The sequence below is a fragment of the Bacillus sp. NPDC060175 genome, assembly GCF_042728695.1.
Classification (GTDB): Bacteria; Bacillota; Bacilli; order Bacillales; family Bacillaceae_G; genus Bacillus_A.
In genome coordinates this window covers 1-113,675 of record NZ_JBHWYR010000005.1, presented here as the reverse complement: position 1 = coordinate 113,675, position 113,675 = coordinate 1, and the positions used below count along the sequence as shown (strand labels likewise).

At 35.9% G+C, this 113,675-nt stretch carries 130 protein-coding genes, 2 pseudogenes, 4 riboswitches and 1 other annotated feature; of the genes and pseudogenes, 89 read left to right on the top strand and 43 right to left on the bottom strand.

From position 1 onward, the window contains the following. Positions 1-113 precede the first annotated feature (113 nt). The 7 genes from ACFWDE_RS04630 (at position 114) to ACFWDE_RS04600 (ending at position 4,918) form a co-directional block, all read left to right on the top strand. Positions 114-527 (top strand): BrxA/BrxB family bacilliredoxin, encoded by a 414-nt coding sequence (locus ACFWDE_RS04630; RefSeq protein WP_219921080.1) that lies wholly within the window; start codon positions 114-116, stop codon positions 525-527. Positions 528-777: 250 nt separating this feature from the next. Beyond that, complete coding sequence (locus ACFWDE_RS04625) at positions 778-1,557, top strand: transporter substrate-binding domain-containing protein (RefSeq protein ID WP_377890401.1); 780 nt, start codon at positions 778-780, stop codon at positions 1,555-1,557. 36 nt (positions 1,558-1,593) lie between these two features. Then, a complete protein-coding gene (locus ACFWDE_RS04620; protein WP_105584570.1) occupies positions 1,594-2,253 on the top strand; it encodes an amino acid ABC transporter permease in 660 nt (219 codons plus the stop codon). Beyond that, positions 2,246-2,968, top strand: coding sequence for an amino acid ABC transporter ATP-binding protein (locus ACFWDE_RS04615; protein ID WP_002160561.1), 723 nt, complete (start codon positions 2,246-2,248; stop codon positions 2,966-2,968). Before ACFWDE_RS04620 ends, ACFWDE_RS04615 begins: the two co-directional genes overlap by 8 nt. Positions 2,969-3,068: 100 nt before the next feature. Next, positions 3,069-4,037, top strand: coding sequence for an aromatic acid exporter family protein (locus tag ACFWDE_RS04610; protein WP_377890398.1), 969 nt, complete (start codon positions 3,069-3,071; stop codon positions 4,035-4,037). Positions 4,038-4,053: 16 nt separating this feature from the next. Further along, positions 4,054-4,614: a L,D-transpeptidase gene (locus ACFWDE_RS04605; RefSeq protein ID WP_219920071.1), complete on the top strand. Its 561-nt coding sequence runs from the start codon at positions 4,054-4,056 to the stop codon at positions 4,612-4,614. A 64-nt stretch (positions 4,615-4,678) separates the two neighbouring features. Continuing rightward, positions 4,679-4,918, top strand: a complete 240-nt coding sequence (locus ACFWDE_RS04600; RefSeq protein WP_002088543.1) for a DUF3894 domain-containing protein — start codon at positions 4,679-4,681, stop codon at positions 4,916-4,918. 90 nt (positions 4,919-5,008) lie between these two features. Here ACFWDE_RS04600 and prli42 read toward each other — a convergent pair whose 3' ends face one another. Then, a complete protein-coding gene (gene prli42 / locus ACFWDE_RS04595; RefSeq protein WP_000549036.1) occupies positions 5,009-5,101 on the bottom strand; it encodes a stressosome-associated protein Prli42 in 93 nt (30 codons plus the stop codon). 188 nt (positions 5,102-5,289) lie between these two features. On the opposite strand from prli42, the gene ACFWDE_RS04590 reads away from it, so the two are divergent. Both ACFWDE_RS04590 and ACFWDE_RS04585 read left to right on the top strand, forming a co-directional pair. Next, on the top strand, positions 5,290-5,835 hold the full coding sequence (locus ACFWDE_RS04590) for a GNAT family N-acetyltransferase (protein WP_377890395.1): 546 nt from the start codon (positions 5,290-5,292) through the stop codon (positions 5,833-5,835). A gap of 127 nt (positions 5,836-5,962) precedes the next feature. Next, on the top strand, positions 5,963-7,081 hold the full coding sequence (locus tag ACFWDE_RS04585) for a tripeptidase T (protein WP_377890393.1): 1,119 nt from the start codon (positions 5,963-5,965) through the stop codon (positions 7,079-7,081). Positions 7,082-7,132: 51 nt separating this feature from the next. On the opposite strand, the gene ACFWDE_RS04580 is transcribed toward ACFWDE_RS04585, so the two are convergent. Continuing rightward, positions 7,133-7,339 carry a hypothetical protein gene (locus tag ACFWDE_RS04580; protein WP_000809197.1) on the bottom strand — a complete coding sequence of 69 codons (207 nt, stop codon included), beginning with the start codon at positions 7,337-7,339 and terminating at the stop codon, positions 7,133-7,135. 142 nt (positions 7,340-7,481) lie between these two features. Here ACFWDE_RS04580 and ACFWDE_RS04575 point away from each other — a divergent pair, with 142 nt between their 5' ends. Next, positions 7,482-8,720: a DNA polymerase IV gene (locus ACFWDE_RS04575; RefSeq protein WP_377890391.1), complete on the top strand. Its 1,239-nt coding sequence runs from the start codon at positions 7,482-7,484 to the stop codon at positions 8,718-8,720. Between the two features lie 290 nt (positions 8,721-9,010). Here the strand turns inward: ACFWDE_RS04575 and ACFWDE_RS04570 are convergent, their stop codons facing one another. The 3 genes from ACFWDE_RS04570 to ACFWDE_RS04560 all read right to left on the bottom strand — a co-directional run bounded on the left by ACFWDE_RS04570 (position 9,011) and on the right by ACFWDE_RS04560 (position 13,426). Further along, positions 9,011-9,712 carry an MgtC/SapB family protein gene (locus ACFWDE_RS04570; protein ID WP_033717706.1) on the bottom strand — a complete coding sequence of 234 codons (702 nt, stop codon included), beginning with the start codon at positions 9,710-9,712 and terminating at the stop codon, positions 9,011-9,013. Positions 9,713-9,794: 82 nt separating this feature from the next. Further along, positions 9,795-12,500, bottom strand: coding sequence for a magnesium-translocating P-type ATPase (gene mgtA, locus ACFWDE_RS04565; RefSeq protein ID WP_377890389.1), 2,706 nt, complete (start codon positions 12,498-12,500; stop codon positions 9,795-9,797). A gap of 331 nt (positions 12,501-12,831) precedes the next feature. Continuing rightward, positions 12,832-12,999, bottom strand: a riboswitch (M-box (ykoK) riboswitch). A gap of 175 nt (positions 13,000-13,174) precedes the next feature. Continuing rightward, on the bottom strand, positions 13,175-13,426 hold the full coding sequence (locus ACFWDE_RS04560) for a DUF3932 family protein (protein WP_088292629.1): 252 nt from the start codon (positions 13,424-13,426) through the stop codon (positions 13,175-13,177). 189 nt (positions 13,427-13,615) lie between these two features. On the opposite strand from ACFWDE_RS04560, the gene rnz reads away from it, so the two are divergent. The 5 genes from rnz (at position 13,616) to sdaAA (ending at position 16,897) form a co-directional block, all read left to right on the top strand. Then, positions 13,616-14,539: a ribonuclease Z gene (gene rnz / locus ACFWDE_RS04555; RefSeq protein ID WP_016106118.1), complete on the top strand. Its 924-nt coding sequence runs from the start codon at positions 13,616-13,618 to the stop codon at positions 14,537-14,539. Between the two features lie 376 nt (positions 14,540-14,915). Next, on the top strand, positions 14,916-15,152 hold the full coding sequence (locus ACFWDE_RS04550) for a PTS sugar transporter subunit IIC (RefSeq protein WP_377890460.1): 237 nt from the start codon (positions 14,916-14,918) through the stop codon (positions 15,150-15,152). Continuing rightward, on the top strand, positions 15,149-15,295 hold the full coding sequence (locus tag ACFWDE_RS04545) for a hypothetical protein (protein WP_377890386.1): 147 nt from the start codon (positions 15,149-15,151) through the stop codon (positions 15,293-15,295). Before ACFWDE_RS04550 ends, ACFWDE_RS04545 begins: the two co-directional genes overlap by 4 nt. A gap of 45 nt (positions 15,296-15,340) precedes the next feature. Then, entirely contained in the window at positions 15,341-16,000 is a 660-nt protein-coding gene (gene sdaAB / locus ACFWDE_RS04540; RefSeq protein ID WP_002145855.1) for an L-serine ammonia-lyase, iron-sulfur-dependent subunit beta, read from the top strand. Positions 16,001-16,018: 18 nt separating this feature from the next. Next, entirely contained in the window at positions 16,019-16,897 is an 879-nt protein-coding gene (gene sdaAA / locus ACFWDE_RS04535; protein ID WP_002145856.1) for an L-serine ammonia-lyase, iron-sulfur-dependent, subunit alpha, read from the top strand. 56 nt (positions 16,898-16,953) lie between these two features. Here the strand turns inward: sdaAA and proI are convergent, their stop codons facing one another. Then, complete coding sequence (gene proI, locus ACFWDE_RS04530; protein WP_070144788.1) at positions 16,954-17,793, bottom strand: pyrroline-5-carboxylate reductase ProI; 840 nt, start codon at positions 17,791-17,793, stop codon at positions 16,954-16,956. Between the two features lie 166 nt (positions 17,794-17,959). Between proI and ACFWDE_RS04525 the strand changes: the two genes are divergently transcribed. Both ACFWDE_RS04525 and ACFWDE_RS04520 read left to right on the top strand, forming a co-directional pair. After that, positions 17,960-18,913, top strand: coding sequence for an MBL fold metallo-hydrolase (locus tag ACFWDE_RS04525; RefSeq protein ID WP_377890383.1), 954 nt, complete (start codon positions 17,960-17,962; stop codon positions 18,911-18,913). Positions 18,914-18,922: 9 nt separating this feature from the next. Further along, on the top strand, positions 18,923-19,717 hold the full coding sequence (locus tag ACFWDE_RS04520; protein ID WP_377890381.1) for an SDR family oxidoreductase: 795 nt from the start codon (positions 18,923-18,925) through the stop codon (positions 19,715-19,717). 30 nt (positions 19,718-19,747) lie between these two features. Here ACFWDE_RS04520 and ACFWDE_RS04515 read toward each other — a convergent pair whose 3' ends face one another. Continuing rightward, a complete protein-coding gene (locus ACFWDE_RS04515) occupies positions 19,748-19,933 on the bottom strand; it encodes a YqzH family protein (protein ID WP_002145860.1) in 186 nt (61 codons plus the stop codon). A gap of 223 nt (positions 19,934-20,156) precedes the next feature. Here ACFWDE_RS04515 and argC point away from each other — a divergent pair, with 223 nt between their 5' ends. The 7 genes from argC to ACFWDE_RS04480 all read left to right on the top strand — a co-directional run bounded on the left by argC (position 20,157) and on the right by ACFWDE_RS04480 (position 26,289). Then, entirely contained in the window at positions 20,157-21,194 is a 1,038-nt protein-coding gene (gene argC, locus ACFWDE_RS04510) for an N-acetyl-gamma-glutamyl-phosphate reductase (RefSeq protein WP_377890378.1), read from the top strand. A gap of 10 nt (positions 21,195-21,204) precedes the next feature. Further along, positions 21,205-22,428, top strand: a complete 1,224-nt coding sequence (gene argJ, locus ACFWDE_RS04505; RefSeq protein ID WP_377890376.1) for a bifunctional glutamate N-acetyltransferase/amino-acid acetyltransferase ArgJ — start codon at positions 21,205-21,207, stop codon at positions 22,426-22,428. 11 nt (positions 22,429-22,439) lie between these two features. Then, complete coding sequence (gene argB / locus ACFWDE_RS04500) at positions 22,440-23,207, top strand: acetylglutamate kinase (RefSeq protein ID WP_377890374.1); 768 nt, start codon at positions 22,440-22,442, stop codon at positions 23,205-23,207. After that, a complete protein-coding gene (locus ACFWDE_RS04495) occupies positions 23,204-24,364 on the top strand; it encodes an acetylornithine transaminase (protein WP_377890372.1) in 1,161 nt (386 codons plus the stop codon). The genes argB and ACFWDE_RS04495 overlap by 4 nt, the downstream gene beginning before the upstream one ends. 12 nt (positions 24,365-24,376) lie before the next feature. Further along, a complete protein-coding gene (argF, locus tag ACFWDE_RS04490) occupies positions 24,377-25,327 on the top strand; it encodes an ornithine carbamoyltransferase (RefSeq protein WP_002111686.1) in 951 nt (316 codons plus the stop codon). 148 nt (positions 25,328-25,475) lie between these two features. Further along, the gene (locus tag ACFWDE_RS04485) at positions 25,476-26,027 is read left to right on the top strand and encodes a DUF2062 domain-containing protein (protein WP_002088510.1); all 552 of its coding nucleotides are present in this window, start codon (positions 25,476-25,478) and stop codon (positions 26,025-26,027) included. A 58-nt stretch (positions 26,028-26,085) separates the two neighbouring features. Further along, positions 26,086-26,289, top strand: coding sequence for a hypothetical protein (locus tag ACFWDE_RS04480; RefSeq protein WP_002111683.1), 204 nt, complete (start codon positions 26,086-26,088; stop codon positions 26,287-26,289). A 24-nt stretch (positions 26,290-26,313) separates the two neighbouring features. On the opposite strand, the gene ACFWDE_RS04475 is transcribed toward ACFWDE_RS04480, so the two are convergent. Both ACFWDE_RS04475 and ACFWDE_RS04470 read right to left on the bottom strand, forming a co-directional pair. Next, on the bottom strand, positions 26,314-26,760 hold the full coding sequence (locus tag ACFWDE_RS04475; RefSeq protein WP_002111682.1) for a MarR family winged helix-turn-helix transcriptional regulator: 447 nt from the start codon (positions 26,758-26,760) through the stop codon (positions 26,314-26,316). Between the two features lie 72 nt (positions 26,761-26,832). Then, entirely contained in the window at positions 26,833-27,612 is a 780-nt protein-coding gene (locus ACFWDE_RS04470; protein WP_377890368.1) for a GDSL-type esterase/lipase family protein, read from the bottom strand. Between the two features lie 365 nt (positions 27,613-27,977). Here ACFWDE_RS04470 and cpdB point away from each other — a divergent pair, with 365 nt between their 5' ends. Next, positions 27,978-30,329 (top strand): bifunctional 2',3'-cyclic-nucleotide 2'-phosphodiesterase/3'-nucleotidase, encoded by a 2,352-nt coding sequence (gene cpdB, locus ACFWDE_RS04465; protein ID WP_377890366.1) that lies wholly within the window; start codon positions 27,978-27,980, stop codon positions 30,327-30,329. A 56-nt stretch (positions 30,330-30,385) separates the two neighbouring features. Here the strand turns inward: cpdB and nhaC are convergent, their stop codons facing one another. Beyond that, positions 30,386-31,759: a Na+/H+ antiporter NhaC gene (gene nhaC, locus ACFWDE_RS04460; protein ID WP_377890364.1), complete on the bottom strand. Its 1,374-nt coding sequence runs from the start codon at positions 31,757-31,759 to the stop codon at positions 30,386-30,388. Between the two features lie 277 nt (positions 31,760-32,036). After that, positions 32,037-32,256, bottom strand: a binding site (T-box leader). 142 nt (positions 32,257-32,398) lie between these two features. Here nhaC and ACFWDE_RS04455 point away from each other — a divergent pair. From ACFWDE_RS04455 to tet, 10 genes are all read left to right on the top strand, one after another. Next, entirely contained in the window at positions 32,399-32,755 is a 357-nt protein-coding gene (locus ACFWDE_RS04455) for a hypothetical protein (RefSeq protein WP_377890361.1), read from the top strand. A 77-nt stretch (positions 32,756-32,832) separates the two neighbouring features. Then, positions 32,833-34,266, top strand: a complete 1,434-nt coding sequence (bioA, locus tag ACFWDE_RS04450) for an adenosylmethionine--8-amino-7-oxononanoate transaminase (protein WP_377890359.1) — start codon at positions 32,833-32,835, stop codon at positions 34,264-34,266. Next, positions 34,266-34,994: a dethiobiotin synthase gene (gene bioD, locus ACFWDE_RS04445; RefSeq protein ID WP_377890357.1), complete on the top strand. Its 729-nt coding sequence runs from the start codon at positions 34,266-34,268 to the stop codon at positions 34,992-34,994. The genes bioA and bioD overlap by 1 nt, the downstream gene beginning before the upstream one ends. Beyond that, the gene (bioF, locus tag ACFWDE_RS04440; protein WP_377890355.1) at positions 34,960-36,147 is read left to right on the top strand and encodes an 8-amino-7-oxononanoate synthase; all 1,188 of its coding nucleotides are present in this window, start codon (positions 34,960-34,962) and stop codon (positions 36,145-36,147) included. The genes bioD and bioF overlap by 35 nt, the downstream gene beginning before the upstream one ends. Beyond that, positions 36,144-36,884 (top strand): alpha/beta fold hydrolase, encoded by a 741-nt coding sequence (locus ACFWDE_RS04435; protein WP_377890353.1) that lies wholly within the window; start codon positions 36,144-36,146, stop codon positions 36,882-36,884. Before bioF ends, ACFWDE_RS04435 begins: the two co-directional genes overlap by 4 nt. Continuing rightward, positions 36,850-37,659 carry a malonyl-ACP O-methyltransferase BioC gene (gene bioC, locus ACFWDE_RS04430; protein ID WP_002145879.1) on the top strand — a complete coding sequence of 270 codons (810 nt, stop codon included), beginning with the start codon at positions 36,850-36,852 and terminating at the stop codon, positions 37,657-37,659. Before ACFWDE_RS04435 ends, bioC begins: the two co-directional genes overlap by 35 nt. Position 37,660: 1 nt before the next feature. Next, the gene (gene bioB, locus ACFWDE_RS04425) at positions 37,661-38,659 is read left to right on the top strand and encodes a biotin synthase (protein ID WP_377890350.1); all 999 of its coding nucleotides are present in this window, start codon (positions 37,661-37,663) and stop codon (positions 38,657-38,659) included. A 181-nt stretch (positions 38,660-38,840) separates the two neighbouring features. Then, positions 38,841-39,161 carry a hypothetical protein gene (locus ACFWDE_RS04420; RefSeq protein WP_377890348.1) on the top strand — a complete coding sequence of 107 codons (321 nt, stop codon included), beginning with the start codon at positions 38,841-38,843 and terminating at the stop codon, positions 39,159-39,161. A 281-nt stretch (positions 39,162-39,442) separates the two neighbouring features. Further along, positions 39,443-39,505 (top strand): tetracycline resistance efflux system leader peptide, encoded by a 63-nt coding sequence (locus tag ACFWDE_RS04415; RefSeq protein WP_106081929.1) that lies wholly within the window; start codon positions 39,443-39,445, stop codon positions 39,503-39,505. A gap of 37 nt (positions 39,506-39,542) precedes the next feature. Next, a complete protein-coding gene (gene tet, locus ACFWDE_RS04410) occupies positions 39,543-40,919 on the top strand; it encodes a Tet(L)/Tet(K)/Tet(45) family tetracycline efflux MFS transporter (protein WP_377890346.1) in 1,377 nt (458 codons plus the stop codon). 312 nt (positions 40,920-41,231) lie between these two features. On the opposite strand, the gene ribH is transcribed toward tet, so the two are convergent. The 5 genes from ribH to ACFWDE_RS04385 form a co-directional block, all read right to left on the bottom strand. Next, positions 41,232-41,693 carry a 6,7-dimethyl-8-ribityllumazine synthase gene (gene ribH / locus ACFWDE_RS04405; protein ID WP_327902052.1) on the bottom strand — a complete coding sequence of 154 codons (462 nt, stop codon included), beginning with the start codon at positions 41,691-41,693 and terminating at the stop codon, positions 41,232-41,234. Between the two features lie 18 nt (positions 41,694-41,711). Then, entirely contained in the window at positions 41,712-42,905 is a 1,194-nt protein-coding gene (gene ribBA / locus ACFWDE_RS04400) for a bifunctional 3,4-dihydroxy-2-butanone 4-phosphate synthase/GTP cyclohydrolase II (protein WP_377890343.1), read from the bottom strand. Positions 42,906-42,917: 12 nt separating this feature from the next. Then, positions 42,918-43,562 (bottom strand): riboflavin synthase, encoded by a 645-nt coding sequence (gene ribE / locus ACFWDE_RS04395; RefSeq protein ID WP_377890341.1) that lies wholly within the window; start codon positions 43,560-43,562, stop codon positions 42,918-42,920. Continuing rightward, positions 43,544-44,656: a bifunctional diaminohydroxyphosphoribosylaminopyrimidine deaminase/5-amino-6-(5-phosphoribosylamino)uracil reductase RibD gene (gene ribD / locus ACFWDE_RS04390; RefSeq protein WP_377890339.1), complete on the bottom strand. Its 1,113-nt coding sequence runs from the start codon at positions 44,654-44,656 to the stop codon at positions 43,544-43,546. The genes ribE and ribD overlap by 19 nt, the downstream gene beginning before the upstream one ends. A gap of 309 nt (positions 44,657-44,965) precedes the next feature. After that, positions 44,966-45,109, bottom strand: a riboswitch (FMN riboswitch). A 177-nt stretch (positions 45,110-45,286) separates the two neighbouring features. Next, positions 45,287-45,493, bottom strand: a complete 207-nt coding sequence (locus ACFWDE_RS04385; RefSeq protein WP_001151582.1) for a CDGSH iron-sulfur domain-containing protein — start codon at positions 45,491-45,493, stop codon at positions 45,287-45,289. A gap of 139 nt (positions 45,494-45,632) precedes the next feature. Between ACFWDE_RS04385 and ACFWDE_RS04380 the strand changes: the two genes are divergently transcribed. Further along, positions 45,633-45,878 carry a DUF2552 family protein gene (locus tag ACFWDE_RS04380; protein ID WP_002111659.1) on the top strand — a complete coding sequence of 82 codons (246 nt, stop codon included), beginning with the start codon at positions 45,633-45,635 and terminating at the stop codon, positions 45,876-45,878. 11 nt (positions 45,879-45,889) lie between these two features. Here ACFWDE_RS04380 and ACFWDE_RS04375 read toward each other — a convergent pair whose 3' ends face one another. Continuing rightward, the gene (locus tag ACFWDE_RS04375) at positions 45,890-46,813 is read right to left on the bottom strand and encodes an alpha/beta hydrolase (RefSeq protein ID WP_377890336.1); all 924 of its coding nucleotides are present in this window, start codon (positions 46,811-46,813) and stop codon (positions 45,890-45,892) included. Positions 46,814-46,895: 82 nt separating this feature from the next. On the opposite strand from ACFWDE_RS04375, the gene ACFWDE_RS04370 reads away from it, so the two are divergent. Together ACFWDE_RS04370 and ACFWDE_RS04365 are read left to right on the top strand one after the other, a co-directional pair. Beyond that, positions 46,896-47,372 (top strand): GNAT family N-acetyltransferase, encoded by a 477-nt coding sequence (locus ACFWDE_RS04370; RefSeq protein ID WP_377890334.1) that lies wholly within the window; start codon positions 46,896-46,898, stop codon positions 47,370-47,372. A 114-nt stretch (positions 47,373-47,486) separates the two neighbouring features. Then, positions 47,487-48,413, top strand: coding sequence for a LacI family DNA-binding transcriptional regulator (locus tag ACFWDE_RS04365; protein ID WP_377890332.1), 927 nt, complete (start codon positions 47,487-47,489; stop codon positions 48,411-48,413). Positions 48,414-48,438: 25 nt separating this feature from the next. Here the strand turns inward: ACFWDE_RS04365 and ACFWDE_RS04360 are convergent, their stop codons facing one another. Beyond that, a complete protein-coding gene (locus ACFWDE_RS04360) occupies positions 48,439-49,758 on the bottom strand; it encodes a Na+/H+ antiporter family protein (RefSeq protein ID WP_377890330.1) in 1,320 nt (439 codons plus the stop codon). A 119-nt stretch (positions 49,759-49,877) separates the two neighbouring features. Continuing rightward, positions 49,878-50,876: an alpha/beta fold hydrolase gene (locus ACFWDE_RS04355; protein WP_377890328.1), complete on the bottom strand. Its 999-nt coding sequence runs from the start codon at positions 50,874-50,876 to the stop codon at positions 49,878-49,880. A gap of 131 nt (positions 50,877-51,007) precedes the next feature. On the opposite strand from ACFWDE_RS04355, the gene ACFWDE_RS04350 reads away from it, so the two are divergent. Further along, a complete protein-coding gene (locus ACFWDE_RS04350; RefSeq protein ID WP_377890326.1) occupies positions 51,008-51,484 on the top strand; it encodes a ribbon-helix-helix domain-containing protein in 477 nt (158 codons plus the stop codon). Between the two features lie 49 nt (positions 51,485-51,533). On the opposite strand, the pseudogene ACFWDE_RS04345 reads toward ACFWDE_RS04350, so the two are convergent. Together ACFWDE_RS04345 and ACFWDE_RS04340 are read right to left on the bottom strand one after the other, a co-directional pair. Next, positions 51,534-51,822, bottom strand: a pseudogene (locus tag ACFWDE_RS04345) (ferritin family protein). 164 nt (positions 51,823-51,986) lie between these two features. Then, a complete protein-coding gene (locus ACFWDE_RS04340) occupies positions 51,987-53,576 on the bottom strand; it encodes a bifunctional metallophosphatase/5'-nucleotidase (RefSeq protein WP_033707173.1) in 1,590 nt (529 codons plus the stop codon). A gap of 201 nt (positions 53,577-53,777) precedes the next feature. Between ACFWDE_RS04340 and ACFWDE_RS04335 the strand changes: the two genes are divergently transcribed. From ACFWDE_RS04335 to ACFWDE_RS04325, 3 genes are all read left to right on the top strand, one after another. Beyond that, positions 53,778-54,041 carry a YqkE family protein gene (locus ACFWDE_RS04335; protein WP_002014945.1) on the top strand — a complete coding sequence of 88 codons (264 nt, stop codon included), beginning with the start codon at positions 53,778-53,780 and terminating at the stop codon, positions 54,039-54,041. 68 nt (positions 54,042-54,109) lie between these two features. Beyond that, positions 54,110-54,634 (top strand): GrpB family protein, encoded by a 525-nt coding sequence (locus ACFWDE_RS04330; protein ID WP_377890323.1) that lies wholly within the window; start codon positions 54,110-54,112, stop codon positions 54,632-54,634. Positions 54,635-54,765: 131 nt separating this feature from the next. Next, positions 54,766-55,593: an aldo/keto reductase gene (locus ACFWDE_RS04325; protein ID WP_002145891.1), complete on the top strand. Its 828-nt coding sequence runs from the start codon at positions 54,766-54,768 to the stop codon at positions 55,591-55,593. 29 nt (positions 55,594-55,622) lie between these two features. On the opposite strand, the gene ACFWDE_RS04320 is transcribed toward ACFWDE_RS04325, so the two are convergent. Then, entirely contained in the window at positions 55,623-56,537 is a 915-nt protein-coding gene (locus tag ACFWDE_RS04320; protein WP_377890321.1) for an aldo/keto reductase, read from the bottom strand. A 53-nt stretch (positions 56,538-56,590) separates the two neighbouring features. After that, positions 56,591-56,719 carry a Z-ring formation inhibitor MciZ gene (mciZ, locus tag ACFWDE_RS04315; protein WP_377890319.1) on the bottom strand — a complete coding sequence of 43 codons (129 nt, stop codon included), beginning with the start codon at positions 56,717-56,719 and terminating at the stop codon, positions 56,591-56,593. A gap of 74 nt (positions 56,720-56,793) precedes the next feature. Here mciZ and ACFWDE_RS04310 point away from each other — a divergent pair, with 74 nt between their 5' ends. Continuing rightward, positions 56,794-57,333 carry an NUDIX domain-containing protein gene (locus tag ACFWDE_RS04310; protein ID WP_377890317.1) on the top strand — a complete coding sequence of 180 codons (540 nt, stop codon included), beginning with the start codon at positions 56,794-56,796 and terminating at the stop codon, positions 57,331-57,333. Positions 57,334-57,356: 23 nt separating this feature from the next. Here ACFWDE_RS04310 and ACFWDE_RS04305 read toward each other — a convergent pair whose 3' ends face one another. Further along, entirely contained in the window at positions 57,357-57,908 is a 552-nt protein-coding gene (locus ACFWDE_RS04305) for a GNAT family N-acetyltransferase (protein ID WP_377890315.1), read from the bottom strand. A gap of 126 nt (positions 57,909-58,034) precedes the next feature. Between ACFWDE_RS04305 and spoIIM the strand changes: the two genes are divergently transcribed. From spoIIM to corA, 9 genes are all read left to right on the top strand, one after another. Further along, the gene (gene spoIIM / locus ACFWDE_RS04300) at positions 58,035-58,682 is read left to right on the top strand and encodes a stage II sporulation protein M (protein WP_002111637.1); all 648 of its coding nucleotides are present in this window, start codon (positions 58,035-58,037) and stop codon (positions 58,680-58,682) included. 106 nt (positions 58,683-58,788) lie between these two features. Next, positions 58,789-59,244: a ferric iron uptake transcriptional regulator gene (gene fur, locus ACFWDE_RS04295; RefSeq protein ID WP_000392654.1), complete on the top strand. Its 456-nt coding sequence runs from the start codon at positions 58,789-58,791 to the stop codon at positions 59,242-59,244. 103 nt (positions 59,245-59,347) lie between these two features. Beyond that, on the top strand, positions 59,348-59,578 hold the full coding sequence (locus ACFWDE_RS04290) for a YqzK family protein (protein ID WP_002088473.1): 231 nt from the start codon (positions 59,348-59,350) through the stop codon (positions 59,576-59,578). 6 nt (positions 59,579-59,584) lie between these two features. Further along, complete coding sequence (gene xerD, locus ACFWDE_RS04285; protein ID WP_215554085.1) at positions 59,585-60,475, top strand: site-specific tyrosine recombinase XerD; 891 nt, start codon at positions 59,585-59,587, stop codon at positions 60,473-60,475. 146 nt (positions 60,476-60,621) lie between these two features. Continuing rightward, a complete protein-coding gene (locus ACFWDE_RS04280; RefSeq protein ID WP_377890312.1) occupies positions 60,622-61,362 on the top strand; it encodes a FixH family protein in 741 nt (246 codons plus the stop codon). 364 nt (positions 61,363-61,726) lie between these two features. Then, a complete protein-coding gene (gene deoB / locus ACFWDE_RS04275; RefSeq protein WP_377890310.1) occupies positions 61,727-62,911 on the top strand; it encodes a phosphopentomutase in 1,185 nt (394 codons plus the stop codon). 12 nt (positions 62,912-62,923) lie between these two features. Continuing rightward, positions 62,924-63,745 carry a purine-nucleoside phosphorylase gene (locus ACFWDE_RS04270; RefSeq protein ID WP_002145898.1) on the top strand — a complete coding sequence of 274 codons (822 nt, stop codon included), beginning with the start codon at positions 62,924-62,926 and terminating at the stop codon, positions 63,743-63,745. A 7-nt stretch (positions 63,746-63,752) separates the two neighbouring features. After that, on the top strand, positions 63,753-65,057 hold the full coding sequence (locus tag ACFWDE_RS04265) for a pyrimidine-nucleoside phosphorylase (RefSeq protein WP_002145899.1): 1,305 nt from the start codon (positions 63,753-63,755) through the stop codon (positions 65,055-65,057). 210 nt (positions 65,058-65,267) lie between these two features. Then, entirely contained in the window at positions 65,268-66,230 is a 963-nt protein-coding gene (corA, locus tag ACFWDE_RS04260; protein WP_377890307.1) for a magnesium/cobalt transporter CorA, read from the top strand. Positions 66,231-66,264: 34 nt separating this feature from the next. On the opposite strand, the gene ACFWDE_RS04255 is transcribed toward corA, so the two are convergent. Next, complete coding sequence (locus tag ACFWDE_RS04255) at positions 66,265-67,554, bottom strand: NCS2 family permease (RefSeq protein WP_377890305.1); 1,290 nt, start codon at positions 67,552-67,554, stop codon at positions 66,265-66,267. A gap of 134 nt (positions 67,555-67,688) precedes the next feature. Further along, positions 67,689-68,360 carry an SIMPL domain-containing protein gene (locus ACFWDE_RS04250; RefSeq protein ID WP_002111627.1) on the bottom strand — a complete coding sequence of 224 codons (672 nt, stop codon included), beginning with the start codon at positions 68,358-68,360 and terminating at the stop codon, positions 67,689-67,691. Between the two features lie 160 nt (positions 68,361-68,520). Here ACFWDE_RS04250 and ACFWDE_RS04245 point away from each other — a divergent pair, with 160 nt between their 5' ends. After that, on the top strand, positions 68,521-68,940 hold the full coding sequence (locus ACFWDE_RS04245; protein ID WP_002088468.1) for a MarR family winged helix-turn-helix transcriptional regulator: 420 nt from the start codon (positions 68,521-68,523) through the stop codon (positions 68,938-68,940). Positions 68,941-69,040: 100 nt separating this feature from the next. Further along, the gene (locus tag ACFWDE_RS04240; protein WP_193662394.1) at positions 69,041-69,586 is read left to right on the top strand and encodes a hypothetical protein; all 546 of its coding nucleotides are present in this window, start codon (positions 69,041-69,043) and stop codon (positions 69,584-69,586) included. Between the two features lie 19 nt (positions 69,587-69,605). On the opposite strand, the gene ACFWDE_RS04235 is transcribed toward ACFWDE_RS04240, so the two are convergent. The 4 genes from ACFWDE_RS04235 to ACFWDE_RS04220 are packed head-to-tail and all read right to left on the bottom strand — an operon-like array spanning position 69,606 to position 73,027. Continuing rightward, on the bottom strand, positions 69,606-70,691 hold the full coding sequence (locus ACFWDE_RS04235) for an ABC transporter permease (RefSeq protein WP_377890302.1): 1,086 nt from the start codon (positions 70,689-70,691) through the stop codon (positions 69,606-69,608). 12 nt (positions 70,692-70,703) lie between these two features. Next, complete coding sequence (locus ACFWDE_RS04230; protein ID WP_377890300.1) at positions 70,704-71,771, bottom strand: ABC transporter permease; 1,068 nt, start codon at positions 71,769-71,771, stop codon at positions 70,704-70,706. Then, on the bottom strand, positions 71,761-72,642 hold the full coding sequence (locus ACFWDE_RS04225) for an ABC transporter ATP-binding protein (protein ID WP_377890298.1): 882 nt from the start codon (positions 72,640-72,642) through the stop codon (positions 71,761-71,763). Before ACFWDE_RS04225 ends, ACFWDE_RS04230 begins: the two co-directional genes overlap by 11 nt. After that, positions 72,608-73,027 carry a GntR family transcriptional regulator gene (locus ACFWDE_RS04220; protein ID WP_377890296.1) on the bottom strand — a complete coding sequence of 140 codons (420 nt, stop codon included), beginning with the start codon at positions 73,025-73,027 and terminating at the stop codon, positions 72,608-72,610. The genes ACFWDE_RS04225 and ACFWDE_RS04220 overlap by 35 nt, the downstream gene beginning before the upstream one ends. Positions 73,028-73,193: 166 nt before the next feature. Between ACFWDE_RS04220 and dacF the strand changes: the two genes are divergently transcribed. The 13 genes from dacF to ACFWDE_RS04155 all read left to right on the top strand — a co-directional run bounded on the left by dacF (position 73,194) and on the right by ACFWDE_RS04155 (position 82,302). Then, a complete protein-coding gene (gene dacF / locus ACFWDE_RS04215) occupies positions 73,194-74,384 on the top strand; it encodes a serine-type D-Ala-D-Ala carboxypeptidase DacF (protein WP_078172866.1) in 1,191 nt (396 codons plus the stop codon). 165 nt (positions 74,385-74,549) lie between these two features. Further along, positions 74,550-74,900, top strand: a complete 351-nt coding sequence (gene spoIIAA / locus ACFWDE_RS04210; RefSeq protein WP_002088460.1) for an anti-sigma F factor antagonist — start codon at positions 74,550-74,552, stop codon at positions 74,898-74,900. Continuing rightward, positions 74,901-75,341, top strand: coding sequence for an anti-sigma F factor (gene spoIIAB, locus ACFWDE_RS04205; protein ID WP_001243400.1), 441 nt, complete (start codon positions 74,901-74,903; stop codon positions 75,339-75,341). It abuts the gene before it with no gap. A 12-nt stretch (positions 75,342-75,353) separates the two neighbouring features. Then, the gene (sigF, locus tag ACFWDE_RS04200) at positions 75,354-76,112 is read left to right on the top strand and encodes an RNA polymerase sporulation sigma factor SigF (RefSeq protein WP_002122210.1); all 759 of its coding nucleotides are present in this window, start codon (positions 75,354-75,356) and stop codon (positions 76,110-76,112) included. A 158-nt stretch (positions 76,113-76,270) separates the two neighbouring features. Then, positions 76,271-76,369 (top strand): methionine/alanine import family NSS transporter small subunit, encoded by a 99-nt coding sequence (locus tag ACFWDE_RS04195; protein ID WP_000016829.1) that lies wholly within the window; start codon positions 76,271-76,273, stop codon positions 76,367-76,369. Between the two features lie 116 nt (positions 76,370-76,485). Next, complete coding sequence (locus tag ACFWDE_RS04190; RefSeq protein WP_377890293.1) at positions 76,486-77,106, top strand: stage V sporulation protein AA; 621 nt, start codon at positions 76,486-76,488, stop codon at positions 77,104-77,106. Next, positions 77,099-77,515: a stage V sporulation protein SpoVAB gene (gene spoVAB, locus ACFWDE_RS04185; protein WP_377890291.1), complete on the top strand. Its 417-nt coding sequence runs from the start codon at positions 77,099-77,101 to the stop codon at positions 77,513-77,515. Before ACFWDE_RS04190 ends, spoVAB begins: the two co-directional genes overlap by 8 nt. Before the next feature lie 12 nt (positions 77,516-77,527). Continuing rightward, the gene (gene spoVAC, locus ACFWDE_RS04180; protein WP_377890289.1) at positions 77,528-77,986 is read left to right on the top strand and encodes a stage V sporulation protein AC; all 459 of its coding nucleotides are present in this window, start codon (positions 77,528-77,530) and stop codon (positions 77,984-77,986) included. 13 nt (positions 77,987-77,999) lie between these two features. Continuing rightward, positions 78,000-79,016, top strand: coding sequence for a stage V sporulation protein AD (gene spoVAD, locus ACFWDE_RS04175; RefSeq protein WP_377890287.1), 1,017 nt, complete (start codon positions 78,000-78,002; stop codon positions 79,014-79,016). Between the two features lie 3 nt (positions 79,017-79,019). Beyond that, a complete protein-coding gene (gene spoVAE, locus ACFWDE_RS04170; protein WP_002014916.1) occupies positions 79,020-79,370 on the top strand; it encodes a stage V sporulation protein AE in 351 nt (116 codons plus the stop codon). A gap of 5 nt (positions 79,371-79,375) precedes the next feature. Further along, the gene (spoVAEA, locus tag ACFWDE_RS04165; RefSeq protein ID WP_367960894.1) at positions 79,376-79,945 is read left to right on the top strand and encodes a stage V sporulation protein SpoVABEA; all 570 of its coding nucleotides are present in this window, start codon (positions 79,376-79,378) and stop codon (positions 79,943-79,945) included. After that, entirely contained in the window at positions 79,932-81,404 is a 1,473-nt protein-coding gene (gene spoVAF, locus ACFWDE_RS04160; RefSeq protein ID WP_264539105.1) for a spore germination protein SpoVAF, read from the top strand. Before spoVAEA ends, spoVAF begins: the two co-directional genes overlap by 14 nt. A gap of 94 nt (positions 81,405-81,498) precedes the next feature. Beyond that, positions 81,499-82,302 (top strand): Cof-type HAD-IIB family hydrolase, encoded by an 804-nt coding sequence (locus ACFWDE_RS04155; protein ID WP_377890283.1) that lies wholly within the window; start codon positions 81,499-81,501, stop codon positions 82,300-82,302. Positions 82,303-82,333: 31 nt separating this feature from the next. Here the strand turns inward: ACFWDE_RS04155 and ACFWDE_RS04150 are convergent, their stop codons facing one another. Next, on the bottom strand, positions 82,334-83,200 hold the full coding sequence (locus ACFWDE_RS04150) for a DUF1002 domain-containing protein (RefSeq protein ID WP_078172871.1): 867 nt from the start codon (positions 83,198-83,200) through the stop codon (positions 82,334-82,336). Between the two features lie 187 nt (positions 83,201-83,387). On the opposite strand from ACFWDE_RS04150, the gene ACFWDE_RS04145 reads away from it, so the two are divergent. Further along, a complete protein-coding gene (locus ACFWDE_RS04145; RefSeq protein ID WP_002160618.1) occupies positions 83,388-83,825 on the top strand; it encodes a peptidylprolyl isomerase in 438 nt (145 codons plus the stop codon). Positions 83,826-84,310: 485 nt separating this feature from the next. Then, positions 84,311-84,679 (top strand): GNAT family N-acetyltransferase RibT, encoded by a 369-nt coding sequence (ribT, locus tag ACFWDE_RS04140; protein WP_000908403.1) that lies wholly within the window; start codon positions 84,311-84,313, stop codon positions 84,677-84,679. 20 nt (positions 84,680-84,699) lie between these two features. Here ribT and ACFWDE_RS04135 read toward each other — a convergent pair whose 3' ends face one another. After that, positions 84,700-85,218: a DUF309 domain-containing protein gene (locus tag ACFWDE_RS04135; protein WP_377890280.1), complete on the bottom strand. Its 519-nt coding sequence runs from the start codon at positions 85,216-85,218 to the stop codon at positions 84,700-84,702. Between the two features lie 99 nt (positions 85,219-85,317). After that, positions 85,318-85,413: a YjcZ family sporulation protein gene (locus tag ACFWDE_RS04130; protein ID WP_000510194.1), complete on the bottom strand. Its 96-nt coding sequence runs from the start codon at positions 85,411-85,413 to the stop codon at positions 85,318-85,320. A gap of 169 nt (positions 85,414-85,582) precedes the next feature. Here ACFWDE_RS04130 and scpA point away from each other — a divergent pair, with 169 nt between their 5' ends. The 6 genes from scpA to ACFWDE_RS04100 all read left to right on the top strand — a co-directional run bounded on the left by scpA (position 85,583) and on the right by ACFWDE_RS04100 (position 90,841). Next, the gene (scpA, locus tag ACFWDE_RS04125; protein ID WP_377890278.1) at positions 85,583-86,326 is read left to right on the top strand and encodes a segregation/condensation protein A; all 744 of its coding nucleotides are present in this window, start codon (positions 85,583-85,585) and stop codon (positions 86,324-86,326) included. Positions 86,327-86,484: 158 nt separating this feature from the next. Continuing rightward, positions 86,485-87,057 carry an SMC-Scp complex subunit ScpB gene (scpB, locus tag ACFWDE_RS04120; protein WP_002145924.1) on the top strand — a complete coding sequence of 191 codons (573 nt, stop codon included), beginning with the start codon at positions 86,485-86,487 and terminating at the stop codon, positions 87,055-87,057. Positions 87,058-87,135: 78 nt separating this feature from the next. Beyond that, positions 87,136-88,038: a ComEC/Rec2 family competence protein gene (locus tag ACFWDE_RS04115; protein ID WP_377890275.1), complete on the top strand. Its 903-nt coding sequence runs from the start codon at positions 87,136-87,138 to the stop codon at positions 88,036-88,038. 206 nt (positions 88,039-88,244) lie between these two features. Beyond that, positions 88,245-89,387: an N-acetylglucosamine-6-phosphate deacetylase gene (gene nagA / locus ACFWDE_RS04110; RefSeq protein WP_002145926.1), complete on the top strand. Its 1,143-nt coding sequence runs from the start codon at positions 88,245-88,247 to the stop codon at positions 89,385-89,387. A 4-nt stretch (positions 89,388-89,391) separates the two neighbouring features. After that, complete coding sequence (gene nagB, locus ACFWDE_RS04105; protein ID WP_002033913.1) at positions 89,392-90,180, top strand: glucosamine-6-phosphate deaminase; 789 nt, start codon at positions 89,392-89,394, stop codon at positions 90,178-90,180. Further along, positions 90,110-90,841 (top strand): GntR family transcriptional regulator, encoded by a 732-nt coding sequence (locus ACFWDE_RS04100; RefSeq protein WP_080019115.1) that lies wholly within the window; start codon positions 90,110-90,112, stop codon positions 90,839-90,841. Before nagB ends, ACFWDE_RS04100 begins: the two co-directional genes overlap by 71 nt. A gap of 73 nt (positions 90,842-90,914) precedes the next feature. On the opposite strand, the gene ACFWDE_RS04095 is transcribed toward ACFWDE_RS04100, so the two are convergent. Then, entirely contained in the window at positions 90,915-91,733 is an 819-nt protein-coding gene (locus tag ACFWDE_RS04095) for a Cof-type HAD-IIB family hydrolase (protein ID WP_002145928.1), read from the bottom strand. A gap of 165 nt (positions 91,734-91,898) precedes the next feature. Here ACFWDE_RS04095 and glcT point away from each other — a divergent pair, with 165 nt between their 5' ends. The 4 genes from glcT to ptsP all read left to right on the top strand — a co-directional run bounded on the left by glcT (position 91,899) and on the right by ptsP (position 97,262). Then, positions 91,899-92,747, top strand: coding sequence for a glucose PTS transporter transcription antiterminator GlcT (gene glcT, locus ACFWDE_RS04090; RefSeq protein WP_002145929.1), 849 nt, complete (start codon positions 91,899-91,901; stop codon positions 92,745-92,747). 340 nt (positions 92,748-93,087) lie between these two features. Next, a complete protein-coding gene (ptsG, locus tag ACFWDE_RS04085) occupies positions 93,088-95,151 on the top strand; it encodes a PTS glucose transporter subunit IIABC (protein WP_377890271.1) in 2,064 nt (687 codons plus the stop codon). Positions 95,152-95,286: 135 nt separating this feature from the next. Beyond that, positions 95,287-95,550 (top strand): phosphocarrier protein HPr, encoded by a 264-nt coding sequence (gene ptsH / locus ACFWDE_RS04080; RefSeq protein ID WP_002033915.1) that lies wholly within the window; start codon positions 95,287-95,289, stop codon positions 95,548-95,550. Continuing rightward, entirely contained in the window at positions 95,550-97,262 is a 1,713-nt protein-coding gene (gene ptsP / locus ACFWDE_RS04075; RefSeq protein WP_377890268.1) for a phosphoenolpyruvate--protein phosphotransferase, read from the top strand. The genes ptsH and ptsP overlap by 1 nt, the downstream gene beginning before the upstream one ends. Positions 97,263-97,358: 96 nt before the next feature. On the opposite strand, the pseudogene ACFWDE_RS04070 reads toward ptsP, so the two are convergent. The 3 genes and pseudogenes from ACFWDE_RS04070 to ACFWDE_RS04060 all read right to left on the bottom strand — a co-directional run bounded on the left by ACFWDE_RS04070 (position 97,359) and on the right by ACFWDE_RS04060 (position 98,989). After that, positions 97,359-97,719, bottom strand: a pseudogene (locus ACFWDE_RS04070) (DUF3915 family protein). A 196-nt stretch (positions 97,720-97,915) separates the two neighbouring features. Further along, a complete protein-coding gene (locus tag ACFWDE_RS04065; protein ID WP_002088422.1) occupies positions 97,916-98,134 on the bottom strand; it encodes a hypothetical protein in 219 nt (72 codons plus the stop codon). 237 nt (positions 98,135-98,371) lie between these two features. Continuing rightward, positions 98,372-98,989: a nitroreductase family protein gene (locus ACFWDE_RS04060; protein ID WP_002145933.1), complete on the bottom strand. Its 618-nt coding sequence runs from the start codon at positions 98,987-98,989 to the stop codon at positions 98,372-98,374. A gap of 330 nt (positions 98,990-99,319) precedes the next feature. On the opposite strand from ACFWDE_RS04060, the gene ACFWDE_RS04055 reads away from it, so the two are divergent. From ACFWDE_RS04055 to ACFWDE_RS04040, 4 genes are all read left to right on the top strand, one after another. Beyond that, positions 99,320-100,612, top strand: coding sequence for a GGDEF domain-containing protein (locus ACFWDE_RS04055; protein WP_377890265.1), 1,293 nt, complete (start codon positions 99,320-99,322; stop codon positions 100,610-100,612). A gap of 91 nt (positions 100,613-100,703) precedes the next feature. Then, positions 100,704-101,834 (top strand): serine hydrolase domain-containing protein, encoded by a 1,131-nt coding sequence (locus ACFWDE_RS04050; protein ID WP_377890263.1) that lies wholly within the window; start codon positions 100,704-100,706, stop codon positions 101,832-101,834. A gap of 4 nt (positions 101,835-101,838) precedes the next feature. Further along, the gene (locus ACFWDE_RS04045) at positions 101,839-102,717 is read left to right on the top strand and encodes an NAD(P)-dependent oxidoreductase (RefSeq protein ID WP_002033921.1); all 879 of its coding nucleotides are present in this window, start codon (positions 101,839-101,841) and stop codon (positions 102,715-102,717) included. Positions 102,718-102,722: 5 nt separating this feature from the next. Next, the gene (locus ACFWDE_RS04040; protein ID WP_002122159.1) at positions 102,723-103,055 is read left to right on the top strand and encodes a DUF3909 family protein; all 333 of its coding nucleotides are present in this window, start codon (positions 102,723-102,725) and stop codon (positions 103,053-103,055) included. 61 nt (positions 103,056-103,116) lie between these two features. On the opposite strand, the gene ACFWDE_RS04035 is transcribed toward ACFWDE_RS04040, so the two are convergent. The 6 genes from ACFWDE_RS04035 to ACFWDE_RS04010 form a co-directional block, all read right to left on the bottom strand. Beyond that, the gene (locus ACFWDE_RS04035) at positions 103,117-103,392 is read right to left on the bottom strand and encodes a hypothetical protein (protein ID WP_002111585.1); all 276 of its coding nucleotides are present in this window, start codon (positions 103,390-103,392) and stop codon (positions 103,117-103,119) included. Positions 103,393-103,710: 318 nt separating this feature from the next. After that, positions 103,711-104,223: a 1,2-dihydroxy-3-keto-5-methylthiopentene dioxygenase gene (locus tag ACFWDE_RS04030; protein WP_377890260.1), complete on the bottom strand. Its 513-nt coding sequence runs from the start codon at positions 104,221-104,223 to the stop codon at positions 103,711-103,713. After that, positions 104,201-104,839, bottom strand: a complete 639-nt coding sequence (locus tag ACFWDE_RS04025; protein ID WP_002145939.1) for a methylthioribulose 1-phosphate dehydratase — start codon at positions 104,837-104,839, stop codon at positions 104,201-104,203. Before ACFWDE_RS04025 ends, ACFWDE_RS04030 begins: the two co-directional genes overlap by 23 nt. Beyond that, a complete protein-coding gene (locus ACFWDE_RS04020; protein ID WP_002145940.1) occupies positions 104,836-105,495 on the bottom strand; it encodes a 2-hydroxy-3-keto-5-methylthiopentenyl-1-phosphate phosphatase in 660 nt (219 codons plus the stop codon). The genes ACFWDE_RS04025 and ACFWDE_RS04020 overlap by 4 nt, the downstream gene beginning before the upstream one ends. Continuing rightward, positions 105,492-106,736, bottom strand: coding sequence for a 2,3-diketo-5-methylthiopentyl-1-phosphate enolase (mtnW, locus tag ACFWDE_RS04015; protein ID WP_377890257.1), 1,245 nt, complete (start codon positions 106,734-106,736; stop codon positions 105,492-105,494). Before mtnW ends, ACFWDE_RS04020 begins: the two co-directional genes overlap by 4 nt. A 64-nt stretch (positions 106,737-106,800) precedes the next feature. Further along, a riboswitch (SAM riboswitch) is annotated at positions 106,801-106,906 on the bottom strand. Between the two features lie 64 nt (positions 106,907-106,970). Beyond that, on the bottom strand, positions 106,971-108,149 hold the full coding sequence (locus ACFWDE_RS04010; RefSeq protein WP_377890255.1) for a pyridoxal phosphate-dependent aminotransferase: 1,179 nt from the start codon (positions 108,147-108,149) through the stop codon (positions 106,971-106,973). A 14-nt stretch (positions 108,150-108,163) separates the two neighbouring features. On the opposite strand from ACFWDE_RS04010, the gene ACFWDE_RS04005 reads away from it, so the two are divergent. The 4 genes from ACFWDE_RS04005 (at position 108,164) to ACFWDE_RS03990 (ending at position 111,798) form a co-directional block, all read left to right on the top strand. Next, entirely contained in the window at positions 108,164-109,027 is an 864-nt protein-coding gene (locus ACFWDE_RS04005) for a carbon-nitrogen family hydrolase (protein ID WP_377890457.1), read from the top strand. A 71-nt stretch (positions 109,028-109,098) separates the two neighbouring features. Then, a riboswitch (SAM riboswitch) is annotated at positions 109,099-109,239 on the top strand. An 88-nt stretch (positions 109,240-109,327) separates the two neighbouring features. Next, complete coding sequence (gene mtnK / locus ACFWDE_RS04000; protein ID WP_377890253.1) at positions 109,328-110,509, top strand: S-methyl-5-thioribose kinase; 1,182 nt, start codon at positions 109,328-109,330, stop codon at positions 110,507-110,509. Continuing rightward, positions 110,506-111,561 (top strand): S-methyl-5-thioribose-1-phosphate isomerase, encoded by a 1,056-nt coding sequence (gene mtnA, locus ACFWDE_RS03995; RefSeq protein ID WP_377890251.1) that lies wholly within the window; start codon positions 110,506-110,508, stop codon positions 111,559-111,561. Before mtnK ends, mtnA begins: the two co-directional genes overlap by 4 nt. Positions 111,562-111,636: 75 nt before the next feature. Then, entirely contained in the window at positions 111,637-111,798 is a 162-nt protein-coding gene (locus ACFWDE_RS03990; RefSeq protein WP_377890249.1) for a YvrJ family protein, read from the top strand. Positions 111,799-111,829: 31 nt separating this feature from the next. Here the strand turns inward: ACFWDE_RS03990 and ACFWDE_RS03985 are convergent, their stop codons facing one another. Then, a complete protein-coding gene (locus tag ACFWDE_RS03985) occupies positions 111,830-112,606 on the bottom strand; it encodes a 3-hydroxybutyrate dehydrogenase (protein ID WP_088292589.1) in 777 nt (258 codons plus the stop codon). A gap of 196 nt (positions 112,607-112,802) precedes the next feature. Here ACFWDE_RS03985 and ACFWDE_RS03980 point away from each other — a divergent pair, with 196 nt between their 5' ends. Together ACFWDE_RS03980 and ACFWDE_RS03975 are read left to right on the top strand one after the other, a co-directional pair. Then, complete coding sequence (locus tag ACFWDE_RS03980) at positions 112,803-113,135, top strand: PadR family transcriptional regulator (RefSeq protein WP_000107974.1); 333 nt, start codon at positions 112,803-112,805, stop codon at positions 113,133-113,135. Beyond that, a partial coding sequence (locus ACFWDE_RS03975) for a DUF1129 domain-containing protein (RefSeq protein WP_377890246.1) occupies positions 113,135-113,675 on the top strand: 541 nt, incomplete at its 3' end. The genes ACFWDE_RS03980 and ACFWDE_RS03975, both read left to right, overlap by 1 nt.

Genomic DNA, 113,675 nt, shown 5'->3' with positions numbered 1-113,675 from the left:
CTTTTCTATGCCCAAATACAAGTAAGTTTACTTGTATTTCATAAACATTAACTGGTAAGATACAAATAGGTAATTTTAGAGGAGGGAAAAGATTGATTAACTTTAACTTTTTTATGAATGATGTTGTCCGTCAAGCGCGTGAAGAGATTGTCTCTGCTGGATATACAGAATTGACGACGCCGGAAGCAGTAGAAGAAGCATTTAAAAGAAATGGTACAACACTTGTAATGGTAAACTCTGTATGTGGTTGTGCAGGTGGCATTGCTCGCCCTGCTGCTGCGCATTCCGTACATTATGATAAACGTCCTAACCATCTTGTAACGGTGTTTGCAGGTCAAGATAAAGAAGCAACAGCAAGAGCACGTGAATATTTCGAAGGATATCCACCTTCTTCTCCATCATTTGCTTTGTTGAAAGATGGAAAAATTGTAACGATGGTAGAACGTCATGAAATTGAAGGTCATGAACCAATGCAAGTCATTGCGAAATTACAATCTTATTTCGAAAATAATTGCGAAGAACTATAAATAAGCGAAAAGGCGGTACGTCCACGATCAAGTGGATGTACCGCCTTTTTTTATTTAGAATTCAAAATGCTGAAACATGCATAGGTTTTTCTTTTTATGCATGTTTTTATACATGAGAAACGTTATTATTAATGCCATTTTATTTATTTTTATTTTATATATTGCATAAAAATAAAACTACTGATACAATACAAACATCGAATAAATATTCTATTAAACTTTTAAATATACATTATTAGGGGGAAGAAAGATGAAGAAGTTAGTATCAATATCATTTGCACTTATTTTAATTGTAAGTATGTTCAGTGCTTGTAGTAATGGGGAAGAAAAGGCGAATGGCAAAAATAAAAAAGTACTAGTTATGGGGACTTCAGCAGACTATAAACCGTATGAATACGTGGAAGCTTCAAAAAGTGATGAAATTATCGGCTTTGATGTTGATATTGCAAAATATATCGGAAAAGAACTTGGGTATGAAGTAAAAGTGAAAGATATGGATTTTGGAGGATTATTAGCATCTCTTAGCTCAGGGAAAGTTGATTTCGTTATGGCAGGTATGACGCCAACTGCAGAGCGTAAAAATAATGCTGATTTCACAGATATTTATTTTGTTGCTAAAAATATGATTGTTTCAAAAAAAGGCTCTAATATTAAATCATTAGAAGATTTGAAAGGAAAAAAAGTAGGGGTACAAACAGGATCAATCCAAGAAGAAAAAGCAGAAGAATTTAAAAAACAAGTCGATTTCAAAGCTGAGGGACGTGACCGTATACCAGAAATCGTACAAGAAATTAAAGCTGGTCGTTTTGACGCTGCAATTATAGAAGACACAGTTGCAAAAAATTATTTAGAAAAAATGAAAGAACTACAAGGAATTGAAATTCAAGAAGCACCAGAAGAAGTAGGTGCAGCAATTGCTCTTGCGAAAAACAGTGATAAAACAGAAGAATTTAATAAAGTAATTAAGAAAATGCAAGAAAATGGAGAAATGGATAAATTAGTGAAGAAATGGTTTGGCAGCGGAAAATAAGCTGCCTTTCACTTTTCTGTGAGGGGAATGAAAAGGATGAATCTAGATTTTTCGGCAATTACGCCTTCAATACCATATATATTAAAGGGCTTAGAAGTTACATTGAAAATTGTAGCTGCATCAGCTGTGGTAGGATTTATTTTAGGTACGTTATTAGCACTGTGTAAAATTGCTAGAATACGAGTACTAAACATTGCAGCAGATATTTATACATCAATATTTCGTGGCACACCACTTGTATTGCAATTAATGATTATTTATTTCGGTGTTCCGCAAATGATGGATTATGAGATACCAGCCTTTTTAGCAGCTGTACTAGCATTTAGCTTAAATTCAGGTGCATATATGTCAGAAGTCATCCGTGCCGGCATCCAAGCGGTCGATAAAGGGCAAACAGAAGCAGCAATGGCTTTAGGTATTCCGTACAGTAAAATGATGAGAAATATTATTTTTCCTCAAGCTTTAAAAAATATATTACCAGCGCTTGTGAATGAGTTTGCGACACTTACGAAAGAGTCGGCTGTAGTAACTGTAATAGGAGCGACTGATTTAATGCGCCGCGCTTATATTGTAGGCGGTGAAACATTTAAATATCTTGAGCCATTACTGTTTGTTGGACTTATTTATTATATATTAGTAATTATTCTTACATTAGTCGGGAAGGCAATTGAAGGGAGAATGAAGAAAAGTGATTAAAATTGACAACCTTCATAAATCATTTGGAAAAAATGAAGTATTAAAAGGAATTACAACAACGATTGAAAAAGGAGAAGTTGTTGCAATTATCGGACCGTCTGGATCTGGAAAGTCAACGTTTTTACGCTGTATGAATGTACTAGAAGCACCGACAGCTGGTCACATTTGGATTGGAACGGAAGAAGTAACGAATCCGAAAACAAATATTATGCACGTTCGTGAAAATGTCGGAATGGTATTTCAACATTTTCACTTATTCCCTCATATGACTGTATTAGAAAATATTACGTATGCTCCTATCAATGTAAAAGGAGTGACGAAGCAAGAGGCTGAAAAAAAAGCTGAGAAACTTTTAGAAAAAGTAGGGTTATTAGATAAGAAAGATGCATATCCCAATCGTCTTTCAGGAGGACAAAAGCAACGTGTAGCAATTGCGAGGGCACTAGCGATGGAACCGGAAGTTATGTTATTTGATGAACCGACCTCTGCGCTAGATCCAGAAATGGTGAAAGAAGTGTTAGAAGTTATGAAATCATTAGTTACGACAGGAATGACAATGGCAATCGTTACACATGAAATGGGATTTGCAAAAGAAGTGGCAGATCGCGTTCTCTTTTTAGATGGTGGAAAGCTCGTAGAAGATAGTAATCCAGAAGAGTTTTTTACAGCACCAAAAAGTGACCGTGCAAAAGAATTTTTGCAAAAGATATTGTAATATGTGAAGGGTACGTGAATAATAGGTAGAAAAGGATGACATTGCGTCATCCTTTTTTTATACTATTTTTAAATACATTTATACATATAGGAGTAATGATATGTTTAAAATTGGATATAGAACAGTGAAAACAGCGCTTGGAACGGGTGCGGCAGTTTTTATTGCTCAGCTATTAGGATTAGAATTTTATAGTTCAGCTGGTATTTTAGTCATTTTATGCGTGCAAAATACGAAACGAAAATCCGTTCAAGTATCGTTGCACCGTTTTTTAGCTTGTGTACTATCGATGGTGTTTGCGTTTTGTATTTTTGAAACGATTGGTTATACACCACTTGCGATTAGCGTATTGCTGCTTACCTTTATTCCGACTGCAGTTATGTGCAAAATTCAAGAAGGGATTGTCACGAGTTCGGTTATCGTTATGCATCTGTATTCATTAAAGCAAATTACATGGTCTATAGTTGGTAATGAAATTGCTATATTAACGATTGGAATTAGTGTCGCTTTATTAGTAAACATGTACATGCCAAGCAGTGAGAATAAACTGAAAGAGTATCAAGGGAAAATAGAAGACCATTTCAGAACGATTTTGTTTGAAATGGTCGTTTATTTACGAAATCGAGATAGTAATTGGAGTGGGGCCGAATTAATTGAAACAGAAATGATGCTGAAAGAAGCAAAAGATTTATCATTTAAAAAACTTGAGAATGCATTTATGCGAGAAGATGACTATTACTATCGTTATTTTAATATGCGTATGCAACAATTTGAAATTTTGGAGCGAATGATACCATTAGCTGCATCACTATCTTGGACATATGAACAAGCTGATATGATTGCAGACGTAATTGAAAATATAGGGAATTCTATTCGTCCTGAAAGTACAGGGGTCATTTCGTTAAGACAACTTCAAGAAATGCGAGAAGTATTCAGAGAAATGCCTTTACCAGTCTCGCGAGAAGAATTTGAAATACGTGCAAAACTCGTTCAACTTGTTTATGAAATGGAGCAATATTTACTCATTAAAAGTCGTTTTAAGGGAAAGGATAATATAAAAGAACTTATTTAGAAGGTAGGAATTATGTATGCCGTATCTTCTTTCTTTATTATTATGTCTTTCGTTATCACCAATCTGGCCTCTTGGTGATAACCCACGTGCTGGAGATCCTTATATAATTGTAAATAAAGCAACGAATAAACTAGCTTACATTGATGATGGGAAGATCCAAAAGGTTTTTCCAGTAGCGACAGGGAAAACAAATGAATTAACCCCAGAAGGAACCTTTGACATTGTATTGAAGGCGAAGGATCCATATTATATTGCGAAGGATATTCCTGGGGGCTCTCCAAAAAATCCACTTGGATCGAGGTGGATGGGATTTAATGCAAGAGGAACGGATGGAAGTAAGTATGGGATACACGGGACAAACCAGCCTAGTTCAATTGGAAAATATATTTCGCAAGGATGCATAAGAATGAAGAAACACGATGTGGAATATTTGTTTGATCGTATTCCACTTGGAACGAAAGTATCGATTGTGAAATCGAAAAAAACATTTCAGCAATTGGCGAAGGAAAAAGGGGCCATAGTATTTGGAAAAGTCAACGAAACGGTTGGCTTTTTTCTTTTCTATAAGTTGTCTTGACATGTGTACATAACCATGCGTTAATGAGAATATATAAAGATAATTGAGTAAAGGGGTTGCTCATATGTATTTAAATCCAAAAATTTCTTACATGCAGTTTTGTGTTGGTTTTCTATTTGTTATTACATTCATATTGGCAACTTTTAACATATGCTCTTACGTTGTAGCGATTGTATTTATGGCATTACTCAATCTTACTTTTGTTATTGGGGCATTTCAGCAGAAACAATATACAAGTTTTGTAATAGCACTTGTAATGGCCTTTTCCTTTAGCATTGTAGCAATTGTAATATATATAAAATAAAATGTTCAATACAAGATAGACTATCTCGATTTCGAGATGGTCTATTTTGTATATGTAAGCAGTAAAAAAAGGACGAGTGAATCGTCCTTTTTACCAAAACATACTTGCGCCAGTAAGTAATGTTGTTACAAGCATAGAAATTAGCATTATATAAACCATAATTTTTTGAGCTTTTTTATGCATAGTTAAACCTCCTTGCAAATCAGTACAATTTCATTGTAACGAGAAATGAAATTATGGACAAGGGGAGAGAAAGGACAAAATTCGGGAAGGGGGTGCAAAATATTACAGGAAATTTGAGCATACGTAGAGAATATGTTAAAAGATAGATTATTAATTTTTTGTTATGCAAGCTGAAGAATGGAGATACAATGATGAAAATATACGAAACAAATCGTTTACATTTAAGGGAAATTGATGAGTCGTATACTGAAAAAGTTCTTCAATATTACGACAGAAATCGTGAATTTTTAAAAGCTTGGGAAGAGTATAGACCGGAGGATTTTTTCACATTAGATTATCAAAAGAAAAAGTTGCAAAAGGATAGAAAAGAGTTTGCAGAAGGTAAAATCATCAGGCTATGGATTTTTAAAAAGGGTGATGATACGAAAATAATTGGTTGTATATCATTTAATTTAATTGTTCGCGGAATTTATCAATCTTGTGTACTCGGTTATAAATTAGATAAGGAAGAATTGAATAAAGGTTACACAACAGAAGCGCTTAGAAAAGCAATTCAAGTTACATTTGAAGAATTTCATTTACATCGTATAGAAGCACCAGTTATGCCACGAAATTTAGCATCTATACAAGTAGTGACGAAGATAGGATTTCAATATGAAGGTGTATCTCGAAAAATGCTAATGGTAAATGGCATCTGGGAAGATCATATGCGCTGGGTATTGTTAAACGAGTAATAGAAGGCAGATGGGTATCTAGATGTGTTAACCATCTGTTTTTTGTCTTGTATTTCGAAACTTTTGCGAAATTCTGTTATAATTAATGTTGTTACATACATAATGGTAGTGCAGGAGGCGCAGTCTTATGATTAATCAAGAACGTTTAGTAAATGAATTTATGGAGTTAGTACAAGTAGATTCTGAAACAAAATTTGAAGCAGAAATTTGCAAAGTGTTAACAGAAAAATTTACTGCTTTAGGTGTAGAAGTATTTGAGGATGACACGATGGGTGTGACTGGTCATGGTGCAGGTAACTTAATTTGTACTTTACCAGCAACAAAAGACGGTGTTGATACAATTTATTTCACTTCTCATATGGATACAGTAGTTCCTGGTAATGGAATTAAGCCTTCTATTAAAGATGGATATATCGTATCAGATGGTACTACAATTTTAGGAGCCGATGACAAAGCAGGATTAGCATCTATGTTTGAAGCGATTCGTGTCTTAAAAGAGAAAAACATTCCTCATGGTAAAATTGAATTTATAATTACAGTTGGAGAAGAATCTGGTCTTATTGGTGCAAAAGCGTTAGACCGTGAGCGTATTACAGCAAAATATGGTTATGCATTAGATAGTGATGGAAAAGTTGGTGAAATTGTAGTTGCAGCGCCAACACAAGCGAAAGTGAATGCGATTATTCGCGGGAAAACAGCTCATGCTGGCGTAGCACCAGAAAAAGGTGTATCTGCAATTACTATCGCAGCAAAAGCAATCGCAAAGATGCCACTTGGTCGTATCGATTCTGAAACAACTGCAAATATTGGACGTTTTGAAGGTGGTACACAAACAAATATCGTTTGCGACCATGTTCAAATCTTTGCAGAAGCTCGTTCTTTAATAAATGAGAAAATGGAAGCACAAGTTGCAAAAATGAAAGAAGCATTTGAAACAACTGCAAAAGAACTGGGTGGTCATGCAGACGTTGAAGTAAACGTTATGTATCCAGGATTTAAGTTTGCTGCTGGCGATCACGTTGTAGAAGTTGCGAAACGTGCAGCTGAAAACATCGGTCGCACGCCTTCTCTTCACCAAAGTGGTGGCGGAAGTGATGCGAACGTAATCGCAGGACACGGTATCCCAACAGTTAATTTAGCAGTTGGTTATGAAGAAATTCATACAACAAATGAAAAAATTCCTGTTGAAGAATTAGCGAAAACAGCAGAATTAGTAGTAGCTATTATCGAAGAAGTAGCGAAGTAAGTAATAAAGTCAAAAAGACGTGTGAACCAATTATGGTTTACACGTCTTTTTTTATTTTGATTCAATTGCTTTCACAAGGCGGATAAGCCAATATAAGAAGACCCATGGAAGTACATAAGTTGTTGTAAAACGTATGAAATGAGAGAAGATTCCTAAAGCGTAAATGTTAATGTTAAAAAGGGGAAGTAACAAATAATTAATCGCAAGGATTACTATAATAATAATAAATACATAATTGAGTTTATTATGTTGTTTCATAACGATTCATCTCCTTTACAATAATATCCATTTGTTACGTACAGTATAGCAAAAAATAGATAGAGAAAAGCCAATAATTATTATAACTTGTAAATAAATTTGATATAATGAAGGAACAAATGTTCTTTAAGGGGTGAGTATTATGCGAGAAATGTATCCGAAAAATGGTCGTGTTATTTTACATGTAGATATGAATTGTTTTTTCGCATCTGTTGAAATTGCTCATGACCCATCATTACAAGGAAAGCCATTAGCGATTGCGGGGAATGAAAAAGAGAGAAAAGGAATTATCATAACATGTAGTTATGAGGCGAGAGAATATGGAATACGTACGACGATGCCTCTATGGGAAGCGAAGCGATTATGTCCGCAATTAGTTGTGAGGCACCCTAATTTTACATTATATCGAGAAGCTTCATTTCAAATGTTTCAAATTCTTTCCCGTTTTACAGAGAAAATACAACCGTTTTCTATAGATGAAGGGTATTTAGATATTACAGATTGCTATGCGCTCGGTTCGCCTCTTGAAATAGCGAAGATGATTCAACAAGCGTTAGTAACAGAGTTACAGCTTCCATGTAGCATTGGGATTGCCCCAAACCTTTTCCTAGCAAAGACTGCTTCAGATATGAAAAAACCTCTTGGTATTACAGTACTCCGAAAACGTGATATCCCAGAAATTATTTGGCCACGATCAGTTGCAGAGATGCATGGAATCGGAGAAAAAACAGCTGAAAAACTAAAAGACATTCATATACATACAATTGAACAGTTAGCAAAAGGAGACGAGCATATCATTCGCGCTAAAATTGGAAAGCATGGTGTTGATTTACAAAAACGTGCAAAAGGTATGGATGACAGGGAAGTTGACCCGAATCAAATGGGACAACATAAAAGCGTTGGAAATTCTATGACTTTCTCAAAGGATATGGACGAAGAAAAAGAATTACTTGATATGTTAGAAAGATTATCGAAATCAGTAAGCAAAAGGCTACAAAAACGAACTCTCGTTAGTTATAACATTCAAATTATGATTAAATACCATGATCGTCGCACAGTAACACGGAGTAAACAATTGAAAAATGCAATATGGGAAGAACGGGTTATTTTCCAAGCAGCATCACGTTTATGGAAGCAACACTGGGATGGTGATTCTGTTCGTTTGTTAGGTGTTACAGCTACTGAATTAGAGTGGAAGACAGAATCAGTGAAACAGTTAGATTTATTTTCATTTGAAGAAGATGCGAAAGAAGAGCCGTTACTCGCTGTTATTGATCAAATTAATGATAAGTACGGAACACCTCTTTTACAGCGAGGTAGTCAATTATTGCGTAAGCAAGAGAAGTCGTTTCAGCAAAAATTAGAAAATAAGTTTATGTAGAAGGTGTCATGAATGTAAAACCTTCTTTTTTTAGATGGAAGAGGGAATCCGGCCATGCGTAGAAGCGGTCAGATCCTTTTTCGGCCCCATGCCAAATTAAAACAAAAAAATCAAACGGGTATGGGTTGTTTTTGATTATCCATTTTGTGTATAAATTGAAGACAAAAAATGGATGTATGTAAAAGGTGTCATGAATATACCCCCTTTCTTTTTAGATAGAAAAGAGTATCCAGCCGTTGCTTAAAAGATGGAAACCAAAAAATGGATTTATATCATGACACTTTTTGTATTTAACCTGCCTCTAAATCTAATGAAGTTTTCCAGCCTGCAGCAGTAACACCAGATTCCAAAAGCATTCTACTTACTATTTTTTCAATTAAGACAGCCGCATTTGTCTTGCAATGTAATGTGGCTTGTATACATACTTTTTGATTAGAATCAACATCTTCACTATACAATTCTTTTAAACCGAGACCTTCAGAACTTACCATGTGCATGAGTAAAAAACGAATATGTGCTTCATTTTCTTCTGAACAAGTAAGAGAAAGGAAGTAATTTGTTTGTTCAGGTGATTCTTCTTTTGATTTATTGTTCATAAATAGAGCGATTGGGCGAAGGAGTATATTTGCTAGTAACACGCCGGTTGCGCCTAATATAGCTGCAACGAGGAAACCCGCACCTGTAAGAGTACCAACAGCAGCTGCACACCATAAAGTAGCCGCAGTATTTAGGCCTCTAATACTAAAACCATCGCGGATAATAACGCCGCCCCCTAAGAAGCCAATACCACTAACAACTTGAGCAGCGATGCGTGACGGACTAGCATCATGATCAAGCATGACGGATAATAAAACAAATATACAGGCACCAAGTGATACGAGAGCATTTGTCCGTAGACCAGCCATTCGGTGTCTCCATTGTCTTTCCATTCCGATACAAGCTCCTACAATAATTGCTATAAATAATCTTAATACAATGTCATACCATACCATCATAGTCACCTCCATACATTTAAGTAATGATTATGTTATGTTTTTAAAATAATGAGTGGAGAATACCCACTCATTATTATTTTTACAACCAGCTATGAAATTTTTTAATATAAAGTTTTTTCAGGAATTGTGTTAAGAAAGCATAACCTAATAATATTCCTATGAGCCACGGGAAGTAGCTTAGTGGTAATGCTTGTAAACCAATTGCTGCACCAAGTGGTGAGAATGGAATATAAATTCCGATTGCCATAATACAAGCGGTTAATAAAAGAACTGGTATTGATGCTGTACTTTGAATGAACGGAATCTTCTGTGTTCTGATCATATGAACAATTAATGTTTGAGTTAGTAGCCCAACGACAAACCAACCTGATTGGAATAGTGATTGTTCTCCAGGTGTATTTGCACCGAATACATTCCACATGACAACGAATGTGATAATATCGAATATAGAGCTAATTGGACCGATGCAAATAATGAAGTTACGCAAGTTTGCAGTATCCCATTTTCTAGGCTTCTCTAAAAATTCCTTATCCATTTTATCCCATGGAATTGAAAGCTGTGAAATATCATAAAGTAAGTTTTGAATTAACAGATGAATTGCAAGCATCGGTAAGAATGGAATGAAAGCACTTGCCACTAATACACTAAATACATTTCCGAAGTTAGAGCTAGCTGTCATTTTTATATATTTTAAAATATTGCCGAAAGTAGTGCGTCCTTCTAAAATACCTGCTTCTAATATAGTTAAACTTTTTTCAAGTAGAATAATATCGGAAGATTCTTTTGCAATGTCAGTAGCAGTATCAACAGATATTCCAACATCAGCATCACGTAGTGCAACGGCATCGTTAATACCATCCCCCATATAACCTACAGTATGACCATTACCTTGCAATACACGAATGATGCGGGACTTTTGCATTGGATTTAGTTTTGCGAACACTGTTGTTTCTTCTGCTAGTTTCGCTAATGCTTTATCTGGTAAAGAATCAATTTCGTAACCAAGGACAGGCTCACCTATATTTAATCCCACTTCTTTACAAACTTTTCTTGTAACAATTTCGTTATCGCCCGTTAAGATTTTCACTTGTACGCCGTGTTTATGCAATGCTTGAATTGCAGAAGCAGCAGATGGTTTAGGCGGATCTAAAAAGCCGATATATCCAGTAAGGATCATAGCGGATTCATCTTGTACTGCATAAGCTTTATGATAAGGTTTGTTATCTTTCTTGTATGCTACAGCAATGACACGCATTCCTTCACTGTTTAAAGTTTCGCTAAGATGTTTTACATTTGCTCTCATTTCTTCAGTAAGAGGGACAATTTGCCCATCCACTTCAGTGTAATTACAAATTGATAAAATTTCTTCTACGGCACCTTTACAAACCATTGTCTGTTCACCTGAAATATCTTTCACGATAACAGACATGCGACGACGAGCGAAATCGAATGGAATTTCATCTAGCTTTTGAAAAGTTGATGGATCAAACTTATGGTTTTCCTCTGTATGTTCAATGACAGCTTTATCTATTAAATTTTTCAATCCAGTTTGATAGAAGCTATTTAAATATGCAAATTGTAAGACGCGATTGCATTCATTTCCATTAGGATCTAAATGACGAACAAGGACGACTTTATCTTCTGTTAAAGTTCCAGTTTTATCCGTGCAAAGGATGTTCATAGCACCTAAGTTTTGAATTGAGTTTAGCTGTTTTACAATTACTTTTTCTTTAGACATGTTCACGGCACCTTTAGCTAAATTAGCAGTTACAATCATTGGTAACATTTCAGGTGTAAGACCAACTGCAACGGCAATAGCAAAGAAGAAAGCTTCTTGCCAATCTCCTTTTGTGAATCCATTAATGAGAAGGACAATGGGTGCCATAATAAGCATGAATGTGATTAAGAGCCAACTTACTTTGTTTACGCCTTTATCAAAGCTTGTTTCTGCACGTTTTCCGATAACCTTTTTTGCTAAAGAGCCGAAATACGTATCCGTACTAGTTGAAACAACAACAGCTTTTGCGCTACCGCTAACAATATTTGTACCCATAAAGCAAAGGTTTTCCATATCGAGCGGATTGTAATTTCTTTTCATGTTTTTCGGTAATATATGTTTATTTTCCGTATGGTAGCAGTTCTCGTATTTTTCTACAGGAAGTGCTTCCCCTGTTAAAGAAGATTGATTAACAAATAAATCTTTAGCGGATAAAATACGCACATCAGCTGGAACGATATCACCAGCTGAAAGTGAAATAATATCGCCAGGTACAAGTTCTTCAATTGGAATTTCCATTGTATGATTACGGTTTAAATTGGTTACGTTTTTTGTTTCGTGTACAAATCCATCTATTCTAAAGACACTCGCAGTTGTTCGAACCATAGCCTTTAACTTATCCGCCGCTTTCTGAGAGCGGAATTCTTGTAGAAAGCGAATCGTTGCACTTAGCAGTACCATTACAGATACGACAATTGTTCCTTGTATGTCATCTGTGAAAAAAGAGAGTGCTCCAAGAGCCAATAAAACAAAAATAAATGGATTTTTAAATGCCATCAGAAATTGAATATACCATGGCAATGTTTTATTATGAGCAATTTCGTTCGGACCATATAAAGAAAGTCTACGAGACGCTTCTTGTTTAGAGAGTCCATCTTGTGTTGTTTCTAAGAGTTTTAATGCAGAGTTTACATCCTGTGTTGCAACTTCCACTAATAATTCGTTATTTGCTTTCATGCTATCTTGATCGTAAGCATGCTTTGTTTCTTGTCTTTGTAAATTTAACATTGGTAGTTCCTCCTCTTTCATGAAGGAGGAAACAATCTGTTACTCGACTATTTAAAGTTGGGAGGAACAGCTTCTTTCCTACCTACATGGTGAAATATTAACGTAAAACATATGGGTATCTGGGCCGAATCATCACTTGCCACTGTTCCTCACCTCCGTACAATTAGTAGTTTCTGAATATGCTATGTTTGTTTCATAGTAAGGTGCATAAAGATATAAAAAAGACCTTTACTCAAAACGAGTAAAGGTCTGAATTCGTAGTCAAAAAGAGTCAACAACAAAGACTGTTATTAAACATAGATAAAAACAGTTTTTGTGTATGACAAAACATACGCACCTCTCCCTCGTTGAGTTTTAGCACTGTATAGCATAGGTACTGAAACCAGCTACGTTAAGAAAGGCCTTCATTCCGACCTTTCCTGTTGACCCATTGGCGTCTCTCGACATTTTTGGGCAGCAGCGTTTCTCTATACAGGAGCCTCACCTAACAGAGACCATATTCAATTACATGTTGAATGTTAGCACTGTAAAATCATAGTGTCAATATCTTTTTAATCTGTTTTTTTGAAAAATTAAATAGATTTATGATTGGTATATAGTATGAAATAAGATGTGAAAATTAAAAATTAATGAACATAAAAAAAAGCACTGATCACAGTGCTTTTTTTTATAGATTATGAGATTGTAGGGTTTTCAAAAATAACAATCTCTGAATTACTTGCTGTTGAAACGCGTTGTGCGTAATATGTTAAAGCCGAAGAAATATATGTTGGTAACGTCTCATTTGTATGCGATGTTGTATATTCATGAATTAATTCTTTTAAAGTCGTCCACTCTAGTTGTGCTGGGTGATCAGAAACGAAAGAACTTACCCAGCGATCAAATGAAGATGAAAAATCAGTTTGTAAACGAAATACTTCTTTCATAATAAAACGCTCCCTTTATATGTGATATAGTTATATTACTACAAAACACGAATGATTGTTAAGTTTTTTATTTTGAATGTTCGTGTTATATAGTTGTCTAGATGATTGGTTATGTAAATTCAATTTGCCATTTGAAATAACATTCCGTAAGATGAAAGATAGATTATATAAAGAGCTGGAGGAAAGAAAGTGGAATTTGTATTTTTAGGAACTGGTGCAGGTGTTCCTTCAAAAGGAAGGAACGTTTCAGCAATCGCCTTACAATTGCTAGAAGAACGAGGGCAAACATGGCTATTTGACTGTGGTGAAGCGACTCAGCATCAAATTTTACATACATCTGTACGCCCAAGACGCATTGAAAAAATATTTATTACCCATTTACATGGAGATCATATTTTTGGTCTGCCTGGTTTATTAGGGAGCCGTTCTTTTCAAGGAGGAACGACGCCGTTAACAGTGTACGGCCCAAAAGGAATTAAACAATTTATTGAAGTAGCATTATTAGTAAGTACGACACATGTTAAATATCCACTTGAAATCGTTGAGATTACGGAAGAAGGTATTGTGTTTGAGGATAATGAATTCTGTGTAGAAACAAAAAGGTTATCACACGGAATCGAATGTTTCGGATATCGGATTGTAGAGAAAGATATACAGGGAGCTCTTTTAGTGGATAAATTACTGGGAATGGGTGTGAAACCTGGTCCAGTTTTTAAACGCTTAAAAGATGGTGAAGTAGTTGAATTAGAGAATGGCACAGTGTTAAATGGAAAAGATTTTATCGGCCCGCCTCAAAAAGGCAGAGTTATTACAATTTTAGGCGATACACGATATTGCGAAGCGAGTAGAGAGCTTGCGCAAGATGCTGATGTACTTGTTCATGAAGCGACTTTTGCGGCAGAAGATGAACAGCAAGCACATGACTATTTCCATTCAACAACAGAACAAGCTGCGCGTATTGCATTAAATGCAAATGTAAAGCGATTAATATTGACACATATTAGTTCTCGTTATCAAGGAGATACATATAAGGAATTGCTGAAAGAAGCAAGAGAGTTATTTTCTAATACAGAAATCGCGATGGATTTGAAATCATTTCCAGTAGAAAAGTAATGTTCAAAAAAATGGTGACATATGTTTGCCATTTTTTTTATTTATAATAAAATTTTTTTTTACTAAAACTGTTATCATTTTATATTTATATTGGATAACACAGAAAGTTGTAATGGTTTAGAGATATAGGATAAAAATATATAATATCGATTATTTAGAAAAACTGTTATATAAGTAGGACGACATACAAGTGATACAAATAGGAAAAACGGATTTTTATTCAGAAATTTTAAAATTCAATAAAAGTAAGCGTTTCATAAAAAACAAGCTATAATGAGGGCACATTATAATTTATAGTAAGTTACAGCGTGCGTTTTAGCCATTTTTCGTAACAAACGAAATTGACTAAAAAGGGAGAGGGCATCATGGAGATTTAATTGGTATACCATTTTTAAAAGAGGTTGGACAATCAGCAGGTAGTCTAGGCGGGGTAGCCGGTGCAACTTTAGTTGCATTAGCAATGGGTGTATCACCTGTTTATGCTATGCTTGTAGGGGCTTCTGTGTTAAACTTTGGATTGCTACCAGGCTTTATTACTGGTTATCTTATATCATTTTTAGTAAAACAAATTGAAAAATGTGTACCAGAAGGATTAGATTTAATGATCCAATGAAAGTAACGTTATGTTTCTTATGTATTATGGTATCTGGTATTATTTCAGGATATATTGGTTCACTGCTATTCAAAAACTATCCAATTCGTACAGCGGAGCAAATTCGTGGTACGGCTGAAAAAGCAACAGATGTGGCAGCTTAATAGAATAGTAGAAAAAATTTTCATAGAGGTTTAGGGGGAGTTATGATGAAGTACCGCTCAGTGTTTGATATTATTGGTCCAGTTATGATTGGTCCATCAAGTTCACATACAGCAGGCGCGGCAAGAATGGGGCAAGTTGCTCGTCAGCTGTTTCGTCATGAGCCAGAGAGAGTTAGCATTTCATTATATGGTTCATTTGCAAAAACATACCGTGGTCACGGTACCGATGTAGCGCTAATCGGTGGAATACTAGGATTTGAAACAGATGATTTACGTATTCCAAGTGCGTTAGATATTGCAAAAGAACGCGGGATTGAAGTGGAATTTATTGAAGAAGATGCAAATGCTCCGCATCCAAATACAGCGAAAATTCGTCTGTATAAAGGTGAAGAGGAAATTGAAGTTGTTGCTTGCTCAATTGGTGGCGGTAAAATTGAAGTTGTAGAATTAAACGGATTCGATCTTCAATTAACAGGCACGAGTCCAGCACTACTTATTGTAAATAACGATCGCTTTGGTGCTATCGCAGCTGTAGCTTCAATCCTTGCTAAGCATGAGATTAACATTAGTACAATGAGTGTTTCTCGTAAAGAAAAAGGAAGAAGAGCGCTTATGGTCATTGAAACAGATGAATTATTAGCAGATGAAGTGATTGAAGAAATAAATGGACAACAAAATATTTGCCAAGTAACTATTATGGATTAATTGCAGGGGGGAAACACCATGTTTCGGAACGCAGCGGAACTAGTGGCGCAAGCTAAAGAGCAAAATGTAAAAATCGCAGAAATTATGATTCAATGTGAAATGGATACAAGACGTATTTCACGTGAAGAAGTAATTGCTGGTATGGAAAAGAACTTAGTCGTGATGGAACAAGCAGTAGAACGTGGTATTCGTGGTGTAAAATCACCGACGGGTTTAACTGGCGGAGATGCTGTGAAAGTTCGAGAGTATATGAAGAGCGGAAAAGGCTTATCTGGGGATACAATTTTGGACGCAGTGAGTAAAGCGGTTGCGACAAATGAAGTAAACGCAGCGATGGGAATCATTTGTGCAACACCAACAGCAGGTTCTGCTGGAACAGTGCCAGGTGTACTGTTTGCACTTAAAGAAAAATTACAGCCTACACGTGAAGAAATGATTGAATTTTTATTTACAGCAGGAGCTTTCGGTATGGTTGTTGCGAATAATGCTTGTATTTCCGGCGCTGCAGGAGGTTGCCAAGCTGAAGTAGGTTCAGCAAGTGGAATGGCAGCGGCAGCAGCAGTTGAGATGGCTGGTGGAACACAAGATCAAGCAGCTACAGCGATGGCGATTTCATTAAAGAATATGCTTGGTTTAGTATGTGATCCTGTTGCAGGGCTTGTAGAAGTACCTTGTGTAAAACGTAATGCAGCAGGAGCTGCGAATGCCATGATTTCAGCTGATTTATCATTAGCTGGTGTAACTAGTACAATTCCATGTGATGAAGTCATTGAGGCGATGTTTAGAATTGGACAAACGATGCCAGTAGCACTTCGTGAAACAGCAGAAGGTGGACTTGCGGCAACACCAACAGGTCGTCGTCTGCAAGAAGAGATTTTTGGTAAGAGTAATAACTAAAAGCATATCATATGATTAAAGTAAAAACGGAGCTCAAATAAAGTTGAGCTCCGTTTTTATTTTTCTTTTGCTATTTTTTCTAATGTTTTTCCAAGATCGTGTGATCGTTTCGTTGCTTGTGTAATACATGAGATTAATGCTTGTTGAAAATTATGCTCCTGTAATACTTCAATACCTGCTTCAGTTGTTCCACCAGGAGAAGTAATTTCTTTTCGCAAAATAGAAGGGTGTTTTTCGCTTGCTTTTAGCATTTCAGCAGCACCAATCATCGTCTGAAGAATAAGAGATTTTGCAACATCTTCTTTTAAACCAATTTTTTTTGCTGCCTCTTCCATTGCCTCTACCAGGTAATAAATATAAGCTGGTCCACTTCCGGATAATGCAGTTACAGCATGCATATCTTCTTCTTCTACAACAGAGACGAGACCAATCGTTTCGAATAACGATGTTGCAATGCGAATATGTTCCTCCGTTGTGTGTTCTGAAGGTGAGATAGCGGTGGCGGATTTTAAAATGGCTGCAGATGTATTTGGCATTGCACGAATAATCGGAACGTCTTTTTGAAGTAGGTTTCTAATTGAATGAGTAGAAACACCTGCTAATAACGAAATAATAAGCAAGTCATTATTTATGTATTCTTTAAGAGGAATAATCGCTTCTGCGACATCTTTTGGCTTCATAGCTAGAAAAAGAATATTTGCATCAGCAAGTAATTCCTTTTTATTATGTGTACCTTTGACACCGTATTTTTTATGTAACTCCTGTAATCTTGTCTCGTTAGAACGATTACTTACAGTGACATGTTCTCCCTTAACAACATTTGCGTTTAATAAACCACCAATAATCGCTTCGGCAATAGAGCCTGCACCGAGAAAGGAAATGTTTTGCATAGACATGATGTGCCTCCTTTAAATTTGGTTAGAAATACTTATAAATGTACATACATTCGTTTTTTAATGGAAAACACCTCTTTTTATCTGAAAATAATGACAAATTTATAGGGAAGTTGTAAACTGAAGAGGTATTCATTTTTGAACCGGAAAAAGACAGGGGGGGCTAAGCATGACGGCGATTCATCGAATGGAGATTCCTGTTCCATTTGCAGTTGAGACAGTGAATGTGTTTTTAGTTGAGGGAGAAACATTAACGTTAATTGATACAGGGACAAATACAGAAGAAGCAAAGAAGGCATTAGAAAGTCAATTAGGTGCATTAGGGTATAAGATAGAAGATATTGAAACGGTAGTGATTACGCATCACCATGCGGATCATTGCGGACTTTTAAATACATTTTCTGAAAAAGTAAAGATTATCGGACATCCTTGGAATGAACCGTGGATTACACAGAATGCTGAATTTTTAAAGAGGTATCATGAATTTTTTAAAGAGACAGCCTTGCAGTTCGGCGTTCCAGCAGTATTTCTGAATGATGAGGCGTTATTGACGACGAAGACACTTAAATATTCTTGTAATAGATCGTTAACACATACCGTGAGAGAGGGAGATCGTATAGATTCGTTACCTGGATTTACAGTGATTGAAACCCCGGGTCATGCTTCCACTCATATTTCATTATATAGAGAATCTGATGGAATATTAATTGGTGGGGATGCTCTCATTAGTCATATTTCTTCAAATCCAATATTAGAACCACCATATGAAGGGCAAACAGAAAGAGCGCGTCCTTTATTGCAGTACAATCAAACGTTAAAACGTTTAAGTGAAATGAATATTTCACGTATTTTATCAGGGCATGGGGAAGATGTTCTGAATGTGAAACAACTTATTGAAACAAGGTTACAAAAGCAAGAGATACGTGCTTTTAAAGTACTTGAACTATTAAAGGAAAAGCCAATGACAGCATTTGAAGTATGTGTAAAACTATTTCCGGTCTTATATAAAGAGCAATTGCCACTTACTATCTCAGAAACTGTTGGACAATTAGATTTTTTAGCATATAATCAACAAGTGATGATTGATGAATCCTCACAACAATTGATTTATTATGCAAAGTAGGTGACAGCAATGACGGGACGTTTACGAGAAAAAGTAATCGTCATTACAGGTGCTTCTAGTGGAATTGGAGAGCAAGTTGCAATGCAGGTTGCAGAGCAAGGGGCGACGCCCGTATTAATGGCTCGAACGGAAGAGAAGCTACAAGCATTAGCAGACAAAATTAAAGTAACTTATAATACGCCTTGCTATTACTATGTATTAGATGTAAGTGAAGAAACGAAAGTACAATCTGTTTTTTCAAAGGTATTACAAGAAGTAGGACGTATTGATATATTGGTAAATAATGCTGGGTTTGGTATTTTTAAAACGTTTGAAGATGCTTCAATGGATGAAGTAAAGGATATGTTTCAAGTAAATGTATTTGGATTAGTAGCTTGTACGAAAGCTGTATTACCTTATATGGTAAAAAGGAACGAAGGACAAATTATTAATATTGCTTCATTGGCTGGAAAAATTGCAACTCCGAAGTCGAGTGCTTATGCAGCAACAAAACACGCTGTATTAGGATTTACGAATAGCTTGCGTATGGAGTTATCTAACAAAAATGTGTATGTAACAGCAATTAACCCAGGACCGATAGATACGAACTTTTTTGAAATAGCCGATCAATCAGGTACATATGTGAAAAATATGGGACGTTACATGTTAAAACCAACATATGTAGCAGAACAAATCGTAAAGGCGATGCAAACGAAAAAACGTGAAGTAAACTTGCCAAAGTGGATGGGAATGGGGCCAAAGCTCTACGCATTATTCCCAGGTTTATTTGAACGTGTTGCAGGCAAATCATTAAGTAAAAAATAGGAGATTTCCATATGGAAATCTCCTATTTTTTTATTTTCCAGTCACATAATCGTAAACGATATCCTCAACTGCCTCGTATACATCAATTTCAGTATTTGAATGAATTATCGTTTGAATATGTTTAATTAGCATTTCCTGATCCTCTTTTGAAACAGGATTACATTGATATTGCCGAAAACTTTTTGTAATCATTTTCTCAATTAATTTTTCATTCATGTTTTTCCCCGCCTGTATGTATACATGTATTGTTTTATTGTACTTGAAGTGAAATGAAAATACTATTATACATTGTTTTTGTATAAAAATTAGATCGTATATATTGTTTTCTTAGTAAAATTAAGTTTTTTAAGTTTTAAAAATTTATAAATATTTAATTGACTCTATAAATATACAATATTATAATCATACTTAATTTAAAGAATCGATAGAGGAGGAGCATATGAAAGTCGCGATTATTGGAGCAACTGGGTATGGAGGTATTGAGTTAATTCGGTTATTAGAGCAACATCCATATTTTTCGATAGCATCTCTCCATTCTTTTTCGCAAGTTGGCGAGTGTATAACAAATGTATATCCGCATTTTCAAAATGTTCTTGTCCATACGTTACAAGAAATTGATGCAGAGGAAATAGAGAAGAAAGCAGAAATTGTATTTTTAGCAACCCCAGCAGGAGTGTCGGCAGAGTTAACTCCAAAATTATTAGCAGTAGGTTTAAAAGTAATTGATTTATCTGGAGACTTTCGCATGAAAGATCCTTCGACATATGAACAGTGGTATAAAAGGGCAGCTGCAAAAGAAGAAGTTCTTAGGAAAGCGGTATATGGATTAAGTGAATGGAAAAGGTCCGAGATTCAAAATGCAAATTTAATTGCAAACCCAGGATGTTTTGCTACAGCTGCATTATTAGCGATATTGCCGTTAGTACGTAGCGGCATGATTGAAGAAGATTCAATTATTATTGATGCCAAATCAGGAGTATCTGGAGCGGGCAAAACGCCAACAACAATGACTCATTTTCCTGAGCTATACGATAACTTGCACATTTATAAAGTAAATGAGCATCAACACGTTCCTGAGATTGAGCAAATGCTTGCAGAGGGGAATAGGGAAACGAATCCAATCACGTTTAGTACACATTTAATACCGATATCACGGGGGATTATGGTTACACTTTATGCGAAAGTGAAACGAGAAATGAAGATAGCACAACTTCAAAAATTATATGAAGAAACGTATGAGCAATCGGCTTTTATTCGAATTCGCACGCAAGGAGAGTTTCCAAGTCCAAAAGAAGTGAGGGGCTCAAATTATTGTGATATTGGGATGGCTTACGATGAAAGAACAGAAAGAATTACAGTAGTTTCTGTGATAGACAATATGATGAAAGGCGCAGCAGGGCAAGCAGTTCAAAATGCAAATTTATTAGCGGGACTAGAAGAGACAACGGGTTTACAGCATATGCCGCTTTATCCATAAGGGGGAAATTATGATTAAAACATCGTCTATTACAAAATTAGCAAATGGTTCAATTGTTACGCCGAAAGGCTTTTCGGCAATCGGTACTGCAAATGGTCTGAAAAAGGTGAAAAAGGATGTGGGTGCAATCGTTTGTGAGGTGCCAGCATCATGTGCCGCTGTGTATACAACAAATCAAATACAAGCAGCGCCGTTGCAAGTAACGAAGGATAGCATAGCAGCAGAAGGGAAATTACAAGCAATTGTTGTAAATAGCGGAAATGCAAATGCTTGTACGGGCATGAAAGGATTGCAAGATGCTTATGAGATGCGAACATTAGGAGCGGAACACTTTGGAGTAAAAGAAAAGTACGTCGCAGTCGCTTCAACAGGTGTAATTGGAGTACCTTTACCGATGGATATCATTCGAAAGGGAATAGAATCTCTTGTGCCAACAAAGGAAGTAAGTGAAGCTCATTCTTTTTGTGAAGCAATTTTAACGACAGACCTTATAACGAAAGAAACTTGCTATGAGATGATAATTGATGGGGAAGCAGTGAGCATTGCTGGGGTCGCAAAAGGTTCAGGGATGATCCACCCGAATATGGCAACGATGCTTAGTTTTATTACAACAGACGCAAATATAGAGCATGAAGTATTGCAAACAGTATTATCACAAATTACGAATCATACGTTTAATCAAATTACGGTGGACGGAGATACTTCTACAAATGATATGGTCATCGTTATGGCAAGTGGATTATCAGAAACGAAAACGATGAATATGGAACATAAGGACTGGGAAACTTTCGTATTTTCTTTACAAAAGGTATGTGAAGATTTAGCGAAAAAAATTGCACAAGATGGTGAAGGTGCTACGAAGTTAATAGAAGTAAATGTGCAAGGCGCTAAAACAAATGAAGAAGCAAAGAAAATTGCAAAACAAATAGTTGGTTCAAGTCTTGTGAAAACAGCGATATATGGTGAGGATCCAAATTGGGGACGGATTATTAGTAGTATTGGACAGAGTGAAGTAACTATTAACCCAAATACAATTGATATAACTCTTCAATCTATCGCCGTATTAAAAAATAGTGAGCCTCAAATGTTTTCTGAAGAGGAAATGACAAAGAAATTACAAGAACATGAAATAAAAATTGATGTGTGTTTACATTTAGGAGATGAAACGGGATCAGCTTGGGGCTGCGACTTAAGTTATGAATATGTGAAAATAAATGCTTGTTATCGTACATAAGGAGAGAGAAGATGAGTGATTATATTGTAGTTAAATGTGGCGGTAGCATGTTGAATCGATTAAATAGTGTGTTTTTTGATTGCATAAAGAAATTGCAAAATAAGTATAAGGTTGTTATTGTCCATGGCGGTGGCCCAGAAATTGATGCCAAGTTAGAAGACGCTAATATCAAGATAGAAAAGAAAGATGGATTACGAGTAACGCCGAAAGAGGTTATGGATGTTGTTCAAATGGTGCTATGCGGAAGTACGAATAAAAAAATCGTAATGAATTTACAAAAACATAATTTACTTGCGGTGGGGCTTTCAGGATGTGACGGTAATTTACTTCAAGTTCAACCTGTTGGTGAAGAGATAGGATATGTAGGAGAAGTAAGTTATGTAGAAACAGCCTTATTAAAAGGATTGATAGATATGAATTATATTCCTGTGATTGCTCCAATCGGGATAAATGGTAATGAAGTTTATAACATTAATGCTGATACCGCAGCAGCTGGGATTGCGGCCGCACTATCCGCAAAAGAGCTCATTTTTATTACGGATGTAGATGGGATATTACATGAAGGAAAATTGGTTAAGAAAACGGATGAATCTGAAATTGTTACTTTTATAGAAAAAGGAGTTATTACAGGTGGGATGATTCCGAAAGTACAGGCGGCACTGACATCATTAAAAATGGGAGTGCAAAAGGTAAGTGTCGTGAATGGTGCAAAAGACTTTGCTGAAGTTACCGGAGAGTGTATTGGAACGACGGTAACGAAAGGAGTGAGTATCGTATGACAAGTCATCTTTTTCAAACATATGGGAGAAGAACTATTGAGTTTGTAAAGGGCAATGGGGCGAAAGTTATTGATAAAAATGGTGAGCAATATTTAGATTTCACTTCTGGTATTGGAGTATGTAACTTAGGACATTGTCATCCTACGGTTGTAAAGGCAGTAGAAAAGCAACTTGGAAACATATGGCATATATCTAACTTGTTTACGAACTCCTTACAAGAAGAGGTCGCATCGTTATTAACAGAAAATACAGCATTAGATTATGTGTTTTTTTGTAATAGCGGGGCGGAGGCAAATGAAGCGGCTTTAAAGTTAGCACGTAAGCATACTGGGAAATCTCTCGTAGTAACATGTGAGCAATCTTTCCACGGCAGAACATTTGGAACGATGAGCGCAACGGGGCAAGGTAAAGTGAAAGAAGGATTTGGTCCATTACTTCCGTCTTTTTTACATACACCATTTAACGATATACAAGCATTAGAGGAAGTAATGAATGAAGAAGTTGCGGCGGTAATGGTAGAAGTTGTTCAAGGAGAAGGAGGAGTAATATTAGCTGATCCATCCTTTTTGAAGGAAATTGAAAAACTATGTAATGAGTACAATGCTCTTTTTATTATAGATGAAGTACAAACTGGAATAGGCAGGGCAGGAACACTATTCGCTTATGAGCAAATGGGAATAGGTCCTGATATCGTTACCATCGCAAAGGCGCTTGGGAATGGTATTCCAGTTGGAGCGATGATTGGCCGGAAAGAACTAGGTTCTTCTTTTACTACAGGGTCACACGGTTCAACTTTCGGCGGGAATTATATTGCCATGACTGCAGCGAAAGAAGTATTGCAGTTCATTAAGGAACCAGCGTTTTTTGAAGAGGTACAGGAAAAGGGCGAGTATGCATTAAAGAAATTGCAAGAAGAACTGCTTCATGTCGAATGTATTCAAGACATTCGTGGTAAGGGACTTATGATAGGAATCGAATGTAAGCATGAGGTTGCAAATTTCATAGAACAACTAGAAAAAGCAGGACTTCTCGTATTACAAGCAGGGCCTAATGTTATAAGACTATTACCACCACTTATTGTAACGAATGAAGAGCTAGAACAGGCAGTATATATGATAAAAGAAGTGGTTTGTACAAAAAATGTATCAATAATATAAGGGGGAAATTTCATGTCAACTGTACAAGTACCGAAATTAAATACGAAAGATCTTTTAACGTTAGAAGAATTGACGCAAGAAGAAATCATTTCTTTAATTGAGTTCGCTATATATTTAAAAAAGAACAAGCAGGAGCCTTTATTACAAGGGAAAATATTAGGTCTCATTTTTGATAAACATTCAACTCGTACTCGCGTTTCTTTTGAAGCAGGGATGGTACAGCTCGGAGGACATGGAATGTTTTTAAGTGGAAAAGAGATGCAAATTGGCAGAGGAGAAACGGTTTCAGATACTGCGAAAGTACTATCTCATTATATTGATGGAATTATGATACGTACATTCTCGCATGCAGATGTAGAAGAGCTTGCAAAAGAGTCCAGTATCCCAGTTATTAACGGTTTAACTGATGATCATCACCCTTGCCAAGCATTGGCAGATTTAATGACGATATATGAAGAAGTTCATACGTTTAAAGGAATTAAATTAGCTTACGTAGGTGATGGAAATAATGTATGTCATTCACTATTGCTAGCAAGTGCAAAAGTCGGAATGAATATGACTGTTGCGACTCCCATAGGGTATGAACCGAATGAAGAAATTGTTAAAAAAGCGTTAGCGATTGCAGATGAAACAGGGGCTGAAATTGAGATTTTGCATAATCCTGAATTAGCGGTAAGTGGAGCGGATTTTATTTATACTGACGTTTGGATGAGTATGGGCCAAGAAGGAGAAGCAGAGAAATATACTTTATTCCAGCCTTTCCAAGTAAATAAAGAGCTTGTTATACATGCAAAGCAAACATATCGTTTCCTGCACTGTTTGCCTGCTCATCGTGAAGAAGAAGTAACTGGAGAGATTATAGATGGGCCACAGTCTATCGTTTTTGAGCAAGCTGGTAATCGACTGCACGCGCAAAAAGCGTTATTGGTGAGTTTGTTTAAAAATATAGAGGAGCCTTCCTAAAAGGGAGGTTTTTTTATGTTGAAATGTCTGATGTATATTTAGTTAATTATCTCTATATCATTTATAATAAAAAGAGAAAACTAATTTTATTTTTCATATCATGTAAGGACATACTAGATAAAAAAATATAGTTAAAGAGATGATGAATTTGAAAACAACTAAGAAAACATATTCGTTTTTTCAGCGAATGTGGAGAATATTAAAGTTTCAATATTTTAAGTTGCTTCGATCGCCAGAAGGAGCAAAGAAAGTGTCGTTAGGTTTTGCTATTGGATTTGGTTTAGAAATGTTGGTGATTTATACGGCATCGCTCGTATATTTAATATTTTATCCAATTGTCAGGTTAGCAAAGGGATCTTTTCCAGCCGCAGTCATTGGTAATATTATTGGGAAAATATCGTTTCTCCCAGTATTTTTATTTCCGTTTGCTTATGCATTAGGGAAAATGATTTATCCATTTCATGTACAGAAAATACATCATGAACCATTTACGATATCAGATTTGTTTTCGAGCCATATTTTTACGATGTTAAAGAGCTTATTACAGAGTGAAGTATATGTATTAATTGGTATGACGATAATAGGAATTGTGTTTGGGGTAATTTCATATTTCGTAGTGCATTATTTATATGAAAAGAATCGTAAGTTACGTTTGAAGAAAAGAAAGAAACAAGTGAGAGAACCACTTGTACAAATATAAAGAATGTCACATTCATTTTCTCCTTTGAATATGTTTAAGAAAAAGGGGGAGAGAATGAATGTATTATTATTACGTACCTCAAGTATATCCGTATACAAATTATTATGCTGTAAATGATATGAGGCAGCAATTCGGAGTGTATCCACAGCAACAAATACAGCAAATACAACAGCCTCAGCAGCAACCTGTTCAAGAACAAAAGCCGTATTTAATGACATGGCCATATTCAAATGTATACTATGGTAATTATTACGAATCATAAAGCTGCTTCTATTTAGAAGCAGCTTTATGCGTTTGTTTTCAAAATTAAATTTTGAATGGTTTTAAGAGAATGAATGAGCTTTTCACGCTCTTCCTCAGATAATGTTTGAAAATTTTCTTTTAGTTTGTCTAAAATGAATTGCTGATACTGATTTACTAGCAATTTCCCTTCAGTTGTTAGGGAAATTAAAATGACCCGTCGATCTTTTTCGCTATAATGACGCTCTATTAGTTCTTCTTGAATAAGTTTGTTTAATAGAGGGGTCATGTTAGGCCGTGAAATCGCTAGCCGCTTGCCAATTTCTGAAACTGCTAATGTACCATTTTCATGCAAAAGCAGTAACACTTGCGTATGTGATGGCGGCATATGTCTTTGAGAAGAAAACTCTCCAGGAAGCATAAATTTGCGATAAAAAAGAGGCACTAGCGAAAGAAGATGATCAACAATACGTTCCCACTCGCGTGATTCCATATAACGGCCCCCTTCCACTATCATTGTAACAAAAAAGACAAGGTATAAAAATAGAATTGTTTCATGGAAGCCTTAATATTTGTAGGATAACACTTGCTTTGTAAATGTATTGGCAATAATCGCATAACCGTTATCATTTGGGTGTACTTGGTCAAATAGTAACTCTTTTTTATCATTCGATATTAATTTGCGAATTGGTAAAACGATCGACGGTTGATGTGCTTTTGAAATAGAATAAATAGAATCATTCCAACCGTCTAAAAACATATCTGCATAACTTGCGATGGAGTCCTCTAGTTGTAAAGGGTTATAGAGTTCAGAGAGAATGAGTAAAGCATTCGGATTTTGATCTCGAACGGTCTTTACAATATTTTTTACATCCGTTTCAAAACGGGCTTTTTCTTTATTTAACATTTTAATACCATCTATAACACCTACATCACGATTTAAGCGGAATAAATTATTTCCTCCAATACTAATAGTAATGATATTTGCTGCCCTAATTTTTTGTTGAACATCTTCTGATTGAACTTTTTTTGCGAGACGATCTGTAGTAAGACCGTTTATCCCAAGGTTTTCTACTGTAATTGGTTTATGAATTTGTGTTTCTATTTGTCTAGAAGCTAATTCGGCAAATCCCCCTTGTGTAGATCCATATCCTTTTGCAAGTGAATCACCTAATACGAGGTGATAAAAAGAGTCATTCGTTTGCTTATAAATCCAACTCGGAGCAGATGTTTTTTCTGCTTTTCCTTCAGTTTCTTTTTGTTCTATCTCATCGTTCTTTTCAAAATTAGAACAAGAAATGATTAGAAGGAGGAGACAAACAATTGTTAAGATGACTTTTTTCATAAATTCATCCTCCTTGTAATTGGTAATTGTATCATATTCAGCAGTATTAGCAATGTAAGGGCATATTATATGTTTATGAAAAGTTTATAATAACTTTACAGAAAATTTGTTGAAGTTTGTCAAAAAATATTGACGATATGAAAGAACTTTATATATGATAATGTCAGATAAGGTGAAATTCTGCTTAGTGGGAGCTTTATTTCCCGTTAATTGTTAGTTTTCATCAATCGGGCGTTTAAGGGGACTACTCGTTAGCGCAGGATGAAATGAAAATCGTGTCTCTAATAGAAGAAAAAAGGTATGTGGTTAGAGGCAGATAGGGATTCATTTCATTATTTCTGGTAATTGTATAAGGGGGATTTTTTGTGAAAAAGTCAAAAAAAATGCTAGCTGGAGCAACTCTTGCTATAGGTGTAATAGCGCCGCAAGTATTGCCAACAACAGCTCATGCGGATGAGAATACTGGGGAGAGTACAGTTAACTTACGAATTCTAGAAACATCAGATATTCACGTTAACTTAATGAATTACGATTATTATCAAACGAAAACAGATAATAAAGTAGGTCTCGTGCAAACTGCAACACTTGTTAATAAAGCACGTGAAGAAGCGAAGAACTCTGTCCTATTTGATGATGGAGATGCATTACAAGGGACACCGCTTGGGGATTATGTAGCGAATAAAATAAATGATCCGAAGAAGCCTGTGGATCCTAGTTATACCCATCCATTATATCGTGTAATGAACTTAATGAAGTATGACGTCATCTCTCTTGGGAATCATGAATTTAATTACGGTTTAGATTATTTAAACAAAGTAATTAGTAAAACAGAATTCCCGGTTATTAACTCGAATGTCTATAAAGATGATCATGATGGTATGGAAGAGAATGACAAGCATTACTTTGAACCATATCATATTTTTGAAAAAGAAGTAGAGGATGAATCTGGCCAAAAACAAAAAGTGAAAATTGGTGTAATGGGATTTGTTCCACCGCAAGTTATGAACTGGGATAAAGCAAATTTAGAAGGTAAAGTAAAAGCGAAAGATATTGTGCAAACAGCGAAAAAATTAGTTCCAGAAATGAAGGAGAAAGGTGCGGATGTTATCGTTGCATTAGCTCATTCAGGTGTTGATAAGAGTGGATACAACGTTGGCATGGAAAACGCATCGTTTTATTTAACAGAAGTTTCTGGTGTAGATGCAGTATTAATGGGACATTCACATACTGAAGTGAAAGATGTATTTAATGGTGTTCCAGTTGTAATGCCTGGTGTCTTTGGAAGTAACTTAGGTATTATTGATATGCAATTGAAAAAGGTAAACGGAAAATGGGAAGTGCAAAAAGAGCAATCGAAGCCGCAACTTCGTCCGATTGCTGATAGTAAAGGGAACCCATTCGTACAATCTGATCAAAAATTGGTTGATGAAATTAAAGACGATCATCAAGCGACAATTGATTATGTGAATACAGCTGTAGGAAAAACGACAGCGCCAATTAATAGTTATTTCTCATTAGTACAAGATGATCCTTCTGTGCAACTTGTGACAAATGCCCAAAAATGGTATGTCGAAAAGTTGTTTGCTGAAAATGGACAATATAGTAAATATAAAGGAATTCCAGTTTTATCTGCAGGGGCACCATTTAAAGCAGGTGGCCGAAACGGTGCTACATATTATACGGATATTCCAGCTGGAACGTTAGCAATTAAAAACGTTGCAGATTTATATGTATATCCAAATACGTTATATGCTGTAAAAGTAAATGGGGCACAAGTGAAAGAATGGCTTGAAATGTCTGCAGGTCAGTTTAATCAAATTGATCCAAAGGAAACGAAGGAACAGCCATTAGTAAATATAGGCTATCCTACATATAACTTTGATATTTTAGATGGTTTAAAATACGAAATAGATGTGACACAACCAGCGAAATACGATAAAGATGGAAAAGTTGTAAATGCAAATACGAATCGTATTATAAATATGACCTATGAAGGTAAGCCAGTAGCTGACAATCAAGAGTTCATCGTCGCTACAAATAACTATCGTGGAAGTAGCCAAACGTTCCCAGGTGTAAGTAAAGGGGAAGTTGTATACCAATCACAAGATGAAACACGTCAAATCATTGTGAAGTATATGCAAGAAACACCAGTTATTAATCCAGCAGCCGATCAAAACTGGACATTTAAGCCGATTGTTGCAGATACATTAAATACAACATTTGATTCTTCACCAAATGCACAAAAGTATATAAAGAAAGATGGGAAAATATCATATGTTGGACCATCTGAAAATGAATTTGCTAAATATGCAATTGATATAACGAAGAAGAACGATGGTGGAGAAAAACCAACAACACCACCAACAGGTGAAGGTAATAATGGAGGAAATCCAACAACACCACCAACAGGTGAAGGGAATAATGGAGGAAATCCAACGACACCACCAACAGGTGAAGGGAATAATGGAGGAAATCCAACGACACCACCAACAAATGAAGGTAATAGTGGAAACAATGCAGGATCTGGACAAACTACAACAGATGATCAAAATACAAAAGAAACAACGACAACTGTAAGTGAAAATAAAGAAGCTGAAAAAGATGAGCGTGATTTACCGAAAACAGGTGCAAGTGTTGCTTCTACAATTGGAGCGGGTCTTGCGTTTGTTGGAGCGGGATTACTTATGTTATTTAGAAGAAAGAAAGCAAATAGATAGTAAAGTATTGTAAAAAAAGGATTACCGTAATCGGTAATCCTTTTTTTACGTATATATTATGAAGCTGGTACTGCTTTTTCTTTCTTCCATGAAAGACCAAATCCAGTGAAACCAACAATAATTGTTAAGACTGGACAAGCTAAGCAGAAGATTGCGTATGGAACATAATCGATTGTTGGAACGCTAAGGACGTTTGTTAAGAATACGCCGCTTACACCCCATGGTACGAGTGGATTAATAACGGTACCTGCATCTTCTAATACGCGTGATAAATTACGACGTTCTAAACCGACTTCATCGTATTTGTTAGCGAATGCTTGTCCTGTTAAAACGATTGATAAGTATTGTTCGCCAAGTAAGAAGTTTACACCAATTGCAGTTGAAGCAGTAGAAATAATTAAGCGTGTACTATTTTTTACGAAGCTAGAGATGATATTCATCAGCTGCGTGATAATGCCCATTCCTTGTAGTAAACCACCCATACAAAGAGCAAGGAAAATAAGAGCAATTGACATCATCATACTTTGTAAACCACCACGAGATAATAAGCTATCAATATCTTTTATACCAGTTTTAGAAACGTAACCGTCTTGCATAATTTTCATTAAATCAGCTAAAGAAGTGCCAGGTTTAAAAATAAAGAGAATGATAATTCCTACTACGATTCCAGCAAGTAATGTTGGAACTGCGGGTGCTTTTTTAAATGCGAATAGGAACAGTAATAAAATTGGAATAAGTGTAACGATAGAAATCGTTGCATTTTTTTCTAATGTGCTAATAAAGGATGTGAAATCAACATCTCCTCTAGTACCACTTCCTAAAATGAAAAATGCAATAAAAGCAATAATGAAAGCTGGAACTGTTGTCCAAAGCATGTTACGAATATGTTCAAATAAATCTACACCCGTTACAGCGGGAGCTAAGTTTGTTGTATCAGATAAAGGAGACATTTTATCCCCAAAAAATGCACCAGAAATAATTGCGCCAGCGATAAGAGCTGGATCGTATCCGAGAGCACTACCCATGCCCATAAAGGCAAGTCCTACAGTTGCAGCAGTTGTAAACGCACTACCGATACTCGTTCCAACAATTGCACAAACAACAAAAACAGTTGGAACGAAAATTTTAGGAGATACAAGTTGGAAGCCGTATACCATTAAAGTTGGAATTGTTCCAGCTGCGATCCAAACACTAATTAATACGCCTACAAGTAAGAAAATAAATATAGATGGAATACCAGCTGAGATACTGCTTATCATCCCTTTTTCCATAGTAGACCAATCAATTTTTTTTATAAATCCAAATGCCAGTAAAAGAACGATACCAAATAAAATTGGGATGTGTGGTGAAACTTCTAATTTGATAACACTAAAACCAATACAGAAAAAGATAAAAATTGTTAAAAGAACAGATTCAATTTTTGAAACCATTGTTTTTCCCTCCTAAATAATCTAAAATAGCTCTTTTTTATATGAAATTCGCCAATATTGTTTATTTCCTTCTAAAATTTAGAATTTCAAGACAAATTACCGGTAATTGTCAATATCTCAATATGATACGGAAATGATTGGATAAAAAAACGTCCCTGCATATAATTATGCAGGGACGAAGAACTCGCGGTACCACCCTAGCTTGTGAAAGGAATGTATCACAAAATAAAGGGCCATATGATATGCGCTAATAAAATAAAAACGCCCCTGCAATATATGCAGGGACGAAAAATTCGCGGTACCACCCTAAATTGTGAAACAGTGTCGTTTCACCACTCTTTAGACATAACGGTCTAAACCGTCTTTCACTACTCCTCACGTTTCGTAAAAGAAGCTCCAGGGGGTAATTCATAAATCGCTCTGTACTGGTTCGCACCGACCACCAGCTCTCTGAAATCAGAAAACGAAATACTACTAAATCCTATCAACGCCGATTCATATGATGTTAGTTAAATTTTTATCATATATTCATCATACATGTCAATAAAAACATTCGATATTTTTTCAGGGAAATAAAGGATAAATGTTTTTAATACTGTAAAAATGTGCGTTATAATGAATTTGAAAGGGGAGGAAAGAGTGAAGAAAAAAATAATTCTTTTTACCACCTTACTAGTCGTTGGCGGAAGTGCTGGAATTTACACAGCTTTTGCAGCTGAATCAGAGCAGTCGAAACAAAAGCAAATACAGCAGTCAGAAGTGAAGAAAGTGAAAGAAACTGAAGAGAAGAAATCAATGGAAAAATCAGCTGAAAAACTAGGAGTTTCTACTGAAGGGAAAACAAAAGAAGAAATTACGAAAGAAGTAGATATCGCTAGGTTTGAGCAGCGTCATGATTTATTAATTGAGCATGCTAAGCAACTTGGAATTGATACAGAAGGAAAAAAAGATGAAGAGATTATTTTAGAAATTGGAAAGATACAACATGGAAAGTAGAACAACTTATCGTATGATAAGTTGTTCTTTTTTAAGAACTATTTGATTTAAAAATAATTGACAGTCATTTAATTTTAATGTTAACTATATTTATAAACAAGTTAACATTAGGGGTGACAATTGTGACTGTTAATAGTAACACGAGTAAAAAATCGTCTTATACATATGAAGAATTATCGAAGAAGAATAAAGATTACGTATGGCACCCATTTACACAAATGAAAGATTATTTAGAAGAAGATCCTGTCATTATTGAACGTGGAGAGGGAAGAAAGCTATACGATGTAAATGGAAATGAATATTGGGATGGTGTTTCGTCTATTTGGTTAAATGTTCATGGGCATCAAGTACCAGAACTAGATGAGGCAATTCGTGAGCAATTAAATAAAATTGCCCATTCTACTATGTTAGGACTTGCTAATGTTCCATCTATTTTATTAGCAGAAAAAATAATTGATGTTGTACCAGAAGGCTTGAAAAAAGTATTTTATTCCGACTCTGGTTCTACCGCTGTTGAAATTGCAATTAAGATGGCTTTCCAATATTGGCAACATAAAGGGAAACCGAGAAAACAAAGATTCGTTACATTAAAAGAAGCATATCACGGTGATACGATTGGTGCTGTTTCAGTAGGAGCAATAGACTTGTTTCACCAAGTGTATAGTTCACTCTTATTTGAGGCAATTAAAATGCCGTATCCATATACATATCGTTCTCCTTATGGAGATAATAAGGAACAAATTGTAAAGAAACATTTAGAAGAAATGGAAGAATTGCTGAAAGAAAAACATGAAGAAGTAGCAGCTATCATTGTGGAGCCATTAATGCAAGGTGCTGGCGGGATGATTACAATGCCAAAAGGATACTTAAAAGGGCTTCGCGATTTATGTACAAAATACAATGTATTATTTATTACAGATGAGGTAGCGACTGGATTTGGGCGTACTGGGAAAATGTTTGCATGTGAACACGAGGATGTGACGCCAGACATTTTAACTGCGGGAAAAGGCTTAACAGGTGGTTATTTACCGGTGGCAATTACGGTAACGACAGATGAAATTTATAATGCCTTTTTAGGAGACTATGAAGAACAAAAAACATTTTTCCATGGTCATAGTTATACAGGGAATCCGTTAGGGTGTGCCGTAGCAATTGCAAATTTAGAACTATATGAAAAAACTAATTTAATAGAAGATGTTGCGCATAAAACAGAATATGTAGCAACACAATTAGAAGCCCTTAATGAATATAAGCACGTAGGAGATATTCGTCAGTGTGGGCTAATGGTTGGTATTGAACTTGTGAAAAATAAGGAAACGAAAGAATCGTTTGAATGGACAGAAAGAGTCGGTATTCAAGTATGTAAACGCTCAAGAGAGCTTGGCATGATTTTACGTCCGCTTGGTAACACCATTGTATTTATGCCTCCTCTTGCGTCTACAATGGCTGAAATTGATGAGATGTTACGCATTTTATATAAAGCAATCTCGGATGTTACGGAGGGAGAGTAATGAGTGGTTTCTTTATAACAGCAACGGATACAGAAGTTGGCAAAACGGTAGTGACAGGAGCATTGGCAGGTATATTTCGAGAGCGTGGACATAATGTTGGTGTATATAAACCGTTGCAAAGTGGTCATGTTGCTTCAAATCCAGAAGGAGATGCAGCAAGATTAAAAGCGTTCTCGGGTGTACCGACAAAAGAGGATGAAATTTGCCCTTATTCAATTGAAGAACCACTTGCTCCGAGACTTGCTATGAAAAGAGCTGGAAGGACAGTAACGTTAAAAGAAATTACTGATCACTATAATGAACTACTAAAAGAGTTTAATAGCCTATTTGTAGAAGGTGCTGGTGGGCTTGCCGTCCCATATGCAGAAGGCGCTTTAGTAATTGATTTCGCAAAAGAGTTAAAGCTCCCTCTTATTGTAGTAGCGCGTCCTACACTTGGGACAGTTAATCATACTGTTTTAACAATTTCTTATGCGAAGGCACATGGTTTAACAGTAGCAGGTGTAATTTTATCTGGTTGTAAAAAATGTGAAAAAGAAAGAGTGCAAGAAAATAAAATAATGATTGAGGAGTTAAGTGGAGTGCCGGTTTTAGGATTATTACCATTCCTTGAAGGAGAGTTTACAAAGGAAGAATTATTAGAATCGGCAAAAGAGCATATTATGATTTCAAAATTAGAGGAGCTCATCCAAAATGAATCAAACGTGGCGCGCGCATCTTCAATCTAAAGTAGAACAATTAAAGGAGCAAGGGCAGTATCGTAATTTACATGTAACAGAGCGATCTGAAGAGACATGGCTTATTCGAAATAAGAAAAGGATGCTAAATCTAGCATCGAATAATTATTTAGGATTAGCTGGAGATGAAAGGCTGAAAGAAGCTGCTATTGCCTGCACAAGAAAATATGGAACTGGAGCGACAGCATCTCGTCTCGTTGTAGGAAATTATCCACTGTATGAAGAGGTTGAGAGAAGTATATGCGATTGGAAAGGCACTGAAAAAGCCTTAATTGTAAATAGTGGATATACCGCGAATATTGGGGCGATTTCTTCGTTAGTTGGTCGCCACGATATTATTTTTAGTGACAAATTAAATCATGCAAGTATCGTTGATGGAATCATATTAAGCGGAGCAGAACATAAAAGATATCGTCATAATGATTTGGATCATTTAGAGAAGCTATTGAAAATGGCATCATCTGAAAAGAGAAAATTAATCGTAACAGATACTGTTTTTAGTATGGATGGAGATACCGCAAATTTACAAGATTTAGTGCAACTGAAAGAAAAATATGGGGCACTTCTTATGGTTGATGAAGCGCATGCGAGTGGAATATTTGGGAAAGATGGTGCCGGATTATCTCATATTGAAAAAGACATTGCCAATAACATTGATATACATATGGGGACGTTTAGTAAAGCGCTAGGATGTTATGGTGCTTACTTAACAGGTAATTCGACTTGTATAGAGTATTTACAAAATATGATGAGGGGCTTTATTTTTACTACAGCTTTACCACCAGGAACATTAGGAGCGATAAAGAAGGCAATTGAAATAGTGAAAGAAGATAACGAAAGAAGAGAGAGTCTCTTAGAAAACGGGGCATACTTCAGAAGTCGTTTACGAGAAGCCGGTTTTGATATTGGGAATAGTTCAACGCATATAGTTCCAATTATAGTCGGTTCCAATGAAAATGCTATGCGCTTTAGTAGAGAATTACAAGAGGTAGGTATTGCAGCAATTGCAATTCGTCCACCAACTGTTCCTGTTGGTAGTTCCCGAATTCGCTTTGCAGTTACGTCACAACATATGAGAGCTGATTTAAAGTGGGCAACGCAGCATATTATTCGCATTGGTAAAGAAGAGGGGTTTTTAGTATGAAAGAGCTGAAGATCATTTTTATTCCTGGATGGGGAATGGAAGAAGATGCTTGGACTTTAGTTTTGCCATATTTTAAAGGATATTCTGTTCAATGTGTAGAGTGGCGTAACGTGAAAGAACAAAGTGAGTTTGAGGGACGAATAATAGGTGTAGCGCATGATGAAAATGTAATTTTAGTGGGATGGTCAATGGGAGCTTTAGCCGCAATTCAAGCTTATAAAAATATTAAGGCGAAAGGTATCGTACTAATTGGTGGTACTGCTAAATTTACAAATACGAGTGACTATACAAGTGGATGGAATTCTTTGCATGTAGAACGGTTGAAAAAGAATTTGGCGAGAAAGAAAGAAGATACGTTGAAGCGGTTCTATGCAAATATGTTTACCAAAGATGAGCTGAAAGAGAATAAAAGTTTTGAAGACATTGTAAAACGTTTTAAAGGTGATTCTATTCAGTCTTTACAATTAGGTTTGGATTATTTAATAGAAACAGATATGAGAGAGGAACTTAAAGAAATTAAGGTCCCTATACTACTTATTCATGGAGAGCAGGATGTAATATGCCCGTTGTCTGCAGCGCGTAGTATGACGGAAAATAGGAACGTCACGCTGAAAGTAGTAAGCGAAGCTGGGCATGCATTATGTGTTATGAATTTTGAATATTGCGCAAATGAGATAATTCAATTTGTAGAGGGGATACGACATGATCAACAAAACGTTACTGCAAAAACGGTTTAATGGGGCAGCCGTATCTTACGATCAATATGCAAGTGTACAAAAGAAAATGGCACATTCGTTACTTTCTATATTGAATCGGCGATATAGTACAACAGCATCAATACGTATTTTAGAACTTGGGTGCGGGACAGGATATGTAACAGAGCAATTATCAAATTTATTTCCGAAAGCGCATATTACAGCTGTTGATTTTGCTGAAAGTATGATCGCAGTTGCGAAAACTAGACATAATGTGAAAAATGTAACGTTTCACTGTGAGGATATTGAACGATTACGACTAGAAGAATCGTATGATGTCATTATTTCAAATGCCACATTTCAATGGCTGAATAATGTAAAACAAGTGATAAGAAATTTATTTCATCAATTGTCTATAGATGGCGTACTACTCTTTTCAACGTTTGGACATGAAACATTTCAAGAATTGCATGCTTCATTCCAGCGGGCAAAAGAAGAGAAAAATATACGAAATGAAACATCGATTGGTCAACGTTTTTATTCGAAAGATCAGTTACTCGATATATGTAGGATAGAAACAGGGGATGTGCATGTTTCTGAAACATGTTACATAGAAAGATTTGCAGAAGTTAGGGAGTTTCTACACTCTATTCGAAAAGTAGGAGCGACCAATAGTAATGAAGAGTCTTATTGTCAAAGCCCTTCACTCTTTCGTACGATGCTCCGTATATACGAAAGAGACTTCACGGAAAAAGAAGGGATAGTAGCAACATATCATGCTTTATTTACGTATATAACAAAAGAGGGGAAGAAATGAAATGAAACAAGTACAAACAAAAAGGGATTGGAAAAAACTTGCATACGACGTAGTAGAGGAGAAAATGATTGCGAAAGAAGATGCAATTGCAATATTAGAAGCTGATGATACAGAGGTTTTAGAAATTATGAATGCAGCTTACATCATTCGCCATCATCATTTTGGTAAGAAAGTAAAGTTGAACATGATTATAAATACGAAATCTGGATTATGTCCTGAAGATTGCGGGTATTGTTCACAGTCTATTATTTCAGAAGCACCGATTGATAAGTATGCATGGTTAACACAAGAGAAAATTGTTGAAGGAGCGCACGAAGCAATTCGTCGTAAAGCGGGGACATATTGTATTGTTGCATCTGGTCGTCGTCCGACGGATAAAGAAGTAAATCACGTTATTGGAGCAGTTAAGGAAATTCGTGAAACGACAGATTTGAAAATTTGCTGTTGTTTAGGATTTTTAAATGAAGATCAAGCAGGTCAGTTAGCAGAAGCTGGTGTGCATCGTTATAACCACAATTTAAATACGCATGCCAACAATTATGATAGCATTTGTTCAACGCATACGTATGACGATCGTGTTGATACAGTCCAAAAAGCGAAGCAAGCCGGTATTTCTCCATGTTCTGGAGCGATTTTCGGAATGGGAGAAACGATTGAACAGCGCGCTGAAATTGCCTTTGAATTACAACGTTTAGATGCGGATTCTATTCCGTGTAATTTCCTTGTTGCTGTAAAGGGCACTCCGCTGGAAGGACAAAAAGAATTAACACCTGTAGAATGTTTAAAAGTGCTGGCGATGATGCGTTTTGTAAATCCAACAAAAGAAATTCGTATTTCAGGCGGTCGAGAACTTAATTTACGTTCTGTACAGCCACTTGGTTTATTTGCAGCAAACTCTATTTTTGTCGGGGACTATTTAACAACAGTTGGACAAGAGCCGACTGCGGACTGGGGTATGATTGAAGATTTAGGATTTGAGATTGAAGAATGTGCGCTATAAGATAGATGAAAAGCAAACTCTTTAAAGGGTTTGCTTTTTTTTGTAAATAAAATGTAATAAAAGTCCATTAACGCTTGATAGTAGTCACTTTTGGATGAGAAAAATAATTTTGTGGACGAATTTTCCAAGCTCTAATTGTACATAGTAAAAATGTAAGTTATATCGGGTTGGAGGATTTTACATGTACAAATACATATTAGCCATTATGACTTGTCTGATTTTAATAAAAGCGATAAGTGCTGATCCAGTTAAGGCGGCTGAAAATCCTGAACAAAAAGAAATGCAACAAAGAATTGAACAGCATTTTCGAACGAAAGCTGAACATTTTGGACTTGAAACAGAAGGAAAAGATTTAAAAGAAGTAAGGAAGGAAATTTCTATTATAGAAGAAGCGAAAAAGAGAGAAAATGTGTGGAGAACAGCACAAACTCTTCGTATAAAAACAGAAGGAAAAACGATGGATGAATTAATAGAAGATGTACGAAAAAAGGTGGAAAAATAAAAAAAAGGAAATATTAAAATGTAATTTTATCATACACACTTAAAACTTCCGGAAAAAAATAAAGAAAGACCGTCAATATACTAGAGCAAATGCTCAAAATATTCACGGTCTTTCTTTATTATTATTCGTAAAGTAACAAAAAAAGTCGTTTAAAAAATAAAAAAGTTGTTTGAAAAAATGCGAGTTATTCTATTCCATAATTATGCCCTATTATGAGATAGTTTCGTATCATAAGCTATATGTGATAAAATATACGAATCATATTTTAGGAGGAGTTATTTATGAAGTGCAATAAATATAATTGGGTACATTTGAAGAGGGAAAGCGTATCAATGACCCTATAAACTACGTCTACCCTCATTATTTATTGGAGGGTTAAATGTGAATACATCTCATTCACAGTCAAATTTACGCCATAATCAAGTTTTATTATGGCTTTGTGTTCTTTCTTTTTTCAGCGTTTTAAATGAAATGGTTTTGAATGTTTCATTACCTGATATTGCTAGCGATTTTAATAAGGAACCAGCAAGTGTAAACTGGGTAAACACAGCGTTCATATTAACTTTTTCCATAGGAACAGCTATATATGGAAAGCTATCGGATCAGCTAGGCATCAAAAAGCTACTCCTATTTGGGATTATAGTGAACTGCATCGGATCAGTGATCGGATTTGTTGGACATTCGTTCTTTCCTGTAATTATCTTGGCTCGGTTTATTCAGGGGGCGGGTGCAGCTGCATTTCCAGCACTTGTGATGGTTGTTGTGGCGCGTTATATTCCAAAAGAAGATAGGGGTAAAGCATTTGGACTTATTGGGTCAATTGTAGCAATGGGAGAAGGTGTAGGGCCATTTATTGGTGGAGTGATTGCTGAATATATCCATTGGTCTTATTTACTGCTTTTACCACTTGTGACGATTATCACTGTTCCATTCCTTGCAAAATTAATGAAACAGGAAGACCTAATAAAAGGCTCTTTTGATACTGTAGGAATAATATTCATGTCCGTAGGTATTGTATTTTTTATGATGTTTACGACATCCTATAGAATTTCCTTTCTAATCGTTAGCATTATATGTTTCCTGATATTTGTTAAACATATTAGGAAAGTATCTAATCCTTTTGTTGATCCTGCGCTAGGAAGAAATGTCCCATTTATGATTGGAATCATTTGTGGAGGACTTATATTCGGAACTGTAGCAGGATTTCTTTCTATGGTCCCTTATATGATGAAAGATGTGTATCAATTAAGTACTGCTGCAATTGGAAGTGGGATTATTTTCCCTGGTGCAATGAGTGTTATTGTTTTCGGTTATATTGGTGGAGTTCTTGTTGATAAGAAAGGCCCTTTATTTGTGTTAACAACTGGAGTTGCATTTCTTTCTATCAGCTTTTTAGTAGCTGCCCTTTTTATAGAAACAACACCATGGCTCATGACAATTATATTAATTTTTGTTTTTGGGGGGCTTTCTTTTACGAAAACTGTTATCTCCACCATTGTTTCAAGTAGTTTGGAACAAAAGGAAGCTGGTGCTGGAATGAGTTTGCTTAATTTTACAAGCTTTCTATCAGAAGGAATGGGTATTGCAATTGTAGGTGGATTATTATCGATACGTTTGTTAAATCGAAAATTGCTACTTATAAATGCTGATCCATCCACTCATTTGTACAGTAATATGCTACTTCTTTTTGCCGGGATCATCGTCATTAGCTGGTTGGTTACTATGAATATGTATAAACGTTCAAGAAGAAATAGATGAATTTAGCTGGGCCGCTGCCTAGCTAAAATTGGCTGCTATTTTTTGAATAAAACTTAGATTTTTAAATGACTTTATTGTTATATTTTTTAGTGTAGTGAAGTACCTTAGATCAAAAATTAAATAACTTTATTTATAACCCCGTACTAAATTTAGTACGGGGTTATTCTTGTTTAATCTTTTAAAATTAAATCAATTTTATTTGATTAATTTAATTGAAAACTCCTCTAACATATTAGACATATATAACATGTTAGAGGAGTGATTTTATAACGTTATTTATAAATTAAGTCTTGATAATGTTAACCTCTTTTTTTAAGCCCATTGTTTTGATAAATGAGCCATTTCGATCGCAGCAACTGCTGATTCATATCCTTTGTTACCAGCTTTTGTACCTGCACGTTCAATCGCTTGTTCAATTGTTTCTGTCGTTAATACACCGAAAATAACTGGAATGTCCGTTTGTAGTGATAAAGACGCAACACCTTTTGCTACTTCATTACAAACGTAATCGTAATGCGTTGTAGCACCGCGAATTACTGTACCTAATGTAATAACAGCATCATATTTTCCGCTATTTGCCATCTTTTTAGCGATTAAAGGAATTTCAAATGCGCCAGGAACCCATGCAACATCAATATCATTTTCTGCTACACCGTGACGCTTTAATCCATCTAAAGCTCCGCCAAGTAACTTACTTGTAATAAACTCATTAAAACGTCCAACAACAACCCCAACTTTTAATCCTGTACCAACTAAATGACCTTCGAATACCATAGTGTATCTCTCCCTTAATTATAAGTTTAGTAAATGTCCTAATTTGCTTGCTTTCGTTTGTAAATACGTTTTATTTTCTTCTTTTGTTGGCATTTGCAACGGTACACGCTCGGTTACTTCTAAATCGTAACCTTGTAAGCCAGCAATCTTTCGTGGATTATTCGTTAATAATCGTAAACTTTGTAAGCCTAAATCTTTTAAAATTTGAGCGCCAATACCGTAATCACGAAGATCAGCTGGGAACCCAAGTTTTTCATTTGCTTCTACAGTATCTAACCCTTCTTCTTGTAACTTATAAGCGCGAAGCTTATTCAGAAGGCCAATGCCGCGTCCTTCTTGTCTCATATAGAGAAGAACACCTTTTCCTTCACGCTCAATTTGAGCAAGTGCAGCATGTAGTTGTGGTCCGCAATCACAGCGGTACGAACCAAATACATCCCCTGTTAAGCATTCTGAATGAACGCGTACAAGTACAGGTTCGCCTGTTGAAATATCACCTTTTACGAGCGCGATATGTTCTTTCATATCTAATGAGTTAGAATAGCCAATTGCATGAAAAGTACCGAAATCTGTAGGTAATGTAATTTCCACTTCTCTCGTCACAAGTGTTTCGTGATGGCGGCGATAAGCAATTAAATCTTCAATTGTAATCATTTTTATATCAAATTGTTTTGCACACTGTATTAAATCAGGTACACGTGCCATCGTCCCATCTTCATTTATAATCTCGCAAATGACGCCAGCTGGCTCAGTTCCGCAAAGTTTTGCTAAATCAACAGCAGCTTCTGTATGACCTGCGCGGCGAAGGACGCCACCTTCTTTCGCAATTAATGGAAAGATATGTCCAGGGCGGTTAAAATCAGTTCCTTTAGATGCGGGATTCAATAATTCCTGTATTGTTGTAGCACGCTCATGAGCACTAATGCCTGTTGTTGTAGAAACGTGATCGATGCTTACTGTAAAAGCAGTATGATGTGAATCCGTATTATGAGAAACCATTGGTTCTAACTGTAGACGCTCTGCGTACCCTTCCGTAATCGGTACGCAAACGAGACCACGACCGTGTGTAATCATAAAATTAATCGTTTCTGGTGTAATGCACTCTGCTAAAGCAATAAAATCGCCTTCATTTTCTCGGTTTTCATCATCACATACGATAATGACTTTTCCTTGTTTTAAATCTTCTAGAGCTTCTTCAATACGATGAAACATTGTGCTTCCCCCTTATAGAAATCCGTTTTCTTGTAAAAAGCTTGCGGTCATTGAATCGGTTCTTTTTGCGGGCTTTGAAATAAAGCGTTCAATATATTTTCCAATCATGTCACACTCAATGTTTACGATGTCCCCGGCTTTTTTTTCGCCGATTATAGACTCGCTTACTGTGTGGGGGATGAGTGAAATTGTAATTGAAGATTCGTCTATATCAAATATTGTTAAACTAGTGCCATCAATAGCAACGGATCCTTTATGCAAACAATAGCGTAGTAATTCATCAGAAATTGCTATTTTGTAATAGATGGCATTGTAATGTTGTTTTTTAGTTAAAATCGTACCGATGCCGTCGATATGTCCGGTGACGAAATGTCCACCGAATCTTCCGTTTGCAGCCATCGCCCGTTCTAAATTCACTTTGGCGCTTGTCTGTAGCATACGAAGTGATGTTGCTTTCATTGTTTCAGGCATTACATCGACAGTGAATGAAGTAGTCGTAAAACTAGTTACGGTTAAGCAAATGCCGTTAACCGCGATACTATCACCTAACTTAACATCTGATAAAATTTGATTTGCGCTAATAGTTAGCTTCATGGCTTCCCCGTTTTGAGTCATGCTTGATATCGTTCCTAACTCTTCTACAATTCCTGTAAACATTCCGTCACCTCGCTTTTTAAGGTTGCAACAATTTTTATATCATTACCAATTTGTTTCATCTCTTGAATCGTTAAGGAAAGTGTATCTTGTAATTTTGAAAAACCAGTTCCACCAAATAAAGTAGGTGCATCTTTTCCGCCAATTAATTTCGGGCTTATATAGGTCACAATTTCATTAAAACTATTTGTTTTTAAGAAGCTTGCATGTACCGTTTGACCACCTTCAACAAACAGAGAAAGGATTTGTTTCTCACCGAGTAGGTGTAGGACATCTTGTATTTCAATTTGCTTCGTTTTCATTTGGAATACAGCTATATTGTTAGATTCATAAGACGCTATTTTCTCTTTATTTACATCCTTACCGACAATAATCCATGTCGGAGCTAAGCCATCCGTTATGACATGAGAAGATGGTGGCGTTCGTAAGTGGGTATCTAAAATAACGCGTATAGGATGTTTACCTCCGTTTGGAATTCGTGTTGTTAAGTGTGGATTATCAGTTAGAACTGTATTCACACCGACTAGGATAGCATCATGCATATGACGATATTGGTGAACATCAGCGCGTGCTTCTTCGCCTGTAATCCACTGGCTTTCACCCGTTACAGTTGCTGTTTTTCCATCTAAGCTCATTGCTGTTTTTATTGTTACAAAGGGACGTTTCGTTTTCATATAGTGAAAAAAGTATCGATTTAATAAAGTGGCTTCCGCCTCAAGAACACCAGTAGTTACCTCGATTCCAGCTTCTTCTAATCTCCTTTTTCCATTTCCAAAAACGAGTGGATTGCAATCAAGGGTAGCAATTACAACCCGCTGGACTCCTTTTTCAATGAGTAATTCACAGCAAGGTGGTGTTTTTCCAAAATGGCTACATGGTTCAAGTGTTACATAAACAGTAGCGTCTTTTGCTCTTTCACCAGCCATGTGAAGAGCATGAACTTCAGCATGTTCTTCACCAGCACGCAAGTGAGCTCCCATTCCTATGATGTTTCCATCTTTTACAACAACAGCACCAACCATAGGATTTGGACTCGTTTGCCCAGTTGTACCTTGTGCTAACTGCAAGGCAATCCTCATATATTCTTGATCTGTCATTCTCTTCACCTCTCCTGAAAAAATCAAAAAACCCCAAGAATATAAAATCCTTGGGGTTTGGGAGACGTGATTTCTAGAAATATAGTTCGAATACGAAAGTATAGGAAAGAAACCTAACGATGACTGATATTTTGGCATAAGGAAAAAACCTAGCAAAATATCAAATTTTTTCAACGCTAGTCGTATCTTTTTATTTCAGTATAGAAACATAAGTATACAAAATAAAACATATATAAAGATTCAAAATGAAACTTTATAAATATGCATACTGAAATAAAAGTGTATTCGCTATATAAAATTACTAGAAAACATATCCTTCTCCCATCCAGACTATACTGTCGGCCCTAGAGTTTCACTAGATCCACCGTTTTCGAGTTGAAAACGGGTCACGGACTTAGAAGCTCTCGCTTCATCACCGCCGGTTGGGAATTTCACCCGACCCCGAAGGATGTTGTTTGCTCACATTATAGCACAAAAACGAAAAAAGCAAAGTGAAAAATATTCGAATGTGAAGAATTGTGTGAAAATAGATGTAATAGGAATGGGGATAAAATCAGTAGAAATGTTGCAAGGATACGGTGTTAATAGTAAAAAAACATGCACAAAAAAATGTGCATGTTACATCCAAAATTACTCTGCCTCTGGTGCTCTAACAACAGACTCGAATTTGCCTTTATGCGAAGCATCGCAATAAGGCATGTTTTTTGATAAACCACAACGACATAAAGAAAATGCTGGTTTTGCTGGGAATACATTCCCTTGTGAGTCAACTAATTCCACGTCCCCTGTAACGCGAAAAGAGCCATTATCATTTACTTTAATTTGTACTTTTGCCAACGTTATCCCTCCTTTCCAAACGCTTACTCTCATCATATAATTAGGGAGAGTACTTGACAATATAAAAAGAGCACTTTGTTTGAGAGAGAAGAGAGTGTTATAATAGTTTTTATAACTGACTAGAGTAAGGTGACGAAAGATGGATAAAAAATTACAAACACTACAAAATATTGCAAATGAGCGCACATGGGCATCATTTTTGAATGATAATCATCCATATAGTTTACTTCATTGGTCAATCGCAGGTGTAGGACAAGAACCGAAAGATGTTTGGTTACTTCAAGATGAGGTGACTTTTCAAACGACGGAATTCCCAACGCTAGACGAGGCAGTAAAGTGGATTTCTGAAAATATGGAACAAGTTACAGACGTTTTAGCGCAGTAAAAAAAACAGGCTTATGCAAGCCTGTTTTTTGTTTCTTTTACATATGTGTTTAAAAATTGATCGATGGCATCTTCGTACTCTTCTTTATTTTCATTATAAGAGCAAGCGTGTGCACCATGTTCTGCAATATAAAGCTGTTTATTATTTTCTTTCGCTTCATAAAGTGATTTCGTCATATCAGATAAAATATAGTCATCATCTTTACTATGAATAAAGAGAACAGGATTGTTAATATTTTTTATACAATCAATTGGTGAAACCTCACGAATTGTATAGCCATCACGAACTCTTAAAAAGGCATTTGCTAAAGGTAATAAAGGCCATTTTGGCAAATGAAACTCAACTTTCAAACGATGTTGTAACTGTCCATAAAAATCAGAGAAAGGACAATCAGCAATATAAAAATCAGCACCATCTTCTACAAGTCCTGCATATTGAAGAAGAGTTGCAGCACCCATAGATTCACCATGAATTCCGAGTGTAATATTCGTTCCGAAACGATCTTTTAGCCAGTCAACTACTGACTTTAAATCATGTTTTTCATAATAGCCATAACTTGTTGTTTTACCACCGGTTTTACCATGACGGCGATGATCATAAATAAATACGTTATATCCTCTATTTAAAAATAAGTTTGCATATTTAACGGAATTCATTTTATTTACAGTCACACCATGACAAAAAATCATAAACTTATTGGAATGACCAGCTGGCATGTAATATCCGTGAAGTTCGTATCCGAATTGAGAAGGGATGTGAACCTCTTCTTTTTGAATAGCCTTAAAATCGTCCAAATGAAAATGCTTTTTCGTTTCGCGTTCTAAAACTTCTTCCTCTGTTTTTTTCTTCAAGTACATAACTTTATTTGTAAAGAAAATCCCAATCGCAGTTAGTGCACCTAGTATAGTAAACAATGCTGTAAAAAAACGTTTCATACTTTACCTCATCCTCCAAATACCTCTACATATGATACACTTACATTGTATCACAATGATATAAAAAGGGGAGAAATCGTATATGGTTCATATACAAAAAATTACACCAGAAATGAAAGAAACCATTCGGGGGTTTATGTGTGAAAACTGGGGGAGTTCAATGATGGTCTCGCGAGGCAGAGCACATCAATTAGAACAATTACCCGGTTTTATCGCACTTAAAAATGACAGAATAGTGGGAATTATAACGTGTGAAGTGCTAAAAAACATGTGTGAAATTGTATCGCTAGATAGTTTTGAGGAAGGAAATGGGATTGGAACAAAACTGGTGGATTGTGTATTGCAAATGGCAAGGGAAAATGAGTGTGAAAAAGTGTGGCTCATTACGACGAATGATAATATGAACGCACTTCGTTTTTATCAAAAACGTAACTTCATGATGACGAATTTGTATATTGATGCGGTAAAGGAAGCACGAAAAATAAAGAAAGAAATTCCGTTTATTGGTTATGATAATATCGCGATTTCACATGAAATTCAGCTGGAGTATATTTTATGAGTAGAGTGGAAGTTGTGTAACAATTTTCAGAAATATAAAACAATAACCTTGACGAATGTTATATTTTGGTTTAGTTTAAAATTGTAATCTATTACCATATTAAGGGGTGACGATGTGGCAACTATACGTGATGTTGCAAAATTGGCCGGTGTTTCAGTCGCAACCGTTTCAAGAGTCATTAACGAAAAAGGATATGTCCATGAAGATACGGTGAAACAAGTAAAAAAAGCAATTGAAGAATTAAATTATAGACCGAATGCTACAGCAAAGCCTTTATTTAAACAGCCTTCAACGATGATTGCATTACTTGTAGATAATTTGCATAATCCATCATACATCACTTTGCTCCGTTTTGTTGAGGAAATAGCATATAAAGAAGGGTATCAAGTAATAGTTTGTAATATAGAAAATAAGAATAGATACATAGATATGTTGGAACAAAATAACATTGCAGGCGTTATAATGACGAAATCTGTTTTTCGAAGTATAGGAGAAATCTCACTTCCTTTCGCTGTGCTTGAAGAACGACAATCTCTGACTAGTTATTATGAAAGTGGACAGAAAGCTGTTTCTTTATTAAAAGAGAAAGGCTGCCAGTTTCTTGCTTATATCGGTGAGGGAGTAGAGAGTGAAGAAATGGAAGAGCATGTGGCAGGGTTTTTAGATACTGCTTGGAAAGAAGGACTTTCTTATCGAGAGGAAATTGTACAAGGGTATACGAATCAACAGTTTCTTGAATTGTTACAAAAGCATCCATACATAGATGGAGTTGTAGCTTCAAGTGATAAGGTCGCTATTGAGCTAATCAGGGCGGCGAAAACTCTTAATATTCATATACCAGGTAAGTTGCAAATCATTGGATTTAACGGGAGTGTAGAGGGTGAATGGATAAGTCCATCATTAACGACGATTGGAAGTTATATCGAAGAAAATGGGGAAATAACTTTTCAGCAGTTAATAGGAAAAATAAAGAAGAAACAAGTGGAACAAGAAGAAGTGGAAACAGAATTTAGATGCATTGAGAGAGAAACAACAAAGTAAAAGGTGCGTTTTTAAAACGCACCTTTTATAGTGTAATTGCGGCAATAAAGCCGAATATAAGTAACGGTATATTATAGTGTAGAAATGTTGGGACACATGTATCCCATATATGATGGTGCTGACCATCAGCATTTAAACCGGACGTTGGTCCAAGTGTACTATCAGATGCTGGAGAACCTGCATCACCAAGTGCACCAGCTGTACCGATAATTGCGATTGTTGCCATTGGACTAAATCCGAGCTGGACGCATAACGGTACGAAAATTGTTGTTAAGATAGGGATGGTTGAAAAGGAAGAACCAATTCCCATCGTAACGAGAAGTCCAATAACGAGCATAAGAAATGCAGCAAGCGGTTTATTATTTCCGATTATATGTGCACTCGTTTGCACAAGAGATTCAACATGTCCAGTTTTTCGAAGAACAGCGCCAAATCCAGCGGCAGAAATCATAACAAATCCGATAAAGGACATCATACGCATTCCGCTCGTTAAAATAGCATCGGCTTCTTTAAGAGGGAGACTACCGCTAACTGATAAGACGATAATACCTGCTAAAGCACCGAAAATCATTGATTCTGTTGCTAATTGCACAGTTAATGTAGCGAGTATTGATAATAAACCAAAAGTAATGCTTCTTTTCGTATAGGGAACGATTTCATTCTGTGCAGCATGAATTTGTTCTGCTTCATATGTACGTGGTTTTCGGTATGTAATGAAAACTGCTACACATAATCCGATAATCATACCGATTGCTGGAATAGTCATCGCTTTTGGAATAAGTGCGACATCAAATGTAATACCGCTTTGCGCAGCATTTGTTTGTAATACGTCATGATAAATTTTTCCGAATCCTGCTGGAACCCACATGTAAGGGGTAATTAACCCGAATGTAATAATACATGTAACAAGTCTGCGATCCACCCTCAGCTCATTTAATACTTTTAAAAGTGCTGGAATTAAGATTGGGATGAAGGCGATATGAACAGGGATAATATTTTGTGAGAAACAAGCCATTGTTAAAATGATAAATAATATAAGTATTTTAGAATAGACTTGTTTTTTCGTGTCTTGTTCGTTGCCGATCCATTTTAAAGCTGATTGGATCATTGCATCAGGAAGTCCTGTTTTTGAAAGGGAAATAGCAAATCCACCGAGCATTGCGTAGCTTAATGCGATAGGAGCACTGTTCCCAAGACCTGCTGTAAAAGTACTAATTGTTTCTGAAATACCGAGTCCGCCGATAAGTCCGCCTGTTAAAGCTCCAACGATAATGGCGACAATGACTTGGACACGTAACAAACTAAGCAGTAGCATGACTGCTACTGCGATGAGTACAGCGTTCATAATAAATGTAATCTCCCTAATTTTTATTCTGTTAAGGCAAGCAAGTGTTTGCAGTGACATATACTTGCGACATATCATTATAAAATGTTTTCTATGAAATGTAAAAGCGCCTTTTGTTATTAATGTTGAAAAGATAGTTCTTGTTTAATTGATTGTAAAGATTTAGCGAATAACTCAGGCTCTTCTAAATCTGGAGAATGTGCCGAGTTTGGAAACCAAATCATCTTTTTAATAGGAGCTTGAATGATATCGCAATATTGTTGAACGAGTGCATAAGGAGTTTGATAATCATAGCGACCAGAACAAAAATAAACAGGAACAGATAAACTTGAAATAGATGAAAAGAAATCGATTGTCAGCATCTCTTCCCATAAAACTCCGGATTTCAAATTTCCTGCGAGAAATTTGAACCAATCTAATAGCGTATATTCAGGAGAAAAGAAGCCTTTTCGTATGAAAGAAAAGGAAGATCCATTTTGGATTGCTCCTCCGAATGTACCCAGCCACTTTCTTTGAATAATGAGGCGTCTCGTATCTAAAAAGGGTGGTTTCCCTAATTTTAAAAGAGAAGCTAATGCCTTTTTATGGTCATGTTTTTTGGCAGAGCTAATTAAATGTTGATATAGTAATTCTTCATTTTGCTTCATATGTACAATTTGACCGATGCCGATGTATGCTTCTATATATTCGGGACATTGATTAGCGATTTGTAGTCCGATAATACTTCCCCAAGAATGACCAGCGAGAAATAGTTTTTGCTTATTAAAGCGTTTGAGAAGATATTGAATAACCTTTTTTGCATCTGAAAAAAATTGATCAATCGTAAAATTTTTTTGGATATCCCGCCATAAAAAGGATTTACCTGCCCCTCGCTGATCCCAATTAATAACGATAAAGTGCTTTTCTAACTCTTTTTGAAAATGGCGAATAAAGCCGATTTGTGCCATACCAGGACCGCCGTGACAGCATAATAAAATAGGCTGTTCCACGTTTTGGCCGCGTATAAGGAGAGATTGTTTCCGGTCATTAATCATAACGTTTTCTATCGTAGCGATACTGTTAGGGATTAATTGCTTCTTTTCGTTATAAAACTTTGGTGTATAGCTACGAAAAAGCATATGTAAACCTCCTTTTCTTAAATGGTATGAATCGCACAGGCTCTTTCTTTTGCATATACTACTAGAAAATCATTGTATCATAACATACTGGTTTGATTTCAAGTTTAGGCGATTAAGAGAGGAGGGAGAATGTGACGATTGGAGAAATTATTGATTCTTTAAATAGACGCGAATCAATCGCTATTATAGCGAAACGGATTGAAATGAGCCCATATACATTATCAAAGAAATTAAGGGTGATTGGATATGAATATGATGGAGAGCAGAAAAAACGTATCTTTATAGGTGATGGTGAAGAGCCACGTCATTTGCAAATCCAAGAAGCTACTGCCCTTCAATATGCAAAAACAGACTATCAATTACTAATTTACGAACAATTACAAAGCATTTATGAATTGCTAAGAAAAAGAGAAGAAGTAAGTGTTCAAATTATAAGTAAGAGCACAGAGAAAAAGAAACGGACCTTTTCGATTAATATAGAAGTATTAGCAAGACTAGATGTTATATCGGAATCGAAAGGGATTCAAAAGTCTAAAATTGTAGAAGAAGCACTACAGGAATTTTTGCAACGGTATGATGTTAATCATGAAACGTATCCAGAGAAATAAAAGAAAGGATACTATGTTCCATATAAGAGCGTGTATCCTTTATTTTATTTCATTTTTTGTTTTGTTTCGAAAAGTAATATAGGAACCAAACGGCATGATTTTGTTCATCAGCTGCTGCGCGCCGAAATGTTTCTTTCACTTGTTGATTTGTCGCTTCGTCTGCAATTTCTAAGTAAAAATCAACTGTTCGTTGCTCATCTTGCCGAATTTCAAGGATTTGATTTCATTCATTTATGTCTGGAGCTATATTCGCCGTTAATTGCTTTCTCAATACTACGAATGAGTTTGTCGTTATGTCGATATAATGTATCGTCATTGTTTGATAGAAATACATACAAACCCTCCTATTATAGTTTTCTATATACTACGAGGAAACAAGGGCTATGTGCTTATCCTTTACTGCACTAGAAGAATGACAATACGTATGACTCTAAAAGAAGAAGCTCCTTGCATATAAAAGGAGCTTCTTCTTTCGAGTGTCACGTACTAGTTTGAATAGTATTTAGTTGATTTTTTGAATACGTCCATCAATAATTGGCTGAATTGGTTCTTTCACTTGTTTTACATAATCGACTAATGCTTCAAAATCGTTTGGACCAGTTTCAGCATTTTTTCCATTTTTAAAGGATACGAATCCATCACCACCAGAAGCTAAGAAAGCATTTGCAACTACGCTATACGTTTTAGATGGAGATAATTCTTCTCCATTTGTTAAGCGTATATTCGTAACCTTTTCACCGTTTGGTTTGCTTGCATCCCAAGTATATTGAATGCCTGAAATTTGCAGCATTCTCGTTGTTCCTTTTTGCCATTGTTGATTTAAAATATCACGAATATCTTGACCTGTTAAATCTACTTTAATCAACTGATTTCCAAAAGGTTGAATGCCGTACAATTCGCCCCATGTAATATCGCCAGCGTCTAAGTCATTACGAATGCCGCCAGGATTCATAAGTGCGATTTGAGTTTGCATCGTTTGGCGCTGTGCATCGGCAACTAAATTTCCAAGTGTAGATTCACCAGCATCGTTTTGTTTACGGTCAATAGGTGCTGTAGATTTTCCGACTACTTCATTTACAAGAGGTGCGATTTTTTCTTTATATTGATCTAACTTTTGTTTTACTTGTTTATCAGGTTCGACACCTTCATGGTATGTTGTAACAACTTCAGCTTTTTTCTTCACAATATCTTTTGTTTTTCTATCAATCGTTACATCTACATCAGAGAAAGCCATCCCGTAAGAGTTCGCTTGTACGATAAGCTTATTATTAACAGTACCATTTACATACGTATGACTATGTCCACCGAAAATAACATCAACTTCTGGATCCGTTTCATTTGCAATTCGAGTAAGGTCTCCATTTGTTACGCCAGACTCATCGGTAGTTCCGCCAACATGGGCGAGAACGACGATGGATTTAACGCCGAGACGTTTTAATTGTTGCGTTGATTTATTAATTGCTTCAACTTCGTCAGTGATTTGTACATTTTTAAGCATGGTAGGCATAACGACATTTGGTGTATCAGTTGTAACGACACCAATGAACCCTACAGGAACACCATCTACCATTTTTACAGTAAATGGTGGTAAAAATAAGCGACCAGTTGATTTGTTATAGAAGTTTGCAGCGACATAAGGGAAGTTTGCTCCCTTGAATTTCCCTGTTTTTTCATGGTAACCACCGTAAATGAGTCGTTGCATTTCGTCGATGCCTTCATCAAATTCATGGTTTCCGATTGTACCAACATCAAACTTTAAGTCATTTAAAAATTCAATCGTTGGTTCGTCTTGTAACAATGCTGAAACTGGTGGACTAGCTCCGACAATATCGCCAGCATGTACGAGAAGTGTATTAGGGTTTTGTTTTTTACGTTCTTTTAAATAAGTAGCTAAGTAATCAGCGCCACCAGCTTCTTTGTTATTAATTTTTTTAACAGTATCTAGTTGACCATGGAAATCATTAATGCCGAGCATTTGTACGTCTATGTAACGGTTTTGTTCAGCTGGAGTCTGGGATGGGGGAGCGGCGAATACGCTCGAAAAAGTAATGGTGCTTAAAACAGCGACAGCGGGAATGATTTTTTTCCACATAATTCATTTCTCCTTTTTTTATAATCTGACATCATACGACATAATTTTAATAGATTCATAGGATTATATCTATATAAAAATTTAGTTTTTTCGAAAAATTAACATATTTACAAAAGATGAATAATAGAGTATGGAACCTTTTTTATTGTCGATTTCATCATGTATCCTCTATAATGGAGAAAAAAGTAAAAGGTGAGTAGTATGAAGAAAAAGAAGCAAAGACAAACACAAAGACACTCTCAAATGAATCAACCGGAGAAAGAATCACTTACACTAGGTGATCAATTGAACGATTCGTTAATGCAACAATTAAAGAATAAGAAAAAAGAGTTGCAAGTGAGAGAAGAGAAAAAAGAGGCAGCAGAACAAGAAAGAAAGCGTAAGGAACAAAAAGAACGTGAAAAGAATAAATCATTTGAAGAGCTGTTAAGTGAAAGTAGCCTTACTTGGAAAGACTTTAAATAATAAAAAGATGATCAGTGAAATGCCGCTGATCATTTTTTTGACGAGTTTGTAAGAAAAGGGGAGTTAGAATGAGGAAAATTGTAGTCGTTCCGCATGAAAATCATTGGAGTGAGAAATTTCAAATGGAGGCCGAAAGATTAAAATCGGCGATGCCAGAAGCGGTAAAAATTCATCATATTGGAAGTACGTCAGTGCCAGGACTAGCAGCTAAACCTATTATTGATATGATCATGGAAGTAGAAAGTATCGACAGAGTAGACCATTGGAATGAACGTTTTGAAGAGATTGGTTATATCGTAAAAGGGGAAAATGGTATTTCAAGACGTCGTTATTTTATTCATGGAACGGAGGAAAAACGCTCGTATCATTTGCACGTATTTGAAAAAGGGAATCCTGAGATTACAAGGCATTTATCGTTTCGTGATTACATGATGGCTCATTGTGAAGAAGCAGAGGCATATGCAGCTTTAAAGAAAGAACTAGCGGAAAAATATACATATGATGGCACGATGTATACGGAAGGGAAAAATGAGTTTGTACGTAATGTAGATGAAAAGGCGAAAGAATGGATAGAAAATAACGTGAATGGCTGAGTTCACGTTGTTTTTTAAAATGTGTATAAAAGTATTATGTAAACTGTACGTATGTTTTGACTTTTTGGATGAATCTTGTTGAAATAAAGTGGTGGTTTATAAAAAATGTAACATTGAAAGGGAGAACGAGTGTGCATATTCCAACAACTACACTTCATAATGGTGTGAAAATGCCGATGATTGGTCTAGGCGTTTATAAAGCGAAAGAAGGAAACGAAGTTAAACAAGCAGTAAAAACAGCATTAGAATTTGGATACCGTTCGATTGATACAGCAACTGTATATGAAAATGAAAGCGGTGTCGGAGAAGCGGTTCGTGAATCTGGAATCTCGCGAGAAGACTTGTTTATTACAACAAAAGTTTGGAACGACGATCAAGGGTACGAGGAGACGCTCGAGGCGTTTGAAAAAAGTTTAAAGAAATTACAAATGGACTATGTAGATTTATATTTAATCCATTGGCCGATAAGAGGGAAGTATGTTGATACGTACCGTGCTCTAGAAAAGCTATATGAAGAAGGTAAAGTGCGTGCCATTGGCGTTTCTAATTTTCATAAACATCATTTAGAACTGTTATTACCAAATTGCAAAGTGAAGCCGATGGTAAACCAAGTTGAACTTCATCCAATGCTAGCGCAATTTGAATTGCGTGATTTCTGTCAAGGTGAGCAAATTCAAATGGAAGCATGGAGTCCTTTAATGAGAGGCGGCGAAGTATTCCAGCATCCAATTATTCAGGCTATTTCTAAAAAATATGAAAAGTCACCTGCACAAGTTATATTAAGGTGGGATATTCAAAGTGGAATTGTGACTATTCCTAAATCTGTTACGCCATCTCGTATTAAAGAGAACTTTGCTATTTTTGATTTCTCATTAACTGAAGAAGAGATGGATCAAATTAATACGTTAAATCGTAATTTACATGTAGGAACGAATCCTGATAAATATGATACGTTATAAAAAGACGCTACCAGTATGGTAGCGTCTTTTTAACGATGTAAAGCATATGTATCAAATTTAACAATTTGCTGAAGTTGTGTATATTCTTCTTTTGTTAAAGACGTTTGTTCCCCAGCATGTACATTTGCTTGCAACTGTTGAATAGAGCTTGCACCAGGTATAACAGATGCAACAGCTTCATTATGTAAGCAGTATTGAATGGCTGATCCAGTTAAAGATCTTTCTCCTATAATTTCTTTTACACTCGCGAGTGTTGTATTTAATTCATCATAAGAATAGGAGAGGTAATCTTTTTCCTTCACTCTTTCTATCTTGCTTGCATTGTTGTTAGTTAAAATGCCTTTTGCAAGTGGTCCGCGTGCGATGACACTAATTTGATATTCATTAAGCAGTGGGAACCATTCTTCAGGACGGCGATTTAAAAGGCTGTACTCCATTAATACACTAACGATATTTGAACGTTTTGCATACTCACGAATGACATTTGGACGTAAAGAAGAGATACCATAATGACGAATAATACCTTCTTTTTTCAATTCTTCAAAGGCTTCAATTGTTTCATCTATAGGATCTTCAGTCGTCCCGCCATGCAGTTGATATAAATCAATATAATCTGTTTGAAGTCTACGTAAACTCTCTTTTACTTCGGCTTTTATATAAGCTTTAGAAGGATCCCAAGACCAGCCGTTTTTTTCTTCTGTCCATCGATTTCCAACCTTTGTTGTAAGAACAATTTGGTCGCGTTTTCCTTTCAGAGCTTTTCCAACAAATTCTTCATTTAATCCATAATCGTATAAGTCCGCTGTATCAAAAAAGTTAATTCCTAAATCGATTGCCTCATCGATAATACGCATAGCTTCAGCCTCAGATGTACCGAGAGACATACAGCCAAATCCAATTTCCGTAACATATAAATCTGAGTTTCCTAATTGACGTTTTTTCATAGGTCAACCTCCTTATCCTTATTGTACGAAAGGGGAAGGAGGTTGACAAACGTTTACTTTTTATTTGCTGTAATCCACTCTTGCACAGTTGTATACTCTTTGCCATATTGTTTTAGCTTATGACGAATTTGCCATGCTTTGCCGACTAAAGTGACGCGATTTGGTGAAATGTAAACTTTCATTTCTATCACGCTCCTTTCAATGTGGTAAAATGTATGAAGAACGATTAGGAAATAGAACAGGGAGATGAAGTAGTATGAGTAATCTTGCAGAAAGAACAGTAAAAACTGAACCGATTTTTGATGGTAGAGTTATAAAAGTTCGTGTTGATGATGTAGTATTACCAAATGGAGAAATGAGTAAACGTGAAATCGTAAATCACCCTGGGGCAGTTGCTATTATTGCTATTACTGATGAGGGGAAAATTGTACTCGTTGAGCAGTATCGTAAAGCTCTCGAAAAGCCAATTGTGGAAATTCCTGCTGGGAAGTTAGAACCTGGGGAAAAGCCAGAGGTAACAGCAGTTCGTGAATTAGAAGAAGAAACAGGATATGTATGTGAAAATATGGAGCTTATTACATCTTTCTATACATCACCTGGTTTTGCAGATGAGATTTTATATGTATATAAAGCGACAGGATTAAAACAAAAAGAAAATAAAGCAGCTTTAGATGAAGATGAATTTGTGGAATTAATGGAAGTGTCATTAGAAGAAGCGATTGATCTTATGAAAGACCTTCGCATACATGATGCTAAGACGATGTTTGCAGTACAATATTTACAATTACAAAAATAAACACTCGCCTAAGGCGAGTGTTTTTAGTTGATTTTTGCATATACACGTGCATCGCGTAAGCTGCCATCGGGTGCTAGGAAATCATTTTCCATTGTACCTTCTAAAATAAATTCTAGACGCTCTGCTAAGTTACATGCGTTTATATTTGTTGCATCAGTACGAATTTCAATTCTTCTAGCACCTAGTTTATCAAATGCAAATTGAATCGCACCTTTAATGGCTTCTGTCATATAGCCTTGCTTTGTATAAGCGCTATGTAGCCAGAAGTGAAGTGAAAACTTTGGAATATCCCAGTTTTCAGGCTTGAGAGTAATAGCTCCGATGAATGTGCCAGATACTTTATCGTATAAGTGGAAATCAAGTGTTTCACGAAGTAAAAACTGTCCGTGAGCTTCGCGAACAATTTCTTCAGCACGTTCTTCTGTTTCAGCTGTAATTGGCATCCATGGTAATAAGTCTGCTAGAGAAGCTTGGATTGCTTCATATACTTCTGTACCATCACCTGGAAACGGCTTACGTACTTGCAAGCGCTCAGTTTGAAATAATGTTGGAAAATCTAATAATAATGGTTTCAAGAAAAATCCCTCCTATTCTCTACTTTTTAGTTTAGCAAAGTAGAGCGGAATTTCAATGTTAATTCGTCATACTTTTTTTCTTTCTTTCATACATTTTTAGTAAGAGTGTGAACGGAGGGAAGGAAAATGTGGCGAAAAACGTGGCAAGACCGTGTAATGTCTCACATACAGGAAAATTCTTCACTATATATATTTAATGCGGTTTTATTACTGATGGGAGTAATATTTGGAGCGATTCTTGTGAATAGTTTACAAATAAACCAAAAGCAAGATTTATCATTTTATTTACAGCGTTTTTTTGGACAAGTTTCTAAAGGAGAATTTGCTGTCGCGGGCGAAATGTTTCGAGAAAGTTACTTTTCGCAATTAAAATATATCGGCTTTATTTGGATTTTGGGGATTTCAATTATTGGGTTGCCACTCATTTTTATCTTACTATTTTTAAAAGGGGTAGTTGTTGGATTTACAGTAGGTTTTTTAGTAAGTCAGCACGGATGGAATGGACTATTATTAGCATTTGTATCTGTATTGCCACAAAATTTAATTATAATTCCTGTATTTCTCGTTATGACAACAATTGCTGCAAGCTTTTCCTTGAGAATGATTAGGCACCAATTTATCCGGAAAATAACGGAGCCACTATTGCCGTTATTAATTCGCTATACATGCTTTTTTCTCGTGATTGGAGCGGTATTAGCTATTGCTTCCAGTGTCGAAGCGTATGCATCACCAGTTTTAATGAAAGAAGTTGTGGAGGCTATTAACAAACAATAAATACTTTTTGAGAATAATTATCAATTTGTTTTTATTGTTTTTCTTTTGACAGGAGCCCTTCTTCTGATATAATGGTGTAAGAGTGGCGAGGAGGGAGTAGTACCGAATGGAAGAAAGAATTGAACGAATTAAGAAGCAATTACATGCAGCGAGCTATAAATTGACACCACAACGTGAAGCAACAGTTCGTGTGCTGCTAGAAAATGAAGAAGATCATTTAAGCGCAGAAGATGTATACCTCCTTGTAAAAGAAAAGTCGCCAGAGATCGGATTAGCAACCGTCTATCGAACTTTAGAGTTATTGTCTGAGTTGAAAGTTGTCGATAAGATTAACTTTGGAGACGGTGTTTCGCGTTATGACTTACGCCAAGAAGGTGCACAGCGTTTCCATCATCATTTAATCTGTACACAATGTGGTGCTGTACAAGAAATACAAGAAGATTTACTTGGTGAAGTGGAGAATAAAGTGGAACGAGACTGGAGCTTTAAGGTGAAAGATCATCGTTTAACATTCCATGGGATTTGTAAAAATTGTCAAGAAAATGAAACGGATGAAAAATAACCTTTTCCTATTTAACTAGGAAGAGGTTTTTTATTTGAATAAGGTATAAATTGGTGAAAGCTTGGCATAGGTTGTAATAACTTATATTTTGGAGGAATTTACAATGCGCCGAGCTTTAAAATTAACTTTTGATGGGATGAAAGTATTTTTATTATTTACAAGTTGTACGATTTTGTTTTATTTCGCTATACTATGGATAAATGAAGAATATGAAAGTTACCATCGTTATGAAAAGCCAAAAGAAGAGACTGTAGAAAAAGTATCAGGGAATGAGGAGCCGGAAAAGGATGCTTTCGTAAATAGAATGATGTTTTTCTATGAAAATGGGGAGTAGTGTAGATTGGAAGATCAATTAAAAGATTTTATTCATTATATGATTGTTGAAAAAGGTTTAGCGAAAAATACAGTTGTATCTTATGAACGCGATTTGAAAAGCTATGTGAAGTATTTGCAAAATGTAGAACAAACGAAGACGTTTCATGAAGTGACACGCTTGCATATTGTTAACTTTTTGCAGTATTTAAAAGAAAACGGGAAATCTTCAAAAACATTGGCGCGTCATATTGCATCGATTCGTTCGTTTCATCAATTTTTACTTCGGGAACGAGCAGTGGAGCATGACCCATCGGTACATATTGAAACGCCACAAGGGGAACGGAAATTACCAAAAGTATTATCAATCGACGAAGTGGAAGCATTGCTTCAAACACCGAAAACGGTAAGTGCTTTTGGGATTCGTGATAAGGCAATGTTAGAGTTGTTGTATGCAACAGGACTTCGTGTTTCAGAATTAATTTCATTAAATTTAGAAGATGTACACTTAACGATGGGGTTTGTTCGCTGCATTGGGAAAGGGAATAAAGAAAGAATTATTCCATTAGGAAGCTTAGCGACAGAAGCGATTCAAAAGTATATTGAAAAAGGAAGAAGAGAATTGATGGGTAAAAAAGCAGTAGATGCACTCTTTTTAAACCATCATGGTAATCGATTATCGAGACAAGGATTTTGGAAAATTTTAAAACGATTAGCGAAAGAAGCAAATATTGAAAAAGAGCTAACACCGCATACGTTGCGTCACTCTTTTGCTACGCATTTATTAGAGAACGGGGCAGATTTGCGTGCTGTACAAGAGATGCTTGGACATGCAGATATTTCGACGACACAAATTTATACGCACGTTTCAAAAACTAGATTAAAAGATGTATATAAACAGTTTCACCCGAGAGCATAGTCACTATGCTCTTTTTTCATAGATTAAGAAGAGTGAACCATTTCACAGAAACTTCACAAACATTTCGTACATTGTTTTCAGCAGAAGACTAGAATATTACAATGTATTTCCTCTATACTAAGGAAAGTATGAAGGAGGAAATGAAGATGAAAAAACTTATTATTACATTATTTATCGCGATGCTAGCACTGGCTGGCTGTAATACAAACAAAGAAGAACCGAAAAAAGAACAGAAACTTGAAGGTATAGACGTAGCGCTTCAAACGAATCCGAAAGAAATTAAACCTGGTGAAAAAACAGAAGTACAAGCACTTGTTACACAAGGAAAAGAAAGAGTAACGGATGCTGATGACGTAAAGTTTGAGATTTGGAAAGATGGCGACGAGAAACACGAGATGTTAGATGGTAAGCATAAAGGAAAAGGTGTTTATGCAGTAGAGAAAACATTTGAAACTGATGGAGTATATCATATTATTCCTCACACAAATGCACGTGATATACACGTTATGCCAGAACACAAAGTTGCTGTAGGGAATGCGAAAGTAGAAGATGCGAAAAAAGAAAGTGGTGATCATAGTGCAGGACACGGTGATCATAAAAGTGACACAATGATTCATCTTATGGCCGGTGACATAAAAGCAAATGCTGAATCAACAATGAAAGTCCATTTAAAGCAAAAAGAAGAAGCGTTAACTGGTGCTGAAGTGCAACTTGAGATTTGGAAAGATGGTGTTGAAAAACACGAATTTATTCCGGCGAAAGAAGGGAATAAAGGAGAGTATGAAAGTAAACATACTTTCAAAGAGAACGGTGCTTACAAAGTGAAAGTGCATGTAAGAAAAGGCGAACTGCATGAACATAAAGAAGAAACAGTAGAAGTAAAATAAAAAGCAGCTCTTTAGAGCTGCTTTTTATTTTTATATTAGGAAATATGTTATGAAATGATTAGCACTTCTTTGCAGAATGGATTACAATAGAAGGGTAAAGAAAATGAGAAATTCTACGAAAAGGTATTAAAAAGAAAGCGTAAACATGTTATGATATCAATATCAGATGTCTGACATCTGACTTAGAAAAAACTAGAAATTTTTTTGATTCGTTTGAAAGTAAAACGAAAAAGTTAGAGAATGATTTAAAGCAGTACTGTTTAATAATGAGGACGAAAGATAATTCCCATTGATAACAGTTTCACTTTATAGCGTTTTGAACATACTACAAGAAGTAGAACTGAACATATAGGAGGTTGCAGTTATGAATAAATATAAACGTATTTTCCTAGTCGTAATGGACTCTGTGGGGATCGGTGAAGCACCAGATGCTGAGCAGTTTGGTGATTTAGGTTCTGATACAATTGGTCATATCGCTGAACATATGAATGGATTACACATGCCAAATATGGTGAAATTAGGCCTTGGTAATATTCGTGAAATGAAAGGAATCTCTAAAGTAGAGAAACCGCTTGGATATTATACAAAAATGCAAGAGAAATCTACAGGTAAAGATACAATGACAGGTCACTGGGAAATCATGGGCCTTTACATTGATACACCATTCCAAGTGTTCCCTGAAGGATTCCCGAAAGAATTACTTGATGAATTAGAAGAAAAGACAGGTCGTAAAATTATCGGTAATAAACCAGCCTCTGGAACTGAGGTACTTGTTGAGCTTGGTCAAGAACAAATGGAAACAGGTTCTTTAATTGTTTACACTTCTGCTGATAGTGTATTACAGATCGCAGCTCATGAAGAAGTAGTACCACTTGAAGAGCTATATAAAATTTGTAAAATCGCACGTGAATTAACATTAGATGAGAAGTACATGGTAGGACGTGTTATCGCTCGTCCGTTCGTTGGAGAGCCAGGAAACTTCACACGTACACCAAATCGTCATGACTATGCACTAAAACCATTTGGTCGCACAGTAATGAATGAACTAAAAGATAGCGATTATGATGTAATTGCTATTGGTAAAATTGCTGATATTTATGATGGCGAAGGGGTAACTGAATCACTTCGTACGAAATCAAATATGGATGGAATGGACAAGCTTGTAGATACATTAAATATGGACTTTACAGGTATTAGCTTCTTAAACTTAGTTGATTTTGATGCATTATTTGGTCATCGCCGTGACCCACAAGGGTACGGAGAAGCATTGCAAGAATATGACGCACGTCTTCCAGAAGTATTCGAAAAACTAAAAGAAGATGATCTATTATTAATTACAGCAGACCACGGTAATGATCCAGTTCACTACGGTACTGATCATACACGTGAATATGTACCGCTATTAGCATATAGTCCAAGCATGAAACAAGGCGGACAAGAGTTATCACTTCGTCAAACATTTGCTGATATTGGTGCAACTGTAGCAGAAAACTTTAATGTTAAAATGCCAGAACATGGAACAAGCTTCTTAAACGAGCTAAAGAAATAGGGGGATAAACAGATGAATCGTGAACTAATTACAAAATCAGCTTCATACTTAAAAGAGAAATTTCAAGAGACACCACAAGTAGGACTAATCCTTGGATCTGGACTAGGTGTATTAGCAGATGAAATCGAGAATGCAGTAACAGTACCATACAGTGAAATCCCTGAATTCCCAGTTTCAACTGTAGAAGGACATGCAGGTCAACTTGTATTCGGTACACTTCAAGGTGTAACAGTAGTAGCTATGCAAGGACGTTTCCATTTCTATGAAGGATACGATATGCAAAAAGTAACATTCCCAGTTCGTGTTATGAAAGAACTAGGTGTAGAAACAGTTGTTGTAACGAACGCAGCTGGTGGTGTAAATACATCATTTGAACCAGGCGATCTTATGTTAATTTCAGACCACATTAACTTCATGGGTACGAACCCATTAATCGGACCAAATGATTCTGACATGGGTGTACGTTTCCCTGATATGTCTACATCATATACGCCAGAACTTCGCGAAATGGCGAAACAAGTTGCAGCAGATTTAAATATTAAAGTACAAGAAGGTGTATATGTTGGAATGACAGGTCCTGTATATGAAACACCTGCTGAAATTCGTATGCTTCGTACACTTGGCGGAGATGCAGTTGGTATGTCAACTGTACCTGAAGTGATTGTAGCGCGTCATGCGGGTATGAAAGTACTTGGTATTTCTTGTATTTCAAATATGGCAGCTGGTATTTTAGATCAACCACTTCACCACGATGAAGTAATTGAAACGACAGAACGTGTTAAAGCTAACTTCTTAGCATTAGTAAAAGCAATTGTAAAACAAATGAAGGGGTGACCTCACAATGAGAATGGTGGACCTAATTGCAAAAAAACGTGATGGACATGCATTAACGACAGAAGAAATTAACTTTATCGTTGAAGGATACACGAATGGTAATATTCCAGATTATCAAATGAGTTCACTTGCAATGGCAATTTTCTTCCAAGATATGAATGAACAAGAACGTGCTGATTTAACGATGGCAATGGTAAACAGCGGCGATACAATTGATTTATCAGCAATTGAAGGGGTAAAAGTAGATAAGCATTCAACAGGTGGTGTTGGTGATACAACGACACTTGTATTAGGTCCATTAGTAGCTGCTTTAGATGTACCAGTTGCGAAAATGTCTGGACGTGGTCTAGGACATACGGGTGGTACAATCGATAAATTAGAAGCAGTACCAGGATTCCATGTTGAAATTGAAAATAATGAATTCATGCGTCTTGTAAATGAAAATAAAATTGCTGTTATCGGTCAAAGTGGAAACTTAACACCTGCTGATAAAAAGTTATATGCACTTCGTGATGTAACGGCAACAGTAAATTCAATTCCTCTTATTGCTAGCTCGATTATGAGTAAAAAAATTGCTGCTGGTGCAGATGCAATTGTTCTTGATGTAAAAACTGGAGCAGGAGCATTTATGAAAACAGACGAAGATGCAAAACGTTTAGCAGAAGCAATGGTACGCATCGGTAATAACGTTGGTCGTAATACGATGGCAGTTATTTCTGATATGAGCCAGCCGCTTGGTGAGGCAATCGGTAACGCGTTAGAAGTACAAGAAGCAATTGATACATTACAAGGTAAAGGACCAAAAGATTTAGAAGAGTTATGTTTAACGCTTGGAAGTCAAATGGTATACCTTGCTGGACAAGCTTCATCTTTAGAAGATGCTCGTGAAAAGTTAATTGAAGTAATGAACAACGGTAAAGCGCTAGAATCATTTAAAACGTTCTTATCAGCGCAAGGCGGCGATGCATCTGTTGTTGATGATCCTTCTAAATTGCCACAAGCACAATTTAAAATTGAAGTGGAAGCGAAAGAAGACGGTTACGTATCGGAAATCGTTGCAGATGAAATCGGAACAGCAGCAATGCTTTTAGGAGCAGGGCGTGCAACGAAAGAGTCTGAAATTGATTTAGCAGTTGGTCTAATGCTTCGCAAAAAAGTAGGCGATAGCGTGAAAAAAGGTGACTCTCTTGTTACAATTTACGCAAACCGCGAAAATGTTGAAGACGTAAAAGCGAAAATTTATGAGAACATGAAAATCGCTAAAGACCACGTAGATGCACCGACTTTAGTACACGGAATTGTAACGAAGTAATAAAGTGAAACTTTAATCAGTGGGGGCTTCATCACCCACTGATTATTAGCTTTCACCAATCGGGCTTTTACGGGCAGTTGATCCCACACATAGCTTCTTTGCTTTCGCTGAATTTTGAGGTAGGGGTCTTACTGCCCGCAAATAGCGGGATAAAAAAAGCTGAGGAGATTTCTCCTTGGCTTTTTTTACTATTTTTTGTTTATAATAGTAATGGGTGAAATTATGATTAGAATTTGTGCAATAACGAAAAAAAATGAAGTTTTATATGATGTCTCGTTAGAAGAAACGAGACAAGAAAACATTGTATGGTATTGGCTTGATTTATATAAGCCGACGAAAGAAGAGTATACATATATTTTGCAAGATCATTTTAAGTTCCATCCCCTTGCAATTGAAGATTGTGTAGAATATGTACAGAGACCAAAGGTAGATTTTTATGATGGTTATAATTTTTTAGTTCTCCATGCATTCGGCGAAGACGGATTAGAACCGCATGAAATCGATTTATTTGTTAGTGATCGATTTATAGTCTCTTTCCATTTTTCTCATAACAATGCGATTGAAAGGGTATGGAAAACGCTCGGTGAGAAGAAACGTATTAAGAAGAGTCCTTTAAATGTAGCGCATACCATTATTGACCAAATTGTAGATGATTATTTCGCACCTGTTTATTACATTGAAGACCATTTAAATGCAATTGATGATAATTTAACGGGCGAGACGGCAGGAAGCGTGCTAGAAGAGGTATTTGATATTCGTGCAGATTTATCTAAGCTAAGGCGTACGATTATTCCGATGCGTGATTTATTGTATCGCATTTTAAATTCAACTCGTTTTTACGGTATAAGCGACCATGAAATTTATTTTAAAGATATACATGATCATTTGCTTAAACTGACAGAGATGATTGAAGCGAGTCGTGAATTAACAGCAGATATTCGAGATAGTTACTTTTCATTGAATTCGCACCATATGAACAACATTATGAAAACATTAACTGTATTCTCGACGATTTTCATGCCATTAACATTTATCGCAGGGGTATATGGAATGAACTTTTCACATATGCCAGAGCTTGGCGGGAAATATAGTTATTTTATCTGTTTATTTTTAATGGCGTTAATTGGCGGGGGAATGATGGCTTGGTTTTATAAAAAAGGATGGTTTAAGTAAAAAAACACCGAGGGCTTTTCCTCGGTGTTTTTTACTAGCCAATAGCGTGTAATACGAACATGGCTAAGAATAAGCATGTAATGATATACATGGATGGTGCAACCTCTTTACGCTTTCCAATAGCAACTTTTAAAATAGGATAAGCGATAAATCCGAACGCAATGCCATCAGCGATACTATATGTGAGCGGGATCATAACGATAATTAAAAACGCTGGAAACCCTTCTGAAAAGTCGTTCAGAGGAATTTGTTGAATGCTTGTAATCATCAGGCCGCCAATAATAATTAAGATTGGTGCAATGGCACTATCAGGAATTAGTTTGACAAACGGAAGTGCGAACAGTGATGCGAAGAATAACAACCCTGTAACGATAGACGTCAGACCTGTCTTTCCGCCTGCAGTAATACCTGCGGCACTCTCTACTGTTGAAACGGTAGGGCTTGTGCCAAATAGACCACATGTCATTGCTGAAATTGCATTTGCTTGGTAAGCACGTGGGAATTTACGGTCATCTTCTAATAAACCGTGCAGTAGTCCCATGTTCTCAAAAATAAGCACCATGCTTAAGGAGAATGTTGCAATCCAAAATGGCAAGGAAGAAAGTTTCCCAAATGACATAGCTCCAAACACATCGCCATAATTAGCGAATGAAAACGAACTATTTCCCAGTTGACTCGTATCAACAAGACCAAACAGCCATGCAATACCAGTGCCAATTGCAATTGTCCATAAAAAGCTTCCACGTACGTTACGCACAAATAGCACAAGTGCGACAATAAGAGTAAGTAGTGTGGCAAGAACGACAGGACTACTTAATTTCCCCATTGCAACAGCAGTATTAGGATGCGAAACGACTAAACCACCTTTTTGCAAGCCGATGAAAGCTAAAAACAACCCGATACCGACAGTGATCGCTTCCTTTAATGACTTTGGAATCGATACCGAAAGCACGCGAGCAATCGGTGTAAAAGCAGCAATTGAAAAAATAATACCGGCGATAAAAACAGCTGCCAATGCTTCTTGCCAAGTTAAACCAAGCGTATGCACAGCAGTGTACGTAAAGAATGCATTTACACCCATACCAGGGACAAGAATAGCAGGTGCATTTGCCCAAAATGCCATAAGTAGACATCCGACAAATGAACTAAAAACAGTTGCCAAAATTCCTGCCTCAAGAGGAATGCCGGCATCTGATAAGATTGACGCATTTACAATCATAATATAAACAATTGTGAAAAATGACGTGACTCCAGCTAAAACTTCTTGTTTTGGTGATGTTTGGTGTAAGTCTAATTTAAATGTTCTTTCAAGTATTCCTTTCATGTTAAACCTTCTTTTTCATATCCCTCTCCCACCCGTGATATCTCTTATGTAAGAGCTCACCGTCCTTTATTATATCAGAACATCATGTTTTTACAACAATGAAAATGATAACGGTTACTTATAAATGAGTTTATTTATAAATACGTAAAAATTGCCCGGATAGATGAAATGATTTCTAGTTCTCCTGATTGAATGGGCGGAGCTGCTTGCGCATGCAAAGTAGCATATGATGCGATCTCCCGTGGTAATTGGACAGATTCTTCAACGAGTGAGAGGGGAACAGGATTAATATTTAAATTGTAGGTACTCGCAATTGTACGAGCTTTGTCTACTGCTTGTTGTAGAGCTTGAATGAGAGCTTGCTCATAATATTTATTTGGATGAGATATTCGAAAACGTAATCCTTTTGCTACGTTTGCACCATTCGTAACGGCTATATCATATACTTCCCCTGCTTTTTGCACATTTAAAACGGTAATTTCATACAAATGCTCCACACGGTAGCCTTGTAGTAATGCTTTATCATTTACATATTCGTATTGAGGAGTAATTGTATAAGAAATGGTTTCTATATCTTTATCGGCAATACCTAGCTGTTTGAGTGCATCAAGCAATTGTTTCGATTGCACTGCATTTTCTTCTTGCGCTTGTTTTACATTTTTACTATCTGTTCGAATGCCCAGTGTTAATATGACAACATTTGGTTTTGCCTTTATAATACCTTCTCCTTGTACAGTAATAGTAGCTTCTTTACCAGTATTTGTCGTACGGATATTATGTAAATACGGATTCATTCCACCTTGCATTTATGCTCACCATCCTTTTTTACATGTATATGTGTGAACAAAAAAGAAAATCGTATGAAAAAAGTTACATAAATGAGAATGTTGTGAGAAGAAAGCATATACAACATAGGTATTTATAGATTATAATATGTGTAAATATGATAAAAAAGGGACGAGGCTAGTGAACGAAAATAGAGAAACACTGATTTTAGATTTATCTGCATCATTTCGAAAGATGATACGTTTATTACAAAATGATATTAATACACGTTTTTCAGAGCATATGCCATATAATGAATTCTCTGTATTACGTGCGTTATTTTTAAAAAGTCCACAGATGGCTTCGCAAATTGCGAGTGAAGTAAACGTAACCTCCAGTCATATTACAGCTGTAACAGATCGTCTCGTGCGAAAAGGGTTTGTTGAAAGAAAACGTTCAAATTCGGACCGTCGTATCGTATACTTAGAAATTACTGAAAACGGACGAGAAGTAACTGAAAAGCTTGAAGCTGTGCGTAAAGAATATTATAAAGAGAAATTTAAAGGTTGGAGCGACCAAGAGATAGAAATGGTTTTAGAACTATTTGGCCGCGTATTATAATAAATGAGGATAGGAAGCGAGAGCTTTCCTATCCTTTTTCTTTTGAATAAAAATATTTTGAAACTCCGATACTTTAATTAAACAGATCGGAGGAAAGATTATGAAATATATTGCTGCACTTACCATTTTACTTGGAAGTTTTTTCTGCTTTCATACATTCATGTACGCTGATACCCCTATCCAAGTGGTGCAAAAAGAAGTGAAGTACATTGAAAACGATAATACTGTCCTGTATTCGAAATTATGGGTTCGTTCTATGCAAAACGCAGTATTATTTCATCATAGTGATAATGTTCGTAATCAGGACACTCTGCGTAATGTAACAAGTTCATCGCTCGTTAAAGCGAAGCAATTACCATTTAAGAAAGCATCAATGTACATTCCAAGATTATCGCAATACGTATCAAAAGCAGGGAAAGAAAATATTCAAGTGCACTACATTGCGGTGCACTATAATGTAAAAAAAGAAAATGCGTATCAATTAAATGGCATGAACTATTTTCTGCAAGTATTTGTGAAAGAGCGCGGCGAATGGAAAATTGCTGAAAGTGTAGTCGCACCGACAGAGCAAATTGTGAAAAATGGTGATGGATTTGGGATGAAAGAAGAGAGGGTGTATGGGGATAGGAGAGAGAATGTGAAATAACCTCCTCTTAGTGAGGAGGCTATTTCACGCGCCAAGAAAATTTAAATTTTAATAAGCGAGATAATAGCAGGTAGACTATCGTACTGGTCCCTATAAAACCAATATAATAATTTAAGATAGAGTGACTTCCTCCCGCTGCCATTCCTCCAAACATTCCAATAAAGATTACACAACATATCATACATAGTTTTTTGAGCTTCGGATATAATAGAAAGTTTCCGTTTTGTTCATTAGGTGATCTTGTATATAAGTACATTCCTAAAGGGAATAGAATAAGTATATTTGCGATTGGACCGATAAGTTTTGTTGCTGAAGGAATATACGTAAAATTCGGCTCGTCATGACGTACGCCTTGTTGATCAGTATAAGCGCGTTGAGGGTCGTAATTAAAATCAATATTAAATCCGCGAACTGGCGCTAAAATACTCACTTTTTCTATTACTGAGCCGTAACGATCTACATTTTCCTCCGTATAGACGGTATGGTTGGAAATAAGTCCAACCGTATGAATAGAAATAACTCCGACAATTAGTGTCGGCAAAATAAAAGGGAATCCAAGTATAGCGACACTGAAGAATCCTTGTGAGATCATATTACCAGCAATTGTTCCTATGAACAATGCAAGTGTATAGATAGCGATTAAGACGATGACCATGTATACGAAATAAGTATGAAATGGTGAAAATACTTGATATTTATTATGAAAGGTTGTCTTTTTCATAATAGCAAAAAGTCCCCAATTCAATATAACGATAGCTACAATATTACACACGCCAAAAAGCCATTTCGTCATGAAGAGATCTGTCCGTTTAAATGGCATAGACCATAGAATGTCACTTGATTGATTTTGACGCTCCCATCCAATAAGGATGCAGGCTAATGCAATAAGGAGTGCTCCTTGAACCATGATAGCATCGGGAAGTGAAAGGTGATAACTGTACCGGTATATATATTTCCATTCATTATGTTCATGTAAATATTTTAGTTGCTCGGCAGCTGCTAAATAGTATTTATATGATAGTACATAAAAACTTACTAACCAAAATAGCCAAACAATATATTTACTTTGCTTGTAGGTATGCACCCATAATGCTTTTTGAAACATAGGATCTCTCCTTTAAAAGACTTTATTGTTTGTAAGACGTGATAGTATAAAATAAGTGACGATTCCGAATAAAATGAATCCAACATAGTAACTAAATAATAAATCAAAACGCTTTAACATTTGCCCACCTATTAATGCAAAATAAAAAGTAGTACCCCATATCCAGAGTGAGTTATATTTGGGAAAAAGGAAGATTTTCTTATTATGCTCATTAGGTGATCTTGTATAAAGAAACATACCAATCAGTAAGCTACAAATTGTATAGAAGATAGGAACAAGTATTACTTTTGTAGAGTAGTAACTATGATAAGTAGGTCCTCTTTGTATTACTTTTCCATGATCTTCATATGATTGGGCAGTAGGGTGGTAATTATAACTAATTGAAAAGTCTAATATGGTGCTTGAAATGTTGGTTTTTTTATTGAATTCATAAATGTTTTCGAAAGTCGTATAACTTTTATTCCCCTGTATTGCCTCAGCATGAGATGTAAAGAAAAAGAGTAAGAGTGAAAAGATTCCCATTCCCATTATGCAAAAAGTAATGCTAAAGATGCTTTGTGAAATAATACTGCCAGTAAATGTACCAATACATAAAGAGACAGTATAGATAGCGATATATGTGAAAATTGCATACAGAAAATATCGATGAAACGGTTCGAAAGATTGATATTCAAAGTGAATCGTAGATTTATAAATAAAATACATAAGACCCCAATTGATTAGAAGTGATAGTACAATGAAAAATCCACCGAAAACCCACTTTGATAAGAACATATCACGTCTTTTAAATGGAAACGTCATAAGTGAATTTCCATTTTGATTACTTCGCTCCCAGCCGATTAATATACAGGCTAGGATAATTGTAATAATACCTAACCAAAAGCTATTAGAGGAAAGGAAAGAATAATGATAGTAGAACTTTTCTTCACCAAATTTTTCTGGATGGAGAAAGAGAGACTGTTGTTCTTCTGCTGCTTGATAGTATTCGAAAGATAAAAAATAAAGTGAACTGAAGAGAAAAAGTAACGCAGCATACTTCCCGCGCTTCCAATTCCACATCCACAGCGCCTTATGAAACATACCCATCCCCCTCAAGTGTCGTAACGAAGACATCTTCAAGTGACATTGTTAATTCTTCAATGAGTATTGGTTGCTCTTTATAAAACTTCTCCAGTGTTGTAGCCACATTTCCTTCGATTAAAATCGTATATACTTTTCCCGTTTGGTTTAATATTTTAATATTGCTTAAGTTTTCTAGTTTTTGAGGTAGTGATCGTTCGTAAGCAACTTGTACTTTAGCAAATTGTGATTTTGCATCATCTAGTGATGTAATAGAATCTACTGTATGTCCTTTTAAAATAATGATTGTATCGGCAATTTTTTCAACTTCATCTAAATGGTGAGTGGAGATAAAAATTGTAATTTCTTTTTCTGCTACTTCTTCAACGAGAAATTGTAGAATCTGTCTTTTAACGATAGGATCAAGTCCGTTTGTCGGTTCATCTAAAATGATATATTCTGCTTTTGCAGCGAAAGCTAAAATGATCGCAAGCAGTGCTTTCATTCCTTTTGAGTAACTACGAATACGTTTGTTTGGTAAGTTGAAACGTTCTAACAGTTCATAGAAATATGATTCATCAAATGCTGTATAAACTGCTTTATAAAACTTCACAATTTCCTTTACTGTATATCCGTTCAGTATGTTAGTAGAATCCGGAACGTATACAACTTTTTGTTTAATTTCAGGATGCTTATGAACATCTGTATCCTCATATGTAACAGTTCCTTCATCCGGGTCTAAAATGCCGACCATCGTTCGTAATAAAGTTGTTTTCCCTGCGCCATTTCTTCCGAGCAATCCGACGATACTACCTTTTTGTAATGTGAAAGAAACATCGTCTAAAATCGTTTGGTTATCAATTGTTTTCTTCAAGTTTGTCACATTCAGCATCTGTATTTCCTCCAATCTCTTTATAGTATGAATCTATCCAATCGTGAATTTTATCTTTCGTAATCCCAAGATAAGAGGCTTCTAGTAATAATTGATGAAATTGCTTTTCAACCATAGCGATTTTCCTTTCGTCTAATGTTGGGGTAATCGATTGGGATACAAATGTTCCTTTTCCTCGTAATGTTTCAATAATCCCTTGTCGCTCTAATTCTTGATATGCTTTGCTAACTGTATTTGGATTTATGACGAGCAAAGAAGCGAGTTCGCGTACAGAAGGAAGCTTATCACTTGGAGCTAACATGTTTTTCAATACGAGTTCTTTTATATTTTGAACAATTTGTTCCCATATCGGAGTGTTGCTTCTTGGATCAAGTTGAATATGCAAGAGCAATGTCTCCTTCCTGGTGAGTATTAAGTGTACTACTACATGTAATACACTTAATACAATATCGACAATTACGTTATTTGTCAAATGAAATTAATAGAAAAATATGGTATTAAAAATGAGTAAATTGGGAAAAATAGGTTTGATATAGAATGGAGGGTTAGTCATGAAGCGAGTTTTTGGAATACTTGTTTGTTTCATGTTATTGCTTTCTGGTACTTCAGTTAGTTTTGCGCAATCTGAGAAAACGAAGCAGGAGAAAACAGAAGAAGCCACGCCGAAGTTAGCGGAACAAGCGTCGTCAGCGATCGTAATTGAGCAAGATACAGGTAAAGTTTTATTTGATAAAAATCCGAATGAAAAGTTACCACCTGCTAGTATGACAAAGATTATGACAATGCTTTTAATTATGGAACAAGTTGAAAAAGGAAAATTAAAACTGACAGATAAAGTGAGAGCGAGTGAACACGCAGCTTCAATGGGCGGATCACAAATTTTTCTAGAACCTGGGGAAGAGATGACTGTAAATGAAATGTTAAAGGGCATTGCAATTGCATCTGGAAATGATGCATCTGTTGCAGTAGCTGAGCATATCGCTGGTTCAGAAGAAGGCTTCGTAAATATGATGAACAAAAAAGCGAAAGATTTAGGACTGAAAAATACCCATTTTCAAAATCCGACAGGTCTCCCGGCCAAAGATCATTATTCTACAGCGAATGATATGGCTATTATGGCGAAAGAGTTGATGAAGTATCCACTTATTCGAAAATACACAGGTAAATATGAAGACTATTTACGTGAAAATACGGATAAGAAGTTTTGGCTCGTTAATACGAATAAGTTAGTACGTTTTTATCCTGGAGTAGATGGAGTGAAAACAGGCTTTACGACAGAAGCGAAATATTGTTTAACGGCATCAGCTGAAAAAAATGGTATGCGTGTTATTTCAGTTGTAATGGGAGCACCTACATCAAAAGAGCGGAACAATCAAGTAACGAAGCTGCTTGATTATGCATTTGGACAATACATGACAAAGAAATTGTATACACGTGGTGAGAAAATTAAGACTGTACAAGTAGGAAAAGGTAAGGAAGAAAAAGTAGATTTAGTTGCGTCAGACAATGTGTCTCTTCTTATGAAGAAGGGCGAAAATATGGACAAAGTTAAACAAGAAGTGATTGCTGAAAAGAAAGTGAAGGCACCGATTAAAAAAGGTGATGCACTTGGCACACTTGTTATTAAAAGAGATAAAGATGTTTTATTAAAACAAACAATTGTAGCGAAAGAAGATGTTGATGCAGCTAGCTGGTGGGAGTTATTTAAACGAAGCTTTGGGATGTTTTCAACATCAAAATAGCGGTGAAAATTTTGCCGCTTTTCTGTTCGTATTTACGGGGATAATTGCTGAAAGGTTTCACTTTATGGCGAAATAGTTCTTCTTTTGTCAGTAGGAAGGATTCTTGTTTTATATCACGAAAATCTTATGTTAAAGAATAAAGTTTGAGCATAAGGAGGAAATCGTGTGAGTCTTTCCATGCATTTAGAAGTAAAACGTGACGTCTTATGTGTGAGGCTAGAGGGTGAATTAGATCATCATACTGCTGAAGAGTTGCGAACGAAAGTAACAGATATGATTGAGACACATGGTGTTCATCATATTGTTTTGAGCCTAGAGAACTTAACATTTATGGATAGTTCAGGTTTAGGCGTTATATTAGGCCGATATAAACATGTAAAGGGATTAGGTGGAGAGATGGTTGTCTGTGCAATTTCACCGCCTGTTAAACGTTTATTTGAAATGTCAGGTCTATTCAAAATTGTTCGTTTAGAAGAAAGTGAAGCGCATGCGCTCGCGACGTTGGGGGTGGCATAGATGAGAAATGAAATGAACCTTCAATTTTCAGCGTTAAGTCAGAATGAATCATTCGCTCGTGTTACGGTAGCTGCTTTTATTGCGCAATTAGACCCGACGATGGAAGAACTAACAGAGATTAAAACAGTTGTGTCAGAAGCGGTTACAAATGCAATTATTCATGGGTATGAAGGAAATGCAGAAGGTGTTGTTTATATTTCAGTGATTTTGGAAGAAGCGATGGTGAAACTCACGATTCGAGATGAAGGGATTGGTATCTTTAACTTAGATGAAGCAAGACAACCCCTTTTTACAACTAAACCTGAATTAGAGCGTTCCGGAATGGGATTTACTATCATGGAAAATTTTATGGATGAAGTAGAAGTTATTTCAAACGAATCTTTCGGGACAACAATCCATTTGACAAAATACTTATCAAATAGTAACGCTCTATGCAATTAAGGAGAATAGCCAATGGACATAGAGGTCAGAAATGAGAAGAAGAAACCTCAGTTAAAGGACCACGAGCTAAAAGCGTTAATTCAAAAGAGTCAAGATGGAGATCAACAAGCGAGAGATACAATCGTTCAAAGTAATATGCGTCTCGTATGGTCGGTTGTGCAGCGATTTCTTAATCGAGGATACGAACCAGACGATTTATTTCAAATTGGATGTATTGGACTCTTAAAATCGGTAGATAAATTTGATTTATCTTTCGACGTGAAATTTTCAACATATGCAGTTCCAATGATTATCGGTGAAATACAACGATTTTTACGTGACGATGGATCAATTAAAGTAAGTAGATCTTTAAAAGAAACAGGAAACAAAGTCCGAAAGATGAGAGATGAGCTTTCGAAGGAATTTGGAAGGGCTCCAACGATTAATGAGGTAGCAGAGGCTCTTGAACTAACGCCGGAAGAAGTTGTTCTGGCGCAAGAAGCGAGTCGTGCTCCTTCGTCGATACATGAAACTGTGTATGAAAACGATGGAGATCCAATTACTATTTTAGATCAAATTGCAGATCAATCGGAAACGAAATGGTTTGATAAAATTGCTTTAAAAGAAGCAATTAGAGAATTGGATGAACGAGAACGGCTAATTGTGTATTTGCGCTATTATAAAGACCAAACCCAATCAGAAGTAGCGGAGCGCATAGGCATTTCGCAAGTACAAGTTTCAAGACTTGAAAAGAAAATATTAAAACAGATGAAAGATCGAATAGATGAATAGCCATCTATTCGATCTTTTTTTGTTGTAACGTATGGTTGGTCGATAGCGGCAGCGTTTCTTATAGTTGCGCTAGTCATTAGCTTGAAAAAATGGAATGCACAAATACATTCAGACTCTGCCCAGCTTGAAAAAGAATGGAAGGACCGAGGTGTTTCATGATGAGCGGATCAGCGATTATGATGATGGTTATAGGTATGGTAGTCATTTGGGGAGGACTTGCATTAAGTATTGCAAATTTATTTAAGAAAAAGGCGTAGCTAAAAAACATCTGTACCGAAACGGTACAGATGTTTTTTTTATGAAAAAATTGTATTAGAAAAAATTCCAATAACCATACTACAACTACGAGGAAGAGTGAAGGGGTGAATGAAAATTGGAACAAACAATATATCTCAAAATGCGAAATCGATTAAAAGTTTCTCCTTCTTATGAAGTAAAGCTGAGCGATGTTGCTCAACTTGCAGGAGATTCTTTTGTAGTTGAGTCGTTACAAAATGAGATAGTTTACAACATAACAGCACATGATAAGACGCATGTTGTAATTGATGTCATGAAAGTAATTGAGATTATTCAACAAAAAGCATCTCATGTACAAATTAATTTACTGGGTTCTGGACAAACTCTTGTTGAAATTATATATGAAAAAAAGAAAGTGCATCCGGTTTTCTTTGGACTTGTATGGTTGTTGCTTTTCATTGGAGCAGCACTCGCAATTATTTATTTTCATGAAGATGTAAGTATGCAACAAGTACATCAACGGTTATATTACATGATTACTGGAGAGTTTAAGGAGCAACCACTATTATTTCAAGTTCCATATTCAGTAGGTCTTGGATTAGGTATGGTTTTATTTTTTAATCATGTATTTCAAAAGCGAATTAATGAAGAGCCGAGCCCGTTAGAAGTTGAGATGTTTCAATATCAGCAGTCGCTCGATCAATACGTAATCGTTCATGAAAATAGGGATAATACGAAACAGATTGCTGATGATTGAGTGTGTATTTGTTATATTAATTGGTTTAGCTGGCGGGATTGCAGTAGGTAGCGGATATGTTGCCTTTTTAGCTGTTCTCGGTATTATCCCGCGCTTAGCTCAATTAACGAGAAGTGGAAAGCATATTCAATATTTTGAGTGGGCTGTCATTGCGGGTACTTTAACTGGGGCTTGGTGTAGTTTGAAAAACATTACATTTCAAACATCGCAATATTGGCTTGTAATATTAGGGTTATTTTGTGGCACATTCATTGGAATGCTTGCTGCGGCATTAACAGAAGTATTAAATGTTTTACCTATTTTAGCGAAACGAGTCGGGGTTGAGGGGAAAATTGTTGTTTTACTCGTTGCTCTTGTACTTGGAAAAGTAATAGGCTCATTGTTTCACTGGATTTATTTCGTAAAGTAGGAGGCAATATATATGACAAGGCGAAAAATGAAAGATGATTACATAAATAAAGTGAAGGAGTACCATCCAAAGCCAAACTATTTGCTAAATTGTGTGAAGGCATTTCTTGTAGGTGGGCTCATTTGTACAGTCGGAGAAATATTGATGAAATTTTATATACATTATTTTCACTTTAGTGAGCAAGAGGCAGGAAATCCGACAGTTGCAACGCTTGTTTTACTATCAGCGATTTTAACAGGGTGTGGTGTATATGATAAAATCGGGCAGTTTTCTGGAGCGGGATCAGCAGTACCAGTTACTGGATTTGCGAATTCTATGGCGAGTGCCGCGCTAGAACATAGGAGTGAAGGGATTGTTCTAGGAATCGCTACTAACATGTTTAAGCTTGCAGGAAGTGTCATTGTATTTGGAGTCGTCGGTGCATACATTATCGGATTAATAAGATATACATTTCAAATTTTAATGTCTTAAAGGAGGGATAGGTATGAGATTGACAGGAAAACAAACGTGGGTATTTCAAAATGATATCTTCGTGAATGCAACTGGTACTGCTGTCGGTCCGAAAGAAGCTGAAGGCCCTCTTGGAAAGGATTTTGATATTTCATATTCTGACTTACATTGCGGAGAGGAAAACTGGGAACTTGCTGAACGAAGGTTAATGTCAGACTCGATTCAACAAGCGATGCAAAAAGGAAATATAAAAACATCACAAATTGATTTCTTTTTAGCGGGAGATTTATTAAACCAAACAGTGACAGCAAATTACGTTGCTCGTGAGTATGGTATTCCTTTTTTAGGGATGTTCAGCGCTTGTGCGACGTCAATGGAAACTTTGGCGATTGGATCAGCTTTTATAGATGGTGGATTTGCGAATCGTGTCTTAGCTACGGTAAGTAGTCATAATGCGACGGCTGAAAGACAATTTCGTTATCCAACAGAATACGGAGGACAAAAGCCAGGGACAGCAAACTCAACTGTTACCGGAGCAGGGTCAATATTAATTAGCAATGAGGAGAGTGCAATTAAAATAACAGCAGCAACAATCGGCAAAGTACAGGATTTAGGAATTGCTAATCCTTTAGATATGGGATCAGCAATGGCGCCAGCTGCTGCTCATACAATTCAACAGCATTTTGAAGATTTGAGAAGAAGTGCAGCTGATTATGATCTTATTGTTACTGGTGATTTATCAGCTGTTGGGACACCAATTGCGAAACAACTTTTACTTGAGGAAGGGTATGATTTGGGGAATGTATACAATGATTGTGGATTAATGATTTACAATTCAAATCAAGAAGAAGTGTTTGCAGGGGGCAGTGGTTGTGCTTGTTCAGCTGTTGTAACATACGGCCATTTATTGCGTGAAATGCAAAAAGGGAATTTACAAAGAATTTTTGTCGTTGCAACTGGAGCTTTATTAAGCCCCATGATGATGCAACAAAAGGAAACGATTCCAACGATTGCGCATGGTGTTGTGTTTGAAAGTGTTAAAGGAGAGTGAATGGTGGATTTTATATACGCATTTCTTGTAGGAGGAGCTATTTGTGTAATTGGACAAGTGTTGCTAGATTTCGCAAAGTTAACACCGGCACATTTAATGGCAACTTTTGTAGTCGCCGGAGCTATTTTAGACGGATTCGGATTGTACGATAAGCTTATAAAATTTGCAGGTGCTGGGGCAACGGTCCCTATTACAAGTTTTGGACACTCACTATTGCACGGGGCAATGCATGCGGCAGAAAAACATGGATATTTAGGAATTGGAATCGGTATGTTTAGCTTAACGTCTGCGGGGATTTCAGCAGCGATATTATTTTCATTTTTTGTTGCACTTATATGTAAACCGAAAGGATAAATCAAATGAGACGAAGGGTTGTTTTGGTCACAGATGGAGATGAATATGCAAAGCGGACAATTGAGTTGTTAACAAAGGAATTTGGGGGAAGGTGTATTTCAGCATCGCAAAGTAATCCGACCAAATTGACAGGGAAGAAAGTTGTTGAGCTTATTATGCAAACGCCATATGACCCTGTATTTGTCATGTTTGATGACAGCGGATTTATAGGAGAAGGATCTGGTGAAAAGGCGTTAAAGTATGTCGCAACACATAAACAAGTTGATGTACTGGGTATTTTAGCAGTAGCATCTAATACACATCATTGGGAATGGGCGCGTGTAGATGTAAGTGTAGATCGGAATGGAGATTTGACAGAATATGGCGTTGATAAATTTGGACTCCCAGATGGTGAAATTGGCAGGATTAGTGGGGATACGATTTATTGTTTAGATGGTCTGAATGTTCCTGTCATAGTGGGGGTCGGTGATATTGGCAAGATGTGCGGAAATGATGAATGGGAGAGAGGATCACCTATTACTAGAAAAGCGATTCAATTAATTTTGGAAAGGAGTGGGTTTTATGACGAAGCCTAAAAAAGTGAATATCCCGATTTCATCTTTTTTAAGTGATAATGAAAACTACTTAAAGCAAACAGTCGGGCTCGGTGTTACATACGATGTTGGTATTCGTAAATTTCAAATTTTAAATAAAGAAATTGGTGTGTTATTTGTAAATGGACTTTGTGATACGAATTATATTATCCCTATTTTAGAAGAAGCGGTGGATACAAATGAAATAAGGGATGTAGAAGAAGATACAGTGAAGCTTTTAGAGAATCGTTTAATTCATCAACAAGTAAGTAAAGTGAAAACGATGGATGAGGTAATGCTCCAAGTATTATCAGGACTCATTATTATATTTGTGGAAGGCGAAACGGAAGCGTTTGCAATAGATGTTCGTAGTTATCCGGGCAGGACACCGACAGAACCAGATACAGAAAAGGTAGTGCGCGGTGCAAGGGATGGTTTTGTTGAAAATATCGTTGTAAATACAGCATTAATTCGTAGAAGGATACGCGATCCACGTCTTCGAAATGAAATGATTCGAGTCGGAGATAGATCGCAAACGGATATTTGTATTACATACGTTCAAGATGTTGCAAATCCAGATTTAGTAAAGATTATAAAACAAGAATTAAATAACATTGATGTAGACGGGATTACGATGGCGGATAAAACAGTAGAAGAATTTGTAGTTAAACAAGGTTACAATCCATTCCCGCTTATTCGATACACAGAAAGACCAGATGTAGCAGCAAATCATCTATTAGAAGGACATGTGTTAGTACTTGTTGACACATCACCAAGTGTTATGATCACTCCAACAACATATTTCCACCATTTACAGCATGCAGAAGAGTTTAGACAAAATCCAGCTGTAGGTACATTTTTACGTTGGGTACGTTTTTTAGGTGTTATATTTTCGCTGTTCTTACTGCCATTTTGGTTAGTTTTTGTTTTTAATCCAACTCTTTTACCGGATAGTCTTGCTTTCATTGGACCAAACAAGATGACGCACTTACCAATTTTATTACAAATTTTGATGGCGGAAGTCGGACTCGAATTTTTAAGAATGGCTGCCATCCATACACCGACATCATTGTCGTCTGCAGCAGGATTAATTTCTGCCATATTAATTGGTCAAATTGCAATTGATGTAGGTTTATTTGTACCAGAAGTTATTTTGTATGTAGCGGTTTCTATGATTGGATCATTTGCAACGCCGAGTTATGAACTTGGACTTGGAAATAAGGTAGGAAAATTGTTTGTTATTATTTTAACAGGCATATTTCATGAAATGGGATTTGTCATTGGAATGACGATGTTGATTCTATTTTTAACATCTATAAGAAGCTTGCAAACACCGTATTTATGGCCGTTTTTACCGTTTGATTGGGGCGCGTTAACGAAAATTTTACTTCGTCCAACTATGTCTAGTTTAAAGGTTCGGCCAAGTATTGTAAGACCTCAAAATGTGCGAAGACAAAAATAAGCGGGATTATGCTCCGCTTATTTTTTATTGAAAATTTATTGTTTTTTAACAAAAATCAAACATTTTTTTTGTACAATTAGAGTAGATATTGTGTATGAAAGGGGAAGAGGACATGATTAAACTATTTGTAAGTGATTTAGATGATACGCTCGTTTACAATGTGAATCATATGCAAAAAGAAGATGAACGAGCGCTTTGTTGGCTAGCTGAAAAAGGGACAAATATTTGTTTTGCCTCTGGCCGTTTTACTCACCGAATTGATGAGGCGGTAAAAAGGTTTTCGTTCCCGTATTACACAACTAGTTTAAATGGAGCGACAATGATACTACCGGATGGAAAAGTATTTCATGAATCGAGTTTTGAAGATGGGGTTGCCCAGGAAATATATCGATATATACATAAAAAGGGACTAGCAGATATTGTTTGTGCAAATGAGCAGCGATATACAAAAAGGAAGAATGAACATCATCATAATTTTGAAGAGTATATGGGAGTGCATATTGCTGAAATCGAAGAACTAGAAGAGGAATTTGGGAAGACTGTACATCCTGCGAAATTATTTGTTTTTGGAGAAGAAGAAAAAATTGTAGCATTAGATCAAGAGTTGCGAGATACATTTCATAGCGAAGCAGAAGTTTTTATATCGGGTAAGCGCTATGTTGACATTATGCCAAGAGGTGTAAGTAAAGGAAGCGCTCTGAAGCGATTAATGGAACATTTACAAATTGAAGCAAATGAAGTTGCATGTATTGGAGATTCTTTCAATGATATTTCTATGTTTGAAGTAACCCCGCACTCCTTCACCCTCCATCATGCTCATCCGTATGTGAAGGAGAAAGCAAATCATGTTGTTCGTTCGGTTGAAGAAGCTATTATGAAATTACCGTTACTTGTATAAAAAAGAAGCTCGTCACTGGCGAGCTTCTTTTTTACTTGAATAAAGATTTAACGAAATCAATGATACTAGAGAAGAAATCTTTTACTTTATCTAGGAAACTTTGTCCTTCTTCAGATCCTAAGAAGGCAGACACATGGTCTTTTGCTTTATCTAATTGACTACCAACTTGGTTCCAATCGATATTAAGATTTTTCATTTTATCAAATAACGATACTAAGTTATCCAACTGTTCATCTGTTAATGTAATGCCAAGTTGATCAGCAATTTTTTTAATTAATGAACGTAAATCTTCAGTTGTTTTTGGCTGTTCTTTTGCAATTTCTTCTTTAATTTTTGCAACAAGTTGAACTGCTTTGTCTTCACCGATTTTATCACCAAGTTTTGCTGTTTGTACCATTTCTTCATTGGCTACTTTTTTAACATCTTCTGGAATTTCTTTGTTCGATGTTGTTTCATAGGCCTTCATTAAACCTGTTAAAGCAGCAGTTCCGGAAACTTTAAATGGTGCAGTAATTTGAATCTCTGCATCTTTCACACCTGCTGTAATAAGTGCATTTGTGTACATTGCATCTGTTATCGAATTAATGTTTTTTGAGCGTACAATGAGACCTGATCCTGGTTTTGTGTATGTAATCATAGAAGAGGAAATTGCTCTTGTACCAATTTGTGCTTTTGGAACAATTCCTTCTAGAAATTTATGTTCTTCCGCATTAGACACAGTGATGATTGTAGCATCTTTTGGTGCTTTCATTTCTTTTAACAGCTCTTGTTTTTGTTGTTCAGATAAGTTTTCTCCTAGTGTAACAATTGATTCTCCCTCAATGATGTCTGCAAATGAAGCTGTTGGCATAATAAATACGGCTACAGCTAATAGCAGAGCTAGTAATTTCGCTTTCACGAAAAATCGCTCCCTTTCTCTTTCTGAAATTTTCGGGCAACACAGTTATTATAGTATATTTTAAAAATTTGTCACCTAGCATTTTCCGCATTTCGAAAAAGAAGTATGCAGATTGTCGGATTCTTTTTGTTTCTCGTCATGAATATGGTAATATAGTGCTGAGATAGTTGAAAGGAGACATATACATATGAAAACTTTAGGATACATATTAATGGAAAATGGCGAAAAAATCGATTTAGAATTTTACCCAGAAGAGGCACCAAAAACAGTAGAAAACTTTAAGAAATTAGCAGAGCAAGGATTTTATGACGGTGTGACATTCCACCGCGTTATTCCTGGCTTCGTAAGCCAAGGTGGAGACCCAACAGGAACAGGTGCAGGTGGCCCAGGTTACTCTATTCCATGTGAGACTGATGGAAATCCTCGTAGACACCTTGTTGGATCACTTTCTATGGCACATGCTGGTCGTAATACAGGTGGTAGCCAATTTTTTGTTGTTCATGAGCCACAACCGCATTTAGATGGCGTACATACTGTATTCGGTAAAGCAACAAGCGGTATTGAAACGGTATTAAACATGCGTCAAGGCGATGTAATGAAAGAAGTTAAAGTTTGGGAAGAATAAGTTATGAGAAGAAGAGAGCGATTTTGCTCTCTTTTTTTATTTCCTATAAACAGGAATTGGTATATATTTTAAAGTATATGACACAAATAGGACGGCTACTAACGTTAAATTATATGTTTCATGAGAACACACTTTTAACAAAATACATAGGATGGAGTACGAATTATATGCTTCAATAAATGTATTTCTCTTAACATATTGCTTTTGGTAGAACTACTTTGTTCAAAAGTGGTTAATAAGTGAAATGTGATGAGAAAGGGATTTTCCTTGTAGTTCCTATATAGTATTGTCTTTTTTTTGAGCGGTGTAATAGAAAGAAATAGCGTGGAAACATATATTTGACTTTCTTCTTAACGCTTTGTATGATTATCAAGTTGTTTCAGCCTCTTCTCACTCTGGTAAAAATATTGTAGAATGAATGTGATATGAAAAGAGTGATTGATGGGATAAATAGTTTGTAACTTTTGTAAGAAGGGATAAGGGTTATGTTAATTCGTTTTAAAAAAAGTTATGAAAAAATTGCAATGGGGCTTCTTTCATTTATGCCAACTGAAAAAGATGTAAAAACATTACAATTGACAATGAAAGAGTATGAAGCGAAAGAGGATTGGCAATTGTATTTGTGGAAACAAAATGAAGATTTTGTTGGGATAATGGGGATTATAAAAAAAGAAGATCAGGTATTGGAAATTCAGCATTTGAGCGTGAATCCGTCTCACCGTCATATGGGGATTGGGACGAAGATGGTTCAAGAGCTTAAGAGTAAATTTCTTGAGTTTACAATTTGCGGAAATGAGCAAACAGCAAGTTTTTGCAAAAAGTGTAAAGAGCTTGAACAAAATATACATTCATGAAAGCAGGGATAAGTAGTTTATTATCTCTGCTTTCTTTTTTGTAGTTGTTCGTGTCGTTCAGAAATGACTTCTGTTCGATCACGCAATGTGTGCTTATTTATGATGTATTCACCAGGAATGAAATTCACATCTTTCCAAGAGAGGTTTTGTTTCTTACATAACTGTATGCATTGTTTTTCTAACGATGCGTCTAATAATGGTAAAAATAACGGCGCGAAAAATTCCTTTTTGTGGATAGATTGTAATCTTTCATTTAATAAGAATATAAGTTGTTTATGATCTATTCCTAATTGATGTAACGGCGAACTGTTCTTTTCTAAAAGTGCTATTGCGCTTTTTATCATCTTCTCTGCACCATTCCAGTTGGATCGTCTGTGATGGTATAAGGAAACAGCAATTTGAATGAGACCGACTAAGTAAGTGTCGCGTTCTCCTCTAGGTTTTAATTTCCAATACTCTTCTAATATTTCATGGCATTCAAAATAATCACAGTCTCCGTGAAAATGAATTAAAAATTGTATGTACTCGGTAGGATACATTTTTTTCGCTCCTGTCTAACGGTTATATGTACAGTTTATCATAGAAATATTAACAATAAGCGACTAGGGAAGTATCCCTAGTCGCTTTATTGCTTCATATTAGCAGAAGCAAGCTGCTCCTACAATGATTAGTAAAATGAACAGTACAACAAGTAATGCGAACCCACCGCTAAAACCACAATCAACGTGACCCATAGTTTTTTGACCTCCTACATTGTTCTTACTACATTGTTATCATATGAAGCGGTGGGCATTATGACATGGGCATAGGTCTATTTTTAATTAAATTTCTTAAAAAGGTTGGATAGAACATGAGTATGCTCTATACTTATGGTGTTATAGAAAAAATGTGGTGGGATGCTTTGTGCAGTATAATTTTAAAGTAGAGGCTTTTGAAGGGCCTTTAGATCTATTGTTACACTTAATACATCGTTACGAAATCGATATATATAATATTCCTGTAGCGGAAATTACAGAGCAATATCTATCTTATGTCCATACGATGAAAGAATTACAATTAGATGTTGCCAGCGAGTATTTAGTAATGGCTGCAACGTTATTACAAATTAAAAGTAAAATGTTGTTACCGAAACAAGAAGAAGATGTACCTGATAACGGTGAAGACTTTATAGATGACCCTCGTCAAGAATTGATGGAGAGGTTAATTGAATATAAGAAATATAAGCAAGTTGCTACTGAGTTAAAAGAAAGAGAACAAGAAAGAGCACAGCTATATACACGTCCGCCAATTGATTTTACATCATTTCAACAAGAAGAGGAGACAAGCTTACCTCTTGATGTTACGTTATATGATATGTTAGCGGCATTTCAAAAGCTAATGCGTCGTAAAAAAGCAAAGACCCCCGTAACAACGCGAATTACTCGTCAAGAAATACCGATTGCACAGCGAATGACTGATATTCTACAACAGTTAGAAGTAAGAGGCGGTCGTCAAAGTTTTTATGATTTGTTTGTTGATGAAGAACGTGAAATAATGGTTGTAACATTTTTAGCGGTTCTTGAGCTAATGAAAAATCAACAAATCATAATTGAGCAAGAACATAATTTTGATGAAATTTTCGTATCAAGCTCTAATAAATCCGTATAGAGCCAGCATATGAAGATGGGATAGAAATATTTTATCTTATGTTAGGTTTTAATGTATCGTTTGGAACGAGAGAAGAAATATTGAACCGAACGCATTTACTGTGATTCGGTTTTTTTATGTGTATTTTTTATGGGAAATAGGAGGAAGGAGTTCGTAAAATGGATAGAAAAGAACAAAAAGCGATTATTGAAGGGCTTTTATTTGTTGCAGGTGACGAAGGAATTTATCCGGAACAGATAGCTAAAGTTCTGGAAGTTGAAGTGGAAGAAGTAATAAACAGTATAGAGGAAATGCAAAAAGAATGTGAAGGATCGAATCGCGGTCTGCAAATTGTGCAATATGCAAAAATGTTTCGTTTTGCAACAAAGAAAGAACATGCTGCATACTATCAAAAATTAATAGATACCCCAACAACGGCGTCACTGTCTCAAGCAGCTCTTGAAACGTTGGCAATCGTTGCGTACCGTCAACCGATTACAAGGACAGAAATGGAAGAGATTCGAGGAGTGAAAACAGACAAGGCATTACAAACGTTAGTTTCACACTTACTTATAAAAGAAACGGGAAGAGCGGAAGGACCGGGGCGCCCTATTTTATACGGAACGACGAAAGAGTTTTTAGATACGTTTGGATTGAAAACATTAGATGATTTACCACCTCTTTCGGAAGAAAATGAACAAATGAATGAAGCAGATTTATTCTTTGGTTCTTTACAGGAATTATCAAAATAAAAGCTTAGCATTTTGCTAAGCTTTTTTTGTATATCAATTACAGAGCGTGCCATACTAAATGAAAAAAGGAGACGAGCTATGAAGGGTGTACGGAGTATTCTATTGTTGGTTTCTGTTTTATTATGTTTTTCGTTAAACAGCGCATCGGCTAAAAGATATATGATGTCTATTCATACTACGTCTTCTATACATATGCAGCGGCAACATTTCGGTAAAATGAAAGTGAGTTTTTTAAAAGTTGGACAAGGTGATGCGACACTTATTACATTGCCAAATGGTCAAACGATGTTAATAGATGGGGGTCCTTATGAAGCGGGAGAGGTTATTATTCAAAAACTAATTGAAAAAGGAATTAATCATTTAGATGTGATTGTAAGTACTCATCCTGATATGGACCATATAGGGGGGCTTATTCCAATTGTAGAACAAATGCCAGTTTCACTCGTATTAGATAGTGGGAAAACATATAGTTCATTTACTTATCATACGTATCGGAATAACATTAAAAAAAGGGGCATTCCTTTCATTTCAGTGAAGGAAGGACAATACATACCGCTAGATCCACATGTTTCTATACAAGTATTGAACAATGGTAAATCAAAAGACGAGAATAACGAGTCCTCAATTGTGTTAAAGATTCGATATGGTAAAGCGGACTTTTTATTAATGGGTGATGCTGATATACGGACGGAAAATGAAATATTAAAGCAATTTGATGTACATGCAGATGTATTAAAAGTTGGGCATCATGGCTCGTATACTTCAACGAGTGAAACATTCTTAAAAAAAGTAGATCCACAATTCGCTATTCTTTCGTACGGGAGTAGAAATCCGTATGGGCATCCTCATCAAAGTGTAGTAAGACGATTAAAACAGCGTGGTATAATGATATATGGAACAAACAAGCGAACTGTAGAAATAGCAACAGATGGTGAACATATTACTATGGGGGCAAGCGGTCTTATGCCATTACTTAAGTAACTAATTATATAAGAGGGTATTATCCATTTTGGAAAAAATGGATAATATATATTATAATGAAAAAGAAATCAATTTCCTTTTTTCACTGAACGAAGAGGAAATTTCATTAGAATGTATAGACAACTACTTGTGTGTATATTAAGATGGAATTAGGCGAATAAGGTAATAATAATAAGTAGGTATTTCATGGGAAAGGATCGATGAAAATGAAAACGCAAGTTGTCATCAATGCCAAAATTTATACAGGTAAAGAAGTAGTGGGAAACGGATTTATTCGTTACGCAGAAACAGTTAAAGAAATTGGTTTGATGGCTCAATATGTATCACAAGAAAATGAAACTGTGTTAGATGCGGCAGGAAAGATTGTGATTCCAGGTATGATTGATGTTCATATTCATGGTGGATACGATATTGATGCGATGGATGCAAATAGCGATGGATTAGTAACTCTTGGTAAAGAAATGTTAAAAGAAGGAGTTACAACTTACTTCCCAACAACAATGACACAAGCTCCAGAAGCGATTGAAGCGGCGCTAAGTGCTGCGAAGGAAGCGAAAAATAAAGGAGCACATTTCGAATATATTCACTTAGAAGGACCATATGTTTCAAAAAAACGTGCGGGTGCACAACCACTTGAACATATTGTTCCTGCGAGTATCGAGCAATTTAAACAATGGCAGGAAGCAAGCGGTAATCTAATTAAATTAGTAACATATGCACCGGAAGAAGAAGGTGCGTTAGAGTTTGAACAGTATCTTGCTGAAACAGGTGTTGTTGGCACAATGGGGCATACAGATGCGATTGATGCACAACTGAAAAATAGAAAAATTACACATGCAACACATTTATACAACCAAATGCGTGGATTACATCATCGTGAACCAGGAGTTGTTGGTCATGTGTTATTAAATCCGGATGTAATGGTTGAAGTAATTACAGATGGTATTCACATTCACCCTGATATGGTGAAATTAGCGTATAAATTAAAAGGGCCGAAAAAAGTAAGTGTCATTACAGATGCAATGCGTGCAAAAGGTCTTGAAGAAGGATTATATGAACTTGGCGGACAGCCAGTACATGTAAAAGATGGCAGTGCCCGATTAGAAGATGGAACGTTAGCTGGTAGTATTTTGAAAATGGATCAAGCTTTCCGAAATGTAATTGAATTTACAGGATGTTCAATCGAGGATGCAGTGTTGATGACATCAGTTAACCAAGCAGAAGAGTTTGGATTAAATAATAAAGGCGCGTTAGCGGCGGGTAAAGATGCAGACTTTGTTGTTATGACTGAAGAATTACATGTATATGATACGGTTCGTTTAGGAATTCATATGAAGGAAGGGAAGTAATAAGATGAATATTCTTGTTGTAAAAACTCCAGAAGAATTAGCAGAAGCAGGTTATAAGTTAATTAAAGAGGTTGTAAAATCAAAAGAAAATCCAACTTTAGGAATGGCTACAGGAAGCTCTCCATTAGGTATTTATGCAGAAATGCGAAAAAATAAACTTGATACAAGTCATGCAACCACTGTAAACTTAGATGAGTACGTAAATTTACCACACGAAGATAAAAACAGCTATCATTATTTCATGCAAGAACAGTTGTTTGATCATCTTCCATTTAAACAAACTTATGTACCGAATGGGATGGCAAGTGATTTAGAGGAAGAGTGCAAGCGTTATGAAGGCATTCTAGTAGCTAACCCAGTTGACTTACAGATTCTTGGAATCGGTGAAAACGGTCACATCGGATTTAATGAGCCAGGAACACCATTTAATTCTCCAACTAACATTGTAGAATTAACAGAATCTACGCGCCAAGCAAACCTTCGCTTCTTTGAAAATGAAGAAGATGTGCCGACTCATGCGATTACAATGGGAATTGGAAGTATTATGAAAGCAAAACAAATTCTACTTGTTGCTATGGGATCTAAAAAGGCAGAAGCTATTAAAGAATTATTGCAAGGTGAATATAGTGAGGCGTGTCCTGCTACAGTTCTACAACGTCATCCGAATGTAACCGTAATCGCAGATCCAGAAGCTCTATCTTTATGCAGTGAGGCGATTGCTGATGAACATCGACAAGTATTCACCATTTCCGATCTATTATCAGATTCAAGAGTGGGTGAAACAGCTAATTGAGGAAGGTGAATGGAAGCCGGGAGATAAAATTCCATCTGAGAATGAACTTTGTGATAAGTTCGAAGTGAGTCGTATGACAATCAGACAGGCGATTAATAACTTAGTGGAACAAGGTTATTTATACCGGAAACGTGGGATTGGAACGTTCGTCCAACTTCCGAAAGTGGAGCAAAAGTTGCAAGGAATGATGGGATTCACAGAAGATATGATTTCTCGTGGTATGAAACCGAGCAGCCAGTTATTAAGTTTCCGCCTAGTTCCAGCTACTGCTAAAATAGCAGACCGGTTGAGAATACAAGAGGGGGAATCGGTTTATGAAGTGAGGCGTACGCGCTTAGCTGATGACGAACCGATTGCATTTGAGACGACATATTTGTCGCCAACTCTTGTGAAAGATATTAACGAAGAAATATTGCAACAATCTTTATATGAACATTTAGAGAAAAAACTGGGCTTTAAGCTTGTTCGCGCTACTCAATCAATTGAAGCTTCGATTGCAACGGATAATGAAGCTGAACATCTGCATATTCCTAAAAAGGCGCCTGTACTTGTAATGCGTCAATGGTCATATTCAGAAGGTGAGTTACCGTTAGAGTATGTGAAATGTATTTATCGTGGGGATCGTTACAAATTTATTACGAACATCGCACGTAACAAGTAATATATTTCAGTTTGTGAAGTACAGTGAACTTTGATGTTTTCAACATGTAAAGAAATAAAAATACGACTCATCCTTATAAGGATCGAGTCGTATTTTTATTTGCTTCTTCATTATAAACAAGCACTTGGTTAACGGCATCTTTGACAGTATCTACTACATAGTGAGCGTGCTCTTTTACCGCGTCATCAGCTTGAGACATAGCAAAACTATGAGGAGTTAAAGAAAACATTGGAATATCATTGTAAGAATCCCCTATGCACGCAACCTCCTCTGGTTGTATTTGAAACTCTTGTAATAAAACAGAAATAGCAGAACCTTTACTAATATTTGGTGGCATTACATCTAAACATTGTTCAGCTGAAATGAAAGTACTAACTTTTCCACGGAATTTTTCATCAATCTTTTTTTGAAGGAGTTGCAAGTTTTCCTTTGTTCCACCGATAGAAATTTTATTTGGAAAAATTGTATCATCGATTTTCTGTAATAAATTTGGTTCTTCAACAGAAGTCATTGTTATTTGTTTTTCGAGTTCATGAATAAAAGGTGTCTTTTCTTCAATATAGTAATTATGCTCATCACTTACATAACGGAAATAAGGGTCTTCATTTGTCATTGCTAACAAATCAGGTAGAATACTGGAATCGAATGTTGCAGATAATAGTTGTTTATTTTCTTGTGTATATACGAAAACACCGTTCACACTAATGCGATGGAAATTTGTATTTACAGCCTTCATTAAGTCTGCGATTTCATTATCAAGTCGCCCGGAAGCGAAACAAAGAATAACATTTTGCTCAGCAAGACTGCGAAGTGCTACAATATCTTGTTCATCAATTAGACCTCCATGTTGCATCATTGTACCGTCAATATCACTTACAAACATTTTAATCATGTTGCTATCTCCTTTCTATGTACAGTTGCTCTTACATTATACGCATCATATATAAACATGTCTAAAAAATGAATTTTTATCAAATGGTAGATGTTTTACATTGACGACAAAGAAGAATGTTCTGTAACATAAAAGTAGGCTATTTAAGTACGAGGGTGGTGTTATATGAGTAATTATCTAGAAATTAAAAAAGTTTTAAATAATAATGTCATCATTGCTAGCCATCCTGAACACGAGGAAGTAGTAGTGATCGGTAAAGGAATTGGATTTGGAAAAAAAGCTGAAGATGTGTTGGAGCAAGAACAAATTGAGAAAATGTTTGTTTTAAAAAATGAACGTGATCGAGAACAATACAAACTTTTAGTGCCACATGTGAGTGAAAAGCTAATTGAATTGATGAATGATATTATGTTATACATTCAAGAAAAAGCGGAGTCTCCATTAAATGAACATATTCATATCGCTTTAACAGATCATATTTCTTTTGCAATTAAAAGACTGAAACAAGGACTTACAATAGATAATCCTTTTTTAGTTGAAACGAAAATGCTATATCCAGAGGAATATAAAATTGCTGAAGGAGTTGTGCAACTTTTAAATTCTCGTTTGCAAATTATATTGCCAGAAGGAGAAGTTGGCTTTATCGCACTCCATATTTACAGTTCGCTTACAAACTCTGATTTATCTTCTGTTAATCAAAATTCCCGTCTTATTGCACAACTTGTTTCTTTAATTGAGATAAACCTACAAATTACATTAGACCAAGAAAGCATTCATTATTTACGCCTTATTCGTCATTTACAATATGCTATTGAACGGGTGAAAAAAGGAGAAAAAGTAGAAGAAGCACAAAGTTTTGCTGATTTATTAAAATTAGAATATCCAGTTTGTTACAATTTGGCATGGAAGCTAGTCAAAGTAATGCAGAATGAATTACAACTTCCTGTTTATGAAGCGGAGAGCATTTATTTAACGATGCATTTACAACGATTAGTGAAAGCAGAACATGTGTAAAAAGACATATGTTTTTGTCTAAAATGAAAACGTTAAAAAAAATGATTGAATCGCTTACAATAGTTATGTATAATAACTATTGCAAAGTTATACAAAATTCGACAAACACATTAAGGTAAATAACGAAAACGTTTGCTTTAATTATAGTGAACTTATACGTAATCCTATTTTTGACACGTGTTACTGATTCGATCAGGCATGAGTGGAGAAAAGTTGGGAATGTAAGCTAAAGAAAGGGACATACTACCCTTTGTATAGCTATCGTTCTATCTTTTTTTTCCTCATGCCTTTTTGGCGTTTGTCGAAAAGTATCAATATAGATAAGAGAGGAAGGGTTTCCATGTTTAAGAAGATCTTTGGTGTTCTTCAAAAAGTCGGAAAAGCGCTTATGCTTCCAGTAGCGATTTTACCGGCAGCAGGTATTTTACTTGGATTTGGTAATGCATTTCAAAATCCACAACTAACAAATGTTATTCCTGCTTTAAAAGCAGATTGGTTCGTAATGGTTGCAAAAATTATGGAACAATCGGGTGATATTATTTTCGCTAACCTGGCGCTATTATTCGCAGTTGGGGTAGCAATCGGTTTAGCTGGTGGAGACGGAGTAGCTGGTTTAGCAGCGTTCGTCGGCTACTTAATTATGAACAAAACGATGAGTGTGTTCTTAGAAGTAGATAAACTAGTGAAAGTAACAAGCACTGGAACAGATCCAGTGAAAATTGGATTTTCAGATCCAGCATATGCAAACGTATTAGGAATTCCAACGCTGCAAACAGGAGTATTTGGTGGTATTATCGTCGGGATAGTAGCGGCATATTGCTATAATAAATACTTCAACATTGAATTACCATCATACTTAGGTTTCTTTGCAGGCAAGCGTTTCGTACCAATCGCAACTGCAACATTCTCTTTAGTAGTAGGTATTATCATGTGCTTCATTTGGCCATACATTCAAGGTGGCTTAAATACGTTCTCACATCAAATGATTGATGCAAATAGAACGATAGCAGCATTTATATTCGGTTTAATCGAACGTTCATTAATTCCATTTGGATTACATCATATTTTCTATTCACCGTTCTGGTTCGAATTCGGTCAGTATACAAATGCAGCTGGCGAATTAATCCGTGGTGACCAAAAAATCTTTATGGCACAGTTAAAAGACGGTGTAGAATTAACAGCTGGTACATTTACAACTGGTAAGTATCCGTTCATGATGTTCGGTCTTCCAGCAGCAGCTTTAGCAATGTACCATGAAGCACGTCCAGAAAATAAAAAATTAGCAGCTGGTATTTTAGGATCTGCTGCATTAACATCTTTCTTAACAGGTATTACAGAACCGCTTGAATTTTCATTCTTATTCGTAGCACCAGTATTATTTGGAATCCATGCAGTATTCGCTGGTCTATCATTTATGACAATGCAAATTTTAGGTGTTAAAATTGGTATGACATTCTCTGGTGGTTTAATTGACTTCATATTATTCGGTGTACTACCAGGTCGTACGGCATGGTGGTGGGTAATTATTGTTGGTCTTGTACTAGCAGTTATTTACTACTTCGGATTCCGTTTTGCAATCCGTAAATGGAACTTAAAAACACCTGGTCGTGAAGAGGCAACTGCTAATGACGGCGCGGGAAAAACAGAAGCAGGCGAGCTTCCTCGTGAAGTATTAGTAGCGCTTGGTGGTAAAGAAAATATCGCTTCTTTAGATGCTTGTATTACACGTTTACGTGTTCAAGTTAATGAGCAAAAAAATGTAAACAAAGATCGTTTGAAAGAACTTGGGGCAGCTGGAGTACTTGAAGTTGGAAATAACATTCAAGCTATTTTCGGACCGAAATCTGACACATTAAAGTCACAAATTCATGATATTATGTCAGGTCGTACACCTCATGTTGAAAAAGAAGAGCCTGTAAAGGTAGAAGAAACTCCTCAAAAAGTTGATGAAAATGAGACCATTGTATCACCAATTGAAGGGAAACTTTTACCGATTACAGAAGTACCTGACCAAGTATTCTCAGGGAAAATGATGGGAGATGGATTTGCGATTGAGCCAACAGAAGGAACAGTAGTTTCTCCGGTTAATGGTGAGATTGTAAATGTATTCCCTACAAAACATGCGATTGGTATTCAGTCTGAAGGTGGAAAAGAAATTTTAATCCACTTCGGTATTGATACTGTAAAATTAAATGGTGAAGGCTTTGAAGCGCTTGTAGCACAAGGTGATAAAGTGAAACAAGGACAACCATTATTAAAAGTAGATCTTGCATTTGTAAAAGAAAATGCACCATCTATTATTACACCAATCGTCTTTACGAATTTACAACAAGGGCAACAAGTCGAATTGAAAAAAGATGGAAATGTTAAGAAGGGCGAAAACGCTATTATTGACATTCAGTAGGAATTTGACGCAAAATGTTTATAATTATAATAGGCGATGTGGTTGACCGAACATCGCCTATTATATACAATAGATGATGTAGTACTCACGTCTATACAACTAAAAAAATACTGTATTTAAAGGAGATAAATTATCATGGAAAAAATCTTTAAAGTAACTAGCGACTCAGGAATTCATGCTCGTCCAGCAACTCTACTTGTAAACACTGCAAGCAAATTTGGTTCTGACATTAACTTAGAGTATAACGGAAAAAACGTTAACTTAAAATCAATCATGGGTGTTATGTCTTTAGGAATTCAACAAGGCGCGGAAATTAAGGTCACTGCAAATGGTGATGATGCAGCTCAAGCACTAGCAGCTATCGAAGAAACTATGAAAAACGAAGGATTAGGAGAATAATGACTCTTAACATTCAAGGGATCGCTGCATCAAGTGGGATTGCTATTGCAAAGGCTTTCAGACTTGAGAATCCTGAATTTAACATTGAAAAGAAATCAATTACAAACGAAGCTGCTGAAATTGTACGCTTAGACGCTGCGCTTGAGAAAGCAAAATCTGAACTAGAAGCTATTAAGGACCACGCTTTTGCTGAGCTAGGTGCTGATAAAGCTGCTATCTTTGAAGCACATTTATTAGTATTAAATGATCCAGAATTAGTAAATCCAGTAAAAGATAAAGTAAATAGCGAAAAAGTAAATGCTGAATTTGCAATGGATGAAGTTGCATCAATGTTTATTTCTATGTTTGAAAACATGGATAACGAATATATGAAAGAACGTGCTGCGGATATTCGCGACGTAACAAAACGTGTTCTTGCACATTTACTAGGAATTAACTTCTCAAATCCTGGTACAATTTCTGAAGAAGTAATCATCATTGCTGAAGATTTAACACCATCTGATACAGCTCAGTTAAACCGTAAGTATGCAAAAGGTTTCACAACTGATATCGGTGGACGTACATCTCACTCTGCAATTATGGCTCGTTCTATGGAAATTCCAGCTGTTGTTGGTACGAAGGTTGTTATGGAGAAAATCCAAAACGGCGATATCGTAATCATTGACGGTTTAGATGGAGAAGTAATTGTAAACCCATCTGAAGAAACTCTTCGTACTTTTGAAGAAAAGAAAGCGAAATTTGAAGAGCAAAAAGTTGTATGGGCAAAATTAAAAGACCAAGCAACTGTAACAAGTGATGGACATCACGTTGAGCTTGTTGCTAATATCGGAACACCAAATGATGTACAAGGTATTATCGATAATGGCGGAGAAGGCGTTGGTTTATACCGTACAGAATTCTTATACATGGGTCGTGACAATCTTCCAACAGAAGAAGAGCAGTTCGAAGCGTATAAAGCAGTTCTTGAAGGTGTAAAAGAAGATCAACCAGTCGTTGTTCGTACACTTGACATCGGTGGAGATAAAGAGCTTCCATACTTACATTTACCAAAAGAAATGAACCCATTCCTAGGATACCGTGCAATTCGCCTATGTCTTGATGAGCAAGATGTATTCCGTACACAACTTCGTGCATTACTTCGTGCTAGCGTATACGGTAACTTAAAAATTATGTTCCCAATGATTGCAACTCTTGATGAGTTCCGTCAAGCGAAAGCAATCTTATTAGAAGAGAAAGAAAGACTTGTTCAAGCGGGTACAACTGTTTCTGATTCTATTGAAGTTGGTATGATGGTTGAAATTCCAGCTTCAGCAGTATTAGCAGATCAGTTCGCAAAAGAAGTTGATTTCTTCTCTATCGGAACAAATGACTTAATCCAATACACAATGGCTGCAGACCGTATGAACGAACGTGTAGCTTACTTATACCAACCATATAACCCATCTATTTTACGTCTTGTAAAAATGGTTATCGATGCTGCTCATAAAGAAGGCAAATGGGCTGGTATGTGTGGTGAGATGGCGGGAGATTCACTTGCTATCCCATTATTATTAGGCTTAGGTTTAGATGAGTTCAGTATGAGTGCAACATCTATTCTTCCTGCAAGAACACAACTAAGCAAGTTGTCAAAAGCAGAAATGGAAACATTAGCAGAAAAAGCATTAACAATGTCAACTGCTGAAGAAGTTGTTGAATTAGTTAAAAGCATATAATAGTAAAAAAACCTGAGTCGATTTGAAATCGGTCTCAGGTTTTTTCTATGAGAAAAGTAAATCTTATTTTGTTACTATAGAGGATAGGGAACAGAATTAGATAGCGACTGCGATAATATCAGTTGGGCATACACGTAAAATGCCAGTAAAAGTATTTTGATTGTTCTTATCGTCTTTATTATTATTGTTGTTGTTATCTTTGTCATTACGAGCTAAAGCAGAGAAAAGAGCAACACCGTTACAGAATCCTTCAAAAATTACATTACGGAATGATTGATGGCCTCTAATGCTTAAAAGAGAAATTTCTGTTCCAACTGAAATGGTAGCAAGTACGTTACATACAGCAGGTCGGTGTGGTCTAACTTCTTCTCTTTCTCTCTTTCTCGCGATGGTCACACTCTCTTTCACGATGATGGCATTCTCTAAAGTTATCACAGCATCCAAATGATCCAAACATAATCCTCATCACCCCCTTCACACTTATAATCTATGTAAGTTCGGCAGTCGGTGACTGGACAGATAATGGAAATTTTTCTAGGGGATTTTCTCATTTTAAATGACTAGATGGGTATTTAGTATGGAATGATGTTTAAAATAGGGGAAATATCACAAAAAAATGTAAAGACCACCGAAATGAATGAAATAGGTAGCCTTTACACTTTTTTACTTTTATATAAAACGATGATATATACAGGAAGAGCTAAGAGTAGTGGTGCAATGGATCGTGCAGTATGTTTTTCTGCTTCTAATTGTAACGCTTCTTCTTTAGGGAATTGTAACACTGATATGTTTGCAGCATCGCCAATAAAATATAGCAGTAGTACAGTTACTATGTAACTTAAAAGTGCGATAAAGCTTCCGTATGAACTCAATGAAAATCCCTCTCTTGTTATCTATTTGTTATTATTGTATCACAATTGTAACAAAAATACACGGTTATATTTCGATACTTTAACAAATTTCGACATAAAACGTCATATTTGTTTATGGGGATAGCATGAAAATTACGATTTCTCTATGTATAGATGTCGAATAATACATTGTAATATTACGGATGTGTGACAGAATAATAAAAAAACGAAGGTAATGAAATTACCTTCGTTTTTTTATTATTTCGCCCATTCACTCACTTGTTCTACGCTCATGCGCGGTGCAGGGTGACCTTTTAAAGTTGATTCACCAATTGTAATAAGCATAATTGGTACGTAACGAGATGAAACATTAAATTCTTCCATTAGTGCTTGTGGGTTGAAACCACCAATTGCGCAAGTATCCCAGCCAGTTGCTTTAGCAGCAAGCATAAGTTGCATTGCTGCTAAAGCAGCATTTGAAAAAGCAGCATCTCGTGGGTATTGCTCACGAGTATATGCAGATTCAATGTTTTTAGCTAAGCGCTCTTTTGCTTCTTCTTTCATAAACCCTTGTTCTACAATTGGGCCGTAAACAGGTTCAACATTTTTATATGCTTCTAAATCACCTAAAATAGCGACTACGGCAGAAGCATCAAGAATTTGTTGTTGGTTATAAGCAATTGGGTGTAATCGTTTTTGTACGTCTTCGCCTTGGAAAACAAGGAATTTCCAGTGTTGCAAGTTCCAAGCAGAAGGTGCTTGAGCAGCTGCTTTTAAAATTTCATGTAATTCTGTAGATGAAATTTCTTTTTCAGGGTTGAATGCACGTGTAGATGTGCGTTCATATAAAACGTTAAAAAAGTCACTGTTTGTCATTATATATCCTCCAAATTACATATCAGCTTAATTTAAAATACATGTAATATATTCTACTTACATTTTGTAAGTTATTGAATTTAAGAATATAATAACTTTATTTTAATTGTCAAGTTTTAAGTAATAAGGAGGGCATTCATACAAACGATACAATTCATATAATCATACACTAAAAAAGGAATTTCCAGAGTAGATAAGCGAAGATAACATTCTCAATTAGCTTGTTAATATGTATCCCTCACTAATCGGATTTTTTTGAGAACAATCTTTTATAAAATGATTGTGAGGAATTCAGCAAAACAAGATATATGAAGTGAGTGAAGACTAGTGATGAACATACTACATTTTTTATTAGAGAATACTGTTTTCCAAAATGTATTACAAGATCTTCAGTTGAATGTCCTTTATATAGAAGATGGATGTACACATCAACAAACGATAGAAAATGTCCATCCAAAATGTATGTTTATAGCAAATAGTTTTGAAGAAGGAGAACTATTGTTTCATAAGACTAAACCACATATTGTAATTATGTATGTAACAGATTTTTCTCAAATAAAATATATAAAGAATATGTATAATCCCCATAGTACATTCATTGTCATTTGGGATCAACAGATAACAAACGAGTTTACAGAGGTGCTTACGTTAGGAATACGTAATATTGTGATAGCCCCAGTAACTCCACAAGTAGTGTTAGAGGAAGTGAATAAGAGTTTGTATCAACTTTCTTTAGTACGGCAAGTAAGTTTGCAACAAGAACTACTTCAGACGATGTTTGATTTTCAAAATGATCTATTATTTATAGTAGAAGATGATGAGATTGTTGATTGTAATACGAATTTTTTAGAGTTTTTCGGATATGAAAATTTGTTTGCTTATCGTGAGCAACATTTAGTATTTGCTGAACATTTTATTAGAGAAAATGGATATTATTCAACGACTCATGATATAACATGGTTAGATGATACATTATCATATGATAGAAGAATTAAGATGTCCAATTATGAAGGGATCGTATCAACATTTTTATTACGTGCGACACCGTTGCCAGAAGATTTATCGAGATTTATTGTAAAGTGTACAGAGATTACAGAATTAGACGAAATCTATCAAGAGCAAGAAAGACTTGCTATGATAGATTCATTGACAGAGATTTATAATCGTTTGAAGTTCCAACAAATACTAGAGGTAGAGTGGGACAATGCAATACGTAACGATGAAAAATTAGCACTTATTTTATTTGATATAGATAATTTTAAAACAGTAAATGACACATATGGCCATGATTTTGGCGATTTAGCATTAATACAACTTGCAGATCTTATGAAATCTAAAGTTGAACATCAACATATATTTGCAAGGTGGGGAGGAGAGGAATTCATAATATTAGTGACAAATACGGTAGAAAAAGAAGCGTTTCAAGTTGCGGAATCATTGCGTTTTTTCATTGAAACAAAGCAATTCACTGGAATCTCAAAATTAACAGCGAGTTTTGGAGTTGCGTTACATGAGAAAGGGATTACTAAAGAAGAATTAATGCAAAGAGCGGATATTGCATTATATGAAGCAAAAAAAAATGGGAAAAATCAAGTATGTATATATAGGAAAGAAAAAATGTGATTTTTCGCAACAAATTGTTGCGATTTTTTTTTATTACCTGATAATAGAATATGGGGGACCATTTTAAATGAAATAATTACGGAGGAACAATATGATAAAAAAAATAATGGTTATGGCTTCACTGTCTGCTGTAGTTTGTGGCGGAGTATACTATTTTCTCTATAGTCCCGATCCAAAGGAACAAGCAGTATTAACAACAAAGGTAACGCCTGCTATTGAGTCAGAGGTACAGGATAATATAGAAAAAGTACAAAAAATTGATTATGCTAGTATAGCTCAAAAGTTAGATCAGTATTTAGTAGGAAAGCAATTTAATGGGACAGTTTTGGTGACAGATAAAGAGCATGTTATATTGAATAAAGGATATGGATATGCTGATGTTCAAAATAAAATAGAAAATACGCCTCAAACAAAATATCGTATTGGTTCTATTACGAAAACCGTTGTTGCTACATCCATTTTACAGTTACAAGAACAAGGGAAGTTAAATATCCAAGATAATGTAAATAAATACATTCCTTCATTTCCAGCAGATAAAAACATCACGTTATATCACTTATTAACGCATACATCTGGTTTACCGGAAAATGGGAAAGGAAAGGTTAATGTAGCTTCACGTATAAATTTAATAAATTGGATTGGAAGTCAAAAGTTAGATTTTCCACCAGGAACAGGTTGGAAGTATACGGATTATAATTATATGGTGCTCGCTTATATTATAGAAAATATAACGAAAAAGCCTTTAGGAGATTATATAAAAGAAAATATATTTACAAAGGCAGAGATGCATGAATCAGGTATGGGAAATATGGTACCTGGAGATAAAAACTTCACGAAGGGTTATGTGAAGAAAGATCAAGAACTTGTACCAGCGCAAAAATTAGGGATGGACTGGTTATATGGCTCTGGTGAGATGTATACGACAGTAGGAGATATGAAGAAATTAGATGAAGCGATTATAAATGGAAAGCTTCTTTCTGAACAAAGTATACAAGCGATGTTTACACCTTCTGCAGAGAGGAAATATGCATTTAGCTTTTACATATATCCTGATTTTTTCCATAATCATGGTGTATTATCTGGTTGGAATACGTTTAATAATTTCAATAAAGAAAAAGGAACGTTTGTTATTTTATTCTCAAATGTGAAGAATAGTTTGGATGATGATTTTAATAAGGAATTTCGGAAGATGGTAAATGATTTATTAGAACAAAGGGGATGAGAAGATGGAGAATAAAAATTTATCAATAGGTTTCATTGGTATTGGTGTGATGGGAAAAAGTATGGTTAACCATTTAATGCAAAGTGGTTATAAAGTATATGTATATAATAGAACGAAAGAAAAAGCGGATTCTTTAGTGCAAGAGGGTGCGACTTGGTGTGATACACCGAAAGCGTTAGTAAAGCAAGTTGATGTTGTTATGACGATGGTTGGTTATCCTCATGATGTAGAAGAAGTGTACTTTGGGATAGATGGAATTTTAGAACATGCAAATGAAGGTACGATAGCAATTGACTTTACAACATCTACACCAACATTGGCAAAACGTATTAATGAAGTTGCGAAAAGCAAGAATATATATACATTAGATGCACCAGTATCTGGAGGGGACATTGGCGCTAAAGAAGCTAGACTAGCAATTATGGTCGGTGGAGAGAACAGAATATATGATATTTGCTTACCTCTATTTGAAAAATTAGGAACAAATATTCAGTTGCAAGGCCCTGCTGGGAGTGGACAACATACAAAAATGTGCAATCAAATTGCAATTGCTTCTAACATGATAGGAGTATGTGAAGCGGTAGCGTATGCGAAAAAGGCTGGACTTAATGCAGATAAAGTATTAGAGAGTATTTCGACAGGAGCAGCAGGTAGCTGGTCATTAAGTAATTTAGCTCCTCGAATGTTAAAAGGAGATTTTGAACCTGGCTTTTATGTAAAGCATTTTATGAAAGATATGAAGATTGCTTTAGATGAAGCTGAAAAATTACAATTACCAGTACCGGGTCTAACCCTAGCGAAGGAATTGTATGAAGAGCTAATCGCAGATGGAAAAGAGAATAGCGGAACACAAGTATTATACAAAAAGTATATAAGGGGGTAAATGAAATGGATCTCCAAAAGTTTGACGAGATGATTGATGCTGTGCAACGAGCAACTTGTGTACAGATTAATGATAAGCAAAAAGAAGCTTTTAAACAAAAATACGATTTTGGACCAGATTTTGAATATGGAAGAGATGAGAAAGGGCATTATGTTATCCGAACCTCGAAAAAGATGTTAGAGGAAATGGAGTTTTATTTGGCATTGAAATATGATCGGGATGGAATTGCCCTTTATATGCATGCTGAGATTGAAGGGACATGTCATGTATCAGTTAGCTATAGTGAAGATGCACTTCATTTGCAAGAATTGTTTCAATTTCTAGAAGAAAATAAATAAAAAGTCCTCATTTGAGGACTTTTTATTTATTTAGGCAGACATAATATTTAAGTTGGATAATTTATAGGCTGGAAGCACGGCGGCATCGTTCAATTGGGAATGGAATAACTTGTGCAATGTGATTAGGACCCAACTGTTTCGCGCGAGCATGGCGTAGTATATAAAATGCGCACAGAATAGCAACAGGAATAGCACCATATAAACCAAAAAATAAAGCGCTTACACATGATGCAGCAAAACCTAAAACACCAACTTCTAATTCTTCCATAATAGCTCCTAAAATGACAGGAATAGCTCCGCATATAACTCCTAGTATAAGTGCGATAAGTAAACTCATGATTATCCCCCTCTGTTTGCAATATTCTTTTCCTTCTTATTAGTTGTAGTATATCACACATAAAACAGAATTTTCAGAAAAAATCAAAAAAAGTTCAACAAATGTTCAAAAAGTATTCCGAAATGTACTTGATAAAGTGGAATTATGATTCGAGATATTTGATTTAAACAAACGAAAGGGACAAATCATTTTAGTAAATAAAAAATCAGGCTTACTTCAATGTTATGAAATAAGCCTGTTCCATAGGAGGATGTATATATGTAGAGTGAATAAAAGGTTGGAAAAGGGGTTCCAATTTCTTTTATTCAACTAGCTACCTTAATAAATTGGAACCCAACCTTCTGTTGTAACAAAAATACGAATAGCTACAACTTGGCGATCATTTTGTAAGGTAAAATAGTGTCTTGCATTTTCAGGTACAGATATAAGATCACCAGGCTCAAGTTCAACGTCAAAGAATCGACCATTTTTTCCTTCAATAGCGAAGATGCCATGACCGCTGACAATAAAGCGAACTTCATCGTCAGTATGATGGTGCTCTTTTTGGAAATTAATTAATAACTCGTCAAGGTTAGGTATGCTATTTGAAAGTGAAATCACATCATATGCTTTATAACCTCTGCGCTCTGAAACATCAGCAATTTCTTTTGAAAACAACGTTAATATTTCAGCTTTGTTTTCATCTGTTAAGGAGTAATTTTCTTTTAAATGAGTAGGAAGTTTAGAAATATTCCATTTCTCATATAAAACATCTTCTCCTTGTAGAAAGTTTGATACTTCTACTTCATTTTCAATACGAGTATTTTCCTCATGAATACGAATTTGCGCCATTAGAAACGCCTCCTTGAATTGATAATAATTTTATATGAAATTGGAATAAAAACTCATAAGCTTCTAATCTTTTTTTTGCATCAAAGCTATCACGGCCCCATACGGTAATGCCATGGTTTCGAATTAATACTGCTCCGGAATCTCCTTGTATATGCTTTCGAAATTTCTCTCCAAGCGTTGGGATATGAGCATCATTTTCGATAATAGGAATGTTAATCGTTGCACCTTCTTCCCAAATATCAAGAGCTTTAATAATTTCTTGATTTTGAAGGGTGACTTTATCGCTATACAAATTTGTGATGACATTATTATCAGTTGTATGAACATGAAGTACGCACCCGGCATTCGTGCTGTTATAAATATGTGTATGCAATATTGTTTCTGCTGAAGGGCTTAACTCAGTTTCTAAAACGGGAACTCCTTGATGATTTACTAATAGAAAATCATCTGGAGTGGTTTTTGTTTTATCTTTGCCACTTGCTGTAATAAGAAAAGTAAGGGGATCATGACTGACTTTTATAGAAATATTTCCACTTGTTGCTGGAAACCAATTCCGAGTTGTTAATTCTTTTTTTATTTCACTTAAGTCATACCATTGACGAAAAAGTTGTTTCATGATTTCACCTCCAACAAATGTTGTAATTCGACTTGAATATCGTGAAATGTGTTAAAGGATGTATAAGCAATATGATTTTCTTCACATTTTGTAATAAGGAAGTCACGGGCAAATACTTTATCTGCTTGTTTTGCTGCTTGTAAATCAGTAATGGAATCTCCTATCACAATATGAAAATCATCTTTAGAGCTTAGTTTACGAATTAATGATGATTTACAGAGACCACAACTATGCTGACATTGCTCGTCACAAGGGTGTGGCCATTTAACTTCAACAAATTCTCCTGAAAAGTCAGTTGCATTACAATAAATTTGTTCTTTAGGGATTATTTCTTGTAAGAGTGGATAGACGAAGAAATCCATTCCACCTGATATAACGTAAAAGGAAATGTTATTTTCATTAATAAATTGTATGAATTCATGAAAACCTGTACGGATTTCAGCAGTTTCTTGTAAAAACTGAATAATATCATCGTGTAGATTAATAGGTATTAATCGAAATAATTGAGAAACACCTTCTTGAATAGAAAGTTCTTGCGATAAAATTCTTTGCTTTATTTCCTCTGCTTCTGGTGGTGCGAATTTTTCCATAATGGACATAATGTTATCGTTATTTGTAATCGTACCATCGAAATCACAAAACACTTGAATACTCATAATTTCACCTCATGAGAGGGATTGCCCCATATTTGTAGTGCGCTATGCAAATTTATGTCATCTACTTCATGGAGTAGTTTACCTTGCAAAGTAGCATCAATTGCATTACGGAAAGCTTTTCCACCACCTTGCGCCCCATACGGATGCCCATGTATGCCGCCGCCCGCATTAATAACAACATCTTTACCGAAATCTCGTAGAATAAAGGGAACGAAACCAGGATGAATGCCAGCAGATGGGACAGAGAAACTTTTTTTGAAAAATGCATCGTCTTCAGTTAAATAGTTTGAAATGTTGAGAGCATCTTCCTTTTCTAACGCAACACTTCCGTATGGAGACGGGAATAAAGAAAAATCAGCACCAGCATAACGTAGTAGCTTTCCAAGTAATAATGGAGATGAGACCCCATATAGCTTGGATGCTGAATAAGCACCACTTACAGCAGGGTGTGCCATAATAGGAACTGGGATTTCATCATCTTCTGCAAGTGATTGTAGTACATCTAGTCCGTAAGCAAATACATTAAATAATAGAATATCAGCACCAGCTTGCACTGCGCGTTTCGCATTTTCTTTTAAATCAAAAGTTCGTCCTGTTAAATTTACGGCATATAACGTTTTATGTCCGTATGTTTCATATACGGATTGTAAAACTTCTTTTCCAGATACAATGCGTTTCGTAAGTGGTGTTAATGTATTCTCAAATAATATTTCATCATCTTTTACTATATCTACACCACCAATTGCTTGATCACGTAATTGCGTTTTTAAATACCCAATATTTCGTCCAATCATTCCTTTAAAAATACTCATTAAAAGGGGACGCTCATGCACTTGTAAAAGATTTCGAATACCATCTATCCCGAACTTTGGACCAGGGAAATACTTTTTTAACTCGTCTGAAAATGTTAAGTCAATTAATTTCACTTCGCCATCAAGTGATAGCTTTCCGAATGTAGTTGTTAAAATTGCTGGTAAGTCTGGACTGAAGTTTAATAACGGATATTCGATTTTAATAATCCCGCGTTTAACTTTTTTACGTAAATACGAATTGGTATGTTCTTGTTCAGCTAACTCCTCAACATGAATGACGTTGCCTTTATGCTGTTTTAATTGTTCTTGCAATAAGTGTGGCAAATGAGTCCAAGAGCCAATTGTTAAACCGAGTGCAATTTGCTCGGCCTTTTTTTCTAAGTTATGTGAATCATCATGGATTAAATACGTTGCTATAATTCCGCTCATTGTTAAAACCTCCTAGTTAAATAAAAAAACCTCTCAGCTAAGGAGAGGTTTTTTTACAACCAGCTCCTTATCTGTCAGCATAACGCTGCGAGAATTAGCACCGTGTCTACAATTGTAGATCGGTTGCCGGGTTTCGTCGGGCTCGTCCCTCCACCTGCTCTTGATAAGAAGTATTTAGAAATGTTTAAATTTTTAAGATAACTGAATTTTGTCAGATATTTTTCATGTTGTCAATTACTTTTTGAAAAAATTTAATTTATCAATTCGATTAATGGCTTCTCGTAATCTATCTTCTGTATGTAAGAGGCCAACACGAACATACCCTTCGCCATGTTCACCAAATCCAACACCAGGAGCAACTGCAACGTGTGCTTTTTCTAGTAAAATATTAGAAAATTGCTCAGATGTATAACCTTCTGGTACAGGAAGCCATGCAAAGAATGATCCGGTTGGAATGTCCACATTCCAACCAATTGAGTGACAAGCTGAAATAAGAGAGTTTCTACGAGATTCGTAACTATTTACAAGGTCTACGACGCAAGACTGTGAACTTAATAGTGCTTCACGGGCAGCATCTTGAACTGCACCAAAAATACTAACATACATATGATCTTGTAATAAGTTAATTGTTTCAATCACACTTTCATTCCCCACAGCAAAAGCGATGCGCCATCCAGCCATATTGAAAGTTTTCGATAGAGTGTAAATTTCAATACCTGTATCTTTAGCGCCGTCTGCTTGCAAGAAACTAACAGGTTTTTGACCATCGAATCCAATCGCACCGTAAGCGAAATCATGAACGACTAATATATTATGTTCATTAGCAAAATGAATCGTTTCATCAAAGAAATCTTTTGATGCAGTAGCACCAGTAGGATTGTTTGGGTAATTTAAAAACATTAACTTTGCTTTCTTGGCAATAGAGTCATCAATTTTTGTATAATCTGGTAAAAATTTATTTTCTGCAATAAGCGGCATTGTTTCAAAGTGCGCTTTTGCTAAAGCAACTCCAGATAAATAATCTGGATAGCCTGGATCTGGAACGAGAATGGTATCGCCAGGGTTTGTAAAACAAATTGGTAATTCTACTAATCCGGCCTTTCCGCCAAACAAAATAGCAACTTCTGTTTTGGGATTTAATTCTACGCCGTATTCACGTTGATAGAATGTTGCCACAGCTTCTTTTAAACTTTCATGTCCGCGAAATGGCGGATATTTATGATGAATGGCCTTTTCAGCAGCGTCTTGTAAAGCTTTTACGATATGCTGCGGTGTAGGTTGATCTGGATTACCTTGTCCTAGATTAATAACATCATGACCAGCTGCAACGACTTTGTTAACTTTTGCAACAAGTGAAGCGAAAAATTGTGTCGGCAATGATGTTACTACTTCGGAAGGTTGAAATAATTTCATACTTTCCACCTCTTTTGAAAGTTGTTACAATTCTAGTGACAAATGATATAATCTTTCCAGTATTTTGTAAAGAAAAAATTAAGAATGGAGCGGACAAAATGAAAGTCGCATGTATTCAAATGGATATTATCTTTGGAGATGTAGAAAAAAATATTGAGAATGCTAAAAATAAAATAAGCGAAGCGATGAAGGAAAGACCAGATGTTATCGTCTTACCAGAATTATGGACAACAGGATATGATTTAACAAGACTTTCTGAAATTGCAGATAGGGATGGATTGGAAACGAAAGAAAAATTGAAAGAATGGTCGAAACAATATGGTGTACATATTGTTGGTGGCTCCATAGCGAAGCAAACAGAGCAAGGTGTTACAAATACGATGTATGTTGTAAGCCGCGAAGGACAGCTAGTAAATGAATATAGTAAAGTACATTTATTTCAGCTTATGGATGAACATAAATATTTAATAGCTGGAAATGAGACAGGGGAATTTAAGCTAGATAATGTAGAGTGCGCTGGCACAATTTGTTATGATATTCGTTTTCCGGAGTGGATGCGTGTTCATACTGCTAAAGGTGCTAACGTTTTATTTGTTGTAGCAGAATGGCCATTAGTACGTTTAGCGCATTGGCGTTTGCTTTTACAGGCGAGAGCAGTTGAAAACCAGTGTTATGTTGTAGCATGTAATAGAGCCGGAAAGGATCCGAATAATGAGTTTGCAGGTCATTCTTTAATTGTGGATCCTTGGGGAGAAGTTGTGGTGGAGGCAGATGAAGAGGAATCTATTTTATTTGGAGAGCTGCAATTAGAAAAAATTAAAGAAGTTCGTAAAGGAATTCCAGTTTTTACAGATCGCCGCCCAGAATTATATAATTAAAATATTGACAAGTGATTTTTATTCTTGGTATATTCTTCAACATAAAGTTAAAAATTCAAAAAATTATACAACTCTTATCAAGAGCAGGTGGAGGGATTTGGCCCGATGAAGCCCAGCAACCGACCGTAATACCATTGTGAAATGGGGCGTTTATTACGCCAAAAGGCACGGTGCTAATTCCAGCAGAAAGTAAACTTTCTGGCAGATAAGAGGGGAGAAGATAAACTTCAAACCTCTTTCTTCGTGGAAAGAGGTTTTTCTGCGTTAGAAAAACCTCTGAATTAAAAGGGGGAGAAGACGATGGGATATTATTCATTAACAGAAATAACAGCTGTACAATATGCGAAAGAACATGGCTATTTTGAAAAGAAAGCAAATGTAGTTTGCCATGAAATTGGAGATGGAAACTTAAATTACGTGTTCAAATTAGATGATGGAGAGAAGTCGATTATAATAAAACAAGCTCTTCCGTATGCAAAAGTAGTTGGTGAGAGTTGGCCGTTGTCAATAAAAAGAGCAACGATTGAAAGTAAGGCATTACAAATTTTTGCGAAGTATGTCCCGGATTATGTCCCGGTAGTGTACAGTCATGATGAAGAGCTAGCCGTAACAGTAATAGAAGACTTATCAAGGCTAACGATTACAAGAAAAGGATTAATAGACGGAGAAGAGTATCCTCTTTTATCCCAGCATATTGGTCGCTTTCTAGCACATGTTTTATTTTATACTTCAGATTTCGGCGTACGTTCAGAAGAGAAAAGAGTGTTAGATAGTGAATTTGTTAATCCAGATCTTAGTAAAATCACAGAAGATTTAGTGTTTACAGATCCGTTTGGACATTACGATACGAATAATTATGAGCCAGATCTACAGCTAGTGGTTGATGAACTGTGGAGTGACAAAAATTTAAAATTAAAAGTAGCACAATATAAATATAAATTTTTAACGAGAAAAGAAGCGCTTATTCATGGTGATTTACATACTGGTAGCATTTTTTCATCACCTTCTGAAACGAAAGTGATTGATCCAGAATTTGCAACGTACGGTCCATTTGGATTTGATATCGGTCAATTTATTGCAAATCTATTATTAAATGCTTTATCTAGAGAAGAAGAAAAGAGAAGTGTACTATTTTTCCATATAGAAAAGACATGGAGTTATTTTGTAGAAACTTTTACGAAGTTATGGATTGGAGAAGGTGTAGAAGCATATACGAAAGAAAAACAATGGTTACCAATTATTTTGCAAAATATCTTTACTGATGCCGTCGGGTTTGCCGGATGTGAACTGATTCGTAGAACAATTGGCTTAGCTCATGTAGCAGATTTAGATGGAATAGCAAATAAAGAAAAAAGAATTCAAGCTAAGAAGCAAGCGCTGTACTTAGGAAAAGAACTAATAAAATATGAATCTAAGTGTGCTGATATTCAACTGTTTCGAATATTATTTCAACAGACAGTTTCAGGAGGCATAAAAGCATGAGTACAATTGTAACTGTTCCGAGGTCTGTAAGTTGGAAAGGTGATGCAATTGCGGTATTAAATCAAACAAAGCTGCCTCATAGTACAGAATACAAAACGTTAACGACTATTGAAGAGGTATGGAAAAGTATCATTATGTTAGAAGTACGCGGAGCACCTGCAATTGGAATTGTAGCTGCGTTTGGTTTGGCGCTTGCGACAAAGAAATACGATGCTACAAATATCGATGAATTTCAAAAGAAGTTTAATAGAGATTGTAACTATTTAGGGACATCACGTCCGACGGCAGTCAATTTATTTTGGGCAATTGATCGCATGAGAGAAGCTATACGAGGGATTTCTACAATAAAAGAAGCACAAAAAATATTAGAAGAGGAAGCACTTCGTATTCAGCAAGAGGATGAAGTGGTGTGCCGAAGTATTGGAGAACATGCTTTAACATGTTTTAAAGACGGTGATAAAATTTTAACAATTTGTAACGCTGGAAGTATTGCAACTGCTAGATATGGAACAGCATTAGCCCCATTTTATATTGGGAAAGAGAAAGGTGTGCGTTTACATGCGTATGCGTGTGAAACGAGACCAGTTTTACAAGGTGGACGCTTAACAACTTGGGAGTTGAAGCAAGCGGGCATTGATGTGACGCTTATTACAGATAATACAGCAGCTCATGCAATTCGTACGAAAGAAATTGATGCGATTATCGTAGGGGCAGATCGAATTGTTGCAAATGGAGATACGGCAAATAAAATTGGAACAATGAATTTAGCTATATTAGCAAAGTATTTCGGTATCCCATTTTACGTTGCAGCACCGTTATCTACATTTGATACTAAGAAACAAACAGGTGCTGAAATTGTCATTGAAGAAAGAGATGAAACAGAAGTTACGAAAATTTTTGGGAAACAAGTGGCGCCACTTGGAACGCCTGTATTTAACCCTGCATTTGACGTAACACCGCATGAATTAATTACAGGAATTATAACTGAGGAAGGTATTTTACGTGGAGATTATAAGCAAGAAATTACATCATTATTTGAAAAAACAAGCTAATCACAAATAGCTTGTTTTTTTTATGCCTAAGATTCTCTTTTCCTCTTATTTATGTAATGAAGGGAGGAGAGAAAGATGGAAGAGTGGATCAGGATGATAGGTAATGTGGGCTTTCCAATTGTTGTAACATTATATTTACTCCATCGGATTGAAAGTAAATTAGATGGGATAACTGTTGCAATAGAAAAACTGCCACAGCAATTACTAAAGTACGACGATCCTCGTAATAAAAAATAAAGTTTGCTCTTCGTGAGCAAACTTTATTTTTTTATTGAGCAGTATAACCACCATCGATAACAACAGCTTGACCAGTTATCCCTTTTGCTTTTTCGCTCGCTAAAAACATCGCATAATCAGCAATTTCTTGTACTTGTAATAAGCGCTTTTGTGGTACAAGTGGATAAATAACATCTTCTAAAACATTTTCAAGTGGTACATTTCGTGTAGTAGCTAAATCCTCTAGTTGATTGCGTACAAGAGGGGTATCGACATAACCAGGACAAAGGGCATTTACAGTAATACCATGGATAGCACCTTCTAAAGCGGCAACTTTTGTTAATCCAATTACGCCATGTTTTGCGCTATTGTAGGCAGCTTTTCCAGCGAATCCGACAAGGCCGTTAATAGAAGCGACGTTAATAATCCGGCCGTATTTTTGTTTTTTCATAATAGGAAAAGCGTGTTTGATGGCGATAAATGGAGCGATTTGCATAATTTTAATAAGAAGTTCGAATTTCTCAGTTGGAAAGTCTTCAATCGGTGAAACATGTTGCATTCCTGCATTGTTAATTAATACATCTAGTGAACCGAAATGACTAACTGTTTGAGAAAGCGCTGCTGTAATTTCTTCTTCAGATGTAACGTCACATTTTAAACCGATAGCTTGAAAGCCTTCTTTTTGTAATTGTTCAGCAGCTTCTTTCGCACGATCTTCAAGGCGATCAGTAATAACAACTTTTGCGCCTTCTTTTGCAAAAGCGTTCCCCATTTCATATCCAATACCACTAGCAGCACCTGTTAAAAAGACAACTCGATTTGTAACCATGATGAAAAACACTCCTTCATAATAAAAGTTCTCTTATTGCTCTATTTAGAGGGGGAACTACGAAATTCCTGCAAACATTTGGAAAAAAACCGTTAGCTATCTTGTTTTGCAAAATAGTCTCTGTTATACTATTTTGTAAAGCAAGATACTTACGCTTATCTATCTTGTAAAACAAGATAGTGGGAGGATTTGAATTATGTCGACAAGTCAAATGCTGAAAGGGATTTTAGAAGGATGCTTACTTGCTATTATTTCTGAAGGTGAAATATACGGTTATGAAATGAGTGAAAAGCTAGCAAAGTATGGTTTTACAATGGCGAGTGAGGGGAGTATTTATCCGTTGTTAATACGAATGCAAAAAGAGGGGCTAATATCAAGTGTAATGAAGGAATCTCCATCTGGTCCGAAACGGAAGTATTATACGTTAACAGAAAAGGGAGAAGATGAACTAGATGAATTTATGGGTCGCTGGGAAGCGATGCAAAGTAGTGTAGAACGTCTACTTGAAGGGAAGGGAAGGAGAAAATAATGCTATCAAGTGAAGCGCAAAAGTTTTTGTTAGATATGAGATTATTTTTGACCGCAAAGAGTGTGAAAGAAAGCGATATGGAAAGCTTTTTAGAAGATGCAGAGTTGCATTTAATAGAAGGTGAGAGTGACGGGAAAAGTGTAGAAGAAATTTTTGGAAGCTCGCCGAAAGAATATGCCAATGAACTTGTAAAAGTGATGGAAAGAGATAGACAGGAAACGTGGAAGCAAATTGGGTTTACGGTAATGAATATCGTTTCGTTTTGGATTATTGCTTCTATTTTAATAGTGAATAATGGAATTTTACAGATTTCACTTATTCAGTGCATTGGTTATAGTTTCACATTGATTTTAGCTGTAATGGGTCCCAATTTCTTGCTTCGTAAAATGACTTTTGTAACAAGTTTTACAAAAACATGGTTTTCTATGTGGTTTTTAGTCATGATTGCTCCAATGTTTTTATTAGGAGCGGTTACGATATTAGACGTGATATATCCTACAAAAATGATTACATTCACCCAAATGCAAAGTTATATATCAG

Bases quoted from the DNA above. Each gene is read 5' to 3' on its own strand.
- ACFWDE_RS04225 (WP_377890298.1), bottom strand. From the start codon at position 72,642: ATGCTGAATGTGACAAACTTGAAGAAAACAATTGATAACCAAACGATT.
- scpB (WP_002145924.1), top strand. From the start codon at position 86,485: ATGGATAGAAAAGAACAAAAAGCGATTATTGAAGGGCTTTTATTTGTT.
- ACFWDE_RS04020 (WP_002145940.1), bottom strand. From the start codon at position 105,495: ATGAGTATTCAAGTGTTTTGTGATTTCGATGGTACGATTACAAATAAC.
- ACFWDE_RS04420 (WP_377890348.1), top strand. From the start codon at position 38,841: ATGTACAAATACATATTAGCCATTATGACTTGTCTGATTTTAATAAAA.
- dacF (WP_078172866.1), top strand. From the start codon at position 73,194: ATGAAGCGAGTTTTTGGAATACTTGTTTGTTTCATGTTATTGCTTTCT.
- ribT (WP_000908403.1), top strand. From the start codon at position 84,311: ATGTTAATTCGTTTTAAAAAAAGTTATGAAAAAATTGCAATGGGGCTT.
- sigF (WP_002122210.1), top strand. From the start codon at position 75,354: ATGGACATAGAGGTCAGAAATGAGAAGAAGAAACCTCAGTTAAAGGAC.
- ACFWDE_RS04360 (WP_377890330.1), bottom strand. From the start codon at position 49,758: ATGAACGCTGTACTCATCGCAGTAGCAGTCATGCTACTGCTTAGTTTG.
- spoVAEA (WP_367960894.1), top strand. From the start codon at position 79,376: ATGAGACGAAGGGTTGTTTTGGTCACAGATGGAGATGAATATGCAAAG.
- ACFWDE_RS04520 (WP_377890381.1), top strand. From the start codon at position 18,923: ATGACGGGACGTTTACGAGAAAAAGTAATCGTCATTACAGGTGCTTCT.
- ACFWDE_RS04515 (WP_002145860.1), bottom strand. From the start codon at position 19,933: ATGAATGAAAAATTAATTGAGAAAATGATTACAAAAAGTTTTCGGCAA.
- bioA (WP_377890359.1), top strand. From the start codon at position 32,833: ATGTTAACTATATTTATAAACAAGTTAACATTAGGGGTGACAATTGTG.
- ACFWDE_RS04375 (WP_377890336.1), bottom strand. From the start codon at position 46,813: ATGAAACGTTTTTTTACAGCATTGTTTACTATACTAGGTGCACTAACT.
- nagB (WP_002033913.1), top strand. From the start codon at position 89,392: ATGAATATTCTTGTTGTAAAAACTCCAGAAGAATTAGCAGAAGCAGGT.
- ACFWDE_RS04265 (WP_002145899.1), top strand. From the start codon at position 63,753: ATGAGAATGGTGGACCTAATTGCAAAAAAACGTGATGGACATGCATTA.
- argF (WP_002111686.1), top strand. From the start codon at position 24,377: ATGTCAACTGTACAAGTACCGAAATTAAATACGAAAGATCTTTTAACG.
- bioB (WP_377890350.1), top strand. From the start codon at position 37,661: ATGAAACAAGTACAAACAAAAAGGGATTGGAAAAAACTTGCATACGAC.
- ACFWDE_RS04115 (WP_377890275.1), top strand. From the start codon at position 87,136: ATGAAGGGTGTACGGAGTATTCTATTGTTGGTTTCTGTTTTATTATGT.
- ACFWDE_RS04145 (WP_002160618.1), top strand. From the start codon at position 83,388: ATGAAAACTTTAGGATACATATTAATGGAAAATGGCGAAAAAATCGAT.
- ACFWDE_RS04010 (WP_377890255.1), bottom strand. From the start codon at position 108,149: ATGAAATTATTTCAACCTTCCGAAGTAGTAACATCATTGCCGACACAA.
- ACFWDE_RS04585 (WP_377890393.1), top strand. From the start codon at position 5,963: ATGATTAATCAAGAACGTTTAGTAAATGAATTTATGGAGTTAGTACAA.
- ACFWDE_RS04495 (WP_377890372.1), top strand. From the start codon at position 23,204: ATGACAAGTCATCTTTTTCAAACATATGGGAGAAGAACTATTGAGTTT.
- ACFWDE_RS04330 (WP_377890323.1), top strand. From the start codon at position 54,110: ATGAGGAAAATTGTAGTCGTTCCGCATGAAAATCATTGGAGTGAGAAA.
- ACFWDE_RS04310 (WP_377890317.1), top strand. From the start codon at position 56,794: ATGAGTAATCTTGCAGAAAGAACAGTAAAAACTGAACCGATTTTTGAT.
- ACFWDE_RS04380 (WP_002111659.1), top strand. From the start codon at position 45,633: ATGGATAAAAAATTACAAACACTACAAAATATTGCAAATGAGCGCACA.
- ACFWDE_RS04625 (WP_377890401.1), top strand. From the start codon at position 778: ATGAAGAAGTTAGTATCAATATCATTTGCACTTATTTTAATTGTAAGT.
- ACFWDE_RS04280 (WP_377890312.1), top strand. From the start codon at position 60,622: ATGAAAAAACTTATTATTACATTATTTATCGCGATGCTAGCACTGGCT.
- ACFWDE_RS04100 (WP_080019115.1), top strand. From the start codon at position 90,110: ATGAACATCGACAAGTATTCACCATTTCCGATCTATTATCAGATTCAA.
- ACFWDE_RS04235 (WP_377890302.1), bottom strand. From the start codon at position 70,691: ATGTTTCAAAAAGCATTATGGGTGCATACCTACAAGCAAAGTAAATAT.
- ACFWDE_RS04570 (WP_033717706.1), bottom strand. From the start codon at position 9,712: ATGGTATGGTATGACATTGTATTAAGATTATTTATAGCAATTATTGTA.
- ribE (WP_377890341.1), bottom strand. From the start codon at position 43,562: ATGTTTACAGGAATTGTAGAAGAGTTAGGAACGATATCAAGCATGACT.
- mtnA (WP_377890251.1), top strand. From the start codon at position 110,506: ATGAGTACAATTGTAACTGTTCCGAGGTCTGTAAGTTGGAAAGGTGAT.
- deoB (WP_377890310.1), top strand. From the start codon at position 61,727: ATGAATAAATATAAACGTATTTTCCTAGTCGTAATGGACTCTGTGGGG.
- ACFWDE_RS04480 (WP_002111683.1), top strand. From the start codon at position 26,086: ATGTATTATTATTACGTACCTCAAGTATATCCGTATACAAATTATTAT.
- ACFWDE_RS04545 (WP_377890386.1), top strand. From the start codon at position 15,149: ATGAAAGTAACGTTATGTTTCTTATGTATTATGGTATCTGGTATTATT.
- ACFWDE_RS03985 (WP_088292589.1), bottom strand. From the start codon at position 112,606: ATGGTTACAAATCGAGTTGTCTTTTTAACAGGTGCTGCTAGTGGTATT.
- bioD (WP_377890357.1), top strand. From the start codon at position 34,266: ATGAGTGGTTTCTTTATAACAGCAACGGATACAGAAGTTGGCAAAACG.
- fur (WP_000392654.1), top strand. From the start codon at position 58,789: ATGGAAGAAAGAATTGAACGAATTAAGAAGCAATTACATGCAGCGAGC.
- bioC (WP_002145879.1), top strand. From the start codon at position 36,850: ATGATCAACAAAACGTTACTGCAAAAACGGTTTAATGGGGCAGCCGTA.
- ptsP (WP_377890268.1), top strand. From the start codon at position 95,550: ATGACTCTTAACATTCAAGGGATCGCTGCATCAAGTGGGATTGCTATT.
- mciZ (WP_377890319.1), bottom strand. From the start codon at position 56,719: ATGAAAGTTTACATTTCACCAAATCGCGTCACTTTAGTCGGCAAAGCA.
- ACFWDE_RS04320 (WP_377890321.1), bottom strand. From the start codon at position 56,537: ATGAAAAAACGTCAATTAGGAAACTCAGATTTATATGTTACGGAAATT.
- spoVAC (WP_377890289.1), top strand. From the start codon at position 77,528: ATGACAAGGCGAAAAATGAAAGATGATTACATAAATAAAGTGAAGGAG.
- ACFWDE_RS04340 (WP_033707173.1), bottom strand. From the start codon at position 53,576: ATGTGGAAAAAAATCATTCCCGCTGTCGCTGTTTTAAGCACCATTACT.
- spoVAD (WP_377890287.1), top strand. From the start codon at position 78,000: ATGAGATTGACAGGAAAACAAACGTGGGTATTTCAAAATGATATCTTC.
- spoIIM (WP_002111637.1), top strand. From the start codon at position 58,035: ATGTGGCGAAAAACGTGGCAAGACCGTGTAATGTCTCACATACAGGAA.
- spoVAF (WP_264539105.1), top strand. From the start codon at position 79,932: ATGACGAAGCCTAAAAAAGTGAATATCCCGATTTCATCTTTTTTAAGT.
- ACFWDE_RS04240 (WP_193662394.1), top strand. From the start codon at position 69,041: ATGAAATATATTGCTGCACTTACCATTTTACTTGGAAGTTTTTTCTGC.
- argC (WP_377890378.1), top strand. From the start codon at position 20,157: ATGAAAGTCGCGATTATTGGAGCAACTGGGTATGGAGGTATTGAGTTA.
- ACFWDE_RS04290 (WP_002088473.1), top strand. From the start codon at position 59,348: ATGCGCCGAGCTTTAAAATTAACTTTTGATGGGATGAAAGTATTTTTA.
- ACFWDE_RS04050 (WP_377890263.1), top strand. From the start codon at position 100,704: ATGATAAAAAAAATAATGGTTATGGCTTCACTGTCTGCTGTAGTTTGT.
- ACFWDE_RS04590 (WP_377890395.1), top strand. From the start codon at position 5,290: ATGATGAAAATATACGAAACAAATCGTTTACATTTAAGGGAAATTGAT.
- glcT (WP_002145929.1), top strand. From the start codon at position 91,899: ATGAGTAATTATCTAGAAATTAAAAAAGTTTTAAATAATAATGTCATC.
- ACFWDE_RS03990 (WP_377890249.1), top strand. From the start codon at position 111,637: ATGGAAGAGTGGATCAGGATGATAGGTAATGTGGGCTTTCCAATTGTT.
- ACFWDE_RS04580 (WP_000809197.1), bottom strand. From the start codon at position 7,339: ATGAAACAACATAATAAACTCAATTATGTATTTATTATTATTATAGTA.
- ACFWDE_RS04230 (WP_377890300.1), bottom strand. From the start codon at position 71,771: ATGTTTCATAAGGCGCTGTGGATGTGGAATTGGAAGCGCGGGAAGTAT.
- ACFWDE_RS04060 (WP_002145933.1), bottom strand. From the start codon at position 98,989: ATGACAAACAGTGACTTTTTTAACGTTTTATATGAACGCACATCTACA.
- ACFWDE_RS04250 (WP_002111627.1), bottom strand. From the start codon at position 68,360: ATGCAAGGTGGAATGAATCCGTATTTACATAATATCCGTACGACAAAT.
- ACFWDE_RS04355 (WP_377890328.1), bottom strand. From the start codon at position 50,876: ATGCTTTTTCGTAGCTATACACCAAAGTTTTATAACGAAAAGAAGCAA.
- argJ (WP_377890376.1), top strand. From the start codon at position 21,205: ATGATTAAAACATCGTCTATTACAAAATTAGCAAATGGTTCAATTGTT.
- ACFWDE_RS04130 (WP_000510194.1), bottom strand. From the start codon at position 85,413: ATGGGTCACGTTGATTGTGGTTTTAGCGGTGGGTTCGCATTACTTGTT.
- mtnK (WP_377890253.1), top strand. From the start codon at position 109,328: ATGGGATATTATTCATTAACAGAAATAACAGCTGTACAATATGCGAAA.
- ACFWDE_RS04270 (WP_002145898.1), top strand. From the start codon at position 62,924: ATGAATCGTGAACTAATTACAAAATCAGCTTCATACTTAAAAGAGAAA.
- ptsG (WP_377890271.1), top strand. From the start codon at position 93,088: ATGTTTAAGAAGATCTTTGGTGTTCTTCAAAAAGTCGGAAAAGCGCTT.
- sdaAB (WP_002145855.1), top strand. From the start codon at position 15,341: ATGAAGTACCGCTCAGTGTTTGATATTATTGGTCCAGTTATGATTGGT.
- spoIIAB (WP_001243400.1), top strand. From the start codon at position 74,901: ATGAGAAATGAAATGAACCTTCAATTTTCAGCGTTAAGTCAGAATGAA.
- ACFWDE_RS04470 (WP_377890368.1), bottom strand. From the start codon at position 27,612: ATGAAAAAAGTCATCTTAACAATTGTTTGTCTCCTCCTTCTAATCATT.
- ribH (WP_327902052.1), bottom strand. From the start codon at position 41,693: ATGGTATTCGAAGGTCATTTAGTTGGTACAGGATTAAAAGTTGGGGTT.
- ribD (WP_377890339.1), bottom strand. From the start codon at position 44,656: ATGACAGATCAAGAATATATGAGGATTGCCTTGCAGTTAGCACAAGGT.
- ACFWDE_RS04035 (WP_002111585.1), bottom strand. From the start codon at position 103,392: ATGAGTTTACTTATCGCACTTATACTAGGAGTTATATGCGGAGCTATT.
- ACFWDE_RS04095 (WP_002145928.1), bottom strand. From the start codon at position 91,733: ATGATTAAAATGTTTGTAAGTGATATTGACGGTACAATGATGCAACAT.
- ACFWDE_RS04620 (WP_105584570.1), top strand. From the start codon at position 1,594: ATGAATCTAGATTTTTCGGCAATTACGCCTTCAATACCATATATATTA.
- ACFWDE_RS04055 (WP_377890265.1), top strand. From the start codon at position 99,320: ATGAACATACTACATTTTTTATTAGAGAATACTGTTTTCCAAAATGTA.
- ptsH (WP_002033915.1), top strand. From the start codon at position 95,287: ATGGAAAAAATCTTTAAAGTAACTAGCGACTCAGGAATTCATGCTCGT.
- ACFWDE_RS04560 (WP_088292629.1), bottom strand. From the start codon at position 13,426: ATGAAAGAAGTATTTCGTTTACAAACTGATTTTTCATCTTCATTTGAT.
- ACFWDE_RS04155 (WP_377890283.1), top strand. From the start codon at position 81,499: ATGAAAGGGGAAGAGGACATGATTAAACTATTTGTAAGTGATTTAGAT.
- ACFWDE_RS04475 (WP_002111682.1), bottom strand. From the start codon at position 26,760: ATGGAATCACGCGAGTGGGAACGTATTGTTGATCATCTTCTTTCGCTA.
- ribBA (WP_377890343.1), bottom strand. From the start codon at position 42,905: ATGTTTCATCGTATTGAAGAAGCTCTAGAAGATTTAAAACAAGGAAAA.
- prli42 (WP_000549036.1), bottom strand. From the start codon at position 5,101: ATGCATAAAAAAGCTCAAAAAATTATGGTTTATATAATGCTAATTTCT.
- ACFWDE_RS04435 (WP_377890353.1), top strand. From the start codon at position 36,144: ATGAAAGAGCTGAAGATCATTTTTATTCCTGGATGGGGAATGGAAGAA.
- ACFWDE_RS04195 (WP_000016829.1), top strand. From the start codon at position 76,271: ATGAGCGGATCAGCGATTATGATGATGGTTATAGGTATGGTAGTCATT.
- ACFWDE_RS04575 (WP_377890391.1), top strand. From the start codon at position 7,482: ATGCGAGAAATGTATCCGAAAAATGGTCGTGTTATTTTACATGTAGAT.
- mgtA (WP_377890389.1), bottom strand. From the start codon at position 12,500: ATGTTAAATTTACAAAGACAAGAAACAAAGCATGCTTACGATCAAGAT.
- ACFWDE_RS04135 (WP_377890280.1), bottom strand. From the start codon at position 85,218: ATGTATCCTACCGAGTACATACAATTTTTAATTCATTTTCACGGAGAC.
- ACFWDE_RS04525 (WP_377890383.1), top strand. From the start codon at position 17,960: ATGACGGCGATTCATCGAATGGAGATTCCTGTTCCATTTGCAGTTGAG.
- mtnW (WP_377890257.1), bottom strand. From the start codon at position 106,736: ATGAGCGGAATTATAGCAACGTATTTAATCCATGATGATTCACATAAC.
- ACFWDE_RS04040 (WP_002122159.1), top strand. From the start codon at position 102,723: ATGGATCTCCAAAAGTTTGACGAGATGATTGATGCTGTGCAACGAGCA.
- ACFWDE_RS04600 (WP_002088543.1), top strand. From the start codon at position 4,679: ATGTATTTAAATCCAAAAATTTCTTACATGCAGTTTTGTGTTGGTTTT.
- ACFWDE_RS03980 (WP_000107974.1), top strand. From the start codon at position 112,803: ATGTCGACAAGTCAAATGCTGAAAGGGATTTTAGAAGGATGCTTACTT.
- ACFWDE_RS04370 (WP_377890334.1), top strand. From the start codon at position 46,896: ATGGTTCATATACAAAAAATTACACCAGAAATGAAAGAAACCATTCGG.
- proI (WP_070144788.1), bottom strand. From the start codon at position 17,793: ATGTCTATGCAAAACATTTCCTTTCTCGGTGCAGGCTCTATTGCCGAA.
- ACFWDE_RS04610 (WP_377890398.1), top strand. From the start codon at position 3,069: ATGTTTAAAATTGGATATAGAACAGTGAAAACAGCGCTTGGAACGGGT.
- nhaC (WP_377890364.1), bottom strand. From the start codon at position 31,759: ATGGTTTCAAAAATTGAATCTGTTCTTTTAACAATTTTTATCTTTTTC.
- ACFWDE_RS04025 (WP_002145939.1), bottom strand. From the start codon at position 104,839: ATGAAACAACTTTTTCGTCAATGGTATGACTTAAGTGAAATAAAAAAA.
- argB (WP_377890374.1), top strand. From the start codon at position 22,440: ATGAGTGATTATATTGTAGTTAAATGTGGCGGTAGCATGTTGAATCGA.
- nagA (WP_002145926.1), top strand. From the start codon at position 88,245: ATGAAAACGCAAGTTGTCATCAATGCCAAAATTTATACAGGTAAAGAA.
- corA (WP_377890307.1), top strand. From the start codon at position 65,268: ATGGGTGAAATTATGATTAGAATTTGTGCAATAACGAAAAAAAATGAA.
- ACFWDE_RS04045 (WP_002033921.1), top strand. From the start codon at position 101,839: ATGGAGAATAAAAATTTATCAATAGGTTTCATTGGTATTGGTGTGATG.
- spoVAB (WP_377890291.1), top strand. From the start codon at position 77,099: ATGATTGAGTGTGTATTTGTTATATTAATTGGTTTAGCTGGCGGGATT.
- ACFWDE_RS04255 (WP_377890305.1), bottom strand. From the start codon at position 67,554: ATGAAAGGAATACTTGAAAGAACATTTAAATTAGACTTACACCAAACA.
- sdaAA (WP_002145856.1), top strand. From the start codon at position 16,019: ATGTTTCGGAACGCAGCGGAACTAGTGGCGCAAGCTAAAGAGCAAAAT.
- ACFWDE_RS04630 (WP_219921080.1), top strand. From the start codon at position 114: ATGAATGATGTTGTCCGTCAAGCGCGTGAAGAGATTGTCTCTGCTGGA.
- ACFWDE_RS04030 (WP_377890260.1), bottom strand. From the start codon at position 104,223: ATGGCGCAAATTCGTATTCATGAGGAAAATACTCGTATTGAAAATGAA.
- ACFWDE_RS04605 (WP_219920071.1), top strand. From the start codon at position 4,054: ATGCCGTATCTTCTTTCTTTATTATTATGTCTTTCGTTATCACCAATC.
- ACFWDE_RS04335 (WP_002014945.1), top strand. From the start codon at position 53,778: ATGAAGAAAAAGAAGCAAAGACAAACACAAAGACACTCTCAAATGAAT.
- bioF (WP_377890355.1), top strand. From the start codon at position 34,960: ATGAATCAAACGTGGCGCGCGCATCTTCAATCTAAAGTAGAACAATTA.